Raw genomic sequence first — 114,656 nt, 5'->3', positions numbered from 1 at the left:
CTTCCCAACCGGTGACCTTGACCCATTTGCCTTTTTCAAGATCCTTGTAGCGTTCAAAGAAATGCTGGATCTGATCGCGCAGGATTTGCGGCAAATCTTCGTGCGATTTGATGTCCTTGTAATAAGGATCGACCTTGTCATGCGGGACACAAATCAGCTTTTCGTCGGCACCCGCTTCGTCTTCCATCATCAAAACGCCAATCGGACGGGCGCGAATCACCGATCCGGCGACCACCGGTTCGCGGAACATCACCATCGCATCGACCGGATCGCCATCATCGCTTAGCGTGTTGGGGATAAAACCGTAATTGACCGGATAATACATCGAGGTGTGCAGGAAACGGTCAACGAAAACCGCGCCGGAATCCTTGTCTACTTCGTATTTGATCGGCCCGCCCTGCGGAATTTCGATCACGACATTCACGTCCCAGGGAACGTCTTTGCCAACGGCGATTTTGCTGAGGTCCATGGGGGATAATCCCTTTTGCAGTGTCTGAATGCGCCCTTTAACGGGCGGAAAAACAATTTCGCCGCCCTTTTATCCTGAAATGGCCTGCGTTCCAAGAACCTGCTTGTACTTCCTTGGTTGCAAAGGTGTCAGGCCGTCATCTCGACCGGCACAAACCGGCTTTGACGCGGCAGATAACGTCCTTCTTCCGTGATCAGATCATTGAAATAATCGCCATTGTAACCGGCATGGGCATGACGTTGCGGGATAGATCGACTATGATACAGGTGAAGCACAGGAGAATCATATTCGATATTCTTGCGCTTGATACCATAGTGGATCATGCGCAACACAAAGTCGGAATCTTCCAGCCCGTGCCCTTCATAATCTTCATCAAAACCGCCAATCGCGACAATATCGTGACGAAAGGCGGCGATATTGCACCCTTGGGCCTTTTTCCAGCAATTCTGATGTGCCCAAAGGCTTTTACGGCTTTGCGGCAGTGGTAGAAACTGAAACGGTCGATTGCACTGACCAGCAAGACCCAGCATGAACAACACGGTGCGGGGCCATTTGTGGAATGCAAAGCGTCTTTTCATGGCGAATTGGGTAAAGCGGCGTTTGAGGAAAACACGTTTTCCGGTAACAAAGCAGCCTGGTTCGGCAGCTTTGCGGTGGCTTGAAACAAAATCGGGCATGAGACAGCAATCGCCATCGGTAAATACGATGATATCGCCTTCGGCGATGCCAATGGCACCATTTCGCACGCGCGACAGCCGATAACCGATATCTTCCTGCCAGAAATGCTTGATCGGCACCGGGGATTTCTGTTGCATCTTTTCGATGACTTTGGCCGTTGCCATGCCGGAGCCGTCATCGGCGACAATTATTTCAAAATTATCATCTTTTTGGTCGATCAGAGATTGTAAAACCATCTCCAATGCATCCGTCCAGTTGTATGTCGAGACGATCACAGAAACCTTATGCACGTATTTCCCCCTTTGGTCCTGATCACAGGATTGAAACGGCTCCCCAGCCGATTTGTCGCAACAGTAATGTTTTGCTAATTGGTCGGCAACGGGCAAAATTGTTAAAAGATGTCAGGAGGGCCCCGCCATTTTGCAATAAAAGGCCCAGGCATGCATAATCATGTCGCGTGGATTGCGATAAAGAGCCTGCCAGTTCAGCATATCTTCTGCCTTTGCCGGGTTGGCGACCAGCCGTGCCGGATCACCCGGTCGACGCGGCGCGTCGGACACGGCAAAACTATTGCCGGTGATTTCCTGACATAAACGCATGATGTCACGCACCGAACATCCCTGACCCGTGCCGATATTGATGGCATCAAAGCCCGGTTTCGACTGATGCAGGACATGATGCAAGGCCGCAATATGGGCGGCAGCCAGATCATCGACGTGAATATAGTCGCGGATGCAGGTGCCATCGGGCGTATTGTAGTCGTTGCCAAATATTTTCAATGCATCGCGGTGACCGGCAGCGGCCTGTAATGCAAGCGGAATCAAATGGGTTTCGGGATCGTGCCTTTCACCGATGCGCCCCTGTGGGTCGGCACCGGCCGCATTGAAATAGCGTAGCGCCAGCGCATGGAATCCATAAATTACCCCATAATCTGTCAACAGGCCTTCAACCATTGCCTTTGATCTTCCATAGGGATTTTCAGGCCGGATCGGCAGCGTTTCGTCAAGCAGGTTCACGTCACAATTGCCATAAACGGCGGCGGTCGATGAAAAAACAATCCGGTGACATTGATGGCGTCGCATCGCTTCGAGCAATATCAATGTACCGGCTGTGTTGATCTCGTAGAATCGGGCCGGTTCGCGCATGGAAAGGCCTGCCTCAATCAGGGCGGCCATATGTATCACGGCATCGGGGCGAAAGGTTTCAAAGGCATGATCAAGCGCATCCCGATCACGAATATCGGCATGAATAAACGTAATATTCGGGGCGACCGCATCGCGATGCCCGTTGGACAGATTGTCATAAACAACCGGCTGATACCCGCTTTCAGATAGTTTCAGGCAGATATGAGAGCCGATATAGCCTGCACCACCTGTCACGAGTATTTTTTTCATCAAATCCGTACTTCCGAAACAGGCAGGACACTGCACAGGGTTACCGTTTATGCGGAATTTTGCCGTCAAAGGCGGCGGTGTCAGGATTGATCAGGCTGCGAATCCAGTCGGCGACGGCGCACACCGCCGGGTCTTTTTCACGGGCCGGGCGGATCAGTAGGCGATACCACCAGCTTGACGTGAATCCCGGGAAATTCAGTTTTACCAACTCGCCGCGATCGACATATCTGCGGGCGACGACATCGGTGCTGGCGACAATTCCCTGTCCGGCGCGGGCGGCTTCCAGTGCCCAGATATGATGGCTGAACGACCAGCAATCATCGAGCGAGAAACGGTCATTTTCAAACCACAGAACAATCTGTTCAAACTGTTCGCTGTCGCTGTCGATCAATAAAATATCGCGCGGGCCAAGGGCGGACACATCAAATTTGTCGGCATTCAGGCCCCGTTCTGCCAGCCAGCGCGGCGAAGCCAGCGCATGATAAACTTCGGGGGTCAGCAATTCGGTGGTCCAGCCTTCGGGGCCGGGCAGGTCCTTGGGGGCGATTTGCAGGGCAATGTCGATATCGAGCGGATCCAGATCATCGTCAAATTCGATCTTGCGAAATTGCACCGGCATATCGGCAGGCAGGCTGACCTTCAGGCCGCCCAGTTCTTCCATCAAAACCGACAGGGCCGGGGTCGCCAGTGCGCCAATGCGAATCGCCCGCCCCTTGTCGGGGCCGATTTCGGCGGTGATGTCGGAAATGCCATTCAGGGCCTCGGTCAGGCGCGGCAACAGCCGTTCGGCCGATTTGGTCATGCCAAGGCCGCGCCCCTTGCGCAAAAACAGCACAACACCAAGGCTTTCTTCAAGCTGGCGCAACTGATGGCTGATCGCGCTTTGCGTGACATGCAATTCTTCGGCGGCGGCCTTGACACTTTGATGGCGGGCGGTGGCCTCAAAGGCAACAAGGGCACGCAAGGGCGGCAATTTACGGCGCATGACAATTTCCGGCAGCAAACGAAAGGAGGAATAAACGGGAATTTCCTGTGTATCAGGCCCGATGCTTTTTGGGGGACAAAAATTTCTCAAGGATGTCTGAAAACTCTTCATTCGTTTTTTCAGGCGCTTGGCGGCAAGATGAGAATCAAGACGGGGTTTCCGGGTTCGAGCCTCCTTGCGCCACCCGTCGCAACCGCACCCCAACGGACCGGAAACCCCGCCTTTCCCGGATTATAAAGGAATATCCCGATGAGTGGAGACAAGCTGCGCCCGGCACGCGCAATGGGCGGCAATTTGCACGGCGTTTTGTGGATGATGGCCGCAATGGCATCGGGCGTGTGTGTCGATGTTTGCGCCAAGCTGGTGGCGGCCCATGTGCCGACCGCCCAGATCATTGGCATGCGGGCCCTTACCACGGTTGCGGTGTTTCTGATTGTTTTGATGTTTATCGGCACCCGGTCGATCCGCACCAGACGTCCCTATGCCCATGCGGCGCGTGGCATCCTTTGGTACAGTTCGCTGTTTTTCGTGTTCTTTGCCCTGCGGCAAATGAGCATCGCCGAGGTCAACGCCTATCTGTTTATCGAATCCTTGCTGATTGTTTTTCTGGCGGTGATTTTTCTGGGAGAAAAACTGACGCGGCGCAAGCTGGCGGCGGCCACACTGGGCCTGATCGGGGTCTGGGTGATGTCGGCCCCGGCGATGAACGGATTTGGCGTGCCGTTGGGGATTGGTGCGGCCCTGATCGGGGCGTTTTGTTTTTCGGCGCAAATGCTGTTTGCCAAGGTTTTAACCCGGACCGAAACCAATTTTTCAATGCTGTTCTGGCCCCAGATTGTGGCGCTGGTGATCTGGGTGCCGGTGGCAATTGTCGTGTGGCAGCCCGCCGCCTGGACCGACTGGCTTTATGCCAGCGGGGCGGGATTTTTTGCGATGGCGACCAATTATATGGTGCTGCGCGCCGTGCGCGTCGCTGATGCCAGCGTGATTTCCCCGGCGACCTATGTCGCCTTGCCGTTTTCGGTGCTGGTGGATTTGATGTTTTTTGACATTCTGCCGACCCCGATTTTGATTGTCGGGGCCGGGTTGATTGTCGGGGCCGTGTCGCTGATTGACTTCCGGGGCGGTGCGAAACCACTGGCCGAGGAAACCACCCTGACAGCGGATCAGGAGGACGCGGCGGAGAGTCCCGACGAAAATGCCGAAACCGCTCCGGCCCGGATTTAGGAAGCCGTCCCATCATCATGACGGGCGCGGGAATCGGCGGGGGACTGATCGCGGGCAAACATGCCGTAATCGCGCGATACATCGGCAATGCGCAGGCGGTAATCGCAAAAAATGCCGTCCCGGCCTTTTTGTTGCGCCAGACGGTGCTGTTCGGTATTGCGCCATTCCGTGACGGCAGCCTCGTCGCGCCAGAAGGAAAGCGACAATATTTTGCCCGGCGCCGTCAGGCTTTCAAACCTTTCGATCGAGATAAAACCGTCGATCCCGGCCAGCAAGGGTCGCAAATCACTGGCGATGGCAAAATAATCATCACGGCGGTCTGGGTGGGGCAGGACTTCAAAAATCACGGCGATCATGGCGTTTCCTTTGGCGCATGTGGCGATGAAGCCAGACGAAAGAACTGGCGTTCTTCGCGCAGGATGAATTTTTCGCGTTGGGCGAATTCATAATTTTCCCGCCCCAGCGGATCCTTGGCAAGACGGGCGCGATAGGATTCGTAATCGGCAAGGCTGGCGATATTGTAAACACCCCATGCGGTGGAAATCGACCCTTCATGTGGCGTGTAATAGCCAATCAGATCCGCCCCGCAGCGCGGAATTGCCTGTCCCCAATTGCGGGCATAGCGGGCAAAGGCTTCTTTTTGATAGGGGTCGATTTCATAGCGGATGAAACAGGTGATCATGATGGTTTTCTCCGTGATCATAAAGAATTCAGGATTTGGGACGTACAGGCAGATTGATGGCCGCCACCCCCAAAAGCGCAGCACAGATGCCCGCGGCCATCATCGGGGTCACGGTTTCGCCCAGAAAAAAGACGCCCAGCATCACGCCAATCCCGGCCCGAAGGTAACTTTGACTGGCGACCCCCATCGAACCCAGGGTGCGGACAAGCCGGAAATACAAAAGCAGGGCAATGCCGGTACAAAAGACCGAAAGAACAAGCGTCGCGAGGATGGCATTGATTGAGGGGGCAAGACTCCACGGGCGTTCCAGCACAAAACTGGTCGGAACAAGACAGATACTGGCCCAGATCATGGTGCCTGCGGCGGTGACAGTGGCCGGAAGACGGGAAAAACGTCGGCCATAAATTGCCGCCCCGGCATAGAGGACAGCCCCCAAAAGCACGGCAGCTTGCCCGGCAACCTGTTGCCCCAGTCCGCGCAACATGTCGGGGCCGACAATCAGGATAACGCCGGTAATCCCCAATCCGGCCCCGATCAGCCGCAACATCCCGACCGATTCATGACGGGTGACAAAGGCCGTTATTAACAAGACGAAAACCGGCGAGGTGGAATTCAGCACGCTGGCAAGGCCGCTATCGACATATTGCTGCCCCCAGGCCAGAACGGTCCATGCCCCGATGCTGTTGAATATGGCCTGAAGAAACAGCATGCGCCATGTTTTGCCATCGCGCGGCAGGCGTTCGCCGCGCCATAGCAGAACCGCAACCAGAAACAGCGCGGCGATGCTGACCCGGATGGCAATCAGGGTAACTGGCGGGATTTCAGCAACGGCGATTTTAATAAAAAGATAAGACGATCCCCAAAGAAGGGCGAGCAAGCCCAGCAGCGCCAGTTCAAGGGGCAATTTCACGGGCAGGCCGGAGTTCGGGGTTGGCGATGTCATGGGGGCTCCAATGGATAAGGGATGGCGTGCCTCATCATTATGCGATTGCCGGACCGGAATGCTTCGATTAGCATCGAAGGATGAAAGAAGGACCGGATATCGCCCGTGTGGCGGCCCTGCTGGGCGATCCGGCGCGGGCCAATATGTTGACCGCGCTGATGGGTGGTCGTGCCCTGACGGCCAGCGAACTGGCGACCGAGGCGGGTGTTACCGCGCAAACCGCCAGTTCGCATCTGGCGAAATTGCAGGACGGACAGATCGTGCTGGCCCGCAAACAGGGGCGGCATCGTTATTTCACCCTGAGCGACCCCGATATTGTCGAAGTTCTGGAAGCCCTGATGGGCATTGCCCAGCGGACCGGGCATAACCGGTTGCGCACCGGGCCCAAAGACCCGGCATTACGCCGGGCACGGGTCTGTTACGACCATTTGGCGGGCGAAATGGGGGTTGTGCTGTTTGACAGCTTGCTGGCCCGAAAATACGTGATTGTCGCGCCAGAAGGCACAGGATTAAGCAATGCTGGAGTCGCGTTTGTCCGCGATCTGGGCATTGATCTGGAATCGTTGCGCCAGTCGCGCCGTCCGCTATGCCGGGAATGTCTGGATTGGAGTGCCCGCCGGTCGCATCTGGCCGGGGCCCTTGGGGCGGCGTTGCTGGATCATTTTTATGCGCAAGGCTGGGCACGGCGCGAAAAGGGATCGCGGGTTGTACTGTTCAGTCCGGCAGGCGAAAAACGCTTTAACGATATTTGTCAGATTTAAATATGGTTATTTCGCCAATAACTGATCGACAAAACCCGGAACAAGAAGTGTTGCCGGGCCATATTGGCAATAATCAAATGCCGTTGTACCGTGGCCCGGTTCCAGATTGAGTTCAATCGTTTCCGCCCCGGCCTGTGCGGCGATTTGAACGAACCCGGCGGCAGGATAAACCGTGCCGGATGTGCCGATGGACACAAACAGGCCGCAATCGGTCAGGGCGCGGTCAATCCGGTCCATTTCCCGCGGCATTTCCCCAAACCAGACGATATCGGGGCGCAAGCCAGCCACATGGCGACAAGACGGGCAGGCCTCATCTCGGCCCAGATCACCGGGCCAGTGATGCTGTTGCCCGCACTGTAAACAGCGGATTTTCAACAATTCGCCATGCATATGGATCAGATTTTGCGATCCGGCACGATCATGCAGATCATCGACATTCTGGGTCACCAGCAAAACATCCCCCGGCCAGTCGCGTTCAAGGCGGGCAAGGGCATGATGGGCGGCATTGGGCAGAATCGCCGGATCGGTCAGCGCCCGGCGGCGGTCATTGTAAAAATGATGCACCAGATCGGGATTGGTGGCGAAGGCTTCGGGGGTTGCAACCTCGGAAATATCATAGCGCGCCCAGATACCATCCGGGTCGCGAAAGGTATGCAGGCCGCTTTCGCGTGAAATTCCGGCCCCGGTCAGAATGACAATCGGGGCGCCTTCATCGCGCAAGGTTTGGATAATGTCGGGGCGCAGCGGCATGAAAATCCTGTTGCATCACACATAAAACGGCCTGCCACGATATCGCAGGCAGGCCGTTTTTGCAGGATGAATTGGCAAGGCCCGGTCAGATAGGCCGATCAGGCAGAAGTATCAACCTTGCCGCCGGGATCATTCGACGGTGCGGCGGCGTCCGCAGGCGGGTTTTTGGTCACACCGACCATGGCCGGGCGCAAAAGGCGGCCCTTGATCACGTAACCGGCCTGCATCACCTGGGCGACATGGCCGTCCGGATAGGCCGGATTGGGCATTTCAAACACGGCCTGATGATGATTGGGGTCCAGTTTTTCGCCCAACGGTTCCAGTTTTTCGATGCCGTTCTGCTCGAACGCCTTAAGCAGGGTTTTTTCGGTCATCTCAACCCCTTCGATCAGGGTCTTGAATGCCGGGTTGTCGCCAATGTCACTGCCGACGGCGTCAAGTGCACGGCGCAAATTGTCGCCAACATCCAGAAGATCGCGGGCGAATTTGGTGATCGCGTAATTGGCCGCATCCTCGACATCCTTTTTGGCGCGCCGACGGGTATTTTCCATTTCGGCGGCAACCCGCAACAGCCGGTCCTTCAATTCGGCATTTTCAGCCTGAAGGGCCGCCAGTGGGTCGGTGGTGTCTTCAACATGTTCCACCGGTTCTGCCAGCGGATCGTTTTCAATGACTTCCCCGACCGCATCGACATCGTGATGGGCGTCTTCCGGGATATTCTTTTCGGTTTCCGACATGGTTAAACCTGTTTGCCTTCATTTTGTGAGGTGGCCTGACACGCAGCGCCACACGAATTAACCAATCAGTCGCCCGACCAGCCGGGCGGTATAATCGACCAGCGGAATGATCCGGGCATAATTGATCCGGGTTGGTCCGACAACCCCGATTGCGCCGACGATGCTGCCTTCGGTGTTCTGATAGGGCGAAATCACCATCGACAGGCCGGAACCGCCAAACAGCTTGTTTTCCGACCCGATAAAAATTTGCACCCCTTGCGCCTCGGACGTGACATCAAGAAGTTCAAGCATATGGTCGCGGGCCTCCAGAATGTTGAAAAGCCGTCTGACAGATTCAAGCTGTTCGATGGTTTCGACATTCTCCAGAAGTTGCGACTGGCCCCGGACAATCAGCGACGATCCCTTGACCCCGCCTGCCCAGGCGGCAATCCCGGCATCAATCAATGTGGCCGACAATTCATCAAGTTCGCGTTTGGTGCGGACCCGCTCGCTTTCGACAAGCTGGCGGGCCTCGTCGATGGTTTTGCCAGCCAGACGGGTATTTAGATAGTTTGACGCCTGTGTCAACGCCGAAGCAGGCATTTCCGGCGGGACTTCGACAATACGGTTTTCAACCGTGCCGTTTTGCGCCACCAGAACCGCCAGAACCTTGCCCGGTGACAGCGGCACAAATTCAATCTGTTTGAGGCGCATGCCATCGGTTTTGGGCGCAATCACCAGCCCGGCACACCGCGACAGCCCCGATAACATCGTGGTGGCTTCGCCCAGCATCTGATCAAGCGAATATCCCGCCCGTTCGCAATTCTGCGTCAACTGGTCCCGATCTGCAGTTGGCAAATCGCCAACTTCCATCAGGGCGCTGACAAACAGGCGCAATCCCTTTTCGCTGGGCAATCGTCCGGCCGAAACATGCGGGGCCACCAAAAGCCCCATTTCTTCAAGGTCGGACATCACATTGCGCACAGTGGCCGCCGACAGATTTTCCGACAGGCGGCGCGCAATGGATCGCGATCCAATCGGCCCGCCGGTTTCGACATAGGCATCGACGATCTGGCGAAAAACTTCGCGGGACCGCTCGTTGAGGTCTTCAAGCACTATATCGTTCCCAAATACCATTCGGCTTTGCCGCAACCTGCCAAAAATTAAAAAACCGGCTACCGGAATTTAGTCAGCCACAGGGCCTGCGTCAATCCACCGCAGGTAACAGGCGACAACGCCCAAATCCGGGAAACTTCTGGACCTTTGCCGGATGCGACATTAGCTTGGCGTCAAATTTGTTTTCGGCGTTGATTCCCGACCCGAACCGATAACCATGAGGTCCCAATCCATGCGCCCGTCCGGCCGTACCCCAGATCAGCTTCGCGATGTGATTATTGAAACCGGTGTCAGCAAATATGCCGAAGGTTCCTGTCTGATCAAATTTGGCGATACCCATGTTTTATGTACCGCCACGGTCGAGGACAAGGTGCCGGGCTGGATGCGCAATTCGGGCAAGGGCTGGATCACGGCGGAATATGGCATGTTGCCCCGTTCCACCGATTCGCGCATGCAACGCGAAGCAACCAAAGGCGGCCAATCGGGCCGGACCCAGGAAATTCAACGCCTGATCGGCCGCTCCATCCGGGCGGTGGCCGATTTGAAGGTGATGGGCGAAATGCAGATGCGCCTTGATTGTGATGTGATTCAGGCCGATGGCGGCACGCGCACGGCCTCGATCACCGGGGCCTATATTGCCGCCCATCTGGCGTTTCAGGGGGTGCGGCGTTTGGGCCTGATCAAGGAAATCCCGCTTAAAATGCCGGTTGCGGCAATTTCATGCGGCATTTATCAGGGCAACCCGGTTCTGGACCTTGATTATGCCGAAGACAGCAATGCCGGGGCCGATGCCAATTTTGTGCTGGCGGGCAATGGCGGCATTGTTGAAATCCAGGCCACCGCCGAAGACATACCGTTTGGCAATGATGCCTTCGAGGCGATGCTGACTCTGGCGCGTGCAGGCTGCAAAACCCTGTTTGCCAAACAGAACGAGGCCCTGGGGCTGTAACCGCCCCAACCCTGTTTCTTTCCCGTAACTGACGATCTGACAGGCATGAGTATGGCCCGCCGCTTTACTGACAAAAAACTGGTTATCGCCAGCCACAATCGTGGCAAAATCGTTGAAATCGCCGATCTTCTGGCCCCTTTCGGGATCGAGGTCATCTCGGCGGCCGATCTGAACCTGCCCGAACCCGAAGAAACCGAAAAAACCTTTATCGGCAATGCGCAGCTCAAGGCGCTGGCCTCGGCACGGGCGGCAAATCTGCCGGCTCTGGCCGATGATTCGGGGCTGGTCGTGGCCGCCCTTGACGGGGCACCGGGGATTTATTCGGCGCGTTGGGCCGGGCCGGACAAGGATTTTGATATGGCGATGGAAAAAATCCATATCGGGGTCGGTGACGATCCGGATCGCAGCGCGGCCTTTATCTGTGCGCTGTCGCTGGCATGGCCGGACGGGCATGTGGAAAATTTTGAAGGCCGGGTGGACGGCGAACTGGTCTGGCCAAAACGCGGCAGGGGCGGTTTTGGCTATGACCCGATGTTCCGGCCCGATGGTTTTGATCAGACCTTTGGCGAAATGGCCCCGGCCAAAAAACATGAAATGAGCCACCGGGCGCGGGCTTTTGCCCTGCTGGTGGCGGCTTGTTTTGCCTGAAATGTCGCGCAAGTGACCGTGATTGAAGGATCGCTGATCATATCGGCGGTCCTTTGATTTTTATGGCATACTGCGTTTTCGCCATCATGAGAGTACGACGTGACCCCCGAAACCGTTCCCTTTGGCATTTATATTCACTGGCCGTTTTGCCTGTCGAAATGCCCCTATTGCGATTTTAACAGCCATGTCGCCGACAAGGTTGATCATGCCCGCTGGCGCGCGGCGTTGCGTGCCGAACTGGCGGCGGGTGCGCAACGCCATCCGGGCCGGGTGGTGGGATCGGTGTTTTTTGGCGGCGGCACCCCCTCGCTGATGGACCCGGAAACGGCCGGAGCGCTGATTGCCGATATCAAAACCTTCTGGCAGGTCAGTGATGATCTGGAAATCACGCTGGAAGCCAATCCGGGCACGGTGGAAATCAACCGCTTTGCCGCCTTTGCCGCCAACGGGATCAATCGTGTCTCCATCGGCATTCAGGCGCTCAATGATCGCGATTTGAAATTTCTCGGGCGGCTGCATAACGCCGAAGAAGCCCTGCGGGCGCTGGACGTTGCCAGCCGCGTGTTTGACCGCTTTTCATTCGATCTGATCTATGCCCGGCCCGATCATGACCCGGTGGCATGGCGGCGCGAATTGCGCGAGGCACTTGATATCGCACGCGGGCATATTTCGCTGTATCAACTGACCATCGAACCGGGCACCAAATTCCATACCCTGCATCAGCGCGGCGAACTGATTATCCCGGGCGAGGATCTGGCGACCGATCTTTATGAAATCACCCAGGAAGAAACCGCCGCCGCCGGATATCGTTGTTACGAGGTCTCGAACCATGCGCGGCCGGGGCAGGAAAGCCGTCATAATCTGGTTTATTGGCGCTATGGAGATTATCTCGGCATCGGGCCGGGGGCGCATGGCCGCGAGGCGGTGATCCAGCCCGATGGCACCACAAAACCGATGGCGGTGCGCCGCCACCGTGCGCCCGATATCTGGCTGGACCGGGTGGAAAAACACGGGCAGGGCACACAGGAAGAAACCCCTTTAAGCGATGGCGAACGTCTGACCGAAATGGTGATGATGGGCCTGCGCCTTGACGAAACGATCCCGCCCGCCCGCTTTGCCCGTATTGGCGGGGCGGGGCCGCGGGATTTGCTGGATAATGACCGGCTGGATGCGCTGATTGTGTCGGGCGATCTGGTCTGTGACGGGGCCGGTTTGCGGGCCACCGCACAGGGCCGCAACCGTCTGAATGGCGTTCTGGCCTATTTGTTTGACGGGCAGAACCCGGAATAACCCAAGGAAAACCGCGCCTTTTTGCCAATTAACCGAAAACCGGCCCCCGGTTTCGTCAAACTGTCAAAAAGGATGTTGACAGTAAATTTTGGCAGCGTATATTGCGCCCCGTTCCGGCGGTTCCCGTCGCAACAAACCCAAAAAGCCCCTATGCCCAGGTGGCGGAATTGGTAGACGCGCTGGCTTCAGGTGCCAGTGGCCGCAAGGTCGTGGAAGTTCGAGTCTTCTCCTGGGCACCATAGCCCTGCAAGTGTGAACCGCTTGCAGGGCTATTGTTTTTGTGCTGCCTAAATCTCTCTGAAATGCCCCACCAAAAATTATCTTCCTAAGGTGTTGGATCATAAGATTGAGCTGCTTCGATTCTCACTAAATTGCAAGGGTACGGGATAACTCTGGAGACAGCTTTTCGGTGGCTGGAATGACTTGAGGGCCCGCACGGCTATCACGTCATCGACTCTCCAGAGTTCAATAATGCGACCTCACGGCGCTAGTCTGTCGAGTACCCGCTTTGCCTGGTCAATCGCCTTGGTGAGTTCCGGTCGGTCGTCATCCTTGCCTGACGGCACATCAACATATTCACCGCTCACCTCGAATGGCTCCGGGCTATAGGTGTCCAGGTAAATGGCGATGTCGCGTGATTGGGGCCTCTAGACCTAGTCCGCTCTTGCCCTGGTCAACCGTACTGACGCGCTTATAGATGACGTAACGCTGCATAGTTTGCCTGCCTTGAAAGGTGTGCCCTTAATCGGCAGATACGGCAACTGTAACAAATATCAATGTTAGTTGTGGGTGTTACGGCTCAAAGTTGATAAATCGCACCTACTGAAGCGCAAAGTTCCCAACGAGCAACATCAAATTTAAGAGGGTGGTACTTGTGACGGGACTCGAACCCGCAAAAGCAATAGCTCAGGAGCTTGTTAAACACGCAACAGTTGTTGTCAGGTATTTAGGCAAGCTCCTGCGTTTACCAATTTCGCCACACAAGCAAGTATAATATATGTCAATGCCGCCATGGTTTCAATAGATTTTTCTGATATTGACGGAACTCGCGTGCGTGTCGTCGTGTTGTAAGGATTACAGAAGACCCAGCGATAGGTTGTGGCAATCAACAAAATAGTATCCCTAAGGGGGGCTTTGAGAGCTTATTGGTAATCATTGGCTCTCAAATTATTCCGAAATTTATTTGGGCTTTGTAGAGTATTACCTTTGAATGTGTTCAATTTATTTTTCAAGGTGAGCCAAAATGAGTCGGCAAGATTTTAACGTTTTTCTACTGATTTTTTTCGGCTTCTTGCTGGGTGGTATGGCGGGAATTTTATTGTCACCCTATTTTTCAGATATCCAATTAGATAGCAGTATTGGAACTGCGATTGGCGCTGCATTGGGTGCGGCGATCACCGTCGGTGGGGCTTTCTGGATAAATCGTAATGAGAGCATTACCAGACGAATGGCAACTTGGGAGAGCTCCAGTGATGCAATCAATGCTCTCGCAGAGAGATACGCGAGCCTGTTTGAGCGGTTTAAGGAGCAGCGCCTCTGTATGATTTCGATTAACTCTTTGTCCGAGTGGGTATGCAAGGCGAAGGAGGAGGGTCTTAATATCCCTTATCAAGGTCCGACAGCTTTTGCCTTGCTGGTGGAGATGAAAAAGAAAACCGAAAATTTACACAAAGAATTGTCGGAGTTTCGAGAGGACATATTCCACGTGGCAGATGGGTTGCCAATGGAGTTTCCCGCATCTGTAAAACTCTCATTAAGGTTATTGGGTCGAGAGTTGCCAGTTGAAGGGTTTAATGAGGTGCTTACATGGTTTCCCGACCTTCGTAACGTGTTGGGTGAGAAAGGTGACACAGCGTTTACTGTTGCCGCAGGCTTGATGTGGTCTGCACAACCCAGTGAACGAATTATGTCTAATATTGGCTCCGATCTTGTTCAGATCGTCAACGGTATTGACGCTAACAAATTCAGTTACACAAAAAGAAGTTAAGCTCAATAGGGAGGGCGTATTATAATCCTTCCATCAAACCTTTAATCCATTCTCGTTCAAGAGTTCGTTGACCCGCGCAGGGTAGTGGAGTTTTTCCACAGCGGAGCGCAGATCAACATACTTGCCCCTTTGTGTAACGACCAATTGTGATGTTGTGACGCTTGTGACCGACCAGCAACTTAATAGTCCCAATTGCTACTCTAATAGTTCGATATAAATCCGACGTGCGGAATGTAGTCCCTGCCGATTACCATTTGGCATTTTAAGGATTCGACGTTTCCTGTTGAATTTCTTGTTGATGTAGCTGTGTCGCTTAACGGGCTTGTCCGTTCGGATATCAGCATAATTTTGCCATTTCCGGCAAAAACCCGCCATATGGCGTGACTTTTGCATCGCGAGGGCCGGGCGGCTGTGCTAAGACAGGGCAAAATCAGCAAGCCGGAGAAGCCGCGATGACCAACTACCTCCATCACGGAGATTTGCCTGACGGTCTGGATTTGGGCAAGATCGTTGCCATAGACAGCGAAACCATGGGCCTTAATCCGCATCGGGACCGTTTGTGTGTTGTGCAGTTATCGGGCGGCGATGGCGATGCCCATCTTGTCAAGTTTGACGGCCAGACTTACGACGCGCCGAACCTCAAAAAACTGCTGGCCGATCAGACGGTTCTGAAACTGTTTCATTTTGGCCGGTTCGATATCGCGGTGATGGATGCCTATCTGGGGGTTACCTGTGCGCCGGTTTACTGCACCAAAATCGCCTCCAAACTGGTGCGGACCTATACCGACCGCCACGGTCTGAAAGACCTTGTGCGCGAACTGGTCGGGATTGAAATTTCCAAACAGCAGCAAAGCTCGGACTGGGGATCGGCGGAATTGACCGCCGAACAGATCGCCTATGCCGCCAGCGATGTTCTGTATCTGCATCAGATGAAAGAAGAGCTGGACCGTCGTCTGGCCCGCGAAGGCCGCACCGAAATGGCGCAGGCCTGTTTCGATTTCCTGCCGGTCCGTGCCAAACTGGATTTGTCGGGCTGGGAAGAAGCGGACATATTTGCGCATTAGACGACACCACCCTACATCCTTGATCCCGCTTTGCCTGTCTTTGGCGCTATTGACCCTGCCGATAGTGGGGGTATGGTAAATTCAGGTTTTTGTCCCGCTCCGGGGCGTTCCAGATCAAAGAACCAGATGACTGTTATTGTTGCTGATTCCCAAAAAGACCTTGCCGTGGCCCGCAACGTTCTGGCGATTGAGGCCAATGCGTTGCGCGAGCTTGCCGAATCCCTGAATGGTGATTTCTGCCGGGCGATCACGCTGATCGAAGGGCTGAAAGGGCGACTGGTGATTACCGGCATGGGCAAAAGCGGCCATATCGCCAAAAAAATTGCCGCCACCTTTGCCTCCACCGGCACGCCGTCGTTTTTTGTCCATCCGGCCGAGGCCAGCCACGGCGACCTTGGCATGATCGGGCGCGACGATGCGGTTCTGGCCCTGTCCAATTCCGGGGAAACGCCGGAACTGTCCGATATCATCGCCTATACCCGCCGGTTTCAGGTGCCGCTGATTTGCATGACGCGCAAGGCCGGCAGTTCATTGGCCCGGCAAAGCGATTGCCCGCTGGTGCTGCCCGCCAGCCCCGAAGCCTGCCCCAACCGGCAGGCCCCGACGACATCGACCACGGCGATGCTGGCCCTGGGCGATGCCTTGGCCGTGGCCCTGATGGAACGGCGGGGGTTCAGTGCCGATGATTTTCGCACCTTTCATCCCGGCGGCAAATTGGGGCAGCGCCTGTTGCGGGTCAGCGATGTGATGCATGGCCGTGATGATATTCCGCTGATTTCCGGGGATGCCGTGATGGGCGATGCCCTGATGGTGATGACCGGCAAGTCGTTTGGCTGTGTCGGGGTTCTGGCCGATGATGGCAAAATGACCGGGATTGTGACCGATGGCGATTTGCGTCGCCATATGTCTGACAATCTGGTGGCGCAAAAGGTATCGGATGTCATGACCGCCAATCCGCGCACGATTGGCGTGGATCTGTTGGCGGTCGAGGCCCTGGCGGTGATGAATGACCGCAGCATTACCGCGCTGTTTGTGCTGGACGATGCCGGGATGCCGGTGGGTCTTGTGCATATTCATGATTTGTTGCGGCTGGGGGTTGCCTGACCATGACGGCGGACCAGACGGCAGAAACACACGCCCGGGAGACGTCGGAACGACGTCGGCGGTCGGGTTTGCCGTCCGGGCGTCGCAATGTGCGCATCAATCCGCTGCGCCGCCCGTTTGTGAATATGCTCAAACTGGTTTTGCCGATGATTGCGGCGGGGTTGCTGGCGCTGGTTTTGCTGTGGCCGCAGATTGAAAAGGTTCAGCAAAGCGGGTTTCGTCTGGGCTTTTCGACCTCGCCCGAAGATTTGATGGAAAATGTCGCCATGGCCAATGCCCGGTTTTTCGGGGTCGATGGCAACCGGCAACCTTTTACCGTGACGGCGATAGAAGCAATTGAACAACCCGCCAATGATCAATTGCCCAAGCATATGCACCTTGAAACGCCGCAGGCCGATATGACGATGGAAGACGGCTCGTGGATTGCGATCACGGCCGAAGAAGGTTTTTATATCGAAACCGAAGAACAGCTTGATCTGGTCGGCGAGGTCAATATGTATCATGACCGCGGGTTTGAAATTCATACCAGACGGGCCGAAATTTACCTTGCCCAAGGCAATGCCAGCGGATCCGATCCGGTTGATGGTCAGGGGCCGTTTGGGACGATCAATTCCGATTCCGGGTTTGAACTGGAAGACAAGGGGGCTGTCATCCGGTTTTTGGGCAATGCAACGCTGGTGATTTTCGATAGCGCGCTGGAAGGACAGTGATGACGGGCATGGCGTACAGGGGTTTGACGATAGTGGCGCTGGTCGCCGCTATGATGCCGGGGCTGGCCTTTGCCGATGCGCTTGGGCTGGCGCAATCGGGCAGCGGCGGGCTGGAAGTTGAATCGGATAATGGCATTGAATGGCGGCGCAACGAACAAATCCTGATTGCCCGCGGCAATGCGGTGGCAACACGCGGCACCTCGAAAATCAATGCCGATGAATTGCGCGCCCTTTATCGTGACAAGGACGGCAATACCGAAATTTACCGGATCGAGGCCGAAGGCAGCGTTGTTTTGTCGTCCGATACCGATGTCGCGCGGGGCGATGATGCGGTTTACGATCTGGAACAATCCGTGGTGGTTCTGACCGGCAAGGATCTGTCCTATCAGACGCCAACCGAAACCCTGACCGCCGAAGACAGCCTGGAATATTGGGAACTGGACCGCATGGCGGTGGCCCGCGGCAATGCCCTGGCGATGGCCGGGGAACGGCGATTGCGCGGATCGGTGCTGACGGCGCGCTTTGAAGCCGGGCCGAATGGTGAAAATGAATTGCATCGCATTGACGGGTATGGTGACGTGTCGATCCGGACGGCCACGGAATTCGTTGTGGGCGACGAGGGGACCTATGATGCGAAAACGGGTATCGTTACCCTGACCGGATCGGTTAAGATCACGCGAGGCGATAATCAGTTAAATGGCGATCGTGCAGTGGTTGATCTCAATACCGGGGTCAGTCGCCTGACATCCAATGCCAATGGGACCAGTGGCGGTTCGTCGCGGGTGCGCGGCTTGCTGGTGCCGGACAAAGAAGAAAATACCGCGCCCGGTTCGCCGGGCAACGGAAACTGATAAAGGGTCGGGATAGTGTTCTGGTCGCGTAAAAACGGGCAACATGACGGGTCGCAACTGCCAGAGGTTCTCCCGGCGGGCGGCACTGCGTCCGGTCCGCGCCTGATTACCGCCAATAAGGGGCTGGTGGCGCATAATCTTGGCAAAAGCTTTAAAAAGCGCCCGGTTCTCAAAGATGTGTCGATGACCGTTCAGCGTGGCGAGGCTGTTGGCCTTCTGGGGCCGAATGGCGCGGGCAAGACCACCAGTTTTTATATCATTACCGGCCTGATTTCCCCGGATCGGGGTACCATTTCGCTTGATGGTCGTGACATCACCCTGATGCCGATGTATCAGCGCGCCCGGCTGGGTATTGGCTATTTGCCGCAGGAAGCCTCGATTTTTCGCGGTATGACGGTCGAACAGAATATCATGTCGGTGCTGGAGGTCGTCGAGGATGACCGCCTGACGCGCGAACAGATGCTGGAAGATTTGCTGGCGGAATTTTCGATCGAGCATTTGCGTCGCACCCCGGCACTGGCCTTGTCGGGCGGGGAACGGCGGCGCTGCGAAATTGCGCGTGCGCTGGCGACCCATCCGAATTTTATTCTGCTGGACGAACCGCTGGCGGGGATTGACCCGATTGCGGTGGGGGATATCCGCGATCTGGTCGGACATTTGAAGAATCGCGGGATTGGCGTTCTGATCACCGATCATAATGTGCGTGAAACCCTCGATATTATTGATCGTGCCTATATCCTGCATGATGGGCGGGTTCTGATGGAAGGCGGGCCGGATGAAATTGTCAGAAATGATGATGTCCGGCGCGTCTATCTTGGCGAACGGTTCAGTTTGTGAGCGATATGGGGAGGCTGGATTGACACGGGGTAAATGGTAAGATGGCCCTGAAGGCGCGGCTTGATCTTCGTCAGTCCCAGTCTCTCGTCATGACGCCGCAATTGCAGCAGGCGATCAAACTGTTGCAATTTAACAACCTCGAACTTGCCAGCTATATCGACAGTGAATTGCTGGAAAATCCGTTGCTGGACCGTGCCGACCCGGCGCAAAATTTTGCCGAAAGCGGCGATGCGGCAGTCGGCAATGGCGAGGCCGGCCTCGATTCCCGTAGCCACGATAATTTTCAGGACCATGAAGACCGTCAGGGGACGGACCGCCTGACTGCCAGCGATACGCTCGGCACCGGCGATTCGGGGCCGCTCGATTGCCCGGTTGACAGTCTGTATGGCGGCGAGGGGGAACTGACCCCCGATGGCGCCCCGGTGGCGGGCAATCATGACTATTCCCTGCCATATGGGGCGGGCGGAGCCGGCGGCAGCGGTGGCGGTTCGGCATCGGGCGAGGATTTGCCGGGGCTGGACCAGACACTGGCCGACGAGAAAACCCTGCGACAGTCGCTTGATGATCAGCTTCATCTGGAATTTTCCGATCCCATGCGCCGGATGATTGGCAGTTATCTGATCGATATGCTGGACGGCAATGGCTATCTGACCGGTGATATTGCCGAGGTTGCCACCGCCCTTGAATGCGATCTGGCCATGGTGAATGCCGTGCTGGTCCGCTTGCAGGGATTTGAACCGGTCGGGATTTTTGCCCGCAATCTGGCGGAATGTCTTGAATTGCAATTGCGTGACCGCAATCGTTTTGACCCGGCGATGGCGGCCTTGCTGGCCAATCTGGATTTGCTCGCCCGGCGGGAATTTGACCGGCTGCGTCGCGTCTGTGGTGTCGATGATGACGATCTGCATGACATGATCGCCGAAATTCGGCTTTTGGATCCGCGTCCGGGCCAGACGGCGGATGGTGACCCGGCCCCGCCGGTGATCCCCGATGTGTTGATGCGGGCCGGATCGGCCGGGACATGGTTGCTGGAACTCAATAGCGAGGCCCTGCCGCGGGTTCTGATCAACGAAGATTATGCCGCCGAAATCAGCCGCGGGGTGCGCAACCGCGATGAACGCAGTTTCCTGAATGAAAAACTGCAAAACGCCAACTGGCTGGTGCGCGCCCTGCATCAGCGCGCCACCACGATCATGAAAGTCGCCAGCGAAATCGTCCATCAGCAGGACGGGTTTTTCAGCCACGGTGTATCGCATTTGCGCCCGTTGATCCTGCGCGACATTGCCGAGGCCATCGGCATGCATGAAAGCACGGTGTCGCGGGTGACCAATGGCAAGTTTATGGCCACCCCGCGCGGGGTGTTCGAGTTGAAATATTTCTTTACCACGGCGATTTCATCGGCCGATGGCGGGGATTCCCATTCATCGGAGTCGGTGCGCCATCGCATCCGGTCGCTGATTGATGCCGAGGCCCCAAGGAAAATTCTGTCTGATGACAAGCTGGTGGAGCTTCTGCAAAAGGAAGGGATCGACATTGCCCGCCGAACGGTGGCAAAATACCGCGAGGCAATGCGCATTCCGTCGTCCGTCCAAAGACGGCGCGACAAAAAAGCACGGGCGATGTGACTGTGCAGGGCCGGAAATCGGTACCTAAGGTATTGATTATGAATATCGAATACCCAAATGTTGACTTGGTATTATCGACGGCATAAGGTGCCGACACCTGCGTGAGGGGCACCTTTCATCGAACTATACTGGCAGTCACTCAACCGGGGATAGGCGATCCATGCAAATAACGGTAATTGGAAAACAACTCGACGTTGGCAGCGCACTGCGCGAACACGTTTCCGAGACCTTGGACCTTGCGGTAGAGAAATATTTCGATCATGCGATCGAAGCCACGGTGACGATCACCAAACAGGCGCATCTCTATCACAGTCAGATATCGGTTCATGTTGGCAAGGGAATGCTGGTTCAGGCAAAAGCCGCGGCCAATGAAGTTTATCCGGCCTTTGATGCTGCCTGTGAACGTGTGGCAAAACGGCTTCGTCGTTACAAACGCCGTTTGCGCGACCATCACAGCAACCGTTTGGATCATCTTGACCAGGCCATGCTGGATGCAAAACATTATGTGATCCAGCAGGAGGCAGAGGATCATTCGGATGACGATCAGATCAATGGATTCGAACCCCTGATTGTTGCCGAAACACCTGATCGCATTGATACGCTCTCGGTGGGTGAGGCAGTCATGCGGCTTGATTTGGGGGATATTCCGGCACTGATGTTCCGGAATGGTAAACATGGCGGATTGAACGTGGTGTATCGTCGCGCTGATGGCAATATCGGCTGGCTTGACCCGGCAGAAAAAGAAGCCGGCGCAGCGTGACGGAAACAGCGTCAGGTCCAAACAACGCAACGCGAAAGATGGACATTTCAACAATTCTCGCCCCGAACGGGGTTATTGCGGCATTGCGCTCCGGCTCCAAAAAGGCTGTTCTTGAGGAACTTGCCGAAAAGGCAGCCGAAGTGACCGGACGCGATGCAGGGCGCATCTTTTCTGTTTTGCTGGATCGTGAAAAGCTCGGCAGTACCGGTGTCGGCGGTGGCGTTGCCATCCCGCACGGCAAACTTGCCGATCTTGACCGGCTTTACATGGTGTTTGCCCGGGCTACGAACCCGATCGAATTTGATGCTGTTGACGAGCATCCGGTCGATTTGTTCTGCATGCTGGTTGCCCCCGAAGAAGCCGGGGCCGACCATCTGAAAGCACTGGCGCGGATTTCCCGCCTGCTGCGTAATCAGGGCATGTGTGAAAAACTGCGCGGGGCGGCATCGGCCGATGCCATCTATGCCCTTCTGACCCAGGACGAGGCCGAACAGGCCGCCTGAAACAGACAACAGGCACAGACCGGTTTGACCGGGTTCTGAAAATCTTTAAAGATCAACCGGGTGTCGTTCAGGCACCCGGTTTTTCGTTTGGGGCGGCGGGACGGGCTGGTGCGACTGTGGTCAACCGACCGGCCAGAACAACAAGGATCAGAACCGGGATGCCGATTGCCGCAGTGCCGATGAAAAAGGCGCTATATCCCACCGAATCCACCACACTGCCGGAAAACCCGGCCAGGATTTTCGGAAACAGGGTCATGACCGAACTGAAAATCGCATATTGCATGGCCGTGAAGGAAATATTGGTCAACCCGGCCAGATAGGCGATGAAGGCCGCCGTGGCCAGACCGCCCGACAGGTTGTCCGCCATAATGACGGCGGCAAAGATCACGGTGTTGGGGTCGATATGCGCCATGATGGCAAACAAAATGTTGGTCAGCGCCGAAAGCAACGCGCCCAGAAACAGAATTTTGATAACGCCATAGCGCACCGACAAAATCCCGCCCAAAAAACTGCCGGCAATTGTCATAAACAGGCCAAAAGTTTTGGAAACCGCGGCGATTTCTTCTTTGGAAAATCCCATATCGGTATAAAAAACATTGGCCATCACGCCCATGACGATATCGGCGATGCGATAAACGCCGATCAATGAAATGACAATGATCGCCGCACTGCCATAGCGGTCGATAAAATCCCGAACCGGGGCAATATAGGTTTCCCGCACCATGCCGGTCGGGGTGATACCGGCAAGGGTGGTCAGCCATGCCGCCAGAATGGCACAGCCGATGGCAAAGGCCAGTTGCAAGGCACCGGTGATAAACCCGGCCAGTTCGGAAATCATGCCGCCCTCCATCAGGTCGGCCTTCCACGGGCTCAAAAAATCACCACTGACGATATTGGCCAGAATGAACGCCACAACGGCCAAGGCAAACATCAACAGAAAACGGGCATAATCACCGGTCTGGTGGAAATATTTACTGTCAGTCCGAACAATGGCCGGTTCGCGCACGATCAGGGTGGTCAGCACCCCAACCCCCATTGCGCCTGCCATACAGGCATAGGCGAGCGTCCAGGCGACGGGGGCATAGGTGCCTTCGGCCTCGAACAATCCGGCGATGGTCAGTGCCCCGGCCCCGGCGACAATCATCCCGATGCGATAGCCGCCGATATAGGCGGAACTCATCATCGCCTGCAAATCAACCTCGGCGGCCTCGATCCGATAGGCATCAATCACGATATCCTGGGTGGCGGATGCAAAGCCGAGGGCGACGGCGGCAAAGGCCATCATGGTCAGGTTTTGCGCCGGATCGGTCAGGCCCATCCACAGGATCGACGCCATGATCGCCCCCTGCGCAACCAGAAGCCAGCTTCGGCGACGCCCCAGCAGCCGGTGCAAAACCGGCACCGGTAGCCGGTCAATCAGCGGTGCCCAGACGAATTTGAAGGAATAGCCAAGCGCGGCCCAACTGAAATAGGTGACGGTGGAACGTTCGACCCCGGCTTCGCGCAGCCAGATCGACAGGGTCGAGAAAATCAGCAGGATCGGAATCCCGGCCGAAAAGCCAAGAAACAGCATGGTGATGACACGCGGATGAATACAGGCCCTGAAAGCCTCGCCCCAGCTTCGGTGTGTGGCCTGTTCCATGAAAATTCCCTGTGCCTTGATACCCGTATTTTGGCGGATAATAAGGCGTTATTGGTTAAGAAATTAGGGTGTGTTCTGAGGGGGGGCATGAAAAAAGCCGGGTCCATCACAGACCCGGCTTTTGCGAAAAAGGGCGAAAGATTACGCCATTTCGGATTCAGATTTGCGGCTTTCGCGTTTGCGCACATTGGGATCAAGGTGCAATTTGCGAATCCGGATGCTTTGCGGGGTCACTTCGACCAGCTCGTCATTCTGGATATAGGCCAGCGCTTCTTCAAGGCTCATGCGGCGCGGCGGGGTCAGGGTGATGGCGTCATCCTTGCCCGATGCGCGAACGTTGGTCAGCTTTTTACCCTTGAGGATATTCACTTCAAGGTCATTGTTGCGATTATGTTCGCCAATGATCATGCCTTCGTAAACGCGCGCACCCGGTTCGATGAACATCATGCCGCGATCTTCAAGGCCCCACAGGGCATAGGCAACCGCATCGCCCTGGTCGTTGGAAATCAGCACGCCATTGCGGCGACCGGCAATCGCACCCTTGACCGGGCCATAGGAATGGAACACGCGGTTCATAACGCCGGTACCACGGGTATCGGTCAGGAATTCACCGTGATAACCAATCAGCCCGCGCGACGGTGCGATAAACAGAATACGGGTCTTGCCGCCACCCGAAGACCGCATATCGGTCATTTCGGCTTTGCGCAGGCTCATTTTCTCGACGACGGAACCGGCATATTCCTCGTCAACGTCAACCTGGACTTCTTCAAACGGTTCGGACAGAACGCCGTCGATTTCCTTGATCAGAACGCGCGGACGCGAAATTGACAACTCGAACCCTTCGCGGCGCATGGTTTCGATCAGAACGCCCAGCTGCAATTCGCCACGACCGGCGACTTCAAAGGCATCCTTGTCGGCAGTTTCGGTCAGCTGAATGGCGATATTGCCTTCCACTTCGCGTTCCAGACGGGCGCGAATGATGCGCGAGGTTACCTTGTCGCCTTCCTGACCGGCCAGCGGCGAATTATTGACCGCAAAGGTCATCGCCAGCGTCGGCGGATCAATCGGCTGGCTTTTGATCGCAACGGTGACTTCGGCGGCACAGATGGTATCGGCCACGGTGGCATTGGTCAGACCGGCAATCGCGATGATGTCACCGGCACTGGCTTCTTCCTGCGGGACACGATCCAGACCGCGGAAACCCATCAGTTTCGACAGGCGACCGGTTTCAATGGTGCCATCACCGCGCAGGACCTTGACCGGCATGTTCAACTTGGCGCGACCCTGGGCAATACGCCCGGTCAGGATGCGACCCAAAAAGTTGTCGGCATGCAGCATGGTGGCGATCATCGCAAACGGCGCGTCAACCACAGCACTGGGGGCCGGAACATAGCTGAGAACCAGTTCCATCAGCGGGGTCAGGTTTTCTTTCGGCCCTTCCGGGTTCAGGGCGGCCCAGCCATCACGACCGGATGCGTACAGAACCGGGAAATCAAGCTGCTGGTCATTGGCTTCAAGCGAGACAAACAGATCGAATACTTCGTCAAGCACTTCTTCGGCGCGCTGGTCCGGACGGTCGATCTTGTTGATGATGACGATCGGCTTCAGGCCCAGTTTCAGGGCCTTGCCCAGAACGAATTTGGTCTGTGGCATCGGGCCTTCGGCGGAATCGACCAGCAGGACAACACCGTCCACCATCGACAGGATACGTTCGACTTCGCCACCGAAATCGGCGTGGCCGGGGGTATCGACGATGTTGATGCGGGTGTCACCCCATTGAATGGCGGTCGGTTTCGCCATGATGGTGATGCCGCGTTCCCGTTCAAGGTCGTTGCTGTCCATGGCGCGTTCATCGACGCGCTGGTTGTCGCGATAGACACCGGACTGACGGAACATGGAGTCAACCAGCGTTGTTTTGCCGTGGTCAACGTGGGCGATGATGGCGATATTGCGCAATTCCATGGGGCGCGGACTCCAAAATAACATGCCGCGCGCCGGTTCATGCCGCCGCATCGGTCAAATAAAAAGATATATCGTAAAACGAATATGCAGGCCTGGGGCCCAGACTTGTTTGCAACACGTTACGAACAAGTCTGGACCCTATAGCCAATGTTGCGCTGCGTTACCAGCCCTGTGCACGCCATGCCGGGTTGAATTTTACGCAGGCCAAACCTGTCGCACGGTTCATGCGCCCGGATCGGGATAATGTCAATGGTCTGTAACGCTTGTAAACCGGCAAATTTTGGCATTCCGGTCCGTAAATTCACAAAATGACAACAAATATTGCCATCCTGTGAATTTTACAGACCAGCCCCGATTGATCAGACATTGAGGCTTTTTTGCATCAGTTCCTTCAGATCGGCATCGGGGCGTGCGCCCATATGGGAAATGACCTCGGCGGCGCAAATGGCCCCCAGACGACCACATTGTGCCAGCTCAAAACCCTTGGTGTACCCATACAGGAAACCCGAGGCGAACAGATCGCCCGCCCCCGTACTGTCAACGACACGGTCTACCGGTTCGGCGGCGATGATATGGATTTCATCATCGGAAACAATGACAGCACCCTTTTCGCTGCGGGTCAGGGCCGCGACCTTGCAATGGCGGCGGACTTCGGCCAGTGCGGCGTCAAAGCTGTCAACTTCATACAGGGATTTGATTTCTTCCTCGTTGGCGAACAGAACGTCGATATGGTTATGCACCAGATCGCGGAACGAGGCGCGATGACGGTCCACACAAAAAGAATCTGACAGGCTGATCGAAACCTGACGCCCGGCTTCGTGGGCGATTTGTGCCGCCTTGATAAAGGCGTTCTTGGCATCTTCGCGATCCCACAGATACCCTTCCATATAGATGACCCTGGAGGCCGCAATCAATTGGGCATCAATATCATCGGGGCCCAGTTCGACACAGGCGCCCAGAAAGGTATTCATCGTGCGATGTCCGTCCGGTGTCACGAAAATCAGGCAACGTGCGGTGGGTGCGCCCAGGGTTGCCGGTGCGGTGTCAAAGGCAATGCCGGTGGCACGGATATCGTGGCGGAAAACCTGCCCCAACTGGTCATCGCGGACCTTGCCGATATAGGCACCCTTGCCACCAAGGGCGGCGATGCCCGCCATCGTGTTGCCTGCCGACCCGCCGGACATTTCCAGACCCGGTCCCATCTGGGCATACAGGCTGTCGGCGGTTTCGGCGTCAATCAGGGTCATGGAATTCTTGACAAGATTCAGGCGTGCCAAATCCTCTTCGGTGCAATGGGCAAGAACGTCAACGATGGCATTGCCAATGCCCACGACATCGAATTTGGTTTCGGTCATCACGATTTCCTGTGTTGGGTCTGTATATAAGGTACGCCGTTGCAAACACGGCAACCTTGTGGAATGCGCGGCAGTATAATCGCTGTGAGGTGCGGCGCAAGTCCTGCAACCATTTCGCTTCCGGTTGCTTAACCTCTGCTTAACCGGCACGTCTAACGACGTATGTTGTTTTGATTTGGGGCAACGGGGCGTGTCTGTTTTGCTGTCTGGCGGGGGATGGTCATCGTTGCGCGATGTGCGGGGAGATCCATCGCGTCAGAGGCGAAAAATGCCGCCCCGGTTGATTTTTCTGGGATTTTGAAGCCTGTTTTTGGGGTGGCTTCATATCTGTTTCGGCATTCTGCCACGGGCCTGCCGGAAGGGAAAAATTACCTTGGTTAGGCAAATTTGAAAAAGCCTAACCCTGCAAAGTATGGAATGGACCGCGCCGAAAAATCTTATGCATACCGGTATGTATTGAAATAAAGTTATTTACAAAATCTTGTATTGTTACAGTATAGATGTTTTTAGGTAACCTTATATTGAGAAAATACCTGTTTCGGCATGGCAAAGGGCCGCAATGCGGCCTTGCTGGATAAGCAACAAGTCAGGGTTACCGATCCTGTCCGGCAGGATCATCGGGGCTCGAATCATCCGGGGGCGTGCGTGATTCCCGAGCGGGTGATTTTGCCGGATGAAGCGACACGGGCATCGCCGGGGACGGGGGTGTGGGGGCCGGATGCAACCGTTCGGTCAATTCGGCGATCAGGATTTTGATACGTTGGCGGTGGGTGGGGTCCTGATTGAAGGTCAGGAATTTCTCGAACGCTTCAAGGGCCTCTTTGTCCCGTCCGACCCGGGCATACAATGCGCCTGCCTGATGCCAAAGCCCGCCATGATCGGGCGCAATCAGCAAACAGCGTTCAACAACATCAAGGGCAAGGTCAAGATTGCCATTGCGCATGGCGCGGACTTTAATATTGTTTTGAAGTCGTAACAAAACAGCAATATCAGAGGCTTCGCGGTAATGTTCGGGTTGTAATTCCGCATCCAGCCCATGAAAAGCCTTCAGCAATTCGCGGAGTTCGGCCGCACCCAGCACCATGCCGTCATGGAACGGATCAATCAGCACCCGTTCGCCCCCGGCTTGAAGGCGCAACAGAAAATGGCCGGGAAAATCAATACCGGTCATATCAATACCGCACCGCGCCGCCGCATGCAGATACAGAAGCGACAAGGCAACCGGCAGACCGCGTTTGCGATCCATCACCTGCATCAGGCTGGCATTGCCGATATCGTCGTAATTGTCGCCATCCCCCTGAAAACCGTGATAACCGGGAATGACTTCCTGCAAGGCGGTGGCAAGATCGCGGGCATCCGGATCACCCGCGCCGCCTGTCACATTGGCAATGGTGCGTTCCAGATCGCGGGCGATGTCATCCAGCCGGGTCTGATAAGGGGCAAGATCGCGTGCCGGATCATCCAGCCGGGCAAACCGCAGGGCGGCTTCGGCGGCGGTGGCGTCGGGAAACTGGCCTCTGGCATAATCAATCAGCCAGCGACGATCAGAATCAGCGTCATTCAGAACAGGGGGCACCGGGATTTTTATATCCTTTGACGTGTGGGATCATCTTTCAGCCGGACATGGCTGATCACGCGCCTAACATAGCCGGTATTGCGGGCATGGGATATCACCTGATCGCGTTCGGTTTCATTCTGGGCGATGCCCATGATGTAAACCGTCCCATTGACGGTTTCGATGCTGTAATTGATGGCATAGACATCGGTATCGAACATCAGGGCGGTTTTGATGCGGGTGGTGATCAAAAGATCATTGGCCGTGGTCATCAGGCTGACCGGTTCGGTCACGGCGATTTCGTTATGAACCCGTTTGACCCCGTCAGTCTGCCAGGCGATTCTGACGGCTTCAAGCTGATGTTCGGGGTTGCGGACCTGCCCCGCCAGCAACACCTCGCCCTCGACCACCTCGATATCGATCATGCGAAACATGTTTTCATCGACTTCAAGATATTTGCGCCACAGATTGGCGGTAATGGCCGCATCCGAAACCGCGCCCTGAAACCCGCGCTCCTGCATGGCCGATACCCCGGCCGTCGCACCGGCCCCGATCACCAGGGATGTGCATCCCGCAAGCGACACAATCGCCATCATTGGCACAATCACCAAAATCGGCCCGGCCTGTGTGATATAATGCCTTAACCTTGCAATACAGGCGGCAACCCGCCGCATCACGGCAGAAAATGTCGTCATTTATCGGTTCTCGCCCCGAATTCCCCGAATGTCTCAACCCTGAATATGGGCCAATTGGGTTAAGGAGTTTTAAAGCAAACCGGTTTTGACCAATTATGGGTTCGCATCCTAATTACGTCAGGCGCGGACCAGTTCTGCCCAGCGGCCCGGCGTGACGCCAAAGGCGCGTTTAAAATGCCGGTTCAGGTGGCTTTGATCGGCAAATCCGGTTTCTCCTGCGATATCAACCAACGGATGCCCCTGTGCAATCAGGGCACGGGATTTTTGCAGGCGGCGCATCATCAAAAACCGGTAGGGCGTGGTGGCGAAACAGGCGCGAAACTGCCGGATGAGGCGATAGCGATCCAGCCCGGTGATGTCTTCAAGTTCTGCCGACAAGACAGGTCGGTCAAAATTGGCTTCAAGATAATCACGCGCCCGCTCCATCCGTTCAAGTGCAAGCAGGCTGATTCCTTTACGCGGTTCCTTTGCATGACTCGCCAGTCCGTCTGCTATGTCACAAATGAAATGATCGATCAGAAGGGCGTCCATTTCCTGATCAAGATGCGCAAGCATCAGGGCCAGCGTTGCCCGCAGCACCGGGTCGGAAATCACCGGATCGGTGACAAAGGGCAGGGATATTGCACCTGATCCTAGGCCGCGTTGCAGCAGGCCCGGCTCAAGATACAGCATGCGATAGCGCAATCCATCATCGGTGCCGGCACCGCCGTCATGGAGTTCGTCGGGATGCAGGACGATGATATTGCCTGGCTGGCTGGCGTGATGCGATCCGCGATAGTGAAATGTCTGAACACCATGCAGGGTGATGCCCAGTGCATAAGTATCGTGACGATGCGGGGCGAACATATTGCCGTAAAAACGGGCCTCAATCCGTTCAATGCCGGGCAGGGCCGGGGCTTCAATAAACTGTTCGCGGCGATCCGGCCTGCACAATCGTTCAAGACCGGCGGTTTCGCTTTGGTTTAAAGCATCATTCATTGTTGTTTTCAGAACCCAAAGGATGCCCCGCCCATGTTCGATACCAAAGTTGCCATTGTGCTGCGCAATGATCTGGAAAGCTGGCAATCGTTGAATGTCACAGCTTTTTTAATGAGCGGCATCGTTGCACAGTTCCCCAATATTATTGGTGAAGCTTATATCGATCACGACCAGAATATCTATAATCCTCTCTCGATCCAACCGGCGATCGTACTTGCTGCGGATCAGGGGACCCTGACCAAAATTCATCGCCGCGTACTGGATCGGGGTGTGACAGCATCGCTATATGTCGAAGAGATGTTCACAACCAGCCATGATGCGGCAAACCGTACCGTTTTTGCGAAATTTTCGCCGGATGACGCCAAGGTTGTCGGGATTGCGTTCCGTGCGGAAAAACGACTGGCTGACAAGATTACCAAAGGAGCAAAAATGCATCCCTGAAAAGCTGTCGTAAATCGGAAAATCAGGCACCGAGCAACCCGGCCTGTCCTCGCAGGAAGTCTTGCGGGTCATTCGTCTGGATATCGGAACATGTCGCGCCGATTTTCCTGCCTGCTGCCCGTTCTCGCCCACCTCCGGCAAGGGTCGACGGCACCCGGCACCACATCAGGCAGGCCCTGTCGCCAACAGGACGCACTGCCCCCGTGTGATTTTGGCGCAGAACTTCGGGGGCGCAGGAAAATGACGATCACCCCCGTCATTCGCGCAAAACCGGTTCCCGCACATGCGGGCATGGCATTCCCTGCCGCCGCCCGGCATGCGTCCCTTCATGCCGGACCCGTCACCCGCGCCTGCCGCCCCCGGCAAAACCGGACGCTGCCCGAAACTGTCAGGAAATGTTGCCACCATGCACGCCGCAGACAAGACGCAATTCGGGCGTCTTGACAAATGGCCGGGTCAGACCGCCTGCGCACTGCCACCGTAATGGCTTTTCCACCCGCCGGTTACCCTCTTGCGGGCTGGCCCGCCGCCTTGTCTGTTTATGTATCGCCGCATCATCGTCTCTTTCACCTGTTTTATCTGGCGCCAAACGCAAAAACCCGCAAGGCACAAGGCTTTGCGGGTTCGGTCCGGGCGTATTTACCCCGTTGATTTTTCTCTTATGCCACAGAGAAAAGAACAAATCAAGAACTTTTTCAAAAAATCTGAAAAAACTTTACATGCGTGCTGCCGCTTGATAAAAAAATATGTAAAATCAATGTTTTATTCGGTATTTATATCATCCAGGCATTTTTCAGATGGCGGATGCCCATGCGGTGACCGACCGTCATGACATCACAGCGCAGATCACCGTCAAAGCCGTTCTGCCCGGCATAGATTTCAAGGCTTTTTGCAATGCGCTGTTGCTGCCGCCGGGAAATGGATTCCAGTGCTGTGGTGTGATTTGCACGGCGTTTGACCTCGATGGCGATCAGGATATTGTTTTTGGTGGCGATAATATCAATTTCCCCGGCCCGGCAGCGATAGCGGCTGGCAAGAATCCGGTGTCCGGTCAGGCGCAACCAGATCCGGCACATCAATTCCGCCACCCGCCCGCCACGTTCGGCGATGCGGCGGGTATGGCGGCGATCCTGCGGGCTGTTCTCTCGTCGCCAGGCCATTATGATGCCGACCCGTCTTTGTCGGCACGGGCAAGTTCAAGGGCGCGGTTATACAGATCGCGTTTGGCCATGCCGGTTTCGCGCGCCAGAATATCGGCGGCTTCCTTGGTGCGCAGGGTTTTCAAAAGATCGCGCAGGCGCGCATCAATTGCATCGGCATCCGGGCCATTGTCTGATTTTGGAGCCGGGCCGATCACGACGACGACTTCACCCTTGGGCGCACCGGCTTCTTTATAATGGGCGGCCAGATCGGCAAGGGTTCCGGGGCGGATTTCCTCGAACATTTTGGTCAGTTCGCGGGTGACGGCGGCGGGCCGGTCCGCGCCAAGAATTTCTGCCATATCCGCCAGACTGGCGGCAAGACGCTTGGGGCTTTCAAGGAAAATCAGCGAACCGGGAATGGCGGTGAAGCCAGACAATTCGCGTTTGCGCGCCGTGGTTTTCGGCGACAAAAACCCGCCATAAAAAAAATGATCAGATGGCAGGCCCGACAGGATCAGAGCAACAATCGGCGAACAGGCCCCCGGTGCGGTGGTGACATTAAACCCGGCGGCCTGACAATCGCGCACCAGCTTGTACCCCGGATCGTTGATAAGCGGGGTGCCTGCATCGGAAATCAGCGCAAGTGCCTGCCCATCGGCCAGACGGCGCATGATTTCGGGGCGGATTTTTTCGGCATTATGTTCGTGATAGGCGATGCGTTTGGTTTTTATGCCATAGCGCGACAGCAATTTGCCCGATGTGCGGGTGTCTTCGCACAAAATAATATGGGCGCGTTTAAGCATTTCCAGCGCACGGAACGTAATATCGCCCAAATTACCGATTGGAGTAGCCACCAGATAAAGCCCTGCTGATAACGGCAGATGTGCTTGATCCGGTTTACTTGCGTCATCAGCCGCATTACCCTGCGGGTCAGAAGAGCATTTGGGAGGTGAGAGTGGGTTTTCGGAAACATCATCCGTCCGGTCTGAAGAACGGATGTTTGGCATTGAGCCGGGTCGCGCGCCGGACGGCATCTGTTGTGATCCTCTCGCTGGGGCTTGCGGCATGTAATGCTACGACGAGTATCACGGACCTTTTTGGTTCGCAACAGGACCCGGCCCCGGTTGTGGCAAACGGGGCGGCGGGCGATCCGTCGCGACCCCCCAATCAGGTCCTGATTCCCGATCCCAGCCCGTGGCCATCTGATCAGCCGATGGCAGATGGATCAGGATATATCCTGCCCAATACTTATAATGATGACGCAACAATCAATGAAAAGCGGGTGGCATTGCTGTTGCCGCTGAGCGGATCCAGCGCCGATCTGGGCCGGGCGATGCGTCATGCGGCTGAACTTGCGATGTTTGATATTGCCCGGGATGATTTTGTGTTGATGCCGATTGATACGGCAGGCACCTATGAAGGGGGCAGGTCGGCCGCGACCGAGGCGATCAATGCCGGGGCTGATCTGATTTTGGGCCCGCTTTTTGCCGAATCGGTCAGCGGGGCTGGCGAAGTTGCCCGTCAGGCCGGGGTACCGGTCCTGTCTTTTTCCAATAATCAACGCATTGCCGAACCGGGTGTCTGGATTGGCGGGCTGGTGCCCGAAGACCAGATCAGCCGTGCGGTCGGATATACAACGACCCAGGGCAAAACCCGTTTTGCCGCCTTGTTGCCGCAAAGCGATTATGGCCGTCAGCTTGCATCGGGCATGGAGCAGATTGTCGCACGGGCAGGCGGCACGCTGAGCCGGGTCGCCTTTTATCAGCCGGGATCAGAGGGGCTGGAACAAACCATTCGTGATTTTGCCAATTATGATGGCCGCCGGGCGGCCCTGCGGTCGCGTCGCGCCGAATTGCAGGCAGACGGATCGGCGGCGGCAAGGCGTGCCCTGCAACGGCTTGAAGGGCTTGATACGCTGGGCGATCCGAATTTCGATGCCTTGATTTTACCCGCAACCGGCGGGGAATTGCGGCAGGTTTCCGCTCTTTTGACCTATTTCGATGTGGACCCGACGCGCATTCAGTTTATCGGGACATTTGGCTGGAACGATCCGGGACTGTTTAGCGAACCGGCGCTGCGGGGCGGAATTTTTGCCGCACCGGACCCGGAAAACTGGGCGCTGTTTTCAGAACGCTATAACCGGACATTTGGTGGACAGCCCCCGCGCATCGCCAGCCTTGCCTATGACAGTGCGGCCCTTGCCGCCGTTCTGGCCGGATCGGATAGCGGCATTACGCAAGATGCGATGATGACAGCCACCGGCTTTGCCGGGGTCGATGGTATTTTCCGGCTGGATCGCGACGGACGATCACAACGGGGCTATGTCATCATGCAAATTGCCCCGGATGGTGCCAAGGTCATCAGCCCGGCCCCGATGGCGTTTGATCAGGTCTTCTGATCGTCTTTGTCTGGAATTTGCAAAGAAAACACCCGTCCGGTCATGCCGTCGCGGGTGTTTTTCATTTCAGGATTTTTGGGTGTCGAGACTGCGAAGCGCCGCAACCGCACAGGAAATCGAGGTCCAGGCGACGATGGCCGGCCAGTTTGAAAACGCACTTTGCGTCGCGGCCAAAGGAAACAGCGACAGGGCAAGGGTCCCAATATAAAGACCGGCAAGGAATGTTTGCGGGTGCCCCGGTCGGATGCGCCGCAGACCGGCGAAAACAATGACGGCCACAAATACCAAAAATGGAAGGGTCCCCAAAATCCCGGTATCGGACAGCCATTCGATATAGAAATTATGCGGATGGGGCTGGCATTCGGCAATCAGTCCCTGCGCATGATACGGAGGGCAAACCCGCCCGAAATTGCCCATGCCAATGCCGGTTACCGGATTTTCGGTAAACAGTTTCCAGCCAAGCAGAACCAGTTCACCGTAAATCGATTCGCTGTAATCGGACAGCACCGTGCTTAAGGCTTGCAGGCGGGCGGCGATACGATCGCTCATCGAAACCAGCAGAATCAGACCACCGGCACATACCGTTCCGGTTGCAATGGCAATGATTCGGGATATGCCGCCCACTAAAAACAATCCGATCAGACTACAAATGATTGCCCCGACGGTCAGGACGCTGGCTGTGCGTTCACCACTCAGGAAAATGATGGTCAGTACAAAGGGTGCTAGACCAAGACATATCCCCAACAATTTTTTGTCACCGGACATCAGGCGAAAGGCAAAAGCCAGAGTCAGCGCCGCAAACCAAATCTTGGCAAGATAAATGCCGATATTGGGTCGGTCCAGAGGGCCGGTCAGGCGACCGGTTATTTGCTGTCCGCCCAGTGCGGAATGACCGCTGAAAAACTGGAAGGCTGCATCTGCGGTTGCGATGGTTACGGTGACCAGCATGACCCCGATCATGATTTTTAGGGCAGTTTTATCGACCAGTAACCAGCGCGTGACGGCAACATAGAAAACAATAAAACGCAACCAGGACAGGGATCGCCCAAAACTGCGTTCGATATCATAGGCAAAGGGGGATACCAGCAGATTTAAAATCACCCAGATGCCCAGCAAAATCAGAATGTCAATTTCCCGTGCCCACGCCCAATCCTTGTTGACCGCACTTCTGGTCAGGAAAATCAGACCCACCAGTACAACGGCAATATCCGCCCCGGCACGCGCAAATAACAAAAGTGGTGGTACGGCACACAACAGCCCAAAGGCAATCAGATGGCTCCAGCGGGCAAAGGGGCTTTTATGGGTGTCAAAAGTCACGGTCTGGATGGTCTCCGAACAGAATTCAAGCCAAGAAATTGATCGCGCAGCCCGGCCAGTGAGTCGGGTGTCAGCGTCGCCAGTCCGGCCTTTGCGCGCAGATAATGAAACATCACGGAAATCAGGGGGAATTTGGCACCATCCCGCCGTGCCTTGCGGGCCGCAGAAATACATTTCTCGACAAGTTTGCGACGGGTTGGGGCCGGAAGATCAGGGTGCTCTGTGAGGAAATTATAAAATATGAAAAAGCGGTCATGATGCAGTTGCAGATTGTTGGACGACACATGACTGCCAACATCGGGTACCATCGTAATGATTGCCTCGGAATCAACAAGCCTTTTGGCTTTGGCGGCAAGGCGTAACCGGAACGATTCGTCCTGTACAAAAACCTGCTCGTCACATCCGCCTGCTTGCAGAAACAGATTTTGTTCAACCAGCCATGTCATACGGACCATGCCGCGCCCGAGCACGCGCGCCAGCGGGTCATCAAACACCCGGTTCGGTGCCGTCGGTGGGATGGCTTCTGCCGTTACCTTGTCGATTGAATTAGTGGTTTTTTGCCATTTGCCATGCACCATATCGGCATCATGATTGCGTGCGAGTGCCAGCAATGTCGAAACGGCGTTAGGGGCGAGAATTTCATCACAATCAAACAGGGCCAGATATTTGCCGCGGGCAATTTTGGCTCCCTGATTGAGGCGGATCGCGGGCCCGGCATTGACGGTATTTTCAATCAGATGAAAATTGGCACAATCGCCCATAATCTCGCGTAGAACGGCTTTGGAATGATCGGTTGAGACATCATCGATGAAAATATATTCTGCCGTGAAATCCCCTTGTTGATCTCGCAGGGATTTCAGAAAAAAGGCAAGGCTTCCACCTTGTTGTAAACCGGTAATATATAACTGATGTCGGGCAATATGCTGTCCGGGAAATCTTGTGAAAAGGGCTAAATGTTTCTAGCCCGAACTATTGCGGATCGCAAAGAAATGTTTTCACCCTGTCAGGCTATACCGTCGCCGGTGTTTTGTCCTTGAAGTTACACAGATCATTGACAATGCAGTCGCCACAGCGCGGTTTGCGAGCCTTGCAGATATAACGACCATGCAGGATCAGCCAGTGGTGGGCATGATTCATAAAGCGGGGCGGGATTTTTTTCAGAAGGCCCTTTTCAACCGCCAGCGTTGTTTTGCCGGTTGCCATACCGGTGCGGTTGCCCAGCCGGAAAATATGGGTGTCGACCGCCATGGTTGGTTCGCCAAAGGCAATGTTGCGCACCACATTGGCGGTTTTGCGACCGACACCGGGCAATTCTTCAAGGGCAGTCTGATCGTTGGGTACAATACCATCATGTTTTTCGACCAGTATCCGGGCCGCCGCCATAATGTTTTTGGCCTTGCCGCGATACAGCCCGATGGTGCGGACATGACCAATCAGGGCTTCTTCGCCCAGATTCAGCATATCCTGCGGGGTGGCGACGATTTGAAACAGTTTTTCGGTGGCTTTGTTGACTCCGATATCGGTGGCCTGTGCCGACAGGGCGACGGCCACCAGAAGCGTATAGGGATTGGTGTAATTCAGTTCGCCTCGGGGTTCGGGATTGGCATCCGACAGACGTTGAAAAAAGGCTTCGATGGCGGCTTTGTTCATCGGGCGGGACATGGCGGTTTCCGGATTTTTGATTTTATAATGGTTTGGTCGTTGCGGTGTGCGGTCATCTGCAATCAAGGTCAGGATGTATTTATAGGATGTTGTGTCGGGAAGGTCGAATTTTGATTGCGACCAGACTGGAAGCATTCCAGAGTTATAATCTTCAGCACAGCAAGCTATTGGTTTAAGGGTTGCTGGATCATGCCGCATCTGCCACGTACTGAAAAACCGGTTTTCCGGGTTGATCTGCATCCGCCGCGATCCCTGTCGCGGCGGGCGGCGCGGCGCATTGTGTGGTTTATGGGTGGTCTGACCGGCGTGTTGGGACTGATTTTCTGGGCAAGCGGTGCATGGCCTGTGATCGGCTTTCTGGGGATTGATGTGGTGCTGCTTGCCCTGGCCTTTCATTTCAGTTTCCGGTCCGCCCGGGCGGAGGAACGGATTGAACTGGGCCGTGATATTTTACGGGTAACGCGCATCTCGGCGCGTGGATCGCGTCAGTATTTTGATTTTCAGCCCTATTGGCTTCAGGTTATCCTTGAACAAAAGCCCGATGATCAATGCAGCCTGTTTTTGCGATCCCATGGCAAGGACTTGGAAATTGCCGGATTTCTGGGCGCGTCGGAAAAAACCGAACTGGCCGGGAAATTGCGCAAGAAACTAAGGCTGTGCAAGGCAATGCCGCGGATGGTGTGATCTTTATTTTGTCTGAATTGACGTACGGACAAAGTGTAAGACAAGGCGATTATGATCGTTCAGGGCCATTCTTGCGCCCGGAAAGGCAAAAACATCGTCTGAACGACAAAAATTCACCGTTTTCACCGCTTGCGCCTTTGTTTTGACTCTCATATATAGGTGCGCGGGGTTAATGACCCTTCTGACACAAAGGCTTTTATAACCATTTGGTCCCAGGAGGTCCTGCGCAGCGCTTCAAGGCGAAGGCTGCGGGACGGACCGGCCGCTACAAAAGGAACTGACTATGGGCAAGATTATCGGTATCGACCTTGGCACCACCAACTCCTGCGTTGCCGTGATGGACGGCAAGGAGGGTCGTGTTATTGAAAACAGCGAAGGTGCACGCACCACTCCGTCGATGGTGGCGTTTACCAGTGATGGCGAACGGCTGGTCGGCCAGCCGGCAAAACGTCAGGCGGTGACCAATCCGGAAAACACCCTGTTTGCGATCAAGCGTCTGATCGGTCGTCGCTATGGCGACGCCGAAGTCGAAAAGGACAAAGACCTCGTTCCCTATAAAATCATTGCCGGGGATAACGGCGATGCATGGGTCGAAGTCAATGGCGAGAAAATTGCGCCAAGCCAGATTGCCGCGATGGTCCTTCAGAAAATGAAGGAGACCGCCGAAGCGCATCTGGGCGAACCGGTCACCGAAGCCGTGATCACGGTTCCCGCCTATTTCAACGATTCACAGCGTCAGGCGACCAAGGATGCCGGCAAGATCGCCGGGCTTGAAGTCAAGCGGATCATCAACGAGCCGACTGCTGCCGCCCTGGCCTATGGTCTGGACAAGAAAAACGGTGGCACCGTGGTCGTTTATGACCTTGGTGGCGGTACGTTTGACGTCTCTGTTCTGGAAATCGGCGATGGCGTGTTTGAAGTCAAATCGACCAATGGCGATACCTTCCTTGGTGGTGAAGATTTCGACAAGAACATCATTGATTACCTTGCCGATGAATTCAAAAAGGAACAGCAGATTGATCTGCGCAAGGACCGTCTGGCCTTGCAGCGCCTGAAAGAAGCGGCAGAAAAAGCCAAGATCGAACTGTCGTCTTCGATGCAGACCGAAGTCAATCTGCCCTTTATTACCGCCGATGCCTCGGGCCCGAAGCACCTCAATATCAAATTGAGCCGTGCGAAGCTTGAAGCACTGGTGGGCGATCTGATCGAACGGACCATGACCCCGTGCAAGGCAGCGTTGAAAGATGCCGGTATTACCGCCGGTGAGATTGATGACGTGATCCTGGTTGGCGGTATGACCCGTATGCCCAAGGTGCAGGAACGGGTGAAGGAATTCTTTGGTCGTGAACCGCACAAGGGCGTGAACCCTGATGAAGTCGTTGCCCTTGGTGCGGCGATTCAGGGCGGTGTGTTGCAGGGCGACGTCAAGGACGTGTTGCTGCTCGACGTAACGCCGTTGTCGCTGGGCATCGAGACGCTGGGTGGGGTGTTTACCCGCCTGATCGACCGCAACACCACGATCCCGACCCGCAAGTCCCAGACTTTCTCGACTGCCGAAGACAACCAGACGGCCGTGACCATCCGCGTGTTCCAGGGTGAACGCGAAATGGCAGCGGACAACAAGGTTTTGGGCCAGTTTGATCTGGTCGGTATTCCACCGGCACCGCGCGGTGTGCCGCAGATCGAGGTGACCTTTGACATTGATGCCAACGGCATTGTCAATGTGTCGGCCAAGGACAAGGCGACCAACAAGGAACAGCAGATTCGCATTCAGGCATCGGGTGGTTTGTCCGATGCGGAAATCGAAAAGATGGTCAAGGACGCCGAATCCAACGCCGAATCCGACAAAAAGCGCAAGGCACTGGTCGAGGCCCGCAATCAGGCCGAAGCCGTCATTCATTCGACCGAGAAAAACCTTGCCGAACATGGCGACAAGGTTGATGCCGCGACCAAATCGATGATCGAAAGCGGTCTTGCTGCCCTGAAAGACGTCAAGGACGGCGAAGATGCCGAAGCCATTACCGCCAAGATGAATGAATTGCAGCAGGTTGCGATGAAACTTGGCGAAGCCATGTATCAGGCCCAGCAGGCCGCAGATGAGGGCGAAGAAGCCGCTGCATCGGGTTCGGGCAAGGCTGATGATGGTGTTGTTGATGCCGACTTTGAAGAAGTCGATGACAGCAAAAAAGACAAATAAGACGACCCGCGCGGTCGTCTCGCACGCCGCCTTCTAAATCGAGACGGGCCGCCCCACCAGAATCCGGGGCGGCCCGCCCGTGTTTTCGGAGCTACGGATGGCGAAACAGGATTATTACGAACTTCTCGGTGTCAGCAAGGGTGCCAGTGCCGCTGATCTCAAATCGGCCTATCGCAAGATGGCGATGAAGTATCATCCGGATAAAAATCCCGATGATGCCGAAGCTGAAATGATGTTCAAGCAGGTCAACGAGGCCTATGAAGTTCTGAAAGATGAAGACAAGCGCGCCGCCTATGACCGGTTTGGTCATGCGGCCTTTGAACAGGGTGGCCCCGGTGCGGGTGGCCCGTTTGGGGGCGGTGGTTTTGGCGGCGGTGGCTTTGCCGATGTTTTTGATGAAATTTTCGGTGCCATGGGCGGTGGACGCCGCGGGGCTTCGCCCAATCGCGGGGCCGATCTGCGCTATAATATGGCGATTTCGCTCGAAGAAGCCTTTAACGGTAAAAAGACTGAAATTACCATTCCCGGATCGGAAACTTGCACAGCCTGTGCCGGGAGCGGAGCGGAAAAAGGATCGCAGCCTGTCACCTGCCCGACCTGTAACGGTCACGGCAAGGTGCGGGCCCAGCAGGGTTTCTTTACCATCGAACGGACCTGTCCGACCTGTCATGGGAAGGGCAAGATCGTCAAGAATCCGTGCAAGGTCTGCCACGGGGTAGGTCGGGTTGAAAAAGAAAAAACTCTGTCAGTAACGATCCCGGCCGGGGTTGAGGATGGCACGCGAATCCGCTTGGCCAGCGAAGGCGAAGCCGGGGCGCATGGTGCACCATCTGGGGATTTGTATATTTTCCTGGATATCGCGCCGCACCGGTTTTTCCAGCGTGACGGGGCCAATCTGTATTGCCGGGTGCCGATTCCGATGACCAAGGCCGCCCTTGGCGGCACCATCGAAGTGCCGACCATTGAAGGCACCCGCACCCGGATCAATATTCCAACCGGGACTCAACCCGGTCAGCAGTTCCGCCTGCGCGGCAAGGGGATGAGCATCCTGCGCACCCAGTCGCGCGGCGATATGTTTGTCGAGGTTAGCGTCGAAACCCCGGTCAATCTGTCCGACCGGCAGAAAGAATTGCTGAAGGAATTTGACGAACTGTCCCGCGAAGGCGGCAGCAGCCCGGAATCTGAAGGGTTCTTTTCCAAGATGAAGGAAATCTGGAAAGACCTGACGGATTAGGTTTTGCCTCAAAGCCATTGAAAACCCCCGGTTATTCATGATCGGGGGTTTTTGTTTACAGTCCCGGCATTTCATCGCAGCCATGCCTGTGCTAAATCATTTTCAAACAGATTATATTTTGCCGCAAGGAGACGGGACGTTATGAAAGTCGGGATTGTCGGATGTGCCGGACGGATGGGCCGCATGCTGGTAGCGGAAACCGCCAAAACCGAAGGCTGTGAGATTGGTGGCGGCACCGATTTGCCCGGAAGCCCCTTTGTTGGCAAGGATATCGCGCTGCTTGCCGGGTTGGAAGAATGCGGAATTACGGTAATTTCTGATCCGGTCGAATTGTTTGCCACGGTGGATGCGGTGATTGATTTTACGGCCCCGGCGGCAACTATGAAACATGCGGCCATCGCAGCCCGGGCGGGTAAGATTTTGGTGATAGGTACCACCGGATTATCGACCGATCAAAAGGCCGAACTGGCCGAATTTGCCGAAAAAACCACCATTGTTTTTGCACCGAATATGAGTGTCGGGGTCAATCTGGCCTTTGCCTTGGTCGAAAAAGTGGCAGCGATTCTTGATAAAGACACGGCCGACATCGAAATTGTTGAAATGCACCACAAGCATAAAGTCGATGCGCCATCGGGTACCGCCCTTGGGCTGGGCGAAGCGGCGGCACGCGGACGGGGGGTTGATCTTGAAACGGTTTCAGTGCGATCACGCGACGGTTTTACCGGGGCGCGTGAAAATGGCAGCATCGGCTTTGCCACCTTGCGCGGTGGTGATGTGATTGGCGAGCATACGGTGGTGTTTGCCTGCGAGGGTGAACGCATTGAAATCACCCACAAGGCATCGTCGCGCGAGGTCTTTGCCAAGGGGGCGGTGCGGGCGGCAAAATGGGCCGAAGGCAAAGGGCCGGGCCTGTATGCGATGCGTGATGTTCTGGGATTGTGAGTGTCAGAAACGTTGATATTCCGGGCCATAAGGCCAGGAATTCTGACAATCATTGTCATGACAATTCAGCCATTTAAGGCCGCTGTTAAACGCATTGCGCAGGGTTTCGCCCCGGTCGGTTTTATGAAACCCGATATGCAGGGATTTGTAATCCAGATAGCGCGGATGAAAACGGAACCATCGACGATTTTGGGCAAATTCCGGTTGGGTTTCCAGAATATGGCTGGCGACCAGTTGGTCCATGACGGCAACATCAATCCGCCCGGCATCCAGAAGCCGCAACAGGGTGATGTCGTCATTGGCTTGCAGGGTTTGTATCTGGCCGTTGGCAACCATTTCGTCAAATTGCGCTTCGTTGGCGTAATCCCCGACAACGCCAATCACCAGACCTTTAAGATCATCGACAGTATGCCAGTCAAAATCATGGCCGCGATGATAGACAAAGCCCAACGGGCTATAGGCAAACGGATCGGACAATAAAAACCGGCCGCGCCGCGCCGGGTCGTCGTAAATCGGGAAAATGCCCTGAACCATACCGCTTTCATCGCGGATTTCCTGCAAGGCACGTCGCCAGGGCATGATGTGGACACGCGCCGCACGGTGGCCATAGGCAAAAGCCCCTTTGACAACGATGCTGGCAAGGCCTTTTCCGGCCAGTTCCTCGCCGCTATAGGGCGGCCATTCCAGCGAAACCAGATCGATAATATCGGCAGTTTCAGGGGATTGTGGATGAGTTTCCCCGGTGGCGCGGGCCGTGATAGACAGTCCCGGTGCCACCAGCAGGAAGATCCAGAACAGCAGACATGTCACACTGCGATGACTGAACGAAACGGCGATGCATGCACCATCATGGTTTCTGTCATCGCAGTGTGACGTTCTGTTGCCATCCACCGATTCGTCACCCCTTTTAAAAGACGTTATGCCACAACATGTTAGCAAGTAGTGCTGAAATGAAAAGAGACGTTTGCCAGAAAATTGATTTGATTACTCTTAATGTGGGTTTTTGGTTGGTTTCTGGTAAGGGGTTCTGGCGGATTTAGGGCTGAATCCCAAAATTCGGGATATGCTGTCATCAGAAAATAAATCGGGCGCACGGGATTACTCCCGTGCGCCCGTGTTCGGCGTCATTTTCTTTTAATGTGCATCGGCCCAGCTATTGCCGATTCCGGCATCGACGATCAGTGGGACAGACAGATGGGCCGCGTTTTCCATCACATCACGGATGATTTTCACGGCCTGTTCCGTTTCAGGTTCGGGGGCCTCGAAAATCAGTTCGTCATGGACCTGAAGCAGCATGCGGGTTTTAAGACCGGCATCTTTCAAGGCATTCGGCAGGTGGATCATGGCGCGTTTGATGATGTCGGCGGCCCCGCCCTGAATCGGGGCGTTGATGGCAGCACGTTCGCCGAAATTGCGCCGCATCGGGTTTTTGTCATTCAGGCCATTGATATGAATGCGGCGGCCAAACAGGGTGCGAACCATGCCGTGGGCATGGGCAAATTCCTTGGCCTGTTCCATATAATCGCGGATGCCGGGATAGATTTCAAAATAGGCCTCGATAAAGGCTTTGGCCTCTTTTTGGGGAATGCCCAGCTGATTGGCAAGACCAAAGGCCGAGATGCCATAGATGATGCCGAAATTGATCGCCTTGGCCTTGCGTCGGATCATCGGGTCCATGCCTTCGATCGGGACATTGAACACCTTGGAGGCGGTGGCGGCGTGAATATCCTCGCCGTTTAAAAAAGCCTCGCGCAGGGCAGGGATTTCGGCGACATGGGCCAAAAGGCGCAATTCAATTTGCGAATAGTCGGCCGATATCAGCTTGTGCCCCGGTTCGGCGATAAAGGCGGTTCGGATTTTGCGGCCTTCCTCGCTGCGGATCGGGATATTTTGCAAATTCGGGTCGTTTGACGACAAGCGCCCGGTATTGACGTTAGTCTGGCCATAACTGGTATGGACCCGACCGGTGTGCGGGTTGATGTGTTGGGCGAGGGCATCGGTATAAGTACTTTTAAGTTTTGCCAATTGCCGCCATTCCAGCAGTCGCAGCGGAAAATCATGGCCTTGTGCTGCCAGTGCTTCAAGAACATCGGCCCCTGTTTGCCAGGCCCCGGTTTTGGTTTTTTTGCCACCGGGCAGGCTCATTTTGTCAAACAGGATTTCGCCCAGCTGTTTCGGGCTGCCAAGATTGAAAACCTCGCCCGCCATCTGATGGATGGTTTCTTCAAGCACCCCCATGCGTTTGGCGAAATCGGTTGACAGGGTGCGCAAGATGTCAACATCCACGCGCACGCCCAGACTTTCCATTTTGGCCAGAACCGGCACCAAAGGTCGATCCAGCGTTTCGTAAACGCTGGTCATATGTTCCTGTGCGATGCGGGGTTTGAGCATGCGGTGAAGGCGCAATGTGATGTCGGCATCCTCGGCAGCATAGTTCAACGCGGTTTCCAGCGGCACCTGATCAAAGGTGATCTGGGTTTTGCCACTGCCGGCCACATCCTTGAATTTGATGGTCTGGTAATTCAGATGCAAATCGGCCAGTTCATCCATGCCATGCCCGTGGCTGGTGCCGTCCAGCACATAGGACAGCACCATCGTGTCATCAATCGGCGCCACATCAATGCCGTGGCGCAGGAAAATGATCTGGTCATATTTGATGTTCTGACCGACTTTAAGCACACCCGGGTCTTCCAGAAGCGGTTTGAGCAGGTCTATCACCCGATCCAGTCCAAGCTGCGGCGGCGTATCATTACCGCCATTAACAGCATCATCGCCAAAATCAAAACCACCCTGTGCCGCCCCGCCGACATGACCGACCGGGATATAGCAGGCCTCGCCGGGGGCGATTGCCAGTGAAATGCCAACCAGTTTTGCCTGATGGGCGTTCAGCGACGTGGTTTCGGTATCGACCGCCACCGTGCCATTATATTCTGCCCTTGCAATCCAGGACTTTAGACGGGTTTCATCTTGTATCAGTTCATATTTGGCGGTCTGGACACTGATATCATTAACACCCGTGCCCGGTTCGGCGACGCCGTCGGCATCAATATTACCGCCAAATTTGGCTTTGACCTTTGATAGCAAAGATTTAAAGCCGTGACTTGATATAAAACTTAAAAGAACGTCCGGATCAGGGTCGCGCAGATCAAAATCATCAATATCCTCGACCACAGGGACATCGGTTTTAAGCGTTACCAGATCGCGGGAAATCCGCGCCAGTTCGGCATTTTCGATCAGTTTTTCACGGCGGGCATTTTGTTTGATTTCCCCGGCGCGTTCCAAAAGCGTATCAAGATTGCCATATTCTTCAATCAGAAGTGCGGCGGTTTTAACGCCAATCCCGGGCACGCCGGGAACATTGTCGGTGGCATCGCCCGCAAGGGCCTGAATATCAATGACCTTGTCGGGATAACAGCCAAATTTCTCAAAAACATCATCGGCCCGAATGGTGCGATTTTTCATCGCATCAAACATTTCGACATTGTCGCTGACAAGTTGCATTAAATCTTTGTCCGAAGACACGATAATCACATGGGCACCCTGTGCCTCGGCTTGTCTGGCATAGGTGGCGATCAGATCGTCGGCCTCATATCCTTCAAGCTCGATCGAGGGCAGGTTAAAGGCGCGTACCGCATCGCGAATCAGGCCAAATTGCGGAATCAGTTCTTCGGGGGGCGGCGGACGATGTGCCTTATAGGCGGGATAAAAATCATTGCGGAAGGATTTGCCCTTGGTATCGAAAATGACTGCCATGTGGTCGGGTTTGGTGTCTTCACGCAATTTCATCAGCATGGTGCAAAAACCATACACCGCATTCACCGGCGTTCCATCCGGACTGGTCATCGGCGGCAGCGCGTGAAAAGCGCGGAAAATAAAGCCGGAACCGTCCACAAGGACGACACGGCGCGGTGGCAGATTTGGTGCAGTCATACGATTTGTGCCCGTTTGTGCGAAATGTTTTGCGTTGGCCGCAGAATGCCGCATCCGGCCGGTCAAGTCGAGTAGCGCGTGGCGATTTATCATGTCTTGATGCTTTGTGCTGACAATTGCCGGTTTGCATTGTTATGGTCGGGATACGGGACCTGTCCCGCCATCAGAATCAGGGAGATCATGTGATTGTCCGCACGCGGTAACAAACCGGAATACAGGCGTTTGGGTTTGGGCGTTGAAACCGCCGAAACGCCGCGGCCGGTGCATGATGATATGATTTTGTCCAACCGGCGATCAAAAAGACGACGGGTCGAGGGGCGCGAAAAGGATGATGAGACGGGCAGTGGCGGCTGGCGCACCTGGTTTCGTCCGGCGACTTTGTTGCGTTTTATGGTGACGCTGGCGCTGTTTGGTGGGGTGTTGCATGGATTGTTCGTGGTTTTCGGAATTTATGACCGCAACCAGCGACTTGCCAATGTTGATCATTTTGCCCTGTTGATCAAAGTTGTGGTGTTTCTGGCGCTGATCTATCTGTTTTATGCGATGCTGATGCATTACCGACCGATCCGACACAAGGTTCGCACTGTGTTTTTCATGGCGTTGGCCCCGGTGGTGGCGGTGTGTATTTTCATGATTTATGGCGGTGGCAACCTGTTTGGCAGCTTTTTGCCGGTCTTGCAGTTCCTGACCCTGACGGTCGGGGTCGGTGGATTTTTGCTCTATGTGCTGCTGCATACCTGGATCGCCGGGGGGCCGGTCCGGCGTGAGGCACGGCGCATGGAAGTGCTGGCCCGCGATCAGGCCCGTCAGCGTCAGCAAACCCCGCGCAGCAGCCCGAATGGTGGCTCGATTCCCAGCCCGTCTGGCCCGCGTGGAGGAAAACCGGCGGGCCATAACCGGGTTGAATTGCCGGAAATTTAAATCCGGGGATTAGTCATGATGTTCCAGAATCGTTCCGGCCAGATAAAGCGATCCTAGAATCAACAGGCATGTCGCATCCGGATGAATGGTGCGCAATTGTGTGGCCGCATCGGTCAATGTGGTGCAGGCAATTGCCGAAATGCCCAGTTCGGTAGCGGCATCGCGCAGGGTTTCGGGCCGGTGGGCCTGATGTTCGCCGGGGATCGGTACGGCGGCAAGGGTGGCAATATGGGGTGCAAGCGGTTTTAAAAACGCTATCGGATCGCGGTTATCAAGCATACCCATGATCACCACGGTCTTTCCGCCTTGCGCGGTGCGGCTTAACCAGTCGGCAATGGCGTCGGCGGCGGCAATATTATGTCCACCATCCAGAATAATCTCGCAGGCCGCAGGCATGATGTCACAAAGCGGGCCATTGGTCAGTTTTTGCAAGCGGGCGGGCCATGTGGCGGTGGTGATGCCCTGCATTGCAGTTTTCATATCGATACCGGAATTATTTGGGATTCCGGCATGACGGGTACTGACAATTGCAACAGTGGCATTGGTCAATTGATGGCGACCCGGCAAGGCAGGCAGTGGTGCATCGTGATGTTCCGCGCCGATACGCAGCGAAAAACCATCATCGTGTTCGGCGGTGATGGCAAAATCGGTGATCAGGGGCACACCAATATCATCGGCCTGCCGGACCAGAACGTCAAAGGCCTCCAGACATTGTGGTGCCAGAACGCAAGGCACGCCGGGTTTCATGATCCCGGCTTTTTCAAAGGCGATTTTGGCAATGGTGTCGCCCAGAAAACCCTGATGATCGAGCGAGATCGGCGTAATGATCGTCAGGGCCGGTTTGGCGATGACATTGGTGGCATCAAACCGTCCGCCCAATCCGGTTTCCAGCAACAACACATCGGCAGGAATGCGGGCATAGGCAAGGAATGCGGCGGCCTGGGCAATTTCAAAAAAGGTGATGGGCGCACCTGCATTGACGGTTTCGACCTCTTGCAACAAATTGCAGAGCGCGTCTTCACCGATCAGATCACCTGCAAGGCGGATGCGTTCATGAAACCGCACCAGATGTGGTGAAGTCGAAGTATGAACCCGAAGCCCGGCGGCTTCGTAAATCGCGCGCAGATAGGCGAGAGTCGATCCTTTGCCATTGGTGCCGGCAATATGAATGACGGGTGGCAATGAGTGATGCGGATTGCCAAGCCGTGCCAAAAGATCGGTGATGCGCCCCAGCGACAGATCAATGACCTTGGGGTGCAATTGTCCGAGTCGCGCCAGAATGGCGTCACTTTTGGGTGGCGTCACCGTCTTTTCCGACCTTTTTGACGGACTTTTTGGCATCCTTGATCGGCACAATGGCGGCACCCGGTTTGGGGCGTCGGATCATGTCGATCAGGCGGGAAAATGTCGCGTGCAATTCGGGACGCGGCACCACCATGTCCACCATGCCGTGATCCAGAAGATATTCGGCGGTCTGGAAATCATCGGGCAGTTTTTCGCGGATGGTGTTTTCGATCACGCGACGACCGGCAAAACCGATCTGCGCACCCGGTTCGGCGATCTGAATATCACCCAGCATGGCAAAGGAGGCCGAAACGCCACCGGTGGTCGGATCAGTCAGCAGGACAAAATAGGGCAGGCCCTTTTCCTTGACCTTTTCAATCGCTGCGGTGGTGCGGGCCATTTGCATCAGGCTGAGAATACCTTCCTGCATGCGTGCGCCGCCCGATGCCGGGACGATGATCAGGGCGGCATCCTGTACGACGGCCAGTTCAGCGGCGGCAACAATGCCTTCGCCAACCGCCGTCCCCATTGATCCCCCCATAAAGGAAAAATCAAACACCGCAACAACGGCGGCATGGCTGCCAATCGTGCCATGTGCAACTGCCAGCGCGTCCTTGTAGGTCGCCTTGGCCTGTGCCGCTTTGAGACGGTCAGTGTATTTTTTTTGATCCTTGAATTTCAGCGGGTCCATCGGGACGCCGGGCAGTTCGATCAGCTGGTACTGGCTTTCATCAAACAACAATTCAAGGCGTTCCTTGGCGGAAATCCGCATGTGATGGCCGCAATGCTGGCACACATGACGGTTTTTGGCCAAATCACGGTGAAAGATCATCTGTTCGCAGGACGGGCATTTGTGCCAGAGATTCTCGGGCACTTCACTGCGGCGAACCAGTTGCTGGATCTTGGGACGAACGAATTCTGTCAGCCACGACATGTCGGATATCAATCCTCGGTTTTGCCTGTATCGGTCACAATCCGCACGGCGCGGGGTTATTTGCGGGCGTTACGCACACCATCGGCAAGTTCGCGCACAAGGTCAGTGACCATTGAGGCGGTCTTATCGGTGGCCTTGCCATTTTCGTCAAGACTTTCGGCAATTTTACTGACAATTGCCGAACCGACAACAGCAGCATCGGCCTGTTTTGCCACATCGGCAGCCTGATCGGCATTTTTTATGCCAAAACCAACGGCAATGGGCAGATCAGTATGGCGGCGCAGGCGGCTCATGGCCTCAACAATCTGGGCGTTGGAGGCCGATCCGGCCCCGGTGACCCCTGCGACTGAAACATAATAAACAAAGCCGCTGGTATTTTTGACCAGTTTCGGCAGGCGTTTGTCATCGGATGTCGGGGTGGTCAGACGAATGAAGCTAAGCCCTTTATTGACGGTAGGTACACAGAGTTCGGCGTCTTCTTCGGGTGGTAGATCGACAACAATCAGGCCATCCACCCCGGCATTTCGGGCATCTTCGAGAAACGCCTCGACGCCGTAAATATAGATCGGATTGTAATAACCCATCAGAATGATCGGCGTATCGTGATCCTGATCACGGAAACCGCGCACTAGCGACAGGGTTTTGCGCATATGCATGCCTGCGGCCAGCGCCCGGTTCGAGGCTTCCTGAATGGCGGGGCCGTCGGCCATCGGATCGGTAAAGGGCATGCCCAACTCAATCACATCGGCCCCGGCCGCCGGAAGCTGTTTGAGAATCTCAAACGAGGTTTCCGGATCAGGGTCGCCTGCGGTGATAAAGGTGACCAGGCCGGCGCGGCCTTCGGCGCGCAATTTGTCAAAACGGCGGGTGATGCGGGTCTGTCCGCCAATGATTGTGTCGGTCACAGTTCGACTCCCAGGGCTTCGGCAACGGTAAAGATGTCCTTGTCGCCACGGCCACATACATTGACGATGATGATCTGATCGGGCGACATTTTCGGCGCAACCTTTGCGACATGCGCCAGCGCATGACTGGGCTCAAGGGCGGGAATGATGCCTTCGAGTTCCGAACACAGTTTAAAGGCATCCAGTGCTTCGCGGTCGGTGATCGACACGTAATCAACCCGGCCGATATCCTTCAGCCATGCATGTTCCGGCCCTATGCCCGGATAATCCAGCCCGGCTGAAATCGAATCGGCTTCCTTGATCTGACCGTCATCATCCATCAGCAAATAAGTGCGGTTGCCATGCAAAACCCCCGGCGCACCGGCGGTCAGGCTGGCGGCATGTTTGCCGGTATGCACGCCATGACCGGCGGCCTCGACCCCGGTGATCGCCACATCCTTGTCATCAAGAAACGGATGAAACAGCCCGATGGCATTCGATCCGCCGCCGATGGCCGCAATCAGCATGTCGGGCAGGCGGCCTTCGGCTTCCAGAATCTGCTGTTTGGCTTCGTTGCCGATCACGCATTGAAAATCACGCACCATTTCCGGATAGGGGTGCGGCCCGGCGGCCGTGCCGATGATGTAAAACGTGTCTTCGACATTGGTTACCCAGTCGCGCAGCGCTTCGTTCATTGCGTCTTTCAGCGACCGCGACCCCGATGACACCGGTTTGACCTCGGCCCCCAGAAGGCGCATACGGAACACATTGGGCGATTGCCGCTTGATATCCTTGGCCCCCATATAGACCGTGCAGGGCAGACCAAAACGCGCGCAGACGGTGGCAGTGGCAACGCCATGCTGCCCGGCACCGGTTTCGGCGATGATACGGGTTTTGCCCATGCGTTTGGCCAGCAGAATCTGGCCGATGCAATTATTGATCTTGTGTGCGCCGGTATGGTTCAGTTCGTCACGCTTGAAATAGATTTTCGCTCCGCCGAAATGATCGGTCAGACGTTCGGCGAAATAAAGCGGGCTGGGACGACCGACATAATATTTCAGGTAATAATCCAGTTCCTTTTGGAATTCCGGATCATTTTTGGCGTCTTTCCAGGCCTGTTCCAGCTCCAGAATCAGCGGCATCAGGGTTTCGGCGACGAAACGTCCGCCGTAATTGCCAAAATGGCCATCCTGATCAGGCAGGGTGCGATAGCTGTTAACCGGTGTCGACGTCATGGGTATTCCCCGTTTGGGGCCGCAAGCCAAGGCTGCGACGGGTGAGGCGGGTGGTGGAAATGTTTCCGGGCGGCGGATCTTGTATGACAGGATCGCGCCGGAGTCATTTTGCAAACAGCCGGATCAGTGAGCCGCGTGCGCCAGAGATCTGTCGAGAATATATTTTTTTGAACAATAAGGGCAGACCACCTCGCCCTTTTCTTCAAGATTGAGATAAACCGTTGGATGGCCAAGGTGGCCTTTGCCGCCGTCGCAGGCTACGGTCATGGTGCCGACTTTGATTTCTTCGGTGATCTTCATATATCCAACTTTCCAGGTTGCGCGGTCATTGACCCCGGTTTGACCGGGATGATACCCCTTACGCATATACAATCAATCCTTCCGCATGGTCTTAGCGCAAATGCGCCCGGCGGAAAAGAGTGGAGATCACGCATTTATGACGTCTATATCCAACCATGCCATGCCCGACTATGCCATTGAGGTCGAAGGCCTGACCAAGCTTTACAAATCATCTGCCGGGGACAAGCTGGCACTTGATGATGTCTCGCTGAAAATTCCGCGCGGGTCGTTCTTTGCGTTGCTGGGCCCAAACGGAGCGGGGAAATCAACCTTTATCAATATTCTTGCCGGTCTGGTTCGCAAAAGCGGCGGCACGGCCAAAATCTGGGGCCATGATATCGAATCCGAGATGCGGGCGGCGCGTTGCGCCATTGGCATCGTGCCCCAGGAATTGAATCTGGATGCTTTTTTTACACCGCGTCAGGCGATGGAATTGCAGGCCGGTTTGTATGGCGTGCCGAAATCAGAACGGCGCACCGATGAAATTCTGGCGGCCATCGGGTTGCTCGACAAGGCCGATTCCTATGCCCGGTCATTGTCGGGTGGGATGCGGCGGCGGTTGCTGGTCGGCAAGGCGATGGTGCATACGCCGCCGGTGCTGGTGCTTGATGAACCGACTGCGGGTGTCGATATCGAATTGCGTCAGCAATTATGGGCCTATGTAAAGGAACTGAACAAGGCGGGTGTGACCATTGTCCTGACCACCCATTACCTTGAAGAAGCCGAGGAACTATGTGACGAGATCGCGATTATAAACAAGGGTAAGGTGATTGCCCATGAGGACAAGCGCAGCCTGTTGCGTCGGATCGACCGTAAGACTTTGATCCTGACCGTCAGTGGCGAGGTTGGCCGTATTCCCGATGGACTGGCGGCATGGGGGGCCGAGATGAAAGGCTCCAACCAGATTGCCTTGCATTACCGGCCGAGCAAGACCCAGATGGCGGAAATCCTCAATGCCATTCACGCAAGCGGTTTGGCAATTACCGATCTGTCGACCGAGGAAGGCGATCTGGAAGACATCTTTTTGATGCTGACGCGCGAAAACGACAAAAATCTGGCGTCGGAAAAGGCAGCATGAATGGTGGGACGACGGGGCTGGTTCTGGCTTCGGCTCCTCCGGATTTTTGGTGGGGCAGGTATGGCGGCAGTCTTGCTGTCAGCCTGTGCGCCAACCGTAAGGCCCGCCGGTGATCCGCAAACTCCGACTGCCTTGACGGCGGATCATTTCAGGGCGGCGGACGGGGCAATTTTGCCACTGCAACGCTGGTTGCCAGAGGATTCCGAAACGCCATTGGCTGTGATCCTTGGCCTGCACGGGTTTGGCGATTATGCCAATGCCTTTGACGAAGCGGCCACAGCTTTAAAAGATCAGGGAATGGTTGTTTATGCCTATGACCAGCGTGGCTTTGGCCGTACCGCCAGCCGCCCGTTTTGGCCTGGCACAAACAGTCTTGTTCAGGATGCCAGCGACATGTTGATGCTGTTGCGGCATCACTATCCAGGGGTGCCGCTGTATCTGGCAGGCGATTCGATGGGTGGGGCGGTGGCGATTGTCACGGCAACAACCCGGCCACATTTGATGGACGGGGTCATTCTGGTTGCCCCGGCCCTGTGGGGGACGGTCGATATGCCGTGGTATCAGACCACCCCGCTGTCTGTGCTAAGCTACAGCCTGCCGTGGTTGCCGTTGTCGGGCGCGGGGCTTGATATCTGGCCGTCGGATAATATCGACATGCTGCGCCGCCTGTCGCAAGACCCGCATATGATGAAATCGGTGCGGGTGGATATGGCGGCGGGGTTAACACGCCTGATGGATCAGGCGCGCGGACGCGCCCGCGATTTGGGCAATGTGTTTGGCCGGGAATATGGCGGGCGGATCATGGTGCTGTCAGGGGCGAAAGATCAGGTCATCCCGCCAGACAGCATTGCCGGGTTTGTGCGTGATATGCGGTCATCGCCTCTTCTGGCCGGGCAGGTGACACTGCCTGATGATATGACATTTTGTATCTATCCCGACGGTTATCACATGTTGTTGCGCGATTTGGGCGGACCGGTCGTGATTGGTGATATTGGCGACTGGATTTTGGAGCCGGACAGTTTTGGCGGGAGCCATTTAGCGCATCTATCTTGCCGTTCATGGTGATTGCGTTTTGACCGCCGGGTCTGAATCAGGTAGCATTTTCTTTCGGTTACATATACGGGCATACCGTGGCCAGACAGGATCGGGCGGATGTGCCGGAGCCGAACCGCCATCTGTTGCGGCTGTGCCGCCTTTGGGAGGATCAGGACAGGCATGTTGCCGACCATTCGCGCGAAATTTCTAGGGGTTGCAGGGTTTTTTGTGGTGTGGCTGGTGATTGCCACCGGCTTTTCCGTGATTCAGTCCTTGGGAATTAATGGCGATCTTGCTGCCGTGTCGCGTTATGTCACGCCGGTCAAGGATGCGCTTTCGGATGTTCGGGCCCGACAGCTAGAACAGATTTCTCTGATCGAACGTTATATGCGGGTGGTCGAGGGGGCCGGTTCGTCCGCCGATACGGCCCTTTTGGGTGGCATTGAAATTGAAATCGACGCCAAGCAGGTTCAGATCGAACAGGCCTTTCGCAAGGCTTTTACCTCGGCTGCGATGGGTCGGGCACAGGCCAGTGATCATTTCAATCACGGTGTTCTGGTCGATCTGGATGTGCGGATGCGCGAATTTGCCGATGTGTCGTCGCAATTTGCGCTGGGCGTGACCCGGCTTTTGGGCCGGGTGCGGGCGGGTGATATTGAAGATGCCCGGCGTCAGGAAAATATGGTGCGCGGGGTGCATCGCACGATTGTGCTTGATTTGCGCAGCGAGATTTTACTGCTGGAAAAATATGCCAGCGAAACGGTCGAGGCGGTATCCGCACGTGAGGATTTCCTGATTCAGGCCGAATTTATCATGATGCTGCTAGCCGCGATCATTGGCCTGTGCGTGGCCTATTATCTGGCGCGTTCGGTGATTGCTGCGGTGAATGAGACGATCCGGGCGATGAATAATGTGCAGTCTGGCAAGCTCGACACCAGCCTTGATTTTGCCGGACGCGGCGATTTTGTCCGACTGGCCGAGGCCTTTAACCGCATGACGCGCGAATTGCGCATCCGGTTTCGCATGCGCGAACGCTTTGGCAAATATGTTGATCCACGGGTGCTTAAAACCCTGCTGTCGCAGGAAACCGCCTTTGAAACATCGCAAAAGCGGGTGATGACCGTCAGCGTGGTCAATCTGACCGGGTTTGACTGGCTGGCGGAACATACGCCACCGGAAAAAATCGTCGATTTCCTGAATGATTACCTGACAGCGATGACCGAACCGATTTCCGGGCAAAGCGGCATAGTCGATAATTTTGTCGGCGACCGGGTCAGTGGCTTTTGGGGGGCACCATTTTGCAGTGAAACCGGCCATGCCCGCCACGCCTGTCTGGCCGCTCTTGAACAGGTGGCGCGGTTTCATGCGCTCAAGACCAAATATGCCGATCTGATTGGCGATCATGACCTTGATATCCGTGTTGGCATTGCGACCGGCGAGGTAGTGATTGGGTCGATCGGCACCGATAAATCGCGGGCCTATACGGTGGTGGGTGATTGCGTCAATTATGCCAATCGTCTCGAAAAGGCCAACCGGATTTATGGTACGCGCATTTTGGCTTCCCATGAAACCGCAACGATGGTGGCGGGCGATATTGAAATGCGCGATCTGGATCATGTGGTGCTGCTGGGCACTGAACATGTCGTATTTTTATACGAAGTGCTGGCCCCCGGCGGGCAGCTTTCAGAAGACCGGCGAGAATGGCGGAAGCATTATGAAACCGCGATGGCCCATTACCGACAGGGAGAATTTGACGCGGCCCAGCCTTTGTTTGAAACAGTGCAGGAAACCGACGGCAGCGACTTTGCCGCCCAGTTAATGCTCAACCGGATGGAACGCCTCAGTCGCCGCGAGCAGGATCGGGAATGGAACGGCACGTGGATTGTGCGCGATCCCTATGAAAGACGGGATGTGGAAAGCTGAGGTTTGGGGGGCAGAGGAAAGAGTGCATTATTTCCCGTCAAAAACCCTTGCCCGGTGCGTGCAAAACCTGTATCACCCAAACCGCTTGCAGATCATTTCCAAGCGCTTGTGCACCCGTAGCTCAGCTGGATAGAGCGTTGCCCTCCGAAGGCAAAGGCCACTGGTTCGAATCCAGTCGGGTGCACCATTTTCCTTTAATAATTATGAAAATTAAAACGATCTTTTAAGATCGTGGTTCTGTTTGTTGATTACCCCCTCAGCGCCGGTATCCCCGAAAGAACGATTTTCATCAGTTGGGGTTGGCGGTTGGCGCCGGTTTTGGTGAAGATGGCTTTGAGGTAGGTGCGGGCGGATTGCACCGAAATGCCGACAAGGTTGGAGGCCTGATCAAGCGATAATCCTTCGGCCAGTTTCTGGGTCAGTTTGGCTTCGGACCGCGTCAGGCCAAAAACATCCATCAGGTCGTTAATCCGTGGCGGGGCGATCGTGTCAGGTTCGATCAGGACAAAAACAAACCCGCTAGCGCCGGTACTGCCAACGACACTGGGTCTTGGCGGGATGCGGCGTAGAAACACCGATAATGTCCGGTCGTCATGCGCGAGCGAAAAGCTTTTGTGCATCGGGGCGACACGTCCGGTCAGCGGATGAAAAAACAGGTCCATATCCGCAGCCTGGGCGTTCATATGCACAATTTCCAGCCGTTCATTGGTCGAGATCAGGCCCAGATTGAAAAGATCAAGGACGATATCGGGAATCTGGCAGTCATCCATCCGGCGTTTGTCAAGGGCATCGGCCACACCCTCCATCAGGACATTCATCGGGGTTGGTTTGGGATAAAACCGGTGAACGCCATATTCATTGACGGCCTGTAACATGGATTGCAGATCGGCATAACCGGTCAACATGATAATGATCAGATCGGGCCGGTGTTGATGCAATTGTGCCGCCATTTGCAATCCGGTCAGGGCAGGCATGTGAATATCCAGAATGGTGGCGCTGATGCTGCTGTCACTCAACAGCATGTCAAGTGCAGCCCGGGGATCGGTCAGAAATATTCCCTGCCAGTCGGGATAGAGCCGCTGAAAATTACGGCGGTGTGAGGCCACCAGATTTTCGTCGTCATCAACAAACAAAACCCGGATCGCCGATTTCGCCCTTATCATGCTGACCCTCCTTGTTTGGGGATATGCCACACCCAATCTTTTACCTATCTTATTGGATAGTTAATATCGATATTTACGAATAGGGCGTTAAAATCTGCCTCATTGTGTCAGATGGAAGCGATGGTACGGTATTGAAAGGGTGGATAGATCAATGAATGTGGCTGTCAGGACATTTCGACCCACCATATTGATGGTCGATGATGACGAAGCATTGCTGGCGTCGGTGGCACGCGCCTTGTCGGGTTATTTCACCATTGTCACCCGGGCATCGGCCAAATGTGCGCTGGAATGGCTGATGGCCAATAAAACCCGTCCTCATGCCATTGTCGCCGATCTGGTGATGCCTGAAATGGATGGCATCCAGTTTTTGCAACAGGCGCGCAAGATTGTCCCCGATGTGGCGCGGATTTTACTGTCGGGGAATGTATCGTCTGTGTCGCTGCGCGATGCTATCAATCGTGCAATGGTCAGCCGGATTCTGGCCAAGCCGGTGTCGGTAAGGGCGCTTAAAATGGTGCTTGACCGTTTTATTTCAAATGCGCCTTTCTTTCCATCCAGCCATGCTGTCAGCCCGGCCCTGATTAACCGTGCCATCAAAAATGGCGGTCAGAAAATTGTGGCGCAGCGCCGCGTGCATGCGCAGGATTTTAGTCTGGCCGGAGCTGAAATTCTGACACGGTTCCCGGGTTTGCAGAAACGCTTTTCGCTCGAACAGATATTTGAGGCCTGCGAAGACCATTCGGTGATCAATCTTTTGACATCGGGGATGCTCGACATGGTCGATCAGGCAGCGCCGGAATTGGACGCCCGCTTTGGCAATGCGGACAAGGGGGCCAGAATCTCGGTCAATCTGTCACCCTGTTCGGTAATCAATAGCAATTTTGTAAGATTTCTGGCCCGTACAGCAGAAAATCTGCGCGAGAAAAACCTGATTCTGGAATTTGAAATTACCGAGCGCAGTGCCAGGGTTCTGTCGTCTGAATTCATCACCAATGCACGTTATCTCAAGTCGGAAGGAATTGCCCTGTATATCGATGATTTCGGAGCCGGAAACAATTCGATCGCCTTGCTGCGCCATGATTTTTTTGGCGGCATCAAGCTGGACCGGGAACTGACATGGCGGATGATGACCGAAAGCCTTGATGAGTCTTTTGTGGAATGGACAGTATCGGTCGCCCATCAGCAAGGTCTTGTTGTGGTGGCCGAAGGTGTTGAAGATCAGGCAACGGCCAACCGGCTGCGGATGATCGGGGTGGATGAAATGCAGGGTTATTTCTTTGGGTATCCGGAATCCCTGAACCCGGCGACCGAAGACGATGCCTGGCAAGATAAGGAAGCGACGGAATGCACAGAAATGTCGTCATCCGGTTGCTCCTGCCCCTGAGCCCTGCCATGATTAAAATCTGAATCGGAGCGATACCATGTTGAAATCTTTCTTTAAAATGTTTTTGGGTGGGTTTGCCCTTTTGTTATTGTTGCAGACCGGTTCGGCGCAGGCACGGGAGCAACTTGTGCTGTATGGTGATGACGGGGCGGAAATCATTGTATCGCTGAATGAAATAATGGCTTTTCCCGCCACCGGCATTGTGACGACAACACCCTGGACGGATGGTGAACGCCGTTTTACCGGCGTTTCTTTTGATACGTTGCTTGACAGATATGGCATTTCGGCTCCGAATATTCAGATATCTGCCCTAAATGATTATAATGTTACGGTGCCTGCCAGTGTATTGCGTCAGGATGGTGCCATTCTGGCCTATCATCTGGATGGAGAGGTGATGTCTGTGCGCGACAAGGGGCCGTTCTGGGTGATTTTCCCCTATGATAGCGACCCCCGGTTTCAGACCGATACCTATTGGTCCTATTCGGTCTGGCAGGTGAAATCGGTTCATGGCCAACAGTAAAGCCACGAAATTTGCGCTGTCAAACGGGGTGGTGGTTCTGGTCCTGACCCTGCTGGTTGGTGTTTATTATTTTTATTCGTCGGCATTGGTGCGCACACTGGAGGATGACCGGTTTGCCTATCGCGAAAATTTTGCCTGGGCGGTGTTTCAGATCCAGAAACAATATCTGGTTCTGGATCGCGAAGTGCGGGTACATCTGAATGCCGAAACCATTTCTGACCCTGAATTTGACGATATCATCCTCAAATTTGATCTTCTGGTCAGCCGGGTGCAGATCATTCAGACTGGCAGCGGATTTGCAACCCTGAACGAAATTCCCGAATTACCGCGCCTGCTTGAGAAAATGCAAAATGCGATTGCGGAAATTGATGCGGCGGTTGCAGGCGATCTTTCCCGGACTGATATTTTGCGGCTGATCTATCAGCGGTTGGGAGCACTTGATAGCGAATTGCAGCGCGCATCGGTGCTGACCACCAATTATGTATCAGTCTATAATGCCGATAATATTCGCGAGGTCAAATATGACATCGAGATATTGTCCTATCTGTTTATCATTGGGGTCGTGGTGATGGTGGCCCTGTCGGCCTTTGTGGTTCGCAACCGCAGCCGTGCCTTTGAGGCCGATATGGATGCCCGTCTGGCACGGCAGGAACAACAGGCGGTCCGCGATGCGGCGGAATACGCCAAAATTCATGCTCTGGGTACACTGGCCGGCGGAGTGGCGCATGAAATCAACACCCCGGCACAATATATCCATAACAATCTGGAATTTCTTGATGCCAGTTTCGAGGAACTGGTCGGGGCGGTGACCATGGACCCCGATGGACAGTCCCGACTGAAGATTGATCCGGACCGCATGGTTTTCATGCAAGAAGAAATTCCGGCCGCAATTCGCGAAAGCTTGCAGGGGTTGGAACGAATTGCCGAGATCGTGCGGGGCATTCGCAAATTCACCTATTCCGGCGATGAAACCTTGCAGACCATTTCATTGCCCGAAGAAATCGAAACCGCGATGACCCTGACCCGTAATCAGGTCAAGCATATTGCAAGGTTTGAGCAGGAATATCGCACCGATGTCACCGAACTGACCGGGCGACGCAATCATTTGTCACAGGCATTGATCAATCTGATCGTCAATGCGGCGCAATCGATTGAAAGCAAGGGCCGACCGGATGGTCTCATCCATTTGCTGGTGACATCTGATGACGATAATGTCTGGTTGCGGGTGCGCGATAATGGTGGTGGCGTGCCCGAAGAAGTCCGCGCGCGCATTTTCGATTATTTCTTTACCACCAAGGAACGTGGAGTGGGCACCGGGCAGGGATTGCCGATTTGTCGCAAATTGATTCGGGATGATTTCGGTGGGGATTTGATGTTGTCGGAAACCTGTGAGGAGGGGGCGGAATTTATCATCCGCCTGCCGCGCGTCTCTCACAGGTCAGACCGTAACATCGTGGAAGATGATTCCGCGATAGTTTGAAAAAACGAATCCCGGCACATCAATCAGCCAATGGCGGCCATCAGTTTTGTAGTGTTGCACGGTTTGTCGAGGATAAAAGCCGCCCCGGCAATGCGCGCGGCATCTTCAAGTTGTTGGTCCCGAAAACCGGTCAGGAAAATAAACCGCGTTTTTTCGGTGCCGGGCACGCCGGACTGCCGGATTTCATCCAGAATTTCCATGCCGGTCAGGCCGGGCATCATGTAATCCAGAATCACAACATGATATGGCGTGTCGTTTTGGGCCATATTAAGAACCATCTGGATGGCAGCAACACCATTATTGGTGCCGTTGATCTGGTGAATGCCTGCACTGCGCAGAATCCGCCGGAGGGAAAACCGGACTTCGATACTGTCATCGACCAGAAGAATCCGCTTTTCCGACGCTGGCAGCCGATAGGCGAGATCGGTTTTGATCTGATCAAGGCTTTGGGCGATGATCGTTTTTTTGCGATCTGATTTTGTCAGGATGATAGTCATTTCTCGTGTATCCCCTTGGCGTTTTGACCGGCCAGCCAGTCGGAAAACAATATTGGTTGTGATGTGCGTTGCAGGGTCAGAAACCAGTTGGTCAGATTTTCGATCAGTTGTGAGTCTTCGGCGTCATTCCAGTCAAAGCCGGAAACGGTTAGATGCTTTTCGCAAATCTGGTGCAGAGGCAGGGTCATGGGATTTCCTGAATGTCAAAATGTTGATTGCCGGACCCTAAACCGGTGTCTCAAAATCCGATATCCCCATATGAGGATCATAAAATAAACGGGCCGCCTTTTTGGCAGCCCGTTTGTGACATCATATGCGGCACCGGTTCCTGAATTAGAATTCCGCGCCCAGTTTGCGATCCAGCGAATATGCCCCGCCGCCGCGAATGACGAGGGAAAGCGCCATCAGTCCCCAGAAGACCGGCATTTCAACGCCGCCTTCGTTCCAGGCATATCCGGCCGGAAGATGGATGAAAAAGGCGATGGTCATAAAGGCGACAATGGCCACGGCCACCGGGCGGGTCAGAAGGCCCGCGACCAGCATCAGGCCGCCGACAAATTCCAGAAGGCCGATCAGCAGTGCAAAGAGCAGGCCTGGTTCAAAACCGATGCTGGCAAGCCAGCCTGCCGTGCCTTCAAGGCCGTAACCGCCAAAGGCACCAAACAGTTTCTGTGCACCATGCGGCACCAAGAGAAGTCCGGTCGTAACCCGGACAATTACCGGTGACAGGGGTTCAAGAGTGGTCCAGACCTTGCCAAGGGCCGGGATGATCGGACGCGGATTGGTTGTGGTTGTAGCTGTGGTCATTTCAATTCTCCGTGAAAAAAAGATCAAGGCTCTGGATCAGGGAATCATGTCAAACAACAGGGCCTCGGCCCCTTCGGCGTGGCTGAAATTGATGCTGTCTTCATCGCTGATGGCGGCACCATCCCCGGCCAGCAGCGTTTCACCATTAACCCGCACCTTGCCGCGGGCTACCTGAACCCAGGCCAGACGACCCGGTTTGATCGGGTGTGAAACCGACGCACCATCCGTAAGCCGGGCGACATACAGATCGACATCCTGATGGATGGTGACCGATCCGTCGCGACCGGTGCGGCTGCCGATCAGATGCAGACCATCACCGTCATGGGTGATTTCCTTTTCCTCGTAGCCGGGTTTCAAACCGGTTTTTTCCGGGATGATCCAGATTTGCAGGAAATGTACCGGGGCCTTTTTGGAATGGTTGTATTCGCTGTGGCGAATACCTGTTCCGGCTGTCATGCGTTGCAGGCGACCCGGTTTGATCACCGATCCGGTGCCGATGCTGTCCTTGTGCTCAAGGGCGCCCTCCAGAACATAGGAAATGATTTCCATGTCCTTGTGACCGTGAGTATCAAACCCGGCCCCGGCAATCACCCGGTCCTCGTTGATCACCCGCAGCGGGCCCCAGCCCATGCGGTCAGGATTGTAATAGTGACCAAAGGAAAAGCTGTGTCGGGAATCAAGCCAGCCAAAATTGGCCTTGCCGCGCTCATCTGATCTCAGTTTGGTAATCATGATTTTGCTCCGTTTGTATGCGTTTGATGGGGCAAGATTACGCTTTTCATAAAAAATGACAATTAATGTAAATGTGCCCATACTGTTGCATATAACGCGACAATAATGGCAAGGTAGGTGGACGTAAAATGGACAAACTGGCGGGATTGCAGGCTTTTATCCGGGTGGTCGAGGCTGGCAGTTTTGCTGCCGCCGCACGCGATATCGGGCAATCGCGATCCCAGGTCAACCGGGCGGTGATCGCACTGGAAGAAGATTTGGGCGTGCAATTGCTTAATCGCACCACCCGGCAGGTGGCGGCCACCCCCAGCGGCCGTGCTTTTTACGACCGGGCCAAATCCATTCTGGCGGATTTGCGTGAAGCCGAAGAAGCCATTGGTGAAAACCGCGATACGCCATCGGGGGATATTCGCATCAATGCGCCAATGTCATTTGGCACCCTGCATCTGGGTCCGGCTTTGGTTGAATTTGCCCGACGTTATCCGGCAATCCGGGTGGAGCTGGCATTATCGGACCGGTTTATCGACCCGGTGGCCGATGGCTTTGACATGACGGTCCGCATCAGTCAACCGACCGAAACCCTGGCCCTGATTGATCATGAAATCATTCCGATACGCCGGGTGATTTGTGCATCGCCCGATTTTCTCAAACGGGTGGGCGCACCGACAGATGCCAAAGATCTCGCCCGTCTGCCCTGTCTGCATTATGGCAATTTGCCCGCTGGATCGACATGGAAGCTAAAGGGACCGGATGGCTGGGTTTCGGTTCAGGTGGACGGGGTATTTTGCTGCAATAATGCCGAAGTTTTATGTGATGCGGCGGTGGCCGGGCTGGGTATTACCCCTCTGCCGACCTTTATTGCCGGTCCGGATTTGCAAACCGGGCGGCTGGTGACGATCTTGCAGGATTACGCCATGCCGGAATTGATGTTGTATCTGCTATATCCGACCAGCCGCCAGCTTTCGGCGCGCATCAGGTTGTTGGTGGATTTTCTCTATGAACGGTTTGGCGGACAGCCGCAGTGGGATCTGGTCGGCTAGTCACCGATGAAGTGATCCGCTGCCTTGCAGTATCCGTACAGCAAACCAGATAAATATGTATGGTGAATGCAAAGGCAGGTTTCCGATGTTTGGTCCCCTTGACCCAACATTATTGATGGTCGCACATGGTACCAGCGTTGCCGGAGGTGAGCCGGCGCGGTGGCTGGCGGATTGTGTGCGGTCCTCATGGAACGGTCCCGTGCATTTTGGCTATATGCGCAGCACGCCGGGGCTGGCCCCGGTTCTGGAAGGTTTGTGCGAAACCGGTCTGGCCCACCGGTTGGTGGTGATGCCGCTGTTTTTCAGCACAGGATATCTGGTGCAGACCGAATTGCCGCAGCGCTTGCATGAGGCGGGGCTGGAAGATGCCGGTGTTTTGCCGCCGGTGATCGGGCTTGAGGGTTTCAAGGTTATGATGGTCGGGCAAATCAGGGCCGTGCTGAATCGGCAAGGCTGGCTGGCCGGTGACAGTACGGTATTTCTGGTGCCACATGGCCTGAAAACCCTGACCGAACCATTGCCGGAAACCGTTGTTCTGGCAAAAGCACTGGGATCAATGATACCGGAGATCGATGTGCAGATTACCAATATCGAAGGTCAGCCATCTCTGACACATTGGCGGACGATGAGCCGGCGCAAACAGGCGGTTTTCCTGCCGATGCTTGCCGGGGGCGGTGTTCATGCGCGCGATGACGTACCTGAAATGATTGCGGCCCACGACGATGAGGCGGTTCAGGTGATGAAACCGGTTGGCACATGGGCCGAACTGCCGGGCCTGATCGTAAAACAGGCCCAAGCGATAGACGATCTGGCCTTGCGGCGCAAGACAAGCCCGCACATTCATGCTCCGATCCTGTCGCACATGGGATAGACGCGGTTAGCCTTACAGAGTGGGTTTACTGTCAGAAATGCGTTTGAGCAGATAATCGCGGAAGGTGCGGGCCGCACTGGGCAGGACATTCCCGGCTTCGTGTGCGATCAGCAACTGCCGTTTCGACCAGTCATCGGTCAGCGGGGCGGCGGAAATATTCATGTGCCCGATATAACCTTCGACACTGCTGCGGCGTAAAAATCCGATGCCCAGACCGGCGGCAATCATTTGCCGCAACGAGCCAAACCGCATGACCTTGATCTGGGGGTGGATGTCGTGATGCAGTTTGCCTGCGGCTTCGCTGATCAGGTCGTCAATCACCCCGCCTTCATGGATGGAAATCAGTTCGTATTTGACGGCCTCGGCGAAACTGACCGGTTGCGGATTGGCAGGATCGGGGATCAGGGGATGGTTTTTGGGGGTGACAACCCAGATCGGATCATCGCAAAATACATGATGCGCCAGATCGGCACGTGGGACGTTATCGGCAATGATTGCCAAGTCGCATCGGCCTTCACGGATTGCATCAACAGATTCCCGTGATGTCAATTCGCGCAAATCAATGGTGATGCCCGGATAATCGCGGCGGAAATCTGCCAGAAGGCCGGGCAGGCCGGTCAGGATGCCCGATGTGACAGTGGCGAGGAAAATCTCGCCCCGTTCGCCATAGTTGAAATCGCGCAATTCATTGGACAAATGGCGCAAGTCGCCCAGCAATTTTTCGCCATAGCGGGCAAAAATCGTGCCTTCGGGCGTGGGTTCAACACCGCGCGGCAAACGCCGCAACAATTTGACACCCAGCATGGCTTCAAGTTCAACAATCCGGCGGCTGACGGCCGAGGTGGCGATATGTTCACGCCGGGCAGCTTCGTTGATGCTGCCTGCGTGGACAATGGCGACAAAAAGCCGGATGGTGACGATATCAAATTTTTGCATGAAACCGTTTTCGGTTGTAACGGCTTTCGCGTCAAGTCATGCGTCAAACGACATGGCGAAACGTGGTGATATCGTCAGATCAGCCTTCGACTTCCTGCCATGCTTTGCGCCAGTCATCCATCAGTTCGGCATGGGTGACGGCCTTGGTGTTCTGCATGATCATTGCAACGCGCAGCGCGTTGATGAAATTCTCAAACCAACCAATTTGCGGTTTGTGGTGCGCGATGGGAACATTTTTCAAAGCAACAGTGGACATTTGTCATCTCCTGACAGGTCGGTCCGAAACAGGGGACCGTGGTTTGATCTCTTGAAATCAAACCTATCAAAACTGACCGTTGCCCACTATCACCGTTTCACGTCTCCCCCGTTCTTGATTCGAGAATGATAGGCTTAATGCATTGAAGTAAAATAATTATTTTATATTGCGGCGCACAATTCATGTCCAAATGCAGCGGTGCCAAGTTGTCCGCCAAGGTCTTTGGTACGGGTTTCCGGATGGGTCAGAAGCATTTTTATGACTTCATTCAGTCGGGTGGATGCGGTGATCAGGTCAGGGTTCCCTGATCGGTTTCCGCGCCATTCCAGCAACAGCGCACTTGAGAGTAAAAGCGATACCGGGTTGGCGCGATCCTGCCCGGCGATATCGGGGGCTGATCCGTGTGATGCCTGGGCGATGGCGTGATCATCCCCGGCATTGAGCGACCCTGAAAGACCCAGCCCGCCTGCCAGTTCGGCGGCCTGATTGGACAGGATATCGCCAAACATGTTGGTTGTGACAATCACATCGAAATCTTCGGGGCAACGGACCAGAAGCGATGCGGCGGCATCGACATGTTCCTCGCGGATTTCAAGGTCACCATGGTCATGGGCGGCCTTTTCGGCCTCGGCCAGAAACAGACCATCGCTGAGCTTCAGGACATTGGCCTTGTGGACGATGGTCAGATGTTTGCGGCGTGAAGCGGCAATTTTGGCGGCGGCAGCCGCAATCCGGTACGATCCCTTACGCGTGACTTTACGGATCGCCAGGGCAACATCTTCGGTTGGCATCATTTCGCCCGATCCGGCAAACATCGTGCGGTCAGCGTAAAATCCTTCGGTATTTTCTCGGACAATCACCAGATCCATTTTGGGCGTCAGGGCAGGGATGCCCGGAAAAGCACAGGACGGCCGGATATTGGCATAAAGATCAAGCCCCTTGCGCAGGGCGGCAGAAGGATTGATGCCACCCTGTTCGGCTGGCGGATAGGCGGCGGTATCGACCGGGCCAAGAATGGTCAGACCGGTGTTGCGTGCACGCTCGATCAGGGTCGGGGTAATGGTTGTGCCGTGTTTTTCCAGTGATTTGAAACCGACATCATCGTAATGAAATTCAAGCCCCAGATCATATCGGGTGTTCAGGCGTTCCAGAACCTGTCGGGTAACGGCGGTGATTTCGGGGCCGATACCATCACCGGGCAGAAGCAGCACATCCATCAGTTTGTTCCTTCCAGAATGGTTTCCGGGACCAGAATCCGGCCTTCGAACAGGCGGCGGGCGGTGCGAACGACACCGCCGGAAATGACCGACAGGTTGGGGCCGCTGCCCTCAATCGTCAATTCAACATCAATACTGCCGCCGGGATGTTCAATGGTGATCCATTGGCGTGGCAGCGGTAAAAGGTTTGACAGGCCATCGGTGATGCTGCCTGCCAGTACCGCACAACTGGCGACACAGATTGCGCCGGTAACCGCATGATTGGCGTGACAGTTATGCGGCACAAAATAGCGTGATGTGATATGACCGCCCGATTTTGCGTCGGACAGGATCGCCATTTTTGGTACTACTTTTCCGGTGCAATCGCCAAGACCCATCCGGTGCGATGCTTGTTGGCGGATTGCTTCCATGCGGGCCAGAAGGGCGGTGTTGGCATCCAGTTCGGCCTTGGTTTCATGGCCGGTGATGCCCAGATCACGGGCGCGGAACATGACCATCGGCACGGCGACATCGATGCAGGTGACTGCGATGCCATCAATAATGTCGGTAGCATTACCGGTCGGCAATAATCGTCCGGTTTTGCTGCCCATAATATCGCGGAATCGCAAAATCATCGGGGCCGCGGTGCCTGGTACGCCGTCAATGGCCGTATCCCCGTTATAGGTGACACGTCCGCCGGGGGTTTGCACCACCACATCAATGCGGGCACCAACATTAATATTGTGGATGCGCACCAATGTTTCATCGCCTGTGACGGTAACCAGACCCGCCTCAATCGCATAAGGGGCGACGGCAGCAGTCATGTTGCCACAATTGGGATTTGTATCGACCTCGGCCCGGTCCACCGAGACCTGCGCGAACAGGAAATCGACATCGATATCCTGCCGCGCGGAAGGCGATACAATGCAGGCTTTGCTGGTCAGGGTATCGGCCCCGCCAATACCGTCAATCTGGCGGCGGTCCGGTGATCCCATTGCGGCAAGCAGGAAACGGTCCCGCCGGGCGATATCAGTTGGCAGATGACTGGCAAGAAAAATCGGGCCCTTGGAGGTACCGCCGCGCATCATGACACAGGGAACGGCCGTCTGGTCGTTTGCAATATGTTTTTCGGTCATTGGTGTCATCCTAATGGCCAGGGCAGGTCAACCATGTCTTGCAACAGGCCACCCGGAAAATTGAGAACAAGCGACCATGCCAGCGTGCACATGCCGGTAATCGCCAGAACGGTAAGAAAGAAGGTTTTACGCCATGTCGCCCCGGCCTTGAGACGCAGGAAGGTGATGAAAAATCCGGTGGCAGCAATAATGAAGCCAAACAGGGCGGTGGCAGCGACCATACCGGCAATCCAGATGACGAAATGCCAAAGCCCGGCAACCGGCTTGTGATCCTGATGGGCCAGATCAAATTCATGATCGTAATTGGCGGCGTCATCGGGGCTGCCACGCACCAGTTTCCACAACACAAGGGCGGTCACCAGTAGCATCACCACCGAAATCGATCCGGTGAAGACACTGCCCAGAAAAGTGTGCTGGCTGGCATCCCACAGACCGATGGCAAAGATTACGAAGATCAGGCCGACAAACAGGATTTGTGGGGTTTTTTTAATTGCGTGCGAATGACTGAGTTCTTCGGTTTCAACCGGGTTTTCCGGCTGACGGCGCATACCCATCAGAACCGAAATGACGGTCAGGGCCAGAATGATCAGAACACCAGGGCGGGCCAGAAAACCCCAGTCATAGAATTGCAGTGCCTGATAAAGATAGGTTTCGGTATTGGCTGCCAGAACAAAACCGATCAGAAAAGCTGGACGTGGCCAGCCAAACCGTTTCATCAGCACACCCAGCACACCCACCGCCAGCAAGGCGACAAGGTCGCTGAGGCTGCGTGTCGCCTGAAAAGCGGCAAAGCTGATGACAATGATCATGAAGGGCGCAAGATAGCCATACGGGATGGTGGTCAGGCGCGCAACGGCGGGGGACAGCAAAAGAGCCGCCCCTGCACCCAATACGTTGGCAATCGCCAGCGACCAGACAATGGTGTAGGTAATGTCAAGATTGCGACCAACCATCGACGGGCCGGCTTCGATACCCAGCAACACCATGCCACCCAGAAACACCGCCATACCGCCTGAACCGGGAATGCCAAACAAAAGGGTCGGGATCAGGCCACCGCCTTCCTTGGCGTTATTGGCACTTTCCGGGGCCAGAACGCCGCGAATGTCGCCTTTGCCAAACTGGCTTTTATCCTTGGCCGTCTGAACGACATGGCCATAGGCGATCCAATCGACGACGCTGCCGCCCAGACCGGGAATGGCACCAACCAGTGCGCCCAGACTGGCACATCTGAAACACAGCCATTTATGGCGGATCATGTCCCGCACCCCGGCCATCCAGCCTGACCCAAGGCCTCCGGTTTCGGAGATCGTGCGATTTTGACGGCACAAATCAATAATTTCAGGGAAGGCAAACATGCCAAGGCCGATAATCACCAGCGGCAGGCCATCCATCAGATAGACGGAATCAAAACTCATGCGCAACTCGCCGGTGGCGGGAGCAGCACCCAGCCCGCCCAACAACAGGCCAAGACCAGCGGCAATAATACCCTTGGGCAGGCTTTTTCCTGCCAGAACCCCGACCATTGACAGGCCAAGGACGGCCAGCATGAATAGTTCTGCCGATCCAAAGGCAAGGATCAACGGACGGGCGATGACGACAAATCCGGTCAGAATGGCCGCCCCCAGAAGCCCGCCCAAAAGGGATGCGGAAAAAGCAGCGCCCAGCGCACGGGCCCCTTCGCCTTTTTTGGCCAGCGGAAAGCCATCCAGAACGGTTGCCTGTGACGCGCTGGAACCCGGAATCCCCATCAGGACAGAAGTAAAGGTGTCAGATGTTGGGATGACGGCAACCAGACCGATTAGCATGGCAAGGGCAGAAATCTGATCCATACCGTAAATGAAAGGCAGCAACAGCGACAGGCCGACAATCCCGCCCAGACCCGGCAGAATGCCAATGATCAGGCCCATGCCGACCCCGACGGCCAGAAAAAGAATATGTTCAATCTGCGCAAAATGCGACAGAGCAGAGAGCATGGCATCAATCATGGATGGGCTCCGTCAAAAGGGCATGTCTTCCCCGTTCCCGGAACACAGCATGATACCGCCGGGGAAAAGAGGGGCGGGATAAACCCGCCCCGACAGGGAGACAGAGAGTTAGAAAATCAAAGGTTCAGAATTGAACCGAATATTTTTCGGTCAGCCAGTTCTGAACCCAGACGCGGGCATCATCGGGGACACTGACGGCCTGACGAAAGATGCGTTCGGCCGGGTCGCCGACGATCTGCTTGTATTCGCCAAGGGCGGCCTGACGGTCTTCAATGAAGGAAGCATCTTCGGTTGCCGTCTGTGCAGCGGTGCGGAAGGCCTCAACAATATCGTCAGGTGTGCCTTTGGGCAGGAAGACCAGCTTTTGTGCCGGGAAACCGGCAATAAAGAAGGCTTTGTAGGCTTCCCATGCCGGGCCGGACGGTTTTTCACCCTTCATCATTTCGTAGGCTTCGGGGAAGCTGGGCAGATCAGGGAATGACGGATCGCGGATGATATTGCCGTCATCATCCATGGCACCCCATGAAAACAGTGGCACGGCAGTACCAATTGTAACCAGCGGGGTCACGTTATTGATATAGGCCGACGAGGTCTGGTAATCGATATTGACTTCGCCGCGTTCAAAGGCAAGGCGACCGGCACCGCGTCCCTGCATGCCAAAGACAGCATCGACATCCCATCCCAGCAATTCAAAGGCCAGCAATGGCACCAGATCAAGCGAAGTTGCGCCCTGGCTGCCATAGACCAGCTTCACATCACTGAGATTGCCCATGTTTTCAGCCGATTCAACACCAAGATCGGCATTGACATAGACAACACCCCCGGTTGGCGATGCCAGAACAACCCGCCAGTCCCGCATTTCAAAATTAACGCGCTTGTCTTGAAGCAAGTATGGGAACTGGGTGGAGCCGGAGGTGCCGATTGCGGTCAGACCGTCCGGTTGGGCGCGGGCTTCAAACTGGTTGGCGCCGGTGGTTGACCCGCCACCCGGAATATTGCGGACGACAACCGTTGGGTTGCCCGGCAAAAAGGTGGTGAAATATGGTGCCCAGAAACGACCCCATGTATCGGTTCCACCCCCTTCGCTAAACGGGATGATCAGTTCGATACGTTCGCCGCTGAAATCAGCGGCCTGTGCAGTTATTGTGGTTGCTGACAGGCCAAAGGCAACGGTAGCGGCTGCACAACCTGCCTTAAAAGACATATTTGCGATTCTTCCCCATGACATTGGGCGATCCCTCCTGATCGAATGTTGAATGTGACTGGAAGGAGTGCCTGATATCTTGTGGTCAATAGCAGACCAGTTGTCTCCCATGGCATTCCTCCCTGCCAGACGCCCGGATTGTTGATTTTATTGCCCGGTCTTGTGACCGTTCCGGTATGTCTTGTCGGCACCATATCTCTAAAAGCTGTCAATTTGCTGTCGGCTTTAAAATTTTGTATGCGGCGGTATATTGCATGGTATTCAGGACTGATGCGTATTCTGATTGTAGAAGATAATCTGCCGTTGGCCGACAAGGTTGCCGCGGCATTGCGACAAACCGATCATGCCGTGGATCTGGTGCATGACGGCGCGGATGCGCTTGCACTGGTTTTACAGGAATCCTTTGATCTGGTGATTCTCGATCTGTCCCTGCCAGGGATGGACGGGATCGAAGTTTTGCAAAATATCCGTGCCCGGCAGCTTGATGTGCCGGTGTTGGTCCTGACGGCGCGTGGCGATCTGGATGACCGGGTGACCGGCCTTGATGCCGGTGCCGATGATTATATGGTCAAACCGTTTGAATTGTCGGAGCTTGAAGCACGGGCGCGGGCGTTGTTGCGGCGACACAGTGGTCCGCGCAATCCGTTTTTGGCGGTGGGTGATCTGGTGTTTGATACGGTGCATCGCACGGTATCTTTCCGGGGAGATATTATACTGCTGACGCCCCGTGAACGGGCGGTGTTTGAAATTCTGGTGCGCAATATGGGCAAGGTGATCAGCAAGGAGCGGATTGCCCTGCATCTGTTTGGTTTCGACGATGAAGCCAGCGTGAAATCGATTGAGCTTTATATCAGTCGCCTGCGCAAAAAGCTGACGGTCTCGGGGGTCAGTGTCCGCACGGTGCGCGGCCTTGGCTATATGATCGACGAATGAGCAGGCAAAACACCCTACATGTCCCGTCCTTGCGATTCCGGCTGTTATTGTGGCTTCTGGTGCCGGGGCTTGTTCTGGCGGCAGGATTGCTGACCAAAAACTATTTGGGTGTCAAGGAAGTTGCCGATCGGGTGCAGGATCGCTTGCTGGTCGCGCTGGCGGTAACGATTTCCGAACATGTGATCAATTCCAGCGGTGACATGTTGTCACGCGATATTGAATTGTTGCTGTCGCAATTTACCCGCGAGGATACCTACTACCGGGTTAATGGTCCGAATGGCGCGTTTGTGACCGGGCATTATGCCTTGCCGGAACTGTCTGTTGATACCCCGATCCAACCCGGTGTCCCGCAATTTTACAATACGGTCTATCTGGGTGAAGATGTCCGGGTGGTGACGATGAAATATTTGGTGTCGGGGTCCGGATTGCAGGGTTGGGTGACGATTGATGTGACCCAGACGCGACGGGAACGTGACCGGCTGGTGCGCGATGAATTGCTGGGATCGGCCACGGATTTTGTTGTGTTAATGATATTGGGTGGGTTGTTTGCCTGGATCGGGGTAACGCGAGGCCTTGCGCCGCTGCAACAGTTGCAACAGGCGATCCGACGGCGTTCGACCGATGATTTGCGACCGATTCGTCATGTGATGCCACGCGAAGTTTCCGAGGTGGTGTTCGCCTTGAATGGTTTGTTGGAGCGGTTGGAGCGTAGCATTTCGGCCAATCAGCGTTTCATTGCCGATGCTTCGCATCAATTACGCACACCACTTGCAACCGTTCAGGCCGAGGCGGAATGGGCGCGCCGCCACGCCAGTAACGAGGCAGATCGCGATGCGCTGGACCGGATATTGATCGAAACCCGGCAAACCGCCCGCCTTGCCACACAGCTTTTGAATCTGGCTCGGGTATCGCCGGAAGGCCGCAAGGCAACATCGGCAAGCCGGGTTGATCTGGTGGATTTTGCAGCCAGGGTAACCGGTGACTGGGTAAGTCCTGCCCTGCGCCACGGCATTGATCTCGGGTTTGAAGACCACAGCAATGCCATGTCATGTCACGTGGATAATGCCAGCGAGGTCTTGTTGCGCGAAATGCTGGTTAATCTGATTGAAAATGCCCTTGCCTATTGCTCGGAAGGATCAAGCGTGACGGTTCGGGTGATCGGTCCGGCATCGGCAATCGGCCCGGTTTTGGAGATTGAGGATGACGGACCGGGGATTCCGCTTGCCGACAGGCAGCGGGTGCTGGACCGGTTTGTGCGGCTGGATGGCAGCAATAATCACGGTTGCGGTTTGGGATTGTCGATTGTGCGCGAAGTGGCCGATGCGCACCGCGCCGATCTGATCCTAGATGACGGGACCAGAGGGCGCGGTTTGAAAATATCGGTGGTTTTCCCGTTTTGAACGATCAGGCCGGAATCACCCGAATGGGTTTGCCCGCCAGCCATGCGGTAATGGCATCGACAGTTTGACCATAAAACACATTCCATGTGCCGCGTGTGACATAGCCCAGATGCGGCGTCAGCAGCAATTTGTTCGACCCGCGCAAGGGGTGGTCATGCGGCAGGGGTTCGGTGTCATAAACATCAATTCCGGCCCCGGCGATTTGGCCCTTTTCTACGGCGACCAGCAATGCCTGCCAGTCAACAATCGGCCCGCGGGACGTATTGATTAAAAATGCGGTGGGTTTCATCAGGTTGAGCTCGTCCGCCCCGATCAGGCCGGTCGTGCGATCCGACAGGCGTTGATGGATGGTGATGAAATCGGACTGACGTAGTAAATCCTGCTTGCTGGCAAGGGTAACACCCAGTTTGGCACACCGCTCCGACGTCAGGTTTTCGCTCCAGGCGATGATATTCATGCCAAAAGCTTGCGCGATGGTGGCAACCTTTTCCCCCAGACGGCCAAGGCCGATAATACCCAAAGTCGATCCGGCCAGATCGTGGCCCAGCCCAACCTGCCATCCACCTTCGCGGACAGATTTGTTTTCCGGCACAATGCCGCGTGCGAGCGCCAACATCAGGGCGAATGTCAGTTCGGGTGTAGCGGTAGAAGGGGATTCGGTGCCACATACCGTGATGCCGCGTGCCTGTGCGGCGGCGACATCAATCGCGTCATTGCGTTTGCCGGTGGTGACGATCAGTTTCAAATTGGGGAGTTGTGCCTGCAAGGATGCCGGAATAGGGGTACGTTCCCGCATGACGCACAAAATGTCAAATGGTGCCAGTCGGGTCGCAAGGGCGACAGGATCATCAAGGGTATCGTGAAAGACGGTTATGCCGCACTGTGCATCAAGTGCGGACCAGTCAGTGGCACTGCGTGCCAGATTCTGGTAATCGTCAAGAATTGCAATCTTCATGGCACCATCCTATTGTATACTTCAGTATTCAATTGAATGACAGGATACGCCGTCCGTCAAGGGCGGTTTTACGAGGCAGGACAGACCCAATGACGATCCAGCGCGAAAAACCAAGCGGCTCCAATGCGTATGACATGTTGCTCGATGCCATTGATCATGGTGATCTTGCCCCCGGAAGCCGGTTGCGCGAAACGGAAATTGCCGACCGGTTCGGCATCAGCCGTACTCCGGTCCGCGAAGCGTTGAAGCGGCTCGAACAACAGGGGTTGGTGTCGCATGAGCCCCATCATGGTGCGGTCGTCACCAAACTGGATTATCGTGAAATCGGCGAATTGTATTTTGTCCGCGAGGTGATGGAAGGCACCGCCGCACGTCTGGCCGCCCTGCATGCCACGGATGTTGAAATCAAGGTTTTGAAAGAAATGGTGGCGGCTGATCAGGACTATATCGATCATCCTGCCGAACTGATGCGGCGCAACAAGTTGTTTCACCGGCAAATCCATTTATCGGCACGCAACCGTTTTCTTGACGATATGCTGGATAATATGCGGGTGTCACTGGTGTTGCTGGCAGGAACGACGCTGGCGATTCCCAGTCGGGGTGAACAGGCGATGGCTGAACATGCCGCGATTGTCGATGCCATTGCTCGGCGCGATCCTGATGCTGCCGATGTTGCCGCCCGCAAGCATATCAATAATGCCTATCATGCCCGTATCCGTCTTCAGGCGGAATTGCCGGAGTAATTCCGGATTATTTCAGATGCCGGTGCATGATCGGCGCCCCCATCACCACCAGAAATACCCGGATGATGTGATGCAGGGCGACAAAGGCGGCATCGGCCCCGGCAAAAATCGCCAGAATGGTCATTTCCGCCTGCCCGCCGGGCGTATAAGCCAGAATCGCATCCAGAAAGCCGACATCGCCGATCCATGCGGCAAGGGCAGCAAAACTTGCGCCGGTGATCATGATCAGGATGCTGTATCCGCCTGCCGCCGCCATGCCGTGCAGCAAAATGTGGCGTGATACCCCGGCATATTTGCTGCCGACCGAAATCCCGATCAGAAGCTGGGCGATGATGATGACTTCGACCGGGGGGCGTTCATGCAGGAAACCGGCGATGCTGGCAATGGCGGCAAAAATCATTGGTCCGACAATACTGGCCCCGGTTATGCCCAGTTTTTGGGCGGTAAACCAGCCGCCAAAGGCGCAAAAGACAATCAACACCATTTCGATTGGGGAAATATTGTTCCAGTGGCTGCCAATCGCAGAACTGTCACCAAAATCGATGTCAAAAACCGACCCGATCACAAAGGGGAGGACGATCACCACCAGCATCACCCGCGTTGCATGAACCAGCGACAGCATACGCAGATCGGCCCGTGCCTCGGCCCCGAAGGCCAGCATGTCGGGCAGACCACCCGGCATTGCCGAAAAATAGGCGGTGGGTTTGTCAAAACCACAGACTTTACGGAAAAACGGATAACCGATCAGGCCAAGTGCCGCGACATAAAGTGGCAGTAGGCTGAGACTGATGGCCATTTCCCCGATGCGGTCAAATAGCGCCGGGGTAAAGGACACACCAATCGCCACACCCAGAAAAGTGCGAAACCCGGCGGCGGTCTTTTTGGCCTCGCGCACCGGCATACCGAGAGTGCTGGCAATCGCACAACATATCAGCGGACCCAGCAACCACGGCAAGGGAATGGCGAGATATTCCGCCGTCAATCCGCCGACAATGCCAAGGGCCAATGACCCGGTCAGCAGAAACAGGGATTTGGGGGCTTTGATCCAGGAAGCGGGCATTGGAAATCCTTGGGGCAAGCAGGCAGGAGGGGTGGATGAGACATGTTGACCAAGATTGAATGCAGAAGTATACAATATGAAAAACCGATAGGCGAGACCTTAGAAAAATCTTGCCGGCCTGAAAACAGCGAAAGCAGCAGAGATGGTCGATCTGACAAAAAACTATGATGCTCTGGTGATTGGTGGGGGCAATGCCGCCCTGTGTGCCGCAATTACCGCCCGTGAACAGGGATGCTCGGTATTGTTGCTGGAACATGCGCCGCGGCATTTTCGCGGTGGCAACAGCCGTCACACCCGAAATTTGCGCTGTATGCATGATGAACCGACGGATGTTCTGACCGATGCCTATCACGAAGACGAATATTGGGACGATCTGATGCGTGTGACCAAGGGGGTCACCACTGAAAGTCTGGCGCGCATGACAATCCGGGCGTCGGCGGAAGTTACCCCCTGGATGGTTGAGCGCGGCGTGCGATTTCAACCGTCGTTGGGAGGAACCCTTAATCTGGGTCGGACCAATGCGTTTTTCCTCGGTGGTGGCAAGGCCTTGGTCAATGGTTATTTTGCGACCGCCGAACGCCTAGGCATTGATATTTTATATGATACCGAAGTCCGCAACCTGAAAATCCGGGATGGCGTTTTCCAAAGTGCGGATGTGATCAGTAAAGGTTTCCCCTATACCGTGACGGCGCGTAATCTGGTTTGTGCATCGGGCGGATTTCAGGCCAATCTGGACTGGTTGAAAGAATCGTGGGGCCCGGCAGCAGATAATTTCATCATTCGCGGTACGTCCTATAACAAGGGCCGCATGTTACGGGTGTTGCTTGATAACGGGGTAACCAGCGTTGGTGACCCGAAACAGTGCCATGCCGTAGCGATTGACGCCCGCGCCCCGCAATTTGATGGCGGGATTGTCACCCGCCTGGATTGCGTGCCGTTCAGCATTGTGGTTGATCGTGATGCACAGCGCTTTTATGACGAAGGCGAAGATTTCTGGCCCAAACGCTATGCGATCTGGGGCCGCCTTGTTGCCGCCCAGCCTGATCAGATCGCCTATGCGATCATTGATGCCAAATGTATCAAACTGTTCATGCCATCGGTCTTTCCGGCGATTGAATCCGATAGCATTGCCGGTCTGGCAGAAAAACTGGGTCTTGATGTTGCTGCCCTTGAAAAAACTGTTGCGGATTATAACGCAGCAGTCCAACCGGGCACATTCGATAACAGCATCCTTGATAATTGCGCTACCGACGGTTTGACGCCGCCCAAAACCCACTGGGCGCGCAAGATCGAAGATGGCCCATTTTACGCCTATCCGCTGCGTCCGGGCATCACCTTTACCTATCTGGGCGTCAAGGTTGATGCCGAAGCCCGCATGGTGATGGCCAATGATCAACCATCGGAAAACATGTTCGCCTCGGGTGAAATCATGGCGGGCAATATTTTGGGGCAGGGCTATCTTGCCGGACTGGGCATGACGATTGGCACGGTTTTTGGTCGTATCGCCGGAAAAGAGGCTGCAAAAAATGCAAAGCACTGAAATTGTTAAAACCGCGCAGCGTCAGGCCGTTCTGGACGATGCCCGCCGCGCCATGGAAATCTGTAATGCCTGCCGGTATTGTGAAGGATATTGCGCCGTATTTCCGGCGATGGAACAACGTCGTGCCTTTTCGGATTCAGACCTGAATTACCTTGCCAATCTGTGCCATAACTGCCGCGGATGTTATTATTCGTGCCAGTATGCGCCACCGCATGAGTTTAATCTGAACATTCCCAAAACTTTTCAGAAATTGCGGGCGGAAAGTTACGAACAATATGCATGGCCGGGGCCGCTGGCGCGGCTGTTTCATCGCAATGGTCTGATTGTCTGCATGGCAACCGCGCTGGGTGTTGCGGGTGTGTTGTTGCTGACGATGTTGTTGCAAACATCCGATATTCTGTTTGCTGCCCATAGTGGACCGGGGGCGTTTTACGCCGTGATCCCTTATGAATTGATGGTTGGTCTGGCCAGTCTGACCTTTGGCTATGCGATTGTGGCTCTGACCGGCGGGGCAATAAAATATTGGCGCGATGCCGGGCCAGGGACCGAAGGATCGGTGTCGTGGTCCACCCTGTGGCAGGCGTTTCAGGATGCTGCAACCCTCAAACATCTGGGGGGCGGGACGGGGGAAGGTTGCGCCTATCCGGACGAGGCATTTTCCAACATTCGCCGTGTTTTCCATCATTTCATGTTTTATGGCTTTATGTTGTGCTTTGCCGCCACCTCGGTTGCGACAATTTATGACCATGTGTTTGGTTGGGTTGCCCCTTATGGCTGGTTCTCGATCCCGGTTATTCTGGGAACGGTCGGCGGTATGGGGTTGCTGATCGGTCCGGCTGGTCTGGTCTGGCTGAAATTCAAGGCCGATGATGCGTCAGCGGAAAAGAATCTGATGGGCATGGATGTTGCGTTTTTGGCCCTGCTGTTTCTGGTCAGTTTGACCGGCTTGATCCTGCTGGTGATCCGCGAAACTCCGGCGATGGGGATTGCGCTGGCGATCCATCTGGGCTTTGTGCTGACACTGTTTCTGGTTCTGCCCTACAGCAAGTTTGTGCATGGCATTTATCGCAGCGCCGCCCTTGTCCGTTATGCCATTGAAATGAAAAACGCCAAGCCATCTGGCGAATGACGATGGCGTCATTTCCCCGTCACGGGCTATATTCGCAATAACAGCAAGATATGTTTTGTGACGGGGAATAAGATGACGGCACTGATCGACAATCTGGCGTGGGAACAACAGCATGGCAGCGGTCTGCAACGCGAGATGGGTTATCGTCTGGTGGAATGGGCCGAAGATTATGCCGTTCTGGAATTGATAATCGCGCCCCGGCACCTGAACCGGTCCGGGATTCTGCATGGTGGGGTGATTGCCACGTTGCTCGATACTGTCAGTGGCTATGCCTGTTGTTATTGCCCGGTGCAGGGCCATTTGCGCCGGTCTCTAACCCTGTCGTTGACCACCAATTTCATGGGGCAAGCAATATCGGGTGTGGTGCGCAGTATTGCCCGGCGTCAGGGCGGTGGTCGCAAGATTGCCTTTACCGATGCGACTGCGATGAACGAGGATGGTGAAATCATAGCCTCGGCTACCGGCACCTTCCGCCTGCATCGCGGCAGCGAGGACCCGCAAGGTATTGCCCGGCCCGCAGATTAGGGGGGCGGATATGACAGACACCCTTGCAGTTGGACAACCGCAAACCCGCTCTATATTGCTATGGACAAAAATCCAGCCCGGTCTGGCGGCATTTTTGCTGATCCTTACCACACCCCTGATGTTGATGATTGCCATTGGTCTTAAAGCCAGCGGATCGGGACCGGTTCTGTTCCGTCAGGCCCGCACTGGTTTGGATGGCAGGCCTTTTATGATTTTCAAATTCCGCACCCTTAAAACCGATGGCAGCGGGCAATGCAGCCGGTTTGGCCGGTTTTTACGGTGCAGCAGTCTGGATGAACTGCCGCAATTGTGGAATGTGATGCGCGGCGAGATGGCGCTGGTTGGGCCGCGTCCGCATATGGCAGCGGATGATGTGCGGTACCTGGTGGTGTCTGAACATTATACGCGACGGCAATCAGTGTTGCCGGGCATGACCGGGTTGGCGCAAATTCGTGGTCTGCGCGGGCCGACCACGGATGAAAATGCCATGGCACGGCGGATTGACTGCGATCTTGACTATCTGGCGCGTCGATCCATCCTGCTGGATTTGCGCATTCTGGTGGCAACAATCCGGACGGTTTTGCAACCTTTTGGTCAGAAATAACGTTCGCGAATGCGCAAAATATCGCCGGGCTGGATCAGTGTTATGGGGGATGCGGTCAATTCAGTCACGGTGTCGCCCTGTTCACGCACCAGATCAAACTGGCTTTCATTGGCGCGATAGGTAAAACCCCCGGCAATCGCTACAGCTTTCAAGACAGATAATCCGGTGGCAAATTCATAAGCGCCTGGGTTGTTGACTTCGCCCAGAATATAAAAGGGCCGATAGGCGATAATGTCGATGCTGACACTGGGATTTCGCAGATAGCCTTGGGCAAACCGTGCGGCGATCAGGGTTTCGGCATCCTGCCTTGCAAGGCCGCCAAGGGCAACAGGCCCGATCAGGGGCATTGAAATCTGGCCGATATCATCAAGGGAAAATTCACCCGATAAATCCGGTTCGCCAAAAACCATAATGCGCAAACGGTCCTGTGGTCCCAGAACATAAGGGGTTTCGCTGGCATGGAGGATTGGCGGTGTCATTAGCAGAAGGACGAATATCGCGGTAAAAAGCCGGTACATCATATGTCTGTCCTGTCAGCGGTGTCAGATGTCAGATTGACCATTTCAGGCCAAGTTCAATGGCGGTACGGTTATAATTTTCCGATGCGATATCGGAATTGCGGGTGGTGTGACGCAGGCGGGTGGTGATGCCGATATGGCGATCCAGACGGTAATCGGCGGAAAGTTGCGTATCAAAAACCCGGTCCTGCCGGGAAATCCCGCGATAGTCATCCAGACGGGCATCGCCATAAATGCCGATCACCAGATTGCGCAACAATTCATGATCAATGCCAAGGCGCAGATGGCTGCTGATATAGCCAGATGCGTCGCGGGTCGAGGTTTCGTTGATGTTGCGCGAAAATCGAGCGGAAAAGGTCGAAAGCCGGGTGACATGCCAATAAAGATTGGCGGTGGCGGCATAGCCGGAAATATCGGAGAATTGCGGGTCTTCGTAATTCTGACCCATCAGGCCAAAGGCGATATCGCCCATAATCACGCCGCCCAGATCAAGATCAATCCCGCCTTCACCACGCCATCCCGCTGAACTGCGATTGATGCCCTGATCATCAAAAGGCAGGTCATAAATGCGGCTGTTGGCGGCGATGCGGGCAAAGGCATCATATTCCGGGGTAATGGTATAACCGGTTTTCAGATCAAGGCGGTTTTCCAGCCGGTCGCGATCATCGTTATGGATGGTGCTGCCATCACTCCGAACACCATTGTCAAAATCATAACGGGTGGCATGGGCGGACAGATCGATCGACAGGACGGAAGGCTGATAGCGCAAGGTGCTTTCAAGTGATATTTGCCGGAACGGGGTCGGGGCGATGTTACCGCCGCTATCAGGATCGCTGCGATCTTCATGGCCAGAGATAAAAACTGTCGATATGCCCAGAGAAGATTGATCAACCCCGTCAAACCGCAGGCCGCCCTCAAGGGCATAATTTTCGACATTCTCGGAACTGTGGTCATGGAACTTTTTGATCTCGGCATCCGCCCCAAGATGCATGGCATGGCGCGACCATTGTGAACGAACATCAATTTTCGGGCTGGCAGTGGTGATCAGGTCGCTACGCGGTGCATCGGCCTGATAATAAATATTGGAATCCCAAGTTTCGCGCAGGGCGATGGATGGAAATACCACAAACGATCCGGGATGCAGGCCGTGGGCGTCATAGGCGGGTTGTGGCCGGTCACGCACAGTTTGCCCGGCAACAAATCGTTCATGGCCGGGGCGCGGTTCGTCTGCATTTGCTGCTTCCATACCCAAAATCACAAAAGGCAGGATTACCAACCCCGTCCATCGCCGGTCTGCTGCCATTGCTGTCCCCCATCTTGCCCCTTGAAATTTTTATGGGAAAGCAGGTGGGGTGGTCAATCTTTGCGTGTATTGTAATTTGTCATTTTCGCGAGCAGTGCAAAAAAACCCTGCGGATTGTGTCCGCAGGGCTTTGGGGATTTTCAGATTGTCGGGCTTCTCTTATGCCGGAATCTGCCATTTGCCATCGACCAGACGCGGAATGCCCAGCGGGTTGGCATTCTGCAAGGCAGGCGGCAACAGGGCATCCGGAAAGGCCTGATAGGATACCGGACGGATAAAGCGTTTGATCGCCAGCGACCCGACCGAAGTTGCGCGGGAATCGGTGCTGGCCGGATAAGGTCCGCCATGTACCATCGAGTGACAGACTTCAACACCGGTCGGCCAGCCATTGATCAGGATACGGCCCGCGCATTTTTCAAGCGCAGGACGCAATTTGGCTGCAAGGCCGGAATCGGCGTCATTAAGGTGAACCGTGGCGGTCAACTGGCCAATCAGGGTGCCAGACAGGGCGACCATCTGATCGGCACTGTCGCATTCAACGATAATCCCGGCCGGGCCAAACATTTCTTCGGCCAGTTCGGGATGGGCCAGCCAGTCGGCCGCCGAAACCCGGTAAATTGCAGGACTGCCTTCAAACGGGCCATCGGTGTCGCGGCGTTTCAGGGCGCAGGTTACCTTGCCATGTTTGCTCATGGCATCGGTGACATGGTGATACGCGCTTGATACCCGGTCGGTCAGCATCGGGGCACCGGCAACATCACCCAAAAGTTCGGCGGCGGTGGTCACAAACCGGTCCAGTGCATCACCCTTAAGCGCGATCAGCAGGCCGGGATTGGTGCAGAACTGACCAACGCCCATCGTCAGGGATCCGACCCAGCCCCGCGCGATGTCGGCGGCCTTTTCTGCCATGATTTCAGGCAACAGGAAGACCGGGTTGTTGCTGCCCAGTTCGCCATAAAACGGGATCGGTTCCGGACGGCTGACCGCAAGGTCAAACAGGGCGCGCCCGCCCCCGGTGGAGCCGGTAAAGCCGACAGCCTTGATCATCGGATGGGTGACAAGAGTTTGGCCGATGACACGCGATCCACCGTGAATCAGGCTGAATACGCCCGCAGGCATGCCAGTTTTGGTAATTGCCGCTGCAATGGCGCGGGCAACGATTTCCGAGGTGCCGGGATGGGCATCATGGGCTTTGAACACCACAGGGCAACCGGCAGCAAGGGCCGATGCGGTATCGCCACCGGCAACCGAGAAGGCCAGCGGAAAGTTGGAGGCACCAAACACACCAACCGGCCCCAGCGCCTTGTGCATCACCCGGATGTCGGGACGCGGCAGTGGTTGACGATCTGGCAGGGCGCTATCGATGCGGGCTTCAAGCCATGATCCTTCTTCGATCCAGTCGGCGAAAAAGCGCAACTGGCCGACCGTGCGACCGCGTTCGCCCTGAAGACGGGCGGCGGGCAAAGCAGTTTCAAGGGTGCCGATTTCGGTGATGGCATCGCCGCGGGCATCAATTTCATCGGCGATGGTGCGCAAAAAGGCGGCGCGACGGGCTGGCAGCAGGGATGCGAATTCTTCGGCACAGTCATGGGCGGCCTGAACGGCCTCATCGACCAGTTCCTTGGTGCCTTTTTGATAGGTCTGTGGCAATTTTTTGCCGGTTGCAGGATTGTCAGCCTGAAAAACATCCGGTCCGTTGCGCCATTCACCGGCAATCAAGTGCTGTCCGCTCAGCATGGAAACTCTCCTGTGGGTTGGTATTCCGGCCCGCGCCGGTCAAAACCGTTTTGCAAATTCTGCAATGATGGGGTCGCAGCTTAGGTAAACGACCGGGCGCTGTAAATCGTAATTGTATGACAAATAGTTGGTTGCCCCGAAAAAGCAACGCCTGACATCAAATTTCGCCCGAACTGTAAGGATTGGCATGTTACTTGTAAAGTCATCATACGAAAATGAGGGATTTCTACTGCTTTGTGACAGCTAGGGAGCCATTTCGTCACGATACAGCAGATTTTGAATATTGTATCCAAAATTACAGGAAGTCAAAGCCCGATTACCACAATCAGATTTGCTTAAGGGCCTGGTCGACTTCGGCCAGATGTTGGCGCATGGCCTGTTCGGCTTTTTGTGGATTGCGCTGTTCGATGGCATTGACGATGGCGCGATGTTGTTCGCTCAGATTATGGATCAGGTGGGTGGAATGGGTGCTTTCGCGCAGGCGGGCCCATGCGGTATCACGGCGTACGGCATTGACCGCCTCGAACACGGCCAGAAACAGGGTGTTGCGCACGCTTTCGGCCAGTTTCTGATGAAAGGCCGAATCCCATTTTTCATATTCGCCCTGTGTTTTGGCATTGGCAGCATTTTCGATCATGGTGCGCATGGTATCGATATCGGTCTGGGAGGCTCGCAGGGCGGCAAAGCGGGCCATCGCCGGTTCAATTTCCTGACGGACTTCCATGATTTCAAACGGACTGGTTTTGGTTGCCAGTCCTTCGAGTTTGCGCATACGCGGGGTTGGCGGGGTGCCGACAAAGGTGCCCTGTCCCTGCCGTCGCCAGACCATGCCTTCGGCTTCCAGCAAATCCAGTGCCTTGCGCAGGGCGCGACGCCCGACATTCAGATGCCCGGCAAGCGCACGTTCGGCGATGACTTGTCCGTTTTCGACGTATTCCCCGGCGGCAAAGCTGTTTTTGAGCCTGTCGGCCAATCCCTGTGTCACGATGTCATTCATGGCTGTTGTTTTTATCGCTGTTCTGGCCGCTATACCGGCTTTAGAAAATCAGATCATTGAACATACGTATAGAAGTGATGGCAAGAAACAACCCGAAACAGACACGCAAGGTTCGGCGTGGGATGGTATGGGCGATTTTTGCCCCGACCGGTGCAAAAATCACCGTCATTGGCGTCAGCAACAGGGCGGCTAGAAGATTGACATAGCCGAATGAAAAGGGCGGGCGGCCCTCGACCCCGATGCCGGTCAGGACATAACCAATAGTGCCTGGCAGGGCGATCAGCATGCCAATGGCGGCTGCTGTGCCGACGGCGCGGCGAATATCATAACCCAGAAAACTGAGGATCGGGACACAGATTGTTCCGCCGCCAATTCCCATCATTGCTGACAGGCCTCCGGCAATGACACCAAGCCCGGCCCAGACCGGACGTGACGGATTTTTGGTGACATCTGTGGTGCGATCCCGCGCCAGCACCATGTTGGCGGCGACCACAATGGCAACGACGGCAAACACCGCCGTCAGAACCCGCCCATCAGCAAAACCGCCAATTGCGGTGCCGATAATAACCCCGACAATAATCGACGGGCCCCATCGTTTGAGAAGGCCGACATCGACCGCGCCCTTTTTATAGTGACTGCGGGTCGACGAAATGGCGGTCGCGATGATCGTGGTCAGGGATGTGGCAACCGCGATCTGCATGCGCAGACTTTCATCAATCCCCATGACAGAAAGAAAGTGATAGAGGACTGGCACAATCACAATGCCGCCGCCCACGCCTAGCAACCCGGCCATGATGCCGCCAACAACCCCGGCAAGCAACATCGCACCACCCCATAAAAGATACAGGCTCATTGCGCCGTCAAATTCAATCATATCGAACCAATCCAAACCAATTTGAGTTTATGGTATTATTTGGTACTAACCCTGATTACGGGGATTGCGCAATTGTTTTGCACAGACAGGCCATAATTTTAGGGATTTTAGTGGAAATCATGATTTTTAGGTTGCGTTGCAGCATCAAGAATGCCAACAATATGACAACAAAAATTCAGAACCAAACAACAAATGGTTCGAAATTGATGCTGAATTACATATCAGGAGGCTGGCTTATGTTTCGTAAAATGGCGGTTGCTGTGGGTCTTGTGGTTGCTGCGGCAGCACTTCCGGTCCAGGCACAGGATTATCCCGAAAAATCGATTGAATTTATTGTGCCGTGGGGGCCGGGTGGTGGCAGTGACGCCTTGATGCGGATTGTGGCGCAGGGGCTTGCCGAGGAAACCGGGCAGGCGATTCCGGTGATCAATATGCCCGGTGTTGGGGGCAATGTCGGTTTGGCCGAATTCGCCAAGCGGGCAGCGGATGGTTATACTATTTCCCAGATCCATGAAGGATTGCTGGTGTCTAACAAGACCGGCATTACCGAGCTTAACTGGGACAGCTTTATTCCGGTCGCGCTGGTGGCGTCGTCGCCGCAATATCTGACGCTGTCAAAAAACGACAATTTCTCGACTTTTGAAGAACTGGTTACTTATGCCAAGGCAAATCCGGGCAAGGTCCGCGCCGGTGTGACACTGGCCGGGATTCCGCATTTGCATATGGCGATGATCGAAGAAGCCATGGGTCTTGAATTTTCCTATGTCGGCTATACCGATACGGGCGAACGTGTCCGGGCGCTTATTGGTGGCAATATAGATATTGCGATCGGGGATATTTCGTCGGCTGCACAGTTCGTGGAAAATGGCGACCTGATCTATGCGGCTGTTGGTACTGCTGAACGGACCGACGATGCACCCGATGTTCCGACACTGAAGGAACTGGGCATGGACGCCGAACTGATCATTACGCGCGGTGTCGTGCTTCCGGCCGGAACGCCACAGGAAACGGTTGATGCACTTGAGGGTTATATCGAAAAGGTTATGGCCCGCGAGGAAGTCATTCGCCTGATGGGCAATGCCGGTGCCGATGCCGTGTTTTACGGTCAGGATGCCTATCGCACCTACCTTGAGAAACTCGATGCAAGCGTGTCCAAACTTGTGGGCAAGCTGGAAGGATGACCGTCAATGTGACGGAGGCAGCAGCAGCGGATACAGGTGTATCTGCTGCTTCTCGCGCCCGGACTGAACTGGCGCGGCTGATTTCCTATGTCGTTTTGGGTACTGGATCGGCTTATCTGTCGTATCGGGCGGCCAGTTTGCCGACATCAAGGTGGGAACCTTTGGGCGCGGGATCGTTTCCCAAGCTGGTTTTTGCTGTTCTGGCGCTGCTGTGTCTGGCGGCTGCGGTACGAGCAGTGATTGATATTCACAGGGCGGGTGGTCTGCATCGGGTTGGGGCGGCATTTGGCAAATGGCTTTATATCCGCCGGATTTCCATCGCGCTGTTTGCGCTTTTGGTGGTTTATCTGGCCGTGATGCCAATTGTCGGATTTTCAGTGACGAGTTTTGTGTTTTTGCTGGCGTCGCAATTGATGATCGCTGGAATTTCCCGGCGCACAATCCTTCAATCCGTGGTGGCGGCCCTGATTTTTTCGGTTGGGCTGAACATGTTATTTGCCGGTGTTTTCAACGTGTTTTTGCCGCGCGGTATTTTGTTTGCCGGATAAGATGGCCGGTCACGGGCCGGGATAACGCAGAAAGTTCAACAGATGATGGATGCTTTTCTTGCCGGGGCGCATCAGGTATTTGCCTTTGATACCCTGACCTACATGCTGATCGGATCGGTCGCCGGGATTATTGCGGCCGCGATTCCCGGTTTTACGGTGACGATGGCGATCATCCTAACCTTGCCGCTGACCTTTGCGATGGAGCCGCTTCAGGGTGTTGCCGTCATGTTGTCGGTTTATGTTGGCGGTTATACCGGGGGATTAATCAGTGCGGCCCTTTTGGGTATTCCGGGCACACCCAGTTCGGTTGCCACTACCTTTGATGCCTTTCCGATGGCGCGCAATGGCGAACCGGGGCGCGCCTTGTCACTGGGCATCTGGGCGTCATTTTTTGGTACGGTGATTTCGACGATTGTCCTGATCGTTGCCGCTCCACCGCTGGCACTGATTGCGGTCAAGTTGGGCCCGTGGGAATATTTTTCGCTGATTGTTTTTGCTCTGACGGTTGTTGCCTCGCTGGTTGGCAATTCGCTGATGCGTGGTTTGATTGCCGGGGTGATCGGTCTTGGCATCGCGACCATCGGGCCGGACCCGATGATGGGGCGGTCACGCCTGACTTTTGACACCGATCTTTTGATGCCGGGCCTACCGTTCCTGATTGTGCTGATTGGCATTTTTGCGATCAGCCAGTTGCTGAGCGAAGTCGAAATCCACGGCAAGAAAACCAGCCATGCCCTGATTCCGAAAGTGATTGATTTCAAAACATGGCAGGTGATGCGCGAGGTTTTGATGGGGCCGGTCAATCTGATCCGGTCATCCATGATTGGCGTCTTTATTGGTGCGTTGCCCGGTGCGGGTGGGTCTATTGCCAATTTGCTGGCCTATGATCAGGCCAAACGCAGTTCCAAAACTCCGGAAAAATTTGGGCAAGGGTCGCCTGATGGTGTGGTTGCTTCCGAGGCAGGCAATTCCGCCACGGCGGGCGGTGGTTTGATCCCGATGATTGCGCTGGGTATTCCGGGATCGGCGGTTGATGCGATTTTGATGGCATCCCTGATGGTGCATGGCATTTCGGTCGGCCCGCGTCTGATTATGGATAATGCCGATCTGGTCTATGGCATGTTCATTGCCATGATTGTGTCCAGTCTGATGATGCTGGTCGTGTGTGTTGCCTCGATGCGCCTGTTTTTGCGTGTCACCGACATTCCCAAACAGTTCATTGTGCCAACTGTGATTGTTTGCTGTGTGATCGGGGCGTTTGCGCTGAATAACCGGATGTCCGATCTGTATCTTTTGGGAATTATCGGACTGGTGGGTTATGGCCTGAAAAGCCTTGATTATCCGCTAGCGCCATTGGTGCTGGGGGTTATTTTGGGACCGATTGCCGAAACCAATCTGCGTCGCGCATTGATGAGTGATGCAGATTGGACGACCTTTTTCACCCGTCCAATTTCGGCGGTGTTGCTGATCGCAGCTGTGATTTCAGTAGTGTTCAGTGTGCGGTCGATCCTGAAGATTCGCAAGACGGCACGGGAAACGAATGTTGCCAGTGACTGATCGATATGCAGGAAGGAAATCCTAATGAAATTACGTCACGACGCTCTTTATGCGGCGCGCCGTTCGCCGGTTTTGGCCCGGAATATTGTTTCAACTTCGCAACCGTTGGCGGCGCAGGCCGGGGTGAGGATGTTGCTGAGCGGCGGCAATGCTGCTGATGCGGCCCTTGCCGCTGCCATCGCCCTGACGGTTGTGGAGCCGACCGGCAATGGTCTGGGATCGGATGCCTATGCGATTATTTGGGATGGTGCAGAATTGCACGGTCTGAATGCGTCAGGCCGTGCGCCTGGTGCATGGTCGCCCGAACGGTTTGCCGGGCGTGATGTCATGCCGCAACGCGGCTGGGAATCGGTTACGGTTCCCGGTGCGGTATCGTCATGGCGGGCGATTTCGGAAAAATTTGGAAAATTGCCGTTTGAAAAGCTGTTTGAACCGGCGATCGAGTATGCCACGCGGGGCTTTGCCGTTTCGCCGATCATTGCGACATTATGGCAAAAGGGCGGGGATGTTCTGGGTCAGCAACCCGGTTTCGCCGAGGCGTTTCTGCCCGGTGGAAAGGCACCCAAGGCGGGAGATCTTTTCGTTAATCGTGCGATTGCCGATAGTCTGATTGATATTGCCGAGACCAAAGGCGACAGTTTTTATCGCGGAAGGTTGGCGGGGAAAATTGCCGATTTTGCGCATAAACATGGGGCGGCCCTGTGCGAGGATGACCTTGCAGCGCACAGTGTTGACTGGTGCGGGACCATCCACACGACCTTTGGTGATATTGCCTTGCATGAAATTCCGCCAAACGGACAGGGAATTTCGGCGCTGATTGCGTTGGGCATTTTGCGTCATTGCCGGATTGACCGGTTCGAGCCGGACAGTGCAAAAGCCCTGCATCTGGAAATCGAGGCGATGAAGCTGGCCTTTGCCGATATGCGGGCCTATGTCGCCGATCTGGATCATATGCGCGATGTAACGGTCAAACATCTGTTGTCCGATGATTATCTGGCATCGCGGGCCAAGCTGATCCGGGAAGATTTGGCGCAGGATTTCAAGGCAGGTGCCCCTAAACATGGCGGCACAGTCTATGTTACCACCGCAGATGAAAGCGGCATGATGGTGTCGTTTATTCAGTCGAACTATATGGGTTTCGGATCAGGTGTGGTGGTGCCGGGTACCTGTATCAGCCTGCAAAACCGTGGTTTCGGGTTCAGTCTGGAAGAGGGGCATCCCAATCAGGTGGCAGGTGGCAAGCGCCCGTTCCAGACCATTATCCCCGGGTTTATCATGGGCAAGGATGGCAAGCCGGTGATGAGTTTTGGCGTGATGGGCGGGCCAATGCAGTCTCAAGGGCATTTGCAAATGACCCTTCGTACCCAATTATGGAAGCAGGACCCGCAAACGGCGGCGGATGCACCGCGCTGGCAGGCACTTTCCGGGCTGGAAGTGGCGGTGGAATCAAGTGTTGGTGACGAGGTGATTGCGGCGCTGAAGGCCAAGGGTCATGCCATTGCGGTTGAAACCCCGGATTCCACCAATTTCGGATTTGGTGGAGCGCAACTGATTGCCAGAACGCAGGCCGGTTATGTCGCCGGGTCGGACCCGCGCAAGGATGGCTGTGCCATCGGATATTGAGTGTCTTCCTGATCCTTGCAAAAGGCTGGTTGCCGTTTGGCGGTAACCAGCCTTTTTTTATCAGCCTGCCGCCTTGTCGGGATGGCGGCCAAAGATGCGGGCGAAATCGGTTTTGCCGGGTTTGCGGTGGTCAAGCTGAAGGCGGTCGCGAATGGCGTCCAGATGTCGGGCCATGCAGGCGGCAGCCGCATCGGGGTCGCCGCCGGTCAGGGCGGCCAGCAGGGCGTCATGTTCGTCATGGGAACAATCAGGCGGCAACGGGCTTTCATACATCGCAATGATCAGGGAACTGCGTAAAATCAGGCGTTCAAGAAATTCCTCGATCACCAGGTTTCCGGCCAGACGTGCCAGCAACAGGTGAAATTCCCCCGACAGGATGATGCGGGCGCGATGGTCGCCATCGTGCTGGGCCTGATGTTCGGCGGCAAGATGATCGCGGATCTGGGTGGCGCGATCCGGCGTCATATGGGTGGTGACCTTGCGCACTACGCCATCTTCGATCATGCGCCGGGCGGAAAAAACCTCAATGGCCTCATTAATGCCCGGTTCGGCGATAAAGGCCCCGCGATTGGGCACCAGATTGATCAGCTTGTCATGGGCCAGTTGCAAAAAGGCTGACCGGATGCGGGCCCGGCTGACGCCAAAGGTTTTGGCAAGGTCTTCTTCCACCAGTTTCATGCCCGGTTCCAGACGGCGGTCCAGAATCGCGCCGAGCATTTCCCGATAAATCTGTTCTTCGGGGCGCAGCTTGCCGCTGCCGGTATAGCGGGCGGGCTCGGCGGGATGGGCCATCACGGCGCGTCTTTCCTGATGAAGTGACAAAGGTAATTATAAGTTTCTACAAAATTGTTGACGATTCGCAAACCAAAAAACGACCGGCAAGATTTGGGGATTTGTTGGTGAAATTGATCAAAAAACAAACAAATTATAAAAATGCCTAATTAGTGAACATTAAATGGACAGAATTCGGGCAATTTTAAGAGCGATAGATCGGTCGCACTCACCTATAACGTTGGTTTTGGCCGAAATATAGAACTGGCACACTGTTTGCCTATATGTTGCCAGTAGATTGTTGACAATTTTGTGTGCAGTATCAGGCGGGCAGATGACAGGCAACGGCGCCATTGAACTGATCGCGGTCAGTAAACATTATGACAACACCATCGCAGTCAAGTCGATCAACCTTAAAATTCCGGCGGGGGCTTATTGTTGCCTGATTGGCCCGTCGGGCTGTGGCAAGACGACAACCCTGCGGATGATCGCCGGTCACGAAGTGATCAGCGAGGGGGACCTTCTGATTGGCGATCGTAATGTAACAGAACTGCCGCCGGTCAAACGTGGTACGGCGATGATGTTCCAGAATTATGCGTTGTTTCCGCATATGACCTGTCTGGAAAATGTCGGGTTCGGTTTGAAAATGCAGGGTATCGCACCGGCCGAGCGGATGGAACGGGCCCGCGATATGTTGGCCCGTGTGCAGATGGAAAGCTTTGCCGACCGCAAACCGGCCCAGCTTTCGGGCGGGCAGCAGCAACGCATTGCCCTTGCGCGCGCTTTGATCACCCGGCCATCGGTTTTACTGCTGGATGAACCCCTGTCCGCCCTTGATCCGTTTTTACGGGCCCGGATGCGTGATGAATTGCGCCGCCTGCAACAGGAACTGGGCATTACTTTTGTCCATGTCACCCACGCCCAGGACGAGGCATTGGCCCTGTCGGATATGGTGGTGGTGATGGAAGACGGCGTCATTCGCCAGCAAGGCAGCCCGGAAGAAATTTTCAACCGTCCCCGGTCACGCTTTATCGCCAATTTCATGGGCGGACAGAACATTTTCAAGGGTGTGGTCGGCCACAGTGATGCCCAATCGATCATGGTCACACGCGGACCGGACAGTTTCATTCTGCCTGCTCATGCCGGAACACAAACCGGCAGCGAGATTGAATTTACTATTCGCACCGATCTGATCGGTCTGGCGGACGCCGTACCGCCGGGGTCTGAAAATGCGGCGATCCCTGTCGAAATTACGACGGTGGAATATCTGGGGCTGAGCGTTCGCATTGTCGCGACGACGACGGACGGCAAGGACATCACGCTGATGAAGACCGAAAGCGAATTTCGGCAGGCACCGGTGCGCCGGAAGGAAAAGTTCATCGCCTACTGGAAACCGGAACACGCACACGTTCTGGCCTGAAAATATAAATCAAACAGGAGAGCTTCACATGACGACGGAAAATACCAAACCAGCCAAAACGGCCCTGATCGACAAGGATGTGACACGTCGCGGATTTGTCAAAGGGGCGGCGGCCACCGCCGGGGTTGCCATCGGATCGGGTGCGATCACCGGGTTTCCGACCATCTGGGCACAGAATATCAAGGACGTAACCCTGCGCCAGTTCGGCACCGGTGTTTCCAACATCAATGCGGTTGCCGACAAGGTGAAGGAAGATCTGGGCTTTACCCTGCAAATGACCGCCCTTGATTCCGATGCGGTTGCCCAGCGTGCCGTGACCCAGCCCAATTCTTTCGACATTGCCGATATCGAATACTGGATTTGCAAAAAAGTCTTCCCGTCTGGCACCTTGCAGCCGATGGATACGACGAAACTGTCGAATTACGACAAGATTACCCCGATTTTCATCAATGGCAAGCTGACCCCGGAATCCGTCATCGCCCAGGGCACGGCCCCGCATACGGTCGGCTTTGTTGAAAGTGCGGACAGTGTTGAATTTGCCGCCGAGCCGACGCAATGGATGACCCTGATACCGACGATTTACAATGCCGATACCTTGGGTATTCGCCCGGATCTGATCGGTCGTCCGATTTCAAGCTGGACCGAATTGCTGAACCCGGAATTCAAGGGCAAGGCATCAATCCTGAACATCCCGTCGATTGGCATCATGGATGCGGCAATGGTGTGTGAAGCAATGGGTGAAATCACCTATGGCGACAAGGGCAACATGACGGTCGAGGAAATCGACAAGACCATGGCAATCATGATCGAAGCCAAACAGGCCGGACAGTTCCGCGCCTTCTGGAAAAGCTTTGATGAATCCGTGAATTTGATGGCATCGGGCGAAGTCGTGATTCAGTCGATGTGGTCCCCGGCGGTTGCCGCTGTGCGGTCAAAGGGTATTGATTGTATTTACCAGCCGCTGAAAGAAGGCTCGCGTGCCTGGGGTGGCGGCATTGGTCTTGCCAAACATCTGTCGGGTCTCGAACTGGATGCGGCCTATGAATATATCGACTGGTATCTGTCGGGTTGGGTCGGGGCCTATCTGAACCGTCAGGGCTATTACAGTGCAGCACCGTCGACGGCGAAAAACTTTATGTCCGAAGATGAATGGGGTTTCTGGATGGAAGGCAAACCCGCCCAGGGCGATATCCTGAGCCCGGATGGCAATATTATGGAAAAGGCCGGTGCGGTGCGCGATGGCGGTTCGTTTGAAGCGCGCATGGGCAGTGTTGCCTGCTGGAACTCGGTGATGGATGAAAACCGTCACATGGTCCGCAAATGGAATGAATTCATCGCTGCCTGAGGGCGATAATGATCTGAGACACGCGGGGCGCATCCCGGTTTACCGATTTTCGGGATGCGCCTTTCTTTTCTGAATTTACGTTCCTGACGTGACGGACGGGATACAATGGCAGCAACAGAATCCAAACGATCATCCTATTTTATGATCACGCCGATGGCGCTGGTTTTTACCGTCTTTCTGGTGGTGCCGTTGCTGACCATTATTGTTGTCAGTTTCTGGGATTATGACGAATACCGGATTTTACCGGATTTTATTTTTGAAAATTACCGTTACCTGCTGGGATCGCCGGTGACGTGGAAAATTTATCTCAACACTTTTAAATACGCCGCTTTGACGTGGCTTTTCACATTGTTGATTGGGTTTACGGTTGCCTATTTTCTGGCGTTTCATATCCGCAGCCTGACCTGGCAGATTGTGCTGTTTATGGTCTGCACCATTCCCTTCTGGACCTCGAACATCATTCGCATGATTTCATGGATTCCGTTTTTGGGTCGCAATGGCTTGCTCAATCAGGCCCTGATGGGCATGGGACTGACAGATGCGCCACTGGAATTTCTGCTGTTTTCCGATTTTGCCGTCATTCTGGCCGATGTGCATCTTTACACCCTGTTTATGGTGGTGCCGATTTTCAATTCGATGATGCGCATTGACCGCGCCCTGATTGAGGCGGCGCGCGATGCGGGGGCCGGGGCATGGAACACCTTGCGTCATGTTGTCATTCCGTTGTCCAAACCCGGTATTGCGATTGGATCAATTTTTGTCATTACGGTGGTGATGGGCGATTTCATCACGGTGCGCCTGATGAGTGGCGGACAAAGTGCGTCGGTCGGCTTGCAGATTTCCAATGAAATCGGTCTTTTGCAATATCCGGCGGCGGCGGCCAGTGCGGTGGTGCTGTTATTGACGGTGTTGTTGATCGTTGCAGCCCTGTTGCGGCTGGTTGATATCCGCAAGGAGTTGTGAAATGGCGATAAACCGCGAAAAACGCCCACTATCTTTTTATTTTCTTGCCGCTTTTTTTGCGCTGTTCGTGCTGTTTTTATATGGGCCGATGCTGACGATTTTTATTTTGTCGTTTCAGGGGCCGCGCGGGGGACTGACCTTTCCGATGAACGGATTTTCGGTCCACTGGTTTGGCAATCTGTTTGAGCAGCAGGCGGTGGGGGATTTTGGCGGATCGTTTCTGCGGTCATTGAAACTGGGCCTGATTGTCATGGTTGTGACCGTGGTGGTGTCGTTTATGGCGGGGCTGGCGTTTCGGCGGCGGTTTTACGGTGACAGCATTGTGTTTTATCTGGCGATTGCCAGCTTGATTGTACCGTCGATCCTGATTTCGTTGGGGATTGGTTTGCTGTTTAACATCGTCCAGATTCAGCCCAACTGGTTTACCTCCGCCCTTGGTGCACATCTGACATGGACGTTTCCGTTCGGGCTTTTGATCATGTTTGCGGTGTTTAACCGGTTTGACCGGTCCTATGAAGAAGCGGCACGTGATCTGGGCGCATCGCCGTGGCAGACCATACAATACGTGGTGTTGCCGATGGTTGCACCCAGTCTGATCGGGGTGGCGATGTTTTCCTTTACCCTGTCTTATGACGAGTTCGCCCGGACATTGATGACGGCCGGGGCGCTTAATACCTTGCCGCTGGAAATATATGGCATGACGACCAATGTGACGACGCCGGTTTTATATGCGCTAGGCACGGTGACGACCGGATTTTCCTTTGTGGTGATTGCGGTTGCTCTTGGCACCCTTGTCATCTTGCGCCGCCGGGGGGCGAAATGATGCGCAGGATTGCCGTGATCAACCCAAATATGTCGGTGGCCTTCACCGACAAAATCCGCGATCAGGCCGACAAAATTGCCTTTGCCGGAACCGAGATTGTCACCCTTAACCCGTCCTTTGGCCCGGCCAGTATTGAGGGATATTACGATGCCGCCTTTGCCAGTGTCGGTTTGCTGGCCGCGATGCGAGACATCGCGCCCCAAGGTATTGATGGATATGTGGTGGCCTGTTTTGACGATACCGGGGTGGATGCCGCACGGTGTCTGAGCCCGGTTCCGGTGATCGGCCTGTGCGAGGCGGCGTTGCGTTTTGCCGCCATGATTTCCGGGCGATATGCGATTGTCACACCAATGCCGGTGTCGGTGCGGCCCTTGCAGCATCTGGTGCACAAATATGGTGCAGATCGTGATTGCGTTGTGCGGGCGGCGGGGGTGCGGACCCTTGATTTTGAAAATGAAAATGCCGCGGTGGCTTATCAGGCGCTGGAACGCACCGCCCGGCAATGTCTTGCCGATGACGGGGCAGAGGCAATTGTTCTGGGTTGTGCCGGGATGACCGATATTGCCGACCGGTTGGCCGATGATCTGGGCGTGCCGGTCATTGACGGGGTGTCGGCGGCGATCAAGATGATCGAGGCTATGGCGGCACTGGGCCTGAAAACCAGTAAACACAGCAGTTATGCCCATCCGCCCGCCAAGAAATATGACGGCATTTTCGCAGAATTTGCCGTGCAGTCTGCATAGAAAGGCGCATTGCGCCGTCCGAAATGACGGCAGATTGCGATTTTATTTTTGCTTCGCACAATATTTGCAATCAAAATCCTTTTGCCTGTGCAAAAATGCTGCTTTCCAAGGACATAAACAGGGATTAAATCCATTCGGATAGCATGACGATGCGTCGCATGCGGTTGCATTGTGCGATACTGTCACAATGCTGCCGTGATCCATCGGCAAAAGCCCCTTTATGTCAAGCAAAGCATCTGGCGAGAAGAACATGCGTTTTTACCAACGGGTTGGCCTTAACGGGCTTTGGACGGGCATGATGATGTGCGCCGTTATGGCAGGCGGATGGACGATTGATCCCGCCCCGGCCAGAGCCGAAGACCAGCCAGCCCCGCCGGTAACAGAGCCAGCGACCCCTGTTGCAGAAGCCGTTGCGGCAGAAGAACCCGACGAAGATCAATCTGCGCCGGTTGCAGAACAATCGCCTGCCGCCGATGTGCAGGCGGACCCCGAATCTGCGGCAGACTCGGATGTCCCGGCAGAACCCGAAGCGGAAATTGTACCCGAAGTCATGGCACCCGAGCCTTTCAGTCCGGAGTTGGTGATCGAACGGGCGCGTATTCTTGCCGAAAAGCCTTTTGAAAATCCGCGGCGCGATCTGCCTGCGGCATTGAGTGACCTGAATGCCACGCAATATGGCAAAATCAAATTCCGCCCCGATCAGGCCTTTTTTAGCGGATCACCATCCGGGTTCGAGATGGAATTGCTGCATCCCGGCTATATGTATGATGTGCCGGTGGCCATCAACCTGATCGAAAAGGGCACGATCCGCCCGGTTCCCTATTCCGCCGGATTTTTTGATTTTGGAGACAGTGGCGTATCAGGTGATACGACCGGGGTGACCGGCTATGCCGGGTTGCGGTTGCGCTACCCGTTAAATGACATCAATCGCAAACAGGAATTTGCCGCCTTTTTGGGGGCGACCTATTTTCGGGTTTTGGGTCGGAACCAGCAATATGGGCAATCCACACGCGGGCTGGTGATCGATATTGCAGGACCGGGCGGCGAGGAATTTCCGGTATTTCGCGAATTCTGGATCGAAGAACCGACGGATCAATCTGGCACCCTCATTGTGCATGCGCTGCTGGATAGTGCCCGTGTGACCGGGGCCTATCAATTTGCCATCACACCGGGCACGAAAACCGTGACGGCAGTACAAGGCAAATTGTTTTTCCGCGAACAGGTGGAAAAGATCGGTCTGGCCGCACTGAGCAGCATGTTCCTGCATGGCGAACAGAAACGTCGCGATTTTGACGATTATCGCGACGAAGTTCATAACAGCGACGGGCTTTTGATCCATAACGGATCGGGCGAATGGCTGTGGCGACCGCTTGAAAATCCGCAAGATTTGCAAATCAGTTCGTTTCTGGATCAAAGCCCGCGCGGGTTTGGCCTGTTGCAGCGCGACCGCGATTTTGACCATTATCAGGATCTGGATGCCCGGTTTGAAAAACGCCCCGGCTATTGGGTCAAGCCTGTTGGGGATTGGGGCAAGGGCCATGTCGAATTGATCGAAATTCCGTCGCCCGATGAAACCAATGACAATATTGTGGCTTTCTGGGTGCCCGACAACCGCCCCGATGCGGGCAGTTCAATGGAATTTTCCTATGAACTGAGCGCGATTACAGATGGCAATGATCGTCATCCCTTTGCCCGTGCGACAGATACGCGCATTACACCGGCACCGGCCATTGATGGCAATGTTGGGCGGCGTTTTATTGTGAATTTTGCCGGGGGGGAACTGGATTATTACCTGTCGGATATTGGTAATCTCAAGGCCAATATCGGTGCGCTGAACGCCGATGTCAGCAATGTCCGCATCATTGCCGATCCCAAAAATGGCGGCATTCGGGTGATGTTTGATCTGGTGGCACGGGGCAATGCTACGACCTCGGACCTCCGGGCTTTTATCAGCTATCGTGACCGGGTCTTGAGCGAAATCTGGACAATGCCGTGGGTATTCTGAAACGGATGAGCCTGTCCGGGTGGGGGATAAAAAGATGAAAGACGATTTGAAAAGTCTGGAAGGCCTTGATCCGGCGGTACGGCTGGCGGGGCCGGGTCGAAAATTGCGCCGGTTCTTTCTGTTTGGTGCGGCACTGGTGACCACGGCCTATGCGTCGTGGATGATGGCCGATGTTCTGGCCGCCGATCAGTTGACCATGATGGAAGCGGTAGTGGTGACGTTTTTCACCATCAATTTTGCGTGGATATCCCTGTCCTTTTATACCGGCGTTGTCGGTGTGTTTTTGCGTGCCTTTGGGTTGGACGCCCTCACATTGCGCCGCCTGCGCCCTATTAAGCGCAAGGGGCGTTTGCGGTCGAAAAATGTTGTGATCATTCCGGTTTATAATGAAAGTCCGAACCGGGTGTTTGCCGGGTTGCGTGCGAGTTATGAATCACTGGTGGCGACCGGCGAAATTGATGCGTTTGATTTTTTTGTGCTGTCAGATACCCGCGATCCCGATATCTGGATCGCCGAGGAAATGGCGTGGGCGCGAACCTGTGCCGAACTGAATGCGCGCGGCAAGATTTTCTTTCGCCGCCGCCCGGAAAACACTGAACGCAAATCCGGCAATCTCAAGGAATTCTGTGAAACATATGCGGCCAATTATGACCATATGATCGTCTTTGATGCCGACAGTGTGATGTCGGGCGAGGCGATGGTCAATATGGCCTATATGATGGAAAACAATCCCGATGCGGGGATCATCCAGACCCCGCCGCAACCGACCGGTCGCATGACCCTGTTTGCCCGTGTCTTGCAGTTTATTTCGCGGGTGCATGGCCCGACCATGTCGGCGGGGCTGGCGTTTTGGTGCATGGGCAGCAGCAATTATTGGGGTCATAACGCGATCATTCGGGTGCAGGCCTTTATTGATTGTTGCGGATTGCCGGTCTTGTCGGGCAAGCCTCCGATGGGGGGACATATCCTCAGCCATGATTTTGTCGAGGCGGCTTTTATGCGCCGGGCCGGGTGGCGGGTATGGTTGATCCCCCAACTTGAAGGCAGTTGGGAAGAATTGCCACCCAACCTGATTGATTACGCCATTCGTGACCGGCGCTGGTGCCAGGGTAATATGCAGCATGCGCGTCTGATTTTTGCGCATGGATTCCGTCCGCTCAGCCGTCTGCATTTTTTCATGGGGGTGATGAGCTTTGTCTCCTCGCCATTATGGCTGTTGCTTTTGCTGAGTTCGACGGTGGCGACCTTGCAAAATGCCCGCCTGACACACAGTTTTTTCCCTGGTCAGTTCACCATGTTCCCGCAATGGCCGGTGGATCGGTCTTTTGAAATGCTGATGTTGCTTGTTTTCACCATCGGCATGCTGGTGGTGCCGAAGGTTATTTCGGTGCTGATGGTGTTTATCGGGCGGGACCGTCGCAAATATGGCGGTTTTGCCGTGCTGATCAGTGGTTTGCTTGAAATGATTTATTCCGCCTTGCAGGCCCCGATCATGATGATGATGCATGCGCGGTTTGTGTTTTCGGTTCTGACCGGAAATCAGGTTGGCTGGGACGCGCAGGAACGCGATGATACCGGTGTGCCGTTTATGTCCGCCCTGAAAACCCACAAGGGCATTATTGCACTTGGGTTGATCTGGGGGGCGGTCGCGATTTTTGTCGATCAGGCGTTTTTCTGGTGGCTGTCGCCGATTTTGGCTGGTTTGGTGTTCTCGCCGTGGCTTACTCATTGGTCCAGCAGCCTTGCATTGGGCAAAAAAGCGGCGGCGATGGGATTGTTTCTGACCCCCGAAGAAACCGCGACTCCGGACGAACTTGCCGCCCTATACCGCCTGAAAGAAGCCGGTTTGGGGGATGATGTGCGTGACGGGTTGTTACAACTGATCGAAGATCCCTATGCCAATGCCTTGCACAGCGCTTTGTTACCGGCACAAAAACCGGATCGCCGTACCCAGATTGAGGTCGGAATCATCTATGAAAAACTGGCCCGGCTGGGGGTTGAAGCCCTGACGCGCGAGGAGAAATTCAAGATTATGTCATGGCCGGTCAAGCCTTTGGACCAGATCATGGCAGGGCAGAATATTGGCGGTTCGGATCATCCTGAAACATCAACTTCTTTCGCACCTGCGAAAAAGGGATAGCCCCATGTTCGGCACGCATGGGACTTGCCCTTAAATCGTCTTGATTTCGGCAAAATATGGCACAATATCGGCGGTAAGATTATTGAATTCAAATGACTGGCCGTCGCCGTCATGAATTCCTTAAAAGCCGGACAGGACAGAAAATGTTTGAACAGATGTCTTTGCCTCATGCCGAAAAAACGACCGCAGCCGAGCCGGTTGCGCTGGGCAGGATGCTGCGCGATACCGCACGCGCTTGGACGCGTTCCTTTGGTGTTTCGGGCGAGGTGGCTGAACAGCGACTGGTTGACCAGTTGCGTGCCGCCCTTCGCGAAGATGTTACAGTTCTGGACGTGAACAGCAATTTTCAGGACGTCCTTGATCAGGCCGCCCATGATGCCATTGCCGGTTGGTTTGCGTATGTGACCCGCGATCAGGATTGTCATACCGGCAACCGTTTTGCGATGTTGCGTTGTGCCTTTTTGTCGGCCAATCGTGACGGCATCTGGAACGAGTGTTTTCTGGATCGTGACGGGTCGCTTCAGGACCTTGCTCTTGCCCTTCAGGTGCAAATGATGTTGCCGACCCCGGCGCGTAACAGCCGCGTGATGCCGCGTCAGTCTCTGGAACGTCAGGCTTCCTGAACAAAAAACCGGTTTTCAGAATGATTTCAAGGCGCCATCCGTGCAAACAGGTGGCGCCTTTTCTATTGCATTCCATGTGACTGCACGGCCAATACAATCAGGTCGCCAAAAAAAGGCCCACCCCAAAGGGCGGGCCAGTTCAGCGGGCGATAAGGACCCACCACATCAATGTGACAGGCCCCAAACGGTGTCAGGGCACACACACCCTGACACCGATCTTTTGTGCCATTATGTGGCAGAAAAGTTATACGATGCCGCAAGCAGGTCCAGCAGCCGGGCGACCGCCGGGTCATTGCGGCCATTATGTTCCGGTTCATGAAAAAAATCGGGCATCGGGGTTTTGTCGGGTGACAGGTTATAGCGGTCCGGGTCGGTGATGCCGATGGCACGCAACACGTCTTCGTCGGTAAAGAAACCACCGGTAATCTGTTGTGCCGGGGCGCATAACAGGGCATGGGCGGCATCGGCGATAATGTCGGGATGACGGGCGTGTCCGGTGTCAATGCCGGGAATCATGCTCAACGCGGCAGTATCAATCACCGTGACCGGCCACAGGGAATTAATACCGACCTTGCCGGTAAATTCGGCAGCCAGACCCAGTGTTACCAGACTCATGCCATATTTGGACATCGTATAGGCGGTGTGGTTGGCAAACCAGTGCGGGCTGAGATTAAGTGGCGGCGACATGGTCAGGATATGGGGGTTATCCGCCGCCAGCAAATGCGGCAGGCAGGCCTGCGCACAGGCAAAGGTGGCGCGGCTATTGACCTGATGCATCAGGTCGAACCGCGACATCGGGGTTTGCAGGGTCGGGGTCAGGTTGATCGCGCTGGCATTGTTGATCAGAATGTCGATACCGCCAAAGGTTTCGACTGTGTGCGCCACCGCATCGGCAATCTCGTTTTCATCGCGGATATCGGTTTTAATCGGCAAGGCCCGGCCCCCGGCGGCCTCGATTTCGGCGGCAGCAGTATGAATGGTGCCGGGCAGTTTCGGGTGCGGTTCATCGGTTTTGGCGATGATGGCGATATTGGCTCCGTCACGCGCCGCACGCAGGGCAATCGCCTTGCCAATGCCGCGTGATGCCCCGGTGATGAACAATGTTTTTCCTTTAAGACCGGTCGTGGCGTCAGTCATAATGCGGTTCCCTGTCGCGATGTTGCGGGGTTCCCAAAAGCCGGTTTGCGCTTTTCGATAAAGGCAGTAACACCTTCATAAAAATCAGGATCAAACGTGCAGGCGGCAAAGGCGTCCGCCTCGGCGGCAAGCTGTTCTGGCAAGGAATTGCCGGGGGCAGCATTTAGCAGCGCCTTGGTCTGGGCTAGGGCATGACGCGGGCCGTTAGCAAGCCGGATGGCAAGGGCAGTGGTGGCGGCATCAAGGTCGGCACTGGCAACCACCTGATTGATCAGCCCCAGGCGTTCGGCCTCATGCGCATCAAACCGGCCGCCCAGCAGGGCAATTTCCTTGGCCTTTTTCATGCCGACCAGCCTGACCAGCGAATGGGTCGCGCCGCCATCGGGCGATGTGCCGATATGGCAATAGGCAAGCGTGAAAATGGTATCTTCAGCGGCAATCGCCAGATCACACGCATTCATCAAACTGATGCCAAACCCGGCAACTGCGCCATCCACACGGGCGATAACCGGCTGGGGCAGGGTGGTCAGGCGCAAAATAACCTGATGGACCTGATTAATCATGGTGCGGATGGTGGATGAGGCTTCTGTTGCCGGGATGTCGGTTTGATGCAGCAAATCATGGAAAAACCTGACATCTCCCCCGGCCATAAAGGTGCCGCCACTGCCGCGCAATACCACCGCGCCGATGCTGTTTCCGGCTGCCTCGATCCGGTCAAGGGCCTCCATCAATCCTTTGGTCATCGCCTGATCCAGCGCATTGAGGCGGGCCGGACGGTTCAGCGTGATGGTGGCGATATGTTGATCGATATGCAGCAAGACCGCGTCGCTTGACGACATTGTTTTTTCCTTTCCTAAATCGCCGCAAGACGGGCTTCGATGGCGCTTTCGATATCGGTCCATCCCGCCAGCCAGTCCGGCATGTCGGGGGACCCGGTTTTCATCCCGACCAGCGCACAGACATGATCGGGGCGGACCACGCCATGCGGGCCGACAAACACCGCCTTGACCAATGCAAGGGCCAGGGTTTTACCATCGGCGACAAACCGTTGTTCGACGTAAAAGCCCTTTTCATCCCAAAACAGCGCCTGTGTTTCGAGGGTGAAGCGTTGAAACGGTTTGATCGAGCGTTTGAACCGCATGGTCGATATTGTGATCACCGGTTGCCATTTGTGTTTGAAGGCCTGCCGTACAATGCCGGTGCGCAGCATCAATTCGGTCCGGCCCAGATCCATCAGGGCGAAATAACGTGAATTGGTCATATGGATGTTGATATCAAGGTCGGTCGGCCAGGTGCGAAAGGCGACACTTGATAATGCCAACGGGTTCAGGGACGGTCGCAGCCGCGCCAGAATCAGGATACGGATCAGCCGGAACAACAGATTCACGACATCCTCCGGTCTTGAAAACAAACAGGGCTGTGACGCGGGGCCATGATCAGAATGCATCCTCATCCATTGCCATCATGGTGGCAGAACCCGACATGATGGCCGAAAACAATGCACCGGTTTGCGGCAGGATGCGTTCCATATAAAATTTGGCCGTGACCAGCTTGGTGCGATAAAAACCTTCGGGGTCATTATCAGCCTTGGCAAGGGCGATTTCGGCCATCTGCGCCCACATATAGGCAACCGCAACCAGACCAAACAGCCGCAAATAGTCGGTTGCCGCCGCCCCGGCCTCGTCGGGGTTTTTCAGGCCGCGCTGCGCGATTTCGCCGGTGGCCTGTTGCAGGCGCATGAACGCCTTGGCAAGGGGTTGCACAAAATCGCCCAGTTCTTCATCGCCGACATGGGATTCGATGTAATTTTGCACCGGGTGGAAAAAACGCCGCAAATAACGTCCGGCTTTGGCGGGCAATTTACGCCCGACCAGATCAAGGGCCTGAATGCCGTTGGTACCTTCGTAAATCTGGGCGATGCGGGCATCGCGGACATATTGTTCCATGCCCCATTCGCGGATATACCCATGCCCGCCCAGCACCTGAACGCCCAGATTGGTGGTTTCAAACCCCCAATCGGTAAACAGCGCCTTGACGATCGGGGTCATCAACTGCACGAATTCATCGGCTTCTTCGCGCTGCGCCGGGTCAGGATGATGTTTCATGGTGTCAAGCGCACGGGCCACCCAGATGCCCATTGCCCGCGATCCTTCGTTACAGGCACGCTGGGTCAATAACATCCGCCGGACATCGGGATGTACCAGCAGGCTGTCTGCTTCTTTTTCCGGGGATTTCGGCCCGGTCAGGGCGCGGCCCTGCAACCGGTCGCGGGCGTAACTTGCTGCCCCCTGACGGGATGCCTCGCCAAGGCCAAGCCCCTGAATGCCAACGGACAGGCGTTCCTGATTCATCATGGTGAACATGGCGGGCATGCCCTGATGGGGTTCACCCACCAGCCAGCCGGTGGCACCATCGAAATTCATCACACAGGTCGAAGATGCCTTGATGCCCATCTTGTGTTCAATCGACCCGCATTTGACCTTGTTGCGATCCCCTAATGATCCATCGTCATCAACCATGAATTTCGGCACGATGAACAGGGAAATGCCCTTGGTTCCCTTGGGTGCATCAGGCAATTTTGCCAGAACCAGATGGATGATGTTTTCCGTCAGGTCATGTTCCCCGGCCGAGATGAAAATCTTTGTGCCGGTGATGGCATAGCTGCCATCGTTGCGCGGTTCGGCTTTGGTGCGGATGATGCCCAGATCGGTGCCGCAATGGGGTTCGGTCAGGCACATGGTTCCGGCCCATGTGCCTGCGACCATTTTGGGCAGATATCTGGTTTTGATGTCGTCCGACGCATGACTGTGCAGGGCGGCATAGGCCCCATAGCTTAACCCCGGATACATGCCAAAGGAGAGATTGGCCGAACAGATCATTTCCTCGACCAGCGCATTCAGGGTTTTGGGCGCGCCCTGTCCGCCATAGGCGGGATCACAGGCAATCCCGGTCCACCCGCCTTCGGCAAATGTCTGATAGGCATCCTTGAAACCCTTGGGGGTTGTGACAACGCCATCTTCCCAGTGACAGCCTTCTTCGTCGCCGGTCCGGTTCAGCGGAAGCAAAACTTCTTCGCAGATTTTGGCGGCTTCTTCGAGAACTGCATCAACCACATCGGGGGTGAAATCCTCGCAACCGGGCAACTGGTTGATGTCGTTGTAATCAAACAGTTCGGTCAGGACAAAACGCATGTCGCGCAGCGGTGCCTTGTAATGTGCCATTGTTTTTTCCTCAGTTCCGCAAGGGTTTGCCGGTCAGCAACATATGTTCGACACGGGCCAGTGTTCCGGGATTGCGCACCAGTCGCATGAACCCCTCGCGTTCGAGTTCCAGCATGTCGTCTTCGGACAATTCCTGTGTGATATCGGTATCGCCCCCGGCCAGTGTACGGGCCAGTTCGCCTGCTACCACGCGGTCATAATCGGTGGCCTTGCCCAACCGCCAGAAACCGTCAACCGCCATTTCAAAGGCCACCCGTGCCGTTTCGCCGGGCAGGCGATACGTGATTTCAGTCGGGGCTTCGTAACCTTCGACCATTGCCAGTGCGCGGGTTTTTGCATCCTGCAACAGCCGGTTGCGGTTCATTGTGATGCCGTCATCAGGGCGGAAAAACAGATGTTCCTTTGCCTCGAACGCCGATTTGGCGACGGTGGCGACACTGATGATTTCAAATGCCTTGGCGGATGCGGCCATCGGGCCTTTGGGAAATTTCGGGTTTTCGGACCAACGCCGGATCATTTCCTTGCAACCGCCCCATGCCGGGATCAACCCGACCCCGGGTTCAACCAGCCCGACATAGGTTTCGGCATGGGCCTGTACTGCGTCACAATGCAATAATACCTCGCACCCGCCGCCCAGTGCCAGCCCGGACGGTGCGCCGACAACCGGGAAAGGTGCATATTTCAGGGCTTTGTAAGTTGCCTGTCCGGTTTCAATCAGGTTTTCAATTTCCGGCCAGACGGCGATATTGGCGGCAAACAGCGCCAGCCCCAGATTGGCCCCGGCAGAAAAATTGCTGCCTTCGTTATAAACCACCATTGCCTTGAACTGTTTTTTTACCGTGCGGATTGATGTTTTGAGCATCGCCATCACATCGGCATCCAGCGCATTCATTTTGGTATGAAATTCAAGGCAGGCGACGCCATCGCCAATATCCCAAAGCGATGCCGACCGGTTGCCGGCCACCGGTTCGGACCGGCGTTTGATGTCTTCCAGCAACAGGACTCCGTCGGGGCGGATGACTTCGGCATAATCGCCGTCAAAGCCAAGGCAAAAGAGTTTGCCATCCGTGACTTTGTAAAACGATTTTCCTGCGGCCTTTTGCAGAAGCGGCGGGATGTCGATCCCGTCGGCGGTAAGCATCGCAATCAGGGCATCAACGCCAATCGCGTCGATCAACTCGAACGGGCCGGTTTTCCAGTTATAGCCCAGCTTCATCGCCTCATCGACATCCGGGATGGCGGTTGCGGCTTCTTCGGCGATAAAGGCGGCATAGCCTAGGGTTTTACCCATAACAGCACGACCATATTCCCCCCCCTTGTCCGGGAAATTCATCAGGCTGTGCGGGTTTTTTCCGGCGGCACGGACACTTTCAAGGCGGGCTTTTTGCGATTTGGCGAAGTCACCGGTGGCAAGATTGACCGATTCCTTGACCTTTTCGCCACCACTGCGATTAAGGCGGTAAAAGCCGCCCTTGCCCTTGCGACCGGTATAGCCATCGGCAATCAGATTTTTGACCAGATCAGACTCGCGGTAAATGGCATGAAACGGGTCCGATTTTGGCAGGGCCCCGGCCATGCTGGCCTGCACATGGGGCATCAAATCCAGCCCGACCAGATCCATCAGGCCAAAAACGCCGGTTTTGGGAATGCCAAAGGGACGGCCAATCACACTGTCGGCTTCTTCAACGGTTAGATGACGATCCATCGCCTCGGTCATGGCAGCCTGAATCCAGTAAACCCCCAGACGGTTGGCGATAAAGCCCGGTTTGTCATGGCAGGTGATACAGGTTTTACCCAGACGATGATCGGCAAATTGCGTGATTTTATCGATCACACCATCGCGCGTGGCGGGGCTTGCAACCAGTTCCAGCAACCGCATATAACGCGGCGGATTGAAAAAATGGGTGATGATGAAATCGCGGGCGAAACCGGTTTCCATGCCGTCAATCAGGGTGGCAAGCGGAATGGTTGATGTGTTGGATGACACCACCGATCCCGATTTGCGAACCGCCCCGATTTTTTTGTAAAGCGCCTGCTTGATATCGAGGCGTTCAATCACCGCCTCGATGATCCAGTCGCACTCGGTAATTTTGCCAAGGTCATCCTCGATATTGCCGCAAGTGATCAGATTTGCGGCACGTTTGTTCATGAACGGGGCCGGGTCGGCCTTTTGCAGTTTTGCGACCGCACTGGTGGCAATCACATTGCGGTCCGATGCGCCGTCCGGAACGATGTCAAGCAACAGAACCGGCGTTCCGGAATTGGCGATATGGGCGGCGATTCCGGCCCCCATCACACCGGCGCCAATGACGGCGACCTGTTTGATGCCAGTATTCATGTCAGACATTACATCGCCTCCAGAATCGTTGCGATGCCCTGTCCACCACCAATACATTGCGATGCCAGCGCATATTTGCCGCCTTCGCGTTTCAGCAAGGACGCCGCCTTGCCGACAATACGCGCCCCCGTCGCCCCCAAAGGATGGCCAAGGGCAATGGCTCCGCCATCGATATTGACGATTTTCGGATCAAGGCCAAGTTCGCGGATGCTGACCATGGCCTGCGAGGAAAAGGCTTCGTTCAGTTCGACAATATCAAGGTCGGAGGCAGTTATTCCGGCACGCTTCAGGGCTTTTTTGCTGGCCCCTATCGGGCCGATACCCATAATTTCTGGTAGGCAACCATCAATCGCCACCGATTTGATGCGGGCCAGTGGTGTCAGACCGTTCTTTTTGGCGAAGTCTTCGGAACAGACCAGAACCGCCGACGCTCCATCGGTCAGGGGCGAAGATGTGCCCGCTGTTACCACACCATCGGCGCGAAAGGCCGGTTTGAGATCGGCTAGGCCTTCGGCGGTGGTGTCCGGGCGGATACAGCCATCATCGGTTACGGTGCCATCCGGGGTATCAATCGCGATGATTTCATCGGTGAACTTTCCGGCTTTTTGGGCACTGTCGGCCTTTTTGTGGCTTTCAACAGCAAAGGCTTCCTGATCGGCACGCGACAGGTTCCATTTGGCGGCAACATTTTCGGCGGTATCACCCATGCCGATATAGGCCTCGGGCATGGTTTTGTATAATTGCGGGTTGGGCATCGGGTTAAAGCCCATCATCGGCACCCGGGTCATGCTTTCGACCCCGGCACAGATAAAAACATCCCCCGCACCAATCGCAATTGCCCCGGCGGCCTGGTGGATTGCCTGCATCGACGATCCGCAAAACCGGTTGACCGTCACCCCGCCGACGGATCGCGGCAATCCGGCCAGAAAGGTGATCAGCCGGGCGACATTAAGGCCCTGTTCGCCTTCGGGAAAGGCACAACCCAGAATCAGATCCTCGATGGTTTTTGGGTCAATGCCGCTTTGATCGACCAACCCGCGAACGACGGTTGCGGCCAGATCATCGGGCCGTATTTTGGCCAAAGCCCCCTTGCGGGCAAGGGTAAAGGGGGACCGGACATATCCGGCGATAACGGCTTGGGTCATGGTGATGTATCCTTCCTGTGCTATCGGTGATTTCGGGTCCGTAAATCATTACGAATCCGGATCAATCCCTTTTTCTTTCAGCGCCTCAATCGATTGCTGTTCGATTTCGCGCAATTCATCGAGCGTGACATCCAGTGCGATCCGTTGTTCTTCCAGTTCTTCCATCCGGTGGCGAACCTGCCCTAACAGCATTTTGATCTGCCCGGTCTGGGTCGGATCGGCGGCATAGAGGGCGAGGTAATCGGCAATCTCGCGCAGGCTGAAACCCAGTCGTTTGCCGCGCAGGATGATCAGCAGGCGGGCGCGGTCCTGACGTGTATAGACCCGGGTGGCCCCGGCCCGCTGTGGTGCCACCAATCCCTTTTGTTCATAGAAGCGGATGGTGCGCGGTGTGATGCCAAGATCTTTTGCCAGTTCCGGCACTGTGTAGAATGGAACGTCTGTTTTTGTCATGTCGTCGCCCTATTGGTACATTTTTTGATCTTAACGTCAATTAGTTTACGTTAACGTCAGTTACATTTTTTACAATATATGTGAACCTGACGTAACGTATTGATTTATTAAGATGAACTGGCCGTTTTTTGCCGTTCTTCCTCAATCAGTTCTTTTTTCGACAGCTTGCCGACCATGGTTTTGGGCAGTTCATCCCGCAATTCAATGTCGCGCGGCATTTCGATTCGCGAAATTTTGTCTTCCAGAAAATCCCGCAAATCATTCGGGGTGACATTGATGATGCCATCCTTCAGTCGGACAAAGGCCTTGGGGGCCTGACCGCGATAGGGATCTGGCACGCCAATCACCGTGACTTCGGCAATATCGGGATGCAGATACAGGGCTTCTTCAATGGCGCGAGGATAAACATTATAGCCGCTGCACAGGATCATGTCCTTGAGGCGATCAACCAGAAAGATATAACCGTCCTTATCGCGAAAACCGACATCGCCGGTGCGCAGCCAGCCATCAAGAAAGGTCGCCTTGGTCGCATCGGGGTTTTGCCAGTATTCCGGCATGACCTGTGGCCCGCGTATGCAAACCTCGCCTTTTTCGCCGTCGGCGACGGTGTGCGAGAGCCGGTCCAGTGACCGGATTTCAATTTGCGTACCGGGTAGCGGCACCCCGATGGAGCCTTCCCTGTTCACGCCCAGAAACGGGTTGCAGGTGCAGACCGGGCTGGCTTCGGTCAGACCATATCCTTCGACAACCTTGGCCCCGGTGATGTCTTCAAAGCGGTGCTTGACTTCGACCGGCAGGGGGGCGCCGCCGGAAATACAGCACCGTACGGAAGACAGATCATGTTTCGGGGTTTCGGGTGAATTGTTGATCGCGGTGTAGATCGTCGGCACGCCTGGAAAGATCGTCACCTTCTTGCGATCCAGTGTTTTCAGCAAGGCATCAAGTTCAAAGCGCGGATGCAGAACCAGCTCCGCCCCGATATTGACCGATGTATTGAGCGCGACCGTCATCGCAAAGACATGGAAAAACGGCAAAACGCACAGGGTAACTTCGTGACCGGGCCGGGCACCAGGCATCCAGCGGGTCAATTGATCGACATTGGCGCTCAGATTCGCATGGGTCAGCACGGCACCCTTGGGTCGCCCGGTGGTGCCGCCGGTATATTGCAGCACCGCCAGATCATCGACCTTGCAAGGAGGAATGGCCTTGATCGGAGGACAACTGGCAAGGCGGGAATAGGGGATATGGCGTAAATCCGACGGGATATCGGCCAGTTCGCTGCGCTTGAACAGGGCGAACAACACGCTTTTGACCGGCGGAAGAATGTCGCTCATTTCACAAACGACGATCCGGCGCAGACAGGTCTCGTCAAAACAGGCGGCGACCTTGGGGTAAATCTGTTTGAGGTTGAGCGTCACCATCAACCGGACGCCGGAATCGTTGATCTGAAAGGCGATTTCGCGTTTGGCATAAAGCGGGTTGAAATTGACCACCACCCCGCCGCATTTCAGAATCGCATAATAACACACGACATAATAAGGCGTGTTGGGCAGGCACAGGCCAACCTTGTCACCCTTGCGCACGCCAAGTTGGCGAAACCCTTCGGCGACCCGGTCAATCTGTTCGGCGATGTCGTGATAGGTGTAACTGCGCCCCAGAAAATCGACGCAGGGACGGTCGGCAAAGCGGGCGACGGCATCGTCAAAAATATCATGGACCGGGCGCATGCGCACCGGCGCGTCAAGATCAACACCGGGAACATCGCCCGGCAGGATCGAAGGGCTGGTCGTGGAAACCTGAACGTTTGTATGTATCATTTGCGTTAACTCCATTACGTTAACGTCACATTGCGGGCGACATACGCCCGGTGTGATGCCGGAACCCCGACCGCACACCGGACAGTATAACCGATCAGAACTTGAAATTCGCCTGCAAGGCGATGATGTCGACCTCGGATTCGTAGGTGCCGCTATATGTGCCAACGGTGGAGCTGTTCAGATTGATATCGGCAGAATGGGCAAAAATATGGGTATAGCCCAGACTGACATCAGCCCAGTCAGCCGCCTTGTAAGTTGTACCCAACGACACCCAATAGCGGTTGGAGTCAGGTAGGCGTACTGACCGGTATTTATCTTTCACCGGGGTTTCGTCAAATGCAACACCACCGGTAAAAGCCCATCTGTCATCATGCTGATAACGGGCACCAAGGCTGTAGAACCATGCACTTCCCCATTTATATTCGTCAGAACTGAAATTTTGCGTCCCGGCAATCAGGATGTTGGTATCGCCGCCAAAATGAAAGTCCAGCGTGTCGATGGAATTCCAGTTGGTCCATTGGGCATCGGCCATCACGGTCCATTTTTCCCCAATATCCTGTGCGATGCCAAAGGTGACGGCTTCGGGTGTGCTAACCTTGGCCGTGGCCGTTTGATTGCGATATCCGGCGGCCTGTGCACCGGTATCAAATTTGATATCGCCTTCCAGATTATGGGTGATGGTCGAATTATAAGCCGCCCCGATGCGGGTGCCGGGCATAAATTCCCAGTTTGCACCGGCGGTCCATCCTGCTGCCAGATCATCGCCGGTGACGTCGCTATTGCCCTCGCCCTGACCGGGAAAAGCCACTGATCTGGCAAGACGGGCATCCATATGCTGAATTTGCGCACCTGCGCCCAGCGACAGGCCGTTATCAAAGCGATAGGCAACCAGCGGCTTGATGTTCACGGTTTTGATGGCTGAGGTTGTGCCAAAAAAGCGTCCTGAAAAATCCGGTTCGTAATCGGTCACCAGTCCCCAGGGCGAAGTCATGGAAATACCAATATTAAGTTGGTCCGTCAGTTTCCAGACCGCATGGGCATTGGGGACAAAGGCATCCTGTGCGAAATCACCATAATCGGTTCTGGAAACATTACGTCCTGCCGTCAGGGTACCGGTGGTGGCTGAACCGTTGCTCATGGTCGAACGCGGAATGATCAATGCGCCACCGGCACTGTAGCTGGTTTCGTCAAAATGGCCGACATTGGCCGGGTTATAGAAAATCGTCGAGGCATCGGTCGAGAGGGTGGACATCCCGGCATAGGATGATCCCTGTAAGGTGCCGCTGGTTTCGCGGACCTGAAAGCCCGAGGCATGGGCCGTGCCTGCCGATGCAAGCAGGGCCAAAATAGCAGTTACGGACGCTGCCCCACAGAGGCAGCCCTTTCTGGACGTTATCATCATCAGTTTCTCCCTGATACGAAGCTGGTTATTGTTGCGCCTTGGGCGCCCGCTTGCGTTTTCTTGTGCGGTTACGGTAGATCGACCCTGATGAAGTCGATGTCGTAACCTTTTCTTTTAAAGCTGGTTTTCAGCAATTTTCCGTCTTCGCCGTACCAAAGGTCGCGGCTGACATCCCCGCTCATGATGTAATGACGGGCGGGGTATGTTTCATCGCCCAGCGTGAGGGTGCCGTTTTCGGTCTTGTCGATGCGCACCGTGTGTGGGGTGGCATCAATCACACTATAGAGATGGTCTTTGGTGGTTACCTGTTCTGACCACAGGGTCAGGGGCCATGCCCCGTTGCACGCTTCGCGACGGGGCGTGTTCTGCCCGGCCAGTTCATAACAGTCACCGTCATATTCGGCGAGAAAGGCATAAGGCGTTCCGTCATCACTGGTTTCGGTCGAAACCGACACCAGATTGCCGTCACGCCAGATTTCGCGCCGCTTATGGTGGTACTGAAAGGTCAGAAACAGGACCCGGACATCTGTCTGGGTCGTGACATCAACCGCAAGGCCATCCGGGCTTTCGGTAAATGTTACGGTTTCAAAACCAATTGGTTCGCCATCTTTAAAGACTTTGTAATTCAGGGGTTCTTCTGCATGGCTCGACACCGGTACCAGACCGGTGATAGCCATGATCAGTCCCAGCGCATAGAGGCGTTTGTTTGGTTCGGACATATCGACATCCCCCTCATTTTCCGATCAATCCAGCCGTGCGGAAAGTTTCGCTGCAATCCCCATCGACCCTTTCACCTTGACCTTGCCCATCGTGAAGGCGAGCATCGGATCCAGTTTTCCAGCCAGCATTTTGGCCAGATTGGCTTGCGAGATTTTCAGGATGCAATCGGCATCCTCCAGCGGGTCGTCGGTAATGTCGGGTTGTGGTCCGGTGGCATCAATCACCACATGACCGTCATCGCCACAATCAAAGGCGATCACGGCATTCAGGCCCCGCAATTGCGGCAATTTCGTCCTGATGGTTTCGAGGATGGCTTCCACGAAATCCTCCCTGTTTTTTGATGGTCTTGTTTTTGTTTGTGGGGCAACTGTAACTCAAAGTGACGTATACGTAAATCAATTTACGAATAGGTGATAACGAAAGATTGCAGGCCCTTGATTGGCAATAAAAAATCGGCTTGGAACACATAAAAAAACAGGCCCGGCAAGAGATGCCGGGCCTGTGATGACATGATCGGACAGAGTGGTGTCGGGCGGGTATCAGGACACGATTTGCCAACTGCCATCGGGTTGCTGACAGGCAGTGCCATAAGTTTGTTGTGGCGTGCCTGCGATGGTCGCGGTGGCGGTATATTCCCGGCAATACCGGTTATCCGGGGTTTGCCAGGACCGGGTTGGCGTCATGTTGAACTGTTGGTGCGAATCAGGATTGACCCAGCTTGCGGTTTGGCCGTCCGGGACACGGTTCAGCGCATAGCCGGTGCAGGCCTGATCGGTTTGATCCATCCCCTGCCCGATGGCGTGACCGCCGAGCAATCCCAGAATCGCTCCGCCAATCACCGCGGCCATGCGGCCATCGCCCTTGCCAATCGTCGAACCGGCTGCGGCTCCAGCGGCTCCACCCAGAATCGCGCCGATGACGTCGCGATTGCATTGCAGGAAATTGCCATTGGGTACAAACATATTGCCGCCGTTATGAACCGGTACCGGGTGTTTTGGGCCGGGGCCGGGATGCATTCCCGGATTTTTGGCGCGATAACCATGTGCCGGGGCATGGGGCGGCGGATCGGCCAGAACCGGCGATGTCAGGGTTGTGGCAAAAATCATGGCGACAAGGGCTGTAACAAGGCGTTGGTTTCGGGGTTTTTTCATGTTTTCCATCATGATGGTTGAGGCTGTGCAGGCTATCCTTGCAAGGTTTCACGGTGCAGCCCGGAAAAACTGGCGGCCTTATTGCCGGGCCTTGTCATTTTCATGCAGAATATAGCCGACCCCGGCCCCGGCAACGCCACCAATCGCCGCACCACAGCTGACACAGCCGCCGGTAATAACGGTGCCGAC

Annotated in this window: 108 protein-coding genes and 3 tRNA genes (2 of these 111 cut by a window edge); 50 read left to right on the top strand and 61 right to left on the bottom strand. The window is 55.2% G+C overall.

The window, feature by feature from the left end:
* The 4 genes from ppa to Q8O73_RS13950 all read right to left on the bottom strand — a co-directional run.
* A protein-coding gene (ppa, locus tag Q8O73_RS13965) for an inorganic diphosphatase (protein WP_305558771.1) crosses the window boundary here: on the bottom strand, window positions 1–469 show its 5' portion. 56 nt of this gene lie to the left of the window's left edge; the window shows 469 of its 525 coding nt (coding positions 1–469); its start codon is at window positions 467–469; its stop codon lies beyond the left edge, outside the window.
* A 128-nt stretch (window positions 470–597) separates the two neighbouring features.
* The gene (locus tag Q8O73_RS13960) at window positions 598–1,422 is read right to left on the bottom strand and encodes a glycosyltransferase family 2 protein (RefSeq protein ID WP_305558998.1); all 825 of its coding nucleotides are present in this window, start codon (window positions 1,420–1,422) and stop codon (window positions 598–600) included.
* 126 nt (window positions 1,423–1,548) lie between these two features.
* A complete protein-coding gene (gene galE, locus Q8O73_RS13955) occupies window positions 1,549–2,541 on the bottom strand; it encodes a UDP-glucose 4-epimerase GalE (RefSeq protein ID WP_305558770.1) in 993 nt (330 codons plus the stop codon).
* Between the two features lie 40 nt (window positions 2,542–2,581).
* Window positions 2,582–3,526: a LysR family transcriptional regulator gene (locus tag Q8O73_RS13950; protein WP_305558769.1), complete on the bottom strand. Its 945-nt coding sequence runs from the start codon at window positions 3,524–3,526 to the stop codon at window positions 2,582–2,584.
* Window positions 3,527–3,775: 249 nt separating this feature from the next.
* Between Q8O73_RS13950 and Q8O73_RS13945 the strand changes: the two genes are divergently transcribed.
* Window positions 3,776–4,753, top strand: coding sequence for a DMT family transporter (locus tag Q8O73_RS13945; RefSeq protein ID WP_305558768.1), 978 nt, complete (start codon window positions 3,776–3,778; stop codon window positions 4,751–4,753).
* On the opposite strand, the gene Q8O73_RS13940 is transcribed toward Q8O73_RS13945, so the two are convergent.
* Genes Q8O73_RS13940 through Q8O73_RS13930 form a run of 3 tightly spaced genes read right to left on the bottom strand, consistent with a single transcriptional unit; the run spans window position 4,750 to window position 6,378 of the window.
* Entirely contained in the window at window positions 4,750–5,109 is a 360-nt protein-coding gene (locus Q8O73_RS13940) for an antibiotic biosynthesis monooxygenase (RefSeq protein ID WP_305558767.1), read from the bottom strand. The two genes, Q8O73_RS13945 and Q8O73_RS13940, sit on opposite strands and share 4 nt — an antisense overlap.
* Entirely contained in the window at window positions 5,106–5,435 is a 330-nt protein-coding gene (locus tag Q8O73_RS13935) for an NIPSNAP family protein (protein WP_305558766.1), read from the bottom strand. The genes Q8O73_RS13940 and Q8O73_RS13935 overlap by 4 nt, the downstream gene beginning before the upstream one ends.
* A 28-nt stretch (window positions 5,436–5,463) precedes the next feature.
* A complete protein-coding gene (locus Q8O73_RS13930) occupies window positions 5,464–6,378 on the bottom strand; it encodes a DMT family transporter (protein WP_305558765.1) in 915 nt (304 codons plus the stop codon).
* 80 nt (window positions 6,379–6,458) lie between these two features.
* Here Q8O73_RS13930 and Q8O73_RS13925 point away from each other — a divergent pair, with 80 nt between their 5' ends.
* The gene (locus tag Q8O73_RS13925; protein ID WP_305558764.1) at window positions 6,459–7,139 is read left to right on the top strand and encodes a helix-turn-helix transcriptional regulator; all 681 of its coding nucleotides are present in this window, start codon (window positions 6,459–6,461) and stop codon (window positions 7,137–7,139) included.
* A gap of 6 nt (window positions 7,140–7,145) precedes the next feature.
* Here the strand turns inward: Q8O73_RS13925 and Q8O73_RS13920 are convergent, their stop codons facing one another.
* The 3 genes from Q8O73_RS13920 to hrcA form a co-directional block, all read right to left on the bottom strand.
* On the bottom strand, window positions 7,146–7,889 hold the full coding sequence (locus Q8O73_RS13920; protein WP_305558763.1) for an NAD-dependent deacylase: 744 nt from the start codon (window positions 7,887–7,889) through the stop codon (window positions 7,146–7,148).
* A gap of 98 nt (window positions 7,890–7,987) precedes the next feature.
* Complete coding sequence (gene grpE / locus Q8O73_RS13915; protein ID WP_305558762.1) at window positions 7,988–8,626, bottom strand: nucleotide exchange factor GrpE; 639 nt, start codon at window positions 8,624–8,626, stop codon at window positions 7,988–7,990.
* Between the two features lie 57 nt (window positions 8,627–8,683).
* A complete protein-coding gene (gene hrcA / locus Q8O73_RS13910) occupies window positions 8,684–9,721 on the bottom strand; it encodes a heat-inducible transcriptional repressor HrcA (protein ID WP_371135091.1) in 1,038 nt (345 codons plus the stop codon).
* Window positions 9,722–9,953: 232 nt separating this feature from the next.
* Between hrcA and rph the strand changes: the two genes are divergently transcribed.
* From rph to Q8O73_RS13890, 4 genes are all read left to right on the top strand, one after another.
* Window positions 9,954–10,670 (top strand): ribonuclease PH, encoded by a 717-nt coding sequence (gene rph / locus Q8O73_RS13905; protein WP_305558760.1) that lies wholly within the window; start codon window positions 9,954–9,956, stop codon window positions 10,668–10,670.
* 45 nt (window positions 10,671–10,715) lie between these two features.
* A complete protein-coding gene (gene rdgB, locus Q8O73_RS13900) occupies window positions 10,716–11,318 on the top strand; it encodes an RdgB/HAM1 family non-canonical purine NTP pyrophosphatase (protein WP_305558759.1) in 603 nt (200 codons plus the stop codon).
* Between the two features lie 99 nt (window positions 11,319–11,417).
* Entirely contained in the window at window positions 11,418–12,608 is a 1,191-nt protein-coding gene (gene hemW, locus Q8O73_RS13895) for a radical SAM family heme chaperone HemW (RefSeq protein ID WP_305558758.1), read from the top strand.
* Window positions 12,609–12,760: 152 nt separating this feature from the next.
* Window positions 12,761–12,847, top strand: a tRNA-Leu gene (locus Q8O73_RS13890).
* Window positions 12,848–13,474: 627 nt separating this feature from the next.
* Here Q8O73_RS13890 and Q8O73_RS13885 read toward each other — a convergent pair.
* Window positions 13,475–13,594 (bottom strand) — tRNA-OTHER (locus Q8O73_RS13885).
* 257 nt (window positions 13,595–13,851) lie between these two features.
* Here Q8O73_RS13885 and Q8O73_RS13880 point away from each other — a divergent pair.
* The 9 genes from Q8O73_RS13880 to ptsN all read left to right on the top strand — a co-directional run bounded on the left by Q8O73_RS13880 (window position 13,852) and on the right by ptsN (window position 22,049).
* Window positions 13,852–14,595, top strand: coding sequence for a hypothetical protein (locus Q8O73_RS13880; protein ID WP_305558757.1), 744 nt, complete (start codon window positions 13,852–13,854; stop codon window positions 14,593–14,595).
* Between the two features lie 452 nt (window positions 14,596–15,047).
* The gene (locus tag Q8O73_RS13875) at window positions 15,048–15,659 is read left to right on the top strand and encodes a ribonuclease D (protein ID WP_305558756.1); all 612 of its coding nucleotides are present in this window, start codon (window positions 15,048–15,050) and stop codon (window positions 15,657–15,659) included.
* 126 nt (window positions 15,660–15,785) lie between these two features.
* On the top strand, window positions 15,786–16,763 hold the full coding sequence (locus Q8O73_RS13870; RefSeq protein WP_305558755.1) for an SIS domain-containing protein: 978 nt from the start codon (window positions 15,786–15,788) through the stop codon (window positions 16,761–16,763).
* Between the two features lie 2 nt (window positions 16,764–16,765).
* Window positions 16,766–17,473 (top strand): LPS export ABC transporter periplasmic protein LptC, encoded by a 708-nt coding sequence (lptC, locus tag Q8O73_RS13865; protein ID WP_305558754.1) that lies wholly within the window; start codon window positions 16,766–16,768, stop codon window positions 17,471–17,473.
* 8 nt (window positions 17,474–17,481) lie between these two features.
* On the top strand, window positions 17,482–18,324 hold the full coding sequence (locus Q8O73_RS13860; RefSeq protein ID WP_305558753.1) for an LptA/OstA family protein: 843 nt from the start codon (window positions 17,482–17,484) through the stop codon (window positions 18,322–18,324).
* A 15-nt stretch (window positions 18,325–18,339) separates the two neighbouring features.
* Entirely contained in the window at window positions 18,340–19,161 is an 822-nt protein-coding gene (lptB, locus tag Q8O73_RS13855) for an LPS export ABC transporter ATP-binding protein (RefSeq protein ID WP_371135090.1), read from the top strand.
* Window positions 19,162–19,202: 41 nt separating this feature from the next.
* Window positions 19,203–20,786 (top strand): RNA polymerase factor sigma-54, encoded by a 1,584-nt coding sequence (gene rpoN, locus Q8O73_RS13850; protein WP_305558752.1) that lies wholly within the window; start codon window positions 19,203–19,205, stop codon window positions 20,784–20,786.
* A gap of 160 nt (window positions 20,787–20,946) precedes the next feature.
* Window positions 20,947–21,546, top strand: a complete 600-nt coding sequence (gene hpf, locus Q8O73_RS13845; protein ID WP_305558751.1) for a ribosome hibernation-promoting factor, HPF/YfiA family — start codon at window positions 20,947–20,949, stop codon at window positions 21,544–21,546.
* Window positions 21,547–21,584: 38 nt separating this feature from the next.
* On the top strand, window positions 21,585–22,049 hold the full coding sequence (gene ptsN, locus Q8O73_RS13840; RefSeq protein ID WP_305558750.1) for a PTS IIA-like nitrogen regulatory protein PtsN: 465 nt from the start codon (window positions 21,585–21,587) through the stop codon (window positions 22,047–22,049).
* Between the two features lie 67 nt (window positions 22,050–22,116).
* On the opposite strand, the gene Q8O73_RS13835 is transcribed toward ptsN, so the two are convergent.
* From Q8O73_RS13835 to Q8O73_RS13810, 6 genes are all read right to left on the bottom strand, one after another.
* A complete protein-coding gene (locus Q8O73_RS13835; RefSeq protein WP_305558749.1) occupies window positions 22,117–23,691 on the bottom strand; it encodes an MFS transporter in 1,575 nt (524 codons plus the stop codon).
* A gap of 141 nt (window positions 23,692–23,832) precedes the next feature.
* On the bottom strand, window positions 23,833–25,653 hold the full coding sequence (typA, locus tag Q8O73_RS13830) for a translational GTPase TypA (RefSeq protein ID WP_305558748.1): 1,821 nt from the start codon (window positions 25,651–25,653) through the stop codon (window positions 23,833–23,835).
* A gap of 359 nt (window positions 25,654–26,012) precedes the next feature.
* Window positions 26,013–27,008 (bottom strand): adenosine kinase, encoded by a 996-nt coding sequence (locus Q8O73_RS13825; protein WP_305558747.1) that lies wholly within the window; start codon window positions 27,006–27,008, stop codon window positions 26,013–26,015.
* A 592-nt stretch (window positions 27,009–27,600) separates the two neighbouring features.
* Window positions 27,601–28,584: a SirB1 family protein gene (locus tag Q8O73_RS13820; protein WP_305558746.1), complete on the bottom strand. Its 984-nt coding sequence runs from the start codon at window positions 28,582–28,584 to the stop codon at window positions 27,601–27,603.
* 8 nt (window positions 28,585–28,592) lie between these two features.
* Window positions 28,593–29,258: a BON domain-containing protein gene (locus tag Q8O73_RS13815; protein WP_305558745.1), complete on the bottom strand. Its 666-nt coding sequence runs from the start codon at window positions 29,256–29,258 to the stop codon at window positions 28,593–28,595.
* A gap of 117 nt (window positions 29,259–29,375) precedes the next feature.
* The gene (locus Q8O73_RS13810; RefSeq protein WP_305558744.1) at window positions 29,376–30,236 is read right to left on the bottom strand and encodes an AraC family transcriptional regulator; all 861 of its coding nucleotides are present in this window, start codon (window positions 30,234–30,236) and stop codon (window positions 29,376–29,378) included.
* Between the two features lie 33 nt (window positions 30,237–30,269).
* On the opposite strand from Q8O73_RS13810, the gene Q8O73_RS13805 reads away from it, so the two are divergent.
* Entirely contained in the window at window positions 30,270–30,677 is a 408-nt protein-coding gene (locus Q8O73_RS13805) for a DUF2000 family protein (protein ID WP_305558743.1), read from the top strand.
* A 773-nt stretch (window positions 30,678–31,450) separates the two neighbouring features.
* Here the strand turns inward: Q8O73_RS13805 and Q8O73_RS13800 are convergent.
* On the bottom strand, window positions 31,451–31,837 hold the full coding sequence (locus Q8O73_RS13800) for a YraN family protein (protein WP_305558742.1): 387 nt from the start codon (window positions 31,835–31,837) through the stop codon (window positions 31,451–31,453).
* Window positions 31,837–32,673 (bottom strand): 16S rRNA (cytidine(1402)-2'-O)-methyltransferase, encoded by an 837-nt coding sequence (rsmI, locus tag Q8O73_RS13795; RefSeq protein ID WP_305558741.1) that lies wholly within the window; start codon window positions 32,671–32,673, stop codon window positions 31,837–31,839. The genes Q8O73_RS13800 and rsmI overlap by 1 nt, the downstream gene beginning before the upstream one ends.
* 152 nt (window positions 32,674–32,825) lie before the next feature.
* On the opposite strand from rsmI, the gene Q8O73_RS13790 reads away from it, so the two are divergent.
* Complete coding sequence (locus Q8O73_RS13790; RefSeq protein ID WP_305558740.1) at window positions 32,826–34,217, top strand: penicillin-binding protein activator; 1,392 nt, start codon at window positions 32,826–32,828, stop codon at window positions 34,215–34,217.
* A 66-nt stretch (window positions 34,218–34,283) separates the two neighbouring features.
* On the opposite strand, the gene Q8O73_RS13785 is transcribed toward Q8O73_RS13790, so the two are convergent.
* From Q8O73_RS13785 to nth, 3 genes are all read right to left on the bottom strand, one after another.
* Complete coding sequence (locus Q8O73_RS13785) at window positions 34,284–35,534, bottom strand: O-antigen ligase (protein ID WP_305558739.1); 1,251 nt, start codon at window positions 35,532–35,534, stop codon at window positions 34,284–34,286.
* The gene (locus Q8O73_RS13780) at window positions 35,531–36,349 is read right to left on the bottom strand and encodes a glycosyltransferase family 2 protein (RefSeq protein WP_371135095.1); all 819 of its coding nucleotides are present in this window, start codon (window positions 36,347–36,349) and stop codon (window positions 35,531–35,533) included. The genes Q8O73_RS13785 and Q8O73_RS13780 overlap by 4 nt, the downstream gene beginning before the upstream one ends.
* Window positions 36,350–36,542: 193 nt before the next feature.
* Entirely contained in the window at window positions 36,543–37,184 is a 642-nt protein-coding gene (nth, locus tag Q8O73_RS13775; protein ID WP_305558995.1) for an endonuclease III, read from the bottom strand.
* 201 nt (window positions 37,185–37,385) lie between these two features.
* Here nth and Q8O73_RS13770 point away from each other — a divergent pair, with 201 nt between their 5' ends.
* The 4 genes from Q8O73_RS13770 to dapB all read left to right on the top strand — a co-directional run bounded on the left by Q8O73_RS13770 (window position 37,386) and on the right by dapB (window position 42,253).
* On the top strand, window positions 37,386–37,880 hold the full coding sequence (locus Q8O73_RS13770) for a DUF2244 domain-containing protein (RefSeq protein ID WP_305558738.1): 495 nt from the start codon (window positions 37,386–37,388) through the stop codon (window positions 37,878–37,880).
* 283 nt (window positions 37,881–38,163) lie between these two features.
* Window positions 38,164–40,077: a molecular chaperone DnaK gene (dnaK, locus tag Q8O73_RS13765; protein WP_305558737.1), complete on the top strand. Its 1,914-nt coding sequence runs from the start codon at window positions 38,164–38,166 to the stop codon at window positions 40,075–40,077.
* Between the two features lie 97 nt (window positions 40,078–40,174).
* Window positions 40,175–41,311 carry a molecular chaperone DnaJ gene (dnaJ, locus tag Q8O73_RS13760; RefSeq protein ID WP_305558736.1) on the top strand — a complete coding sequence of 379 codons (1,137 nt, stop codon included), beginning with the start codon at window positions 40,175–40,177 and terminating at the stop codon, window positions 41,309–41,311.
* A 141-nt stretch (window positions 41,312–41,452) separates the two neighbouring features.
* Window positions 41,453–42,253, top strand: a complete 801-nt coding sequence (gene dapB, locus Q8O73_RS13755) for a 4-hydroxy-tetrahydrodipicolinate reductase (protein WP_305558735.1) — start codon at window positions 41,453–41,455, stop codon at window positions 42,251–42,253.
* 3 nt (window positions 42,254–42,256) lie between these two features.
* On the opposite strand, the gene Q8O73_RS13750 is transcribed toward dapB, so the two are convergent.
* Entirely contained in the window at window positions 42,257–43,030 is a 774-nt protein-coding gene (locus tag Q8O73_RS13750; protein ID WP_305558734.1) for an ABC transporter substrate-binding protein, read from the bottom strand.
* A gap of 357 nt (window positions 43,031–43,387) precedes the next feature.
* On the bottom strand, window positions 43,388–46,183 hold the full coding sequence (polA, locus tag Q8O73_RS13745; RefSeq protein ID WP_305558733.1) for a DNA polymerase I: 2,796 nt from the start codon (window positions 46,181–46,183) through the stop codon (window positions 43,388–43,390).
* Window positions 46,184–46,369: 186 nt separating this feature from the next.
* Between polA and Q8O73_RS13740 the strand changes: the two genes are divergently transcribed.
* Window positions 46,370–47,104, top strand: a complete 735-nt coding sequence (locus Q8O73_RS13740) for a hypothetical protein (protein ID WP_305558732.1) — start codon at window positions 46,370–46,372, stop codon at window positions 47,102–47,104.
* A gap of 9 nt (window positions 47,105–47,113) precedes the next feature.
* Here Q8O73_RS13740 and Q8O73_RS13735 read toward each other — a convergent pair whose 3' ends face one another.
* From Q8O73_RS13735 to Q8O73_RS13715, 5 genes are all read right to left on the bottom strand, one after another.
* On the bottom strand, window positions 47,114–48,409 hold the full coding sequence (locus tag Q8O73_RS13735; RefSeq protein WP_305558731.1) for a folylpolyglutamate synthase/dihydrofolate synthase family protein: 1,296 nt from the start codon (window positions 48,407–48,409) through the stop codon (window positions 47,114–47,116).
* On the bottom strand, window positions 48,390–49,322 hold the full coding sequence (gene accD, locus Q8O73_RS13730) for an acetyl-CoA carboxylase, carboxyltransferase subunit beta (RefSeq protein ID WP_305558730.1): 933 nt from the start codon (window positions 49,320–49,322) through the stop codon (window positions 48,390–48,392). Before accD ends, Q8O73_RS13735 begins: the two co-directional genes overlap by 20 nt.
* Window positions 49,323–49,378: 56 nt before the next feature.
* The gene (gene trpA / locus Q8O73_RS13725; RefSeq protein ID WP_305558729.1) at window positions 49,379–50,227 is read right to left on the bottom strand and encodes a tryptophan synthase subunit alpha; all 849 of its coding nucleotides are present in this window, start codon (window positions 50,225–50,227) and stop codon (window positions 49,379–49,381) included.
* A complete protein-coding gene (gene trpB / locus Q8O73_RS13720; RefSeq protein ID WP_305558728.1) occupies window positions 50,224–51,441 on the bottom strand; it encodes a tryptophan synthase subunit beta in 1,218 nt (405 codons plus the stop codon). Before trpB ends, trpA begins: the two co-directional genes overlap by 4 nt.
* A gap of 123 nt (window positions 51,442–51,564) precedes the next feature.
* Window positions 51,565–51,807: a zinc-finger domain-containing protein gene (locus tag Q8O73_RS13715; RefSeq protein WP_371135089.1), complete on the bottom strand. Its 243-nt coding sequence runs from the start codon at window positions 51,805–51,807 to the stop codon at window positions 51,565–51,567.
* Between the two features lie 70 nt (window positions 51,808–51,877).
* Here Q8O73_RS13715 and Q8O73_RS13710 point away from each other — a divergent pair, with 70 nt between their 5' ends.
* The 4 genes from Q8O73_RS13710 to Q8O73_RS13695 all read left to right on the top strand — a co-directional run bounded on the left by Q8O73_RS13710 (window position 51,878) and on the right by Q8O73_RS13695 (window position 56,003).
* On the top strand, window positions 51,878–52,858 hold the full coding sequence (locus tag Q8O73_RS13710) for an ABC transporter ATP-binding protein (protein ID WP_305558727.1): 981 nt from the start codon (window positions 51,878–51,880) through the stop codon (window positions 52,856–52,858).
* A 60-nt stretch (window positions 52,859–52,918) separates the two neighbouring features.
* Complete coding sequence (locus tag Q8O73_RS13705; RefSeq protein WP_305558726.1) at window positions 52,919–53,923, top strand: alpha/beta fold hydrolase; 1,005 nt, start codon at window positions 52,919–52,921, stop codon at window positions 53,921–53,923.
* A 150-nt stretch (window positions 53,924–54,073) separates the two neighbouring features.
* The gene (locus Q8O73_RS13700; RefSeq protein ID WP_305558725.1) at window positions 54,074–55,816 is read left to right on the top strand and encodes an adenylate/guanylate cyclase domain-containing protein; all 1,743 of its coding nucleotides are present in this window, start codon (window positions 54,074–54,076) and stop codon (window positions 55,814–55,816) included.
* A gap of 110 nt (window positions 55,817–55,926) precedes the next feature.
* A tRNA-Arg gene (locus Q8O73_RS13695) sits at window positions 55,927–56,003 on the top strand.
* Between the two features lie 61 nt (window positions 56,004–56,064).
* Here the strand turns inward: Q8O73_RS13695 and Q8O73_RS13690 are convergent.
* Window positions 56,065–56,979, bottom strand: a complete 915-nt coding sequence (locus Q8O73_RS13690; protein ID WP_305558724.1) for a response regulator — start codon at window positions 56,977–56,979, stop codon at window positions 56,065–56,067.
* Between the two features lie 151 nt (window positions 56,980–57,130).
* Between Q8O73_RS13690 and Q8O73_RS13685 the strand changes: the two genes are divergently transcribed.
* From Q8O73_RS13685 to Q8O73_RS13675, 3 genes are read left to right on the top strand one after another with little or no spacing between them, the layout of a single operon-like run.
* A complete protein-coding gene (locus Q8O73_RS13685) occupies window positions 57,131–58,363 on the top strand; it encodes an EAL domain-containing protein (protein WP_305558723.1) in 1,233 nt (410 codons plus the stop codon).
* Between the two features lie 37 nt (window positions 58,364–58,400).
* On the top strand, window positions 58,401–58,883 hold the full coding sequence (locus tag Q8O73_RS13680) for a molybdopterin-dependent oxidoreductase (protein ID WP_305558722.1): 483 nt from the start codon (window positions 58,401–58,403) through the stop codon (window positions 58,881–58,883).
* Window positions 58,870–60,363 (top strand): sensor histidine kinase, encoded by a 1,494-nt coding sequence (locus tag Q8O73_RS13675; RefSeq protein WP_305558721.1) that lies wholly within the window; start codon window positions 58,870–58,872, stop codon window positions 60,361–60,363. The genes Q8O73_RS13680 and Q8O73_RS13675 overlap by 14 nt, the downstream gene beginning before the upstream one ends.
* A gap of 23 nt (window positions 60,364–60,386) precedes the next feature.
* On the opposite strand, the gene Q8O73_RS13670 is transcribed toward Q8O73_RS13675, so the two are convergent.
* From Q8O73_RS13670 to Q8O73_RS13655, 4 genes are all read right to left on the bottom strand, one after another.
* On the bottom strand, window positions 60,387–60,860 hold the full coding sequence (locus Q8O73_RS13670) for a response regulator (protein WP_305558720.1): 474 nt from the start codon (window positions 60,858–60,860) through the stop codon (window positions 60,387–60,389).
* Entirely contained in the window at window positions 60,857–61,048 is a 192-nt protein-coding gene (locus tag Q8O73_RS13665; RefSeq protein ID WP_305558719.1) for a hypothetical protein, read from the bottom strand. The genes Q8O73_RS13670 and Q8O73_RS13665 overlap by 4 nt, the downstream gene beginning before the upstream one ends.
* A 145-nt stretch (window positions 61,049–61,193) precedes the next feature.
* The gene (locus Q8O73_RS13660; RefSeq protein WP_305558718.1) at window positions 61,194–61,667 is read right to left on the bottom strand and encodes a DoxX family protein; all 474 of its coding nucleotides are present in this window, start codon (window positions 61,665–61,667) and stop codon (window positions 61,194–61,196) included.
* Window positions 61,668–61,703: 36 nt separating this feature from the next.
* Window positions 61,704–62,399 carry a pirin family protein gene (locus tag Q8O73_RS13655; RefSeq protein WP_305558717.1) on the bottom strand — a complete coding sequence of 232 codons (696 nt, stop codon included), beginning with the start codon at window positions 62,397–62,399 and terminating at the stop codon, window positions 61,704–61,706.
* Window positions 62,400–62,527: 128 nt separating this feature from the next.
* Between Q8O73_RS13655 and Q8O73_RS13650 the strand changes: the two genes are divergently transcribed.
* A complete protein-coding gene (locus Q8O73_RS13650; protein WP_305558716.1) occupies window positions 62,528–63,439 on the top strand; it encodes a LysR family transcriptional regulator in 912 nt (303 codons plus the stop codon).
* 85 nt (window positions 63,440–63,524) lie between these two features.
* Window positions 63,525–64,310: a sirohydrochlorin chelatase gene (locus Q8O73_RS13645; RefSeq protein WP_305558715.1), complete on the top strand. Its 786-nt coding sequence runs from the start codon at window positions 63,525–63,527 to the stop codon at window positions 64,308–64,310.
* Between the two features lie 12 nt (window positions 64,311–64,322).
* On the opposite strand, the gene Q8O73_RS13640 is transcribed toward Q8O73_RS13645, so the two are convergent.
* The 6 genes from Q8O73_RS13640 to Q8O73_RS13615 all read right to left on the bottom strand — a co-directional run bounded on the left by Q8O73_RS13640 (window position 64,323) and on the right by Q8O73_RS13615 (window position 71,023).
* Complete coding sequence (locus tag Q8O73_RS13640) at window positions 64,323–65,246, bottom strand: LysR family transcriptional regulator (RefSeq protein ID WP_305558714.1); 924 nt, start codon at window positions 65,244–65,246, stop codon at window positions 64,323–64,325.
* 79 nt (window positions 65,247–65,325) lie between these two features.
* The gene (locus Q8O73_RS13635) at window positions 65,326–65,502 is read right to left on the bottom strand and encodes a hypothetical protein (RefSeq protein ID WP_305558713.1); all 177 of its coding nucleotides are present in this window, start codon (window positions 65,500–65,502) and stop codon (window positions 65,326–65,328) included.
* 161 nt (window positions 65,503–65,663) lie between these two features.
* The gene (locus Q8O73_RS13630) at window positions 65,664–66,719 is read right to left on the bottom strand and encodes an isocitrate/isopropylmalate dehydrogenase family protein (RefSeq protein ID WP_305558712.1); all 1,056 of its coding nucleotides are present in this window, start codon (window positions 66,717–66,719) and stop codon (window positions 65,664–65,666) included.
* Window positions 66,719–67,834 (bottom strand): 4-oxalomesaconate tautomerase, encoded by a 1,116-nt coding sequence (locus Q8O73_RS13625; protein ID WP_305558711.1) that lies wholly within the window; start codon window positions 67,832–67,834, stop codon window positions 66,719–66,721. Before Q8O73_RS13625 ends, Q8O73_RS13630 begins: the two co-directional genes overlap by 1 nt.
* Before the next feature lie 5 nt (window positions 67,835–67,839).
* Window positions 67,840–69,819, bottom strand: a complete 1,980-nt coding sequence (locus Q8O73_RS13620) for a tripartite tricarboxylate transporter permease (RefSeq protein ID WP_305558710.1) — start codon at window positions 69,817–69,819, stop codon at window positions 67,840–67,842.
* Window positions 69,820–69,943: 124 nt separating this feature from the next.
* Window positions 69,944–71,023 carry a tripartite tricarboxylate transporter substrate binding protein gene (locus tag Q8O73_RS13615; protein WP_305558709.1) on the bottom strand — a complete coding sequence of 360 codons (1,080 nt, stop codon included), beginning with the start codon at window positions 71,021–71,023 and terminating at the stop codon, window positions 69,944–69,946.
* Between the two features lie 270 nt (window positions 71,024–71,293).
* Between Q8O73_RS13615 and Q8O73_RS13610 the strand changes: the two genes are divergently transcribed.
* Both Q8O73_RS13610 and Q8O73_RS13605 read left to right on the top strand, forming a co-directional pair.
* Window positions 71,294–71,956 (top strand): response regulator transcription factor, encoded by a 663-nt coding sequence (locus Q8O73_RS13610; RefSeq protein ID WP_305558708.1) that lies wholly within the window; start codon window positions 71,294–71,296, stop codon window positions 71,954–71,956.
* Window positions 71,953–73,356: a sensor histidine kinase gene (locus tag Q8O73_RS13605; RefSeq protein ID WP_305558707.1), complete on the top strand. Its 1,404-nt coding sequence runs from the start codon at window positions 71,953–71,955 to the stop codon at window positions 73,354–73,356. The genes Q8O73_RS13610 and Q8O73_RS13605 overlap by 4 nt, the downstream gene beginning before the upstream one ends.
* 4 nt (window positions 73,357–73,360) lie before the next feature.
* Here the strand turns inward: Q8O73_RS13605 and Q8O73_RS13600 are convergent, their stop codons facing one another.
* Complete coding sequence (locus Q8O73_RS13600; protein ID WP_305558706.1) at window positions 73,361–74,311, bottom strand: D-2-hydroxyacid dehydrogenase family protein; 951 nt, start codon at window positions 74,309–74,311, stop codon at window positions 73,361–73,363.
* Between the two features lie 89 nt (window positions 74,312–74,400).
* Here Q8O73_RS13600 and Q8O73_RS13595 point away from each other — a divergent pair, with 89 nt between their 5' ends.
* Window positions 74,401–75,054: a GntR family transcriptional regulator gene (locus Q8O73_RS13595; RefSeq protein WP_305558705.1), complete on the top strand. Its 654-nt coding sequence runs from the start codon at window positions 74,401–74,403 to the stop codon at window positions 75,052–75,054.
* Window positions 75,055–75,061: 7 nt separating this feature from the next.
* Here Q8O73_RS13595 and Q8O73_RS13590 read toward each other — a convergent pair whose 3' ends face one another.
* Window positions 75,062–76,114, bottom strand: coding sequence for an AbrB family transcriptional regulator (locus tag Q8O73_RS13590; protein WP_305558704.1), 1,053 nt, complete (start codon window positions 76,112–76,114; stop codon window positions 75,062–75,064).
* Between the two features lie 142 nt (window positions 76,115–76,256).
* On the opposite strand from Q8O73_RS13590, the gene tcuA reads away from it, so the two are divergent.
* The 4 genes from tcuA (at window position 76,257) to Q8O73_RS13570 (ending at window position 79,912) form a co-directional block, all read left to right on the top strand.
* The gene (tcuA, locus tag Q8O73_RS13585) at window positions 76,257–77,654 is read left to right on the top strand and encodes an FAD-dependent tricarballylate dehydrogenase TcuA (protein WP_305558703.1); all 1,398 of its coding nucleotides are present in this window, start codon (window positions 76,257–76,259) and stop codon (window positions 77,652–77,654) included.
* The gene (tcuB, locus tag Q8O73_RS13580; protein ID WP_305558702.1) at window positions 77,641–78,783 is read left to right on the top strand and encodes a tricarballylate utilization 4Fe-4S protein TcuB; all 1,143 of its coding nucleotides are present in this window, start codon (window positions 77,641–77,643) and stop codon (window positions 78,781–78,783) included. Before tcuA ends, tcuB begins: the two co-directional genes overlap by 14 nt.
* A gap of 72 nt (window positions 78,784–78,855) precedes the next feature.
* Window positions 78,856–79,308: a PaaI family thioesterase gene (locus tag Q8O73_RS13575; protein WP_305558701.1), complete on the top strand. Its 453-nt coding sequence runs from the start codon at window positions 78,856–78,858 to the stop codon at window positions 79,306–79,308.
* A 10-nt stretch (window positions 79,309–79,318) separates the two neighbouring features.
* Window positions 79,319–79,912 (top strand): sugar transferase, encoded by a 594-nt coding sequence (locus Q8O73_RS13570; protein ID WP_305558700.1) that lies wholly within the window; start codon window positions 79,319–79,321, stop codon window positions 79,910–79,912.
* Here Q8O73_RS13570 and Q8O73_RS13565 read toward each other — a convergent pair.
* The 5 genes from Q8O73_RS13565 to Q8O73_RS13545 all read right to left on the bottom strand — a co-directional run bounded on the left by Q8O73_RS13565 (window position 79,903) and on the right by Q8O73_RS13545 (window position 85,341).
* Complete coding sequence (locus Q8O73_RS13565; RefSeq protein WP_305558699.1) at window positions 79,903–80,433, bottom strand: polysaccharide biosynthesis/export family protein; 531 nt, start codon at window positions 80,431–80,433, stop codon at window positions 79,903–79,905. The two genes, Q8O73_RS13570 and Q8O73_RS13565, sit on opposite strands and share 10 nt — an antisense overlap.
* A 28-nt stretch (window positions 80,434–80,461) precedes the next feature.
* The gene (locus Q8O73_RS13560; protein WP_305558698.1) at window positions 80,462–81,733 is read right to left on the bottom strand and encodes an outer membrane beta-barrel protein; all 1,272 of its coding nucleotides are present in this window, start codon (window positions 81,731–81,733) and stop codon (window positions 80,462–80,464) included.
* 159 nt (window positions 81,734–81,892) lie between these two features.
* Window positions 81,893–83,470 (bottom strand): aldehyde dehydrogenase (NADP(+)), encoded by a 1,578-nt coding sequence (locus tag Q8O73_RS13555; RefSeq protein ID WP_305558697.1) that lies wholly within the window; start codon window positions 83,468–83,470, stop codon window positions 81,893–81,895.
* 325 nt (window positions 83,471–83,795) lie between these two features.
* Window positions 83,796–84,467 carry a FadR/GntR family transcriptional regulator gene (locus Q8O73_RS13550; protein ID WP_305558696.1) on the bottom strand — a complete coding sequence of 224 codons (672 nt, stop codon included), beginning with the start codon at window positions 84,465–84,467 and terminating at the stop codon, window positions 83,796–83,798.
* Between the two features lie 40 nt (window positions 84,468–84,507).
* On the bottom strand, window positions 84,508–85,341 hold the full coding sequence (locus tag Q8O73_RS13545) for a sulfite exporter TauE/SafE family protein (RefSeq protein WP_305558695.1): 834 nt from the start codon (window positions 85,339–85,341) through the stop codon (window positions 84,508–84,510).
* A 236-nt stretch (window positions 85,342–85,577) separates the two neighbouring features.
* Here Q8O73_RS13545 and Q8O73_RS13540 point away from each other — a divergent pair, with 236 nt between their 5' ends.
* Genes Q8O73_RS13540 through Q8O73_RS13525 form a run of 4 tightly spaced genes read left to right on the top strand, consistent with a single transcriptional unit; the run spans window position 85,578 to window position 90,250 of the window.
* Entirely contained in the window at window positions 85,578–86,522 is a 945-nt protein-coding gene (locus tag Q8O73_RS13540; protein ID WP_305558694.1) for a tripartite tricarboxylate transporter substrate binding protein, read from the top strand.
* Window positions 86,519–87,070, top strand: coding sequence for a tripartite tricarboxylate transporter TctB family protein (locus Q8O73_RS13535; RefSeq protein WP_305558693.1), 552 nt, complete (start codon window positions 86,519–86,521; stop codon window positions 87,068–87,070). Before Q8O73_RS13540 ends, Q8O73_RS13535 begins: the two co-directional genes overlap by 4 nt.
* A 42-nt stretch (window positions 87,071–87,112) precedes the next feature.
* On the top strand, window positions 87,113–88,627 hold the full coding sequence (locus Q8O73_RS13530; RefSeq protein WP_305558692.1) for a tripartite tricarboxylate transporter permease: 1,515 nt from the start codon (window positions 87,113–87,115) through the stop codon (window positions 88,625–88,627).
* 24 nt (window positions 88,628–88,651) lie between these two features.
* Entirely contained in the window at window positions 88,652–90,250 is a 1,599-nt protein-coding gene (locus tag Q8O73_RS13525; RefSeq protein WP_305558691.1) for a gamma-glutamyltransferase family protein, read from the top strand.
* Between the two features lie 60 nt (window positions 90,251–90,310).
* Here Q8O73_RS13525 and Q8O73_RS13520 read toward each other — a convergent pair whose 3' ends face one another.
* Entirely contained in the window at window positions 90,311–91,042 is a 732-nt protein-coding gene (locus Q8O73_RS13520) for a GntR family transcriptional regulator (protein WP_305558993.1), read from the bottom strand.
* A 313-nt stretch (window positions 91,043–91,355) separates the two neighbouring features.
* On the opposite strand from Q8O73_RS13520, the gene Q8O73_RS13515 reads away from it, so the two are divergent.
* The 8 genes from Q8O73_RS13515 to Q8O73_RS13480 all read left to right on the top strand — a co-directional run bounded on the left by Q8O73_RS13515 (window position 91,356) and on the right by Q8O73_RS13480 (window position 101,083).
* On the top strand, window positions 91,356–92,441 hold the full coding sequence (locus Q8O73_RS13515; RefSeq protein WP_305558690.1) for an ABC transporter ATP-binding protein: 1,086 nt from the start codon (window positions 91,356–91,358) through the stop codon (window positions 92,439–92,441).
* Between the two features lie 28 nt (window positions 92,442–92,469).
* Window positions 92,470–93,786 (top strand): PotD/PotF family extracellular solute-binding protein, encoded by a 1,317-nt coding sequence (locus Q8O73_RS13510; protein WP_305558689.1) that lies wholly within the window; start codon window positions 92,470–92,472, stop codon window positions 93,784–93,786.
* Window positions 93,787–93,891: 105 nt separating this feature from the next.
* Window positions 93,892–94,749, top strand: a complete 858-nt coding sequence (locus Q8O73_RS13505; RefSeq protein WP_305558688.1) for an ABC transporter permease — start codon at window positions 93,892–93,894, stop codon at window positions 94,747–94,749.
* A gap of 1 nt (window position 94,750) precedes the next feature.
* Window positions 94,751–95,572, top strand: a complete 822-nt coding sequence (locus tag Q8O73_RS13500) for an ABC transporter permease (RefSeq protein WP_305558687.1) — start codon at window positions 94,751–94,753, stop codon at window positions 95,570–95,572.
* Complete coding sequence (locus tag Q8O73_RS13495; RefSeq protein ID WP_305558686.1) at window positions 95,569–96,315, top strand: aspartate/glutamate racemase family protein; 747 nt, start codon at window positions 95,569–95,571, stop codon at window positions 96,313–96,315. Before Q8O73_RS13500 ends, Q8O73_RS13495 begins: the two co-directional genes overlap by 4 nt.
* A 250-nt stretch (window positions 96,316–96,565) precedes the next feature.
* Window positions 96,566–98,320 (top strand): glucan biosynthesis protein, encoded by a 1,755-nt coding sequence (locus tag Q8O73_RS13490; protein ID WP_305558685.1) that lies wholly within the window; start codon window positions 96,566–96,568, stop codon window positions 98,318–98,320.
* A 34-nt stretch (window positions 98,321–98,354) separates the two neighbouring features.
* Window positions 98,355–100,460: a glucans biosynthesis glucosyltransferase MdoH gene (mdoH, locus tag Q8O73_RS13485; RefSeq protein ID WP_305558684.1), complete on the top strand. Its 2,106-nt coding sequence runs from the start codon at window positions 98,355–98,357 to the stop codon at window positions 100,458–100,460.
* Window positions 100,461–100,603: 143 nt separating this feature from the next.
* Window positions 100,604–101,083, top strand: coding sequence for a hypothetical protein (locus Q8O73_RS13480; protein WP_305558683.1), 480 nt, complete (start codon window positions 100,604–100,606; stop codon window positions 101,081–101,083).
* Window positions 101,084–101,311: 228 nt separating this feature from the next.
* Here the strand turns inward: Q8O73_RS13480 and Q8O73_RS13475 are convergent, their stop codons facing one another.
* The 13 genes from Q8O73_RS13475 to Q8O73_RS13415 form a co-directional block, all read right to left on the bottom strand.
* Window positions 101,312–102,220 (bottom strand): NAD(P)-dependent oxidoreductase, encoded by a 909-nt coding sequence (locus Q8O73_RS13475; RefSeq protein WP_305558682.1) that lies wholly within the window; start codon window positions 102,218–102,220, stop codon window positions 101,312–101,314.
* Complete coding sequence (locus Q8O73_RS13470; protein WP_305558681.1) at window positions 102,217–103,059, bottom strand: enoyl-CoA hydratase/isomerase family protein; 843 nt, start codon at window positions 103,057–103,059, stop codon at window positions 102,217–102,219. Before Q8O73_RS13470 ends, Q8O73_RS13475 begins: the two co-directional genes overlap by 4 nt.
* A 14-nt stretch (window positions 103,060–103,073) precedes the next feature.
* A complete protein-coding gene (locus tag Q8O73_RS13465) occupies window positions 103,074–103,607 on the bottom strand; it encodes a thioesterase family protein (RefSeq protein WP_305558680.1) in 534 nt (177 codons plus the stop codon).
* A 49-nt stretch (window positions 103,608–103,656) separates the two neighbouring features.
* Window positions 103,657–105,441, bottom strand: coding sequence for an acyl-CoA dehydrogenase C-terminal domain-containing protein (locus Q8O73_RS13460; RefSeq protein ID WP_305558679.1), 1,785 nt, complete (start codon window positions 105,439–105,441; stop codon window positions 103,657–103,659).
* A 10-nt stretch (window positions 105,442–105,451) separates the two neighbouring features.
* A complete protein-coding gene (locus Q8O73_RS13455; RefSeq protein ID WP_305558992.1) occupies window positions 105,452–107,779 on the bottom strand; it encodes a 3-hydroxyacyl-CoA dehydrogenase/enoyl-CoA hydratase family protein in 2,328 nt (775 codons plus the stop codon).
* Window positions 107,780–107,787: 8 nt separating this feature from the next.
* Complete coding sequence (locus Q8O73_RS13450) at window positions 107,788–108,924, bottom strand: thiolase family protein (protein WP_305558678.1); 1,137 nt, start codon at window positions 108,922–108,924, stop codon at window positions 107,788–107,790.
* A gap of 48 nt (window positions 108,925–108,972) precedes the next feature.
* A complete protein-coding gene (locus Q8O73_RS13445) occupies window positions 108,973–109,377 on the bottom strand; it encodes a MerR family DNA-binding transcriptional regulator (RefSeq protein WP_305558677.1) in 405 nt (134 codons plus the stop codon).
* A 107-nt stretch (window positions 109,378–109,484) separates the two neighbouring features.
* Window positions 109,485–111,194 (bottom strand): long-chain fatty acid--CoA ligase, encoded by a 1,710-nt coding sequence (locus tag Q8O73_RS13440; RefSeq protein ID WP_371135088.1) that lies wholly within the window; start codon window positions 111,192–111,194, stop codon window positions 109,485–109,487.
* Window positions 111,195–111,288: 94 nt separating this feature from the next.
* Window positions 111,289–112,596, bottom strand: coding sequence for an OmpP1/FadL family transporter (locus tag Q8O73_RS13435; protein WP_305558676.1), 1,308 nt, complete (start codon window positions 112,594–112,596; stop codon window positions 111,289–111,291).
* Between the two features lie 68 nt (window positions 112,597–112,664).
* Complete coding sequence (locus tag Q8O73_RS13430) at window positions 112,665–113,315, bottom strand: DUF6134 family protein (protein ID WP_305558675.1); 651 nt, start codon at window positions 113,313–113,315, stop codon at window positions 112,665–112,667.
* A 24-nt stretch (window positions 113,316–113,339) separates the two neighbouring features.
* Complete coding sequence (locus Q8O73_RS13425) at window positions 113,340–113,636, bottom strand: SCP2 sterol-binding domain-containing protein (RefSeq protein ID WP_305558674.1); 297 nt, start codon at window positions 113,634–113,636, stop codon at window positions 113,340–113,342.
* A gap of 219 nt (window positions 113,637–113,855) precedes the next feature.
* Window positions 113,856–114,467, bottom strand: a complete 612-nt coding sequence (locus Q8O73_RS13420; protein ID WP_305558673.1) for an RT0821/Lpp0805 family surface protein — start codon at window positions 114,465–114,467, stop codon at window positions 113,856–113,858.
* A gap of 78 nt (window positions 114,468–114,545) precedes the next feature.
* Window positions 114,546–114,656: the final stretch of a hypothetical protein gene (locus tag Q8O73_RS13415; protein WP_305558672.1), read on the bottom strand. Its footprint extends 123 nt past the window's final position; only the last 111 of its 234 coding nucleotides appear in the window; its start codon lies beyond the right edge, outside the window; the stop codon is at window positions 114,546–114,548.

It is taken from the genome of Thalassospira sp. (assembly GCF_030690045.1).
Classification (GTDB): domain Bacteria; phylum Pseudomonadota; class Alphaproteobacteria; order Rhodospirillales; family Thalassospiraceae; genus Thalassospira.
Note: the sequence above shows the minus strand (reverse complement) of the source record. Positions and strands in the feature narration are given on the sequence as shown.

Bases quoted from the DNA above. Each gene is read 5' to 3' on its own strand.
- galE (WP_305558770.1), bottom strand. From the start codon at position 2,541: ATGAAAAAAATACTCGTGACAGGTGGTGCAGGCTATATCGGCTCTCAT.
- Q8O73_RS13950 (WP_305558769.1), bottom strand. From the start codon at position 3,526: ATGCGCCGTAAATTGCCGCCCTTGCGTGCCCTTGTTGCCTTTGAGGCC.
- Q8O73_RS13945 (WP_305558768.1), top strand. From the start codon at position 3,776: ATGAGTGGAGACAAGCTGCGCCCGGCACGCGCAATGGGCGGCAATTTG.
- Q8O73_RS13940 (WP_305558767.1), bottom strand. From the start codon at position 5,109: ATGATCGCCGTGATTTTTGAAGTCCTGCCCCACCCAGACCGCCGTGAT.
- Q8O73_RS13935 (WP_305558766.1), bottom strand. From the start codon at position 5,435: ATGATCACCTGTTTCATCCGCTATGAAATCGACCCCTATCAAAAAGAA.
- Q8O73_RS13930 (WP_305558765.1), bottom strand. From the start codon at position 6,378: ATGACATCGCCAACCCCGAACTCCGGCCTGCCCGTGAAATTGCCCCTT.
- Q8O73_RS13925 (WP_305558764.1), top strand. From the start codon at position 6,459: ATGAAAGAAGGACCGGATATCGCCCGTGTGGCGGCCCTGCTGGGCGAT.
- Q8O73_RS13920 (WP_305558763.1), bottom strand. From the start codon at position 7,889: ATGCCGCTGCGCCCCGACATTATCCAAACCTTGCGCGATGAAGGCGCC.
- grpE (WP_305558762.1), bottom strand. From the start codon at position 8,626: ATGTCGGAAACCGAAAAGAATATCCCGGAAGACGCCCATCACGATGTC.
- rph (WP_305558760.1), top strand. From the start codon at position 9,954: ATGCGCCCGTCCGGCCGTACCCCAGATCAGCTTCGCGATGTGATTATT.
- rdgB (WP_305558759.1), top strand. From the start codon at position 10,716: ATGAGTATGGCCCGCCGCTTTACTGACAAAAAACTGGTTATCGCCAGC.
- Q8O73_RS13880 (WP_305558757.1), top strand. From the start codon at position 13,852: ATGAGTCGGCAAGATTTTAACGTTTTTCTACTGATTTTTTTCGGCTTC.
- Q8O73_RS13875 (WP_305558756.1), top strand. From the start codon at position 15,048: ATGACCAACTACCTCCATCACGGAGATTTGCCTGACGGTCTGGATTTG.
- Q8O73_RS13870 (WP_305558755.1), top strand. From the start codon at position 15,786: ATGACTGTTATTGTTGCTGATTCCCAAAAAGACCTTGCCGTGGCCCGC.
- lptC (WP_305558754.1), top strand. From the start codon at position 16,766: ATGACGGCGGACCAGACGGCAGAAACACACGCCCGGGAGACGTCGGAA.
- Q8O73_RS13860 (WP_305558753.1), top strand. From the start codon at position 17,482: ATGGCGTACAGGGGTTTGACGATAGTGGCGCTGGTCGCCGCTATGATG.
- rpoN (WP_305558752.1), top strand. From the start codon at position 19,203: ATGGCCCTGAAGGCGCGGCTTGATCTTCGTCAGTCCCAGTCTCTCGTC.
- hpf (WP_305558751.1), top strand. From the start codon at position 20,947: ATGCAAATAACGGTAATTGGAAAACAACTCGACGTTGGCAGCGCACTG.
- ptsN (WP_305558750.1), top strand. From the start codon at position 21,585: ATGGACATTTCAACAATTCTCGCCCCGAACGGGGTTATTGCGGCATTG.
- Q8O73_RS13835 (WP_305558749.1), bottom strand. From the start codon at position 23,691: ATGGAACAGGCCACACACCGAAGCTGGGGCGAGGCTTTCAGGGCCTGT.
- typA (WP_305558748.1), bottom strand. From the start codon at position 25,653: ATGGAATTGCGCAATATCGCCATCATCGCCCACGTTGACCACGGCAAA.
- Q8O73_RS13825 (WP_305558747.1), bottom strand. From the start codon at position 27,008: ATGACCGAAACCAAATTCGATGTCGTGGGCATTGGCAATGCCATCGTT.
- Q8O73_RS13815 (WP_305558745.1), bottom strand. From the start codon at position 29,258: ATGACGACATTTTCTGCCGTGATGCGGCGGGTTGCCGCCTGTATTGCA.
- Q8O73_RS13810 (WP_305558744.1), bottom strand. From the start codon at position 30,236: ATGAATGATGCTTTAAACCAAAGCGAAACCGCCGGTCTTGAACGATTG.
- Q8O73_RS13805 (WP_305558743.1), top strand. From the start codon at position 30,270: ATGTTCGATACCAAAGTTGCCATTGTGCTGCGCAATGATCTGGAAAGC.
- Q8O73_RS13800 (WP_305558742.1), bottom strand. From the start codon at position 31,837: ATGGCCTGGCGACGAGAGAACAGCCCGCAGGATCGCCGCCATACCCGC.
- nth (WP_305558995.1), bottom strand. From the start codon at position 37,184: ATGAACAAAGCCGCCATCGAAGCCTTTTTTCAACGTCTGTCGGATGCC.
- Q8O73_RS13770 (WP_305558738.1), top strand. From the start codon at position 37,386: ATGCCGCATCTGCCACGTACTGAAAAACCGGTTTTCCGGGTTGATCTG.
- dnaK (WP_305558737.1), top strand. From the start codon at position 38,164: ATGGGCAAGATTATCGGTATCGACCTTGGCACCACCAACTCCTGCGTT.
- dnaJ (WP_305558736.1), top strand. From the start codon at position 40,175: ATGGCGAAACAGGATTATTACGAACTTCTCGGTGTCAGCAAGGGTGCC.
- dapB (WP_305558735.1), top strand. From the start codon at position 41,453: ATGAAAGTCGGGATTGTCGGATGTGCCGGACGGATGGGCCGCATGCTG.
- polA (WP_305558733.1), bottom strand. From the start codon at position 46,183: ATGACTGCACCAAATCTGCCACCGCGCCGTGTCGTCCTTGTGGACGGT.
- accD (WP_305558730.1), bottom strand. From the start codon at position 49,322: ATGTCGTGGCTGACAGAATTCGTTCGTCCCAAGATCCAGCAACTGGTT.
- trpB (WP_305558728.1), bottom strand. From the start codon at position 51,441: ATGACGTCGACACCGGTTAACAGCTATCGCACCCTGCCTGATCAGGAT.
- Q8O73_RS13715 (WP_371135089.1), bottom strand. From the start codon at position 51,807: ATGCGTAAGGGGTATCATCCCGGTCAAACCGGGGTCAATGACCGCGCA.
- Q8O73_RS13710 (WP_305558727.1), top strand. From the start codon at position 51,878: ATGACGTCTATATCCAACCATGCCATGCCCGACTATGCCATTGAGGTC.
- Q8O73_RS13705 (WP_305558726.1), top strand. From the start codon at position 52,919: ATGGCGGCAGTCTTGCTGTCAGCCTGTGCGCCAACCGTAAGGCCCGCC.
- Q8O73_RS13700 (WP_305558725.1), top strand. From the start codon at position 54,074: ATGTTGCCGACCATTCGCGCGAAATTTCTAGGGGTTGCAGGGTTTTTT.
- Q8O73_RS13690 (WP_305558724.1), bottom strand. From the start codon at position 56,979: ATGATAAGGGCGAAATCGGCGATCCGGGTTTTGTTTGTTGATGACGAC.
- Q8O73_RS13685 (WP_305558723.1), top strand. From the start codon at position 57,131: ATGAATGTGGCTGTCAGGACATTTCGACCCACCATATTGATGGTCGAT.
- Q8O73_RS13680 (WP_305558722.1), top strand. From the start codon at position 58,401: ATGTTGAAATCTTTCTTTAAAATGTTTTTGGGTGGGTTTGCCCTTTTG.
- Q8O73_RS13675 (WP_305558721.1), top strand. From the start codon at position 58,870: ATGGCCAACAGTAAAGCCACGAAATTTGCGCTGTCAAACGGGGTGGTG.
- Q8O73_RS13670 (WP_305558720.1), bottom strand. From the start codon at position 60,860: ATGACTATCATCCTGACAAAATCAGATCGCAAAAAAACGATCATCGCC.
- Q8O73_RS13665 (WP_305558719.1), bottom strand. From the start codon at position 61,048: ATGACCCTGCCTCTGCACCAGATTTGCGAAAAGCATCTAACCGTTTCC.
- Q8O73_RS13660 (WP_305558718.1), bottom strand. From the start codon at position 61,667: ATGACCACAGCTACAACCACAACCAATCCGCGTCCGATCATCCCGGCC.
- Q8O73_RS13655 (WP_305558717.1), bottom strand. From the start codon at position 62,399: ATGATTACCAAACTGAGATCAGATGAGCGCGGCAAGGCCAATTTTGGC.
- Q8O73_RS13650 (WP_305558716.1), top strand. From the start codon at position 62,528: ATGGACAAACTGGCGGGATTGCAGGCTTTTATCCGGGTGGTCGAGGCT.
- Q8O73_RS13645 (WP_305558715.1), top strand. From the start codon at position 63,525: ATGTTTGGTCCCCTTGACCCAACATTATTGATGGTCGCACATGGTACC.
- Q8O73_RS13640 (WP_305558714.1), bottom strand. From the start codon at position 65,246: ATGCAAAAATTTGATATCGTCACCATCCGGCTTTTTGTCGCCATTGTC.
- Q8O73_RS13635 (WP_305558713.1), bottom strand. From the start codon at position 65,502: ATGTCCACTGTTGCTTTGAAAAATGTTCCCATCGCGCACCACAAACCG.
- Q8O73_RS13630 (WP_305558712.1), bottom strand. From the start codon at position 66,719: ATGGATGTGCTGCTTCTGCCCGGTGATGGTATCGGCCCCGAAATCACC.
- Q8O73_RS13625 (WP_305558711.1), bottom strand. From the start codon at position 67,834: ATGACCGAAAAACATATTGCAAACGACCAGACGGCCGTTCCCTGTGTC.
- Q8O73_RS13620 (WP_305558710.1), bottom strand. From the start codon at position 69,819: ATGATTGATGCCATGCTCTCTGCTCTGTCGCATTTTGCGCAGATTGAA.
- Q8O73_RS13615 (WP_305558709.1), bottom strand. From the start codon at position 71,023: ATGTCTTTTAAGGCAGGTTGTGCAGCCGCTACCGTTGCCTTTGGCCTG.
- Q8O73_RS13610 (WP_305558708.1), top strand. From the start codon at position 71,294: ATGCGTATTCTGATTGTAGAAGATAATCTGCCGTTGGCCGACAAGGTT.
- Q8O73_RS13605 (WP_305558707.1), top strand. From the start codon at position 71,953: ATGAGCAGGCAAAACACCCTACATGTCCCGTCCTTGCGATTCCGGCTG.
- Q8O73_RS13600 (WP_305558706.1), bottom strand. From the start codon at position 74,311: ATGAAGATTGCAATTCTTGACGATTACCAGAATCTGGCACGCAGTGCC.
- Q8O73_RS13595 (WP_305558705.1), top strand. From the start codon at position 74,401: ATGACGATCCAGCGCGAAAAACCAAGCGGCTCCAATGCGTATGACATG.
- Q8O73_RS13590 (WP_305558704.1), bottom strand. From the start codon at position 76,114: ATGCCCGCTTCCTGGATCAAAGCCCCCAAATCCCTGTTTCTGCTGACC.
- tcuA (WP_305558703.1), top strand. From the start codon at position 76,257: ATGGTCGATCTGACAAAAAACTATGATGCTCTGGTGATTGGTGGGGGC.
- tcuB (WP_305558702.1), top strand. From the start codon at position 77,641: ATGCAAAGCACTGAAATTGTTAAAACCGCGCAGCGTCAGGCCGTTCTG.
- Q8O73_RS13575 (WP_305558701.1), top strand. From the start codon at position 78,856: ATGACGGCACTGATCGACAATCTGGCGTGGGAACAACAGCATGGCAGC.
- Q8O73_RS13570 (WP_305558700.1), top strand. From the start codon at position 79,319: ATGACAGACACCCTTGCAGTTGGACAACCGCAAACCCGCTCTATATTG.
- Q8O73_RS13565 (WP_305558699.1), bottom strand. From the start codon at position 80,433: ATGATGTACCGGCTTTTTACCGCGATATTCGTCCTTCTGCTAATGACA.
- Q8O73_RS13560 (WP_305558698.1), bottom strand. From the start codon at position 81,733: ATGGCAGCAGACCGGCGATGGACGGGGTTGGTAATCCTGCCTTTTGTG.
- Q8O73_RS13555 (WP_305558697.1), bottom strand. From the start codon at position 83,470: ATGCTGAGCGGACAGCACTTGATTGCCGGTGAATGGCGCAACGGACCG.
- Q8O73_RS13550 (WP_305558696.1), bottom strand. From the start codon at position 84,467: ATGAATGACATCGTGACACAGGGATTGGCCGACAGGCTCAAAAACAGC.
- Q8O73_RS13545 (WP_305558695.1), bottom strand. From the start codon at position 85,341: ATGATTGAATTTGACGGCGCAATGAGCCTGTATCTTTTATGGGGTGGT.
- Q8O73_RS13540 (WP_305558694.1), top strand. From the start codon at position 85,578: ATGTTTCGTAAAATGGCGGTTGCTGTGGGTCTTGTGGTTGCTGCGGCA.
- Q8O73_RS13535 (WP_305558693.1), top strand. From the start codon at position 86,519: ATGACCGTCAATGTGACGGAGGCAGCAGCAGCGGATACAGGTGTATCT.
- Q8O73_RS13530 (WP_305558692.1), top strand. From the start codon at position 87,113: ATGATGGATGCTTTTCTTGCCGGGGCGCATCAGGTATTTGCCTTTGAT.
- Q8O73_RS13525 (WP_305558691.1), top strand. From the start codon at position 88,652: ATGAAATTACGTCACGACGCTCTTTATGCGGCGCGCCGTTCGCCGGTT.
- Q8O73_RS13520 (WP_305558993.1), bottom strand. From the start codon at position 91,042: ATGGCCCATCCCGCCGAGCCCGCCCGCTATACCGGCAGCGGCAAGCTG.
- Q8O73_RS13515 (WP_305558690.1), top strand. From the start codon at position 91,356: ATGACAGGCAACGGCGCCATTGAACTGATCGCGGTCAGTAAACATTAT.
- Q8O73_RS13510 (WP_305558689.1), top strand. From the start codon at position 92,470: ATGACGACGGAAAATACCAAACCAGCCAAAACGGCCCTGATCGACAAG.
- Q8O73_RS13505 (WP_305558688.1), top strand. From the start codon at position 93,892: ATGGCAGCAACAGAATCCAAACGATCATCCTATTTTATGATCACGCCG.
- Q8O73_RS13500 (WP_305558687.1), top strand. From the start codon at position 94,751: ATGGCGATAAACCGCGAAAAACGCCCACTATCTTTTTATTTTCTTGCC.
- Q8O73_RS13495 (WP_305558686.1), top strand. From the start codon at position 95,569: ATGATGCGCAGGATTGCCGTGATCAACCCAAATATGTCGGTGGCCTTC.
- Q8O73_RS13490 (WP_305558685.1), top strand. From the start codon at position 96,566: ATGCGTTTTTACCAACGGGTTGGCCTTAACGGGCTTTGGACGGGCATG.
- mdoH (WP_305558684.1), top strand. From the start codon at position 98,355: ATGAAAGACGATTTGAAAAGTCTGGAAGGCCTTGATCCGGCGGTACGG.
- Q8O73_RS13480 (WP_305558683.1), top strand. From the start codon at position 100,604: ATGTTTGAACAGATGTCTTTGCCTCATGCCGAAAAAACGACCGCAGCC.
- Q8O73_RS13475 (WP_305558682.1), bottom strand. From the start codon at position 102,220: ATGACTGACGCCACGACCGGTCTTAAAGGAAAAACATTGTTCATCACC.
- Q8O73_RS13470 (WP_305558681.1), bottom strand. From the start codon at position 103,059: ATGTCGTCAAGCGACGCGGTCTTGCTGCATATCGATCAACATATCGCC.
- Q8O73_RS13460 (WP_305558679.1), bottom strand. From the start codon at position 105,441: ATGGCACATTACAAGGCACCGCTGCGCGACATGCGTTTTGTCCTGACC.
- Q8O73_RS13455 (WP_305558992.1), bottom strand. From the start codon at position 107,779: ATGAATACTGGCATCAAACAGGTCGCCGTCATTGGCGCCGGTGTGATG.
- Q8O73_RS13450 (WP_305558678.1), bottom strand. From the start codon at position 108,924: ATGACCCAAGCCGTTATCGCCGGATATGTCCGGTCCCCCTTTACCCTT.
- Q8O73_RS13445 (WP_305558677.1), bottom strand. From the start codon at position 109,377: ATGACAAAAACAGACGTTCCATTCTACACAGTGCCGGAACTGGCAAAA.
- Q8O73_RS13440 (WP_371135088.1), bottom strand. From the start codon at position 111,194: ATGATACATACAAACGTTCAGGTTTCCACGACCAGCCCTTCGATCCTG.
- Q8O73_RS13435 (WP_305558676.1), bottom strand. From the start codon at position 112,596: ATGATGATAACGTCCAGAAAGGGCTGCCTCTGTGGGGCAGCGTCCGTA.
- Q8O73_RS13430 (WP_305558675.1), bottom strand. From the start codon at position 113,315: ATGTCCGAACCAAACAAACGCCTCTATGCGCTGGGACTGATCATGGCT.
- Q8O73_RS13420 (WP_305558673.1), bottom strand. From the start codon at position 114,467: ATGAAAAAACCCCGAAACCAACGCCTTGTTACAGCCCTTGTCGCCATG.